The organism is Microcoleus sp. PH2017_28_MFU_U_A, assembly GCF_020738035.1.
In the GTDB taxonomy this organism is placed as follows: domain Bacteria; phylum Cyanobacteriota; class Cyanobacteriia; order Cyanobacteriales; family Microcoleaceae; genus Microcoleus.
Genome location: NZ_JAEQCX010000027.1, coordinates 1 through 115,343, shown reverse-complemented (window position 1 = coordinate 115,343; position 115,343 = coordinate 1). Strand labels below are relative to the sequence as shown.

At 44.5% G+C, this 115,343-nt stretch carries 98 protein-coding genes, 1 tRNA gene and 1 pseudogene (1 of these 100 running past the window's edge); 41 read left to right on the top strand and 59 right to left on the bottom strand.

Annotated elements, in window-relative coordinates; all coding sequences use genetic code 11:
- Positions 1–386, top strand: partial view of a glutathione S-transferase family protein gene (locus JGK14_RS03845; protein ID WP_293178452.1) — the 3' portion only. 169 nt of this gene lie to the left of the window's left edge; 386 of the gene's 555 nt are visible here — the last part of the coding sequence; its start codon lies beyond the left edge, outside the window; it ends in the stop codon at positions 384–386.
- 159 nt (positions 387–545) lie between these two features.
- Here JGK14_RS03845 and JGK14_RS03840 read toward each other — a convergent pair whose 3' ends face one another.
- The 3 genes from JGK14_RS03840 to JGK14_RS03830 form a co-directional block, all read right to left on the bottom strand.
- Positions 546–683, bottom strand: coding sequence for a photosystem II reaction center protein K (locus JGK14_RS03840; RefSeq protein ID WP_293149949.1), 138 nt, complete (start codon positions 681–683; stop codon positions 546–548).
- 60 nt (positions 684–743) lie between these two features.
- Positions 744–1,874, bottom strand: coding sequence for a tRNA guanosine(34) transglycosylase Tgt (gene tgt, locus JGK14_RS03835; protein WP_293178449.1), 1,131 nt, complete (start codon positions 1,872–1,874; stop codon positions 744–746).
- A 233-nt stretch (positions 1,875–2,107) separates the two neighbouring features.
- A complete protein-coding gene (locus tag JGK14_RS03830; RefSeq protein ID WP_293178446.1) occupies positions 2,108–2,554 on the bottom strand; it encodes a hypothetical protein in 447 nt (148 codons plus the stop codon).
- Between the two features lie 548 nt (positions 2,555–3,102).
- Here JGK14_RS03830 and cobS point away from each other — a divergent pair.
- Positions 3,103–3,897: an adenosylcobinamide-GDP ribazoletransferase gene (gene cobS / locus JGK14_RS03825; RefSeq protein ID WP_293327093.1), complete on the top strand. Its 795-nt coding sequence runs from the start codon at positions 3,103–3,105 to the stop codon at positions 3,895–3,897.
- On the opposite strand, the gene JGK14_RS03820 is transcribed toward cobS, so the two are convergent.
- The 4 genes from JGK14_RS03820 to JGK14_RS03805 all read right to left on the bottom strand — a co-directional run bounded on the left by JGK14_RS03820 (position 3,894) and on the right by JGK14_RS03805 (position 7,563).
- Positions 3,894–4,520, bottom strand: a complete 627-nt coding sequence (locus JGK14_RS03820; RefSeq protein WP_293178440.1) for a hypothetical protein — start codon at positions 4,518–4,520, stop codon at positions 3,894–3,896. The two genes, cobS and JGK14_RS03820, sit on opposite strands and share 4 nt — an antisense overlap.
- A gap of 196 nt (positions 4,521–4,716) precedes the next feature.
- Complete coding sequence (locus JGK14_RS03815; RefSeq protein WP_293226486.1) at positions 4,717–6,777, bottom strand: beta-propeller domain-containing protein; 2,061 nt, start codon at positions 6,775–6,777, stop codon at positions 4,717–4,719.
- A 136-nt stretch (positions 6,778–6,913) separates the two neighbouring features.
- Positions 6,914–7,306 carry a type II toxin-antitoxin system VapC family toxin gene (locus JGK14_RS03810; protein WP_293226488.1) on the bottom strand — a complete coding sequence of 131 codons (393 nt, stop codon included), beginning with the start codon at positions 7,304–7,306 and terminating at the stop codon, positions 6,914–6,916.
- Complete coding sequence (locus JGK14_RS03805; RefSeq protein WP_293226491.1) at positions 7,306–7,563, bottom strand: FitA-like ribbon-helix-helix domain-containing protein; 258 nt, start codon at positions 7,561–7,563, stop codon at positions 7,306–7,308. The genes JGK14_RS03810 and JGK14_RS03805 overlap by 1 nt, the downstream gene beginning before the upstream one ends.
- A gap of 90 nt (positions 7,564–7,653) precedes the next feature.
- On the opposite strand from JGK14_RS03805, the gene JGK14_RS03800 reads away from it, so the two are divergent.
- Both JGK14_RS03800 and JGK14_RS03795 read left to right on the top strand, forming a co-directional pair.
- Positions 7,654–7,953 carry a hypothetical protein gene (locus JGK14_RS03800; RefSeq protein ID WP_293189879.1) on the top strand — a complete coding sequence of 100 codons (300 nt, stop codon included), beginning with the start codon at positions 7,654–7,656 and terminating at the stop codon, positions 7,951–7,953.
- A 196-nt stretch (positions 7,954–8,149) separates the two neighbouring features.
- Positions 8,150–8,317: a hypothetical protein gene (locus tag JGK14_RS03795; RefSeq protein ID WP_293178434.1), complete on the top strand. Its 168-nt coding sequence runs from the start codon at positions 8,150–8,152 to the stop codon at positions 8,315–8,317.
- A 273-nt stretch (positions 8,318–8,590) separates the two neighbouring features.
- Here the strand turns inward: JGK14_RS03795 and JGK14_RS03790 are convergent, their stop codons facing one another.
- The gene (locus tag JGK14_RS03790; RefSeq protein ID WP_293219737.1) at positions 8,591–10,339 is read right to left on the bottom strand and encodes a hypothetical protein; all 1,749 of its coding nucleotides are present in this window, start codon (positions 10,337–10,339) and stop codon (positions 8,591–8,593) included.
- A 374-nt stretch (positions 10,340–10,713) separates the two neighbouring features.
- Here JGK14_RS03790 and JGK14_RS03785 point away from each other — a divergent pair, with 374 nt between their 5' ends.
- Positions 10,714–10,947, top strand: a complete 234-nt coding sequence (locus JGK14_RS03785; RefSeq protein ID WP_293149962.1) for a hypothetical protein — start codon at positions 10,714–10,716, stop codon at positions 10,945–10,947.
- Between the two features lie 44 nt (positions 10,948–10,991).
- A complete protein-coding gene (locus JGK14_RS03780; RefSeq protein WP_293178495.1) occupies positions 10,992–11,207 on the top strand; it encodes a hypothetical protein in 216 nt (71 codons plus the stop codon).
- A 618-nt stretch (positions 11,208–11,825) separates the two neighbouring features.
- Here the strand turns inward: JGK14_RS03780 and JGK14_RS03775 are convergent.
- The 5 genes from JGK14_RS03775 to JGK14_RS03755 form a co-directional block, all read right to left on the bottom strand.
- A complete protein-coding gene (locus JGK14_RS03775; RefSeq protein WP_293212144.1) occupies positions 11,826–12,902 on the bottom strand; it encodes an RNA-guided endonuclease InsQ/TnpB family protein in 1,077 nt (358 codons plus the stop codon).
- Between the two features lie 219 nt (positions 12,903–13,121).
- Positions 13,122–13,778: a hypothetical protein gene (locus JGK14_RS03770; RefSeq protein WP_293178424.1), complete on the bottom strand. Its 657-nt coding sequence runs from the start codon at positions 13,776–13,778 to the stop codon at positions 13,122–13,124.
- A 33-nt stretch (positions 13,779–13,811) separates the two neighbouring features.
- Entirely contained in the window at positions 13,812–14,006 is a 195-nt protein-coding gene (locus JGK14_RS03765) for a hypothetical protein (protein WP_293178421.1), read from the bottom strand.
- Positions 14,007–14,056: 50 nt separating this feature from the next.
- Positions 14,057–15,022 (bottom strand): N-acetylglucosamine kinase, encoded by a 966-nt coding sequence (locus JGK14_RS03760; RefSeq protein ID WP_293178418.1) that lies wholly within the window; start codon positions 15,020–15,022, stop codon positions 14,057–14,059.
- Between the two features lie 76 nt (positions 15,023–15,098).
- Entirely contained in the window at positions 15,099–15,455 is a 357-nt protein-coding gene (locus JGK14_RS03755; RefSeq protein WP_293178492.1) for a zinc ribbon domain-containing protein, read from the bottom strand.
- Between the two features lie 216 nt (positions 15,456–15,671).
- Between JGK14_RS03755 and JGK14_RS03750 the strand changes: the two genes are divergently transcribed.
- A complete protein-coding gene (locus JGK14_RS03750) occupies positions 15,672–15,998 on the top strand; it encodes a phasin family protein (protein ID WP_265235356.1) in 327 nt (108 codons plus the stop codon).
- A 256-nt stretch (positions 15,999–16,254) separates the two neighbouring features.
- Complete coding sequence (locus tag JGK14_RS03745; RefSeq protein WP_293207258.1) at positions 16,255–16,860, top strand: FKBP-type peptidyl-prolyl cis-trans isomerase; 606 nt, start codon at positions 16,255–16,257, stop codon at positions 16,858–16,860.
- 198 nt (positions 16,861–17,058) lie between these two features.
- Here JGK14_RS03745 and JGK14_RS03740 read toward each other — a convergent pair whose 3' ends face one another.
- The 5 genes from JGK14_RS03740 to gloB form a co-directional block, all read right to left on the bottom strand.
- Positions 17,059–21,162, bottom strand: a complete 4,104-nt coding sequence (locus JGK14_RS03740) for a replicative DNA helicase (RefSeq protein ID WP_293193354.1) — start codon at positions 21,160–21,162, stop codon at positions 17,059–17,061.
- A gap of 277 nt (positions 21,163–21,439) precedes the next feature.
- Complete coding sequence (rplI, locus tag JGK14_RS03735) at positions 21,440–21,898, bottom strand: 50S ribosomal protein L9 (protein WP_293127513.1); 459 nt, start codon at positions 21,896–21,898, stop codon at positions 21,440–21,442.
- 350 nt (positions 21,899–22,248) lie between these two features.
- Positions 22,249–27,342, bottom strand: a complete 5,094-nt coding sequence (locus JGK14_RS03730; RefSeq protein WP_293219286.1) for a PAS domain-containing protein — start codon at positions 27,340–27,342, stop codon at positions 22,249–22,251.
- 109 nt (positions 27,343–27,451) lie between these two features.
- Positions 27,452–27,601 (bottom strand): hypothetical protein, encoded by a 150-nt coding sequence (locus JGK14_RS03725; protein WP_293196482.1) that lies wholly within the window; start codon positions 27,599–27,601, stop codon positions 27,452–27,454.
- Between the two features lie 472 nt (positions 27,602–28,073).
- Positions 28,074–28,847, bottom strand: coding sequence for a hydroxyacylglutathione hydrolase (gene gloB, locus JGK14_RS03720; protein WP_293178406.1), 774 nt, complete (start codon positions 28,845–28,847; stop codon positions 28,074–28,076).
- 224 nt (positions 28,848–29,071) lie between these two features.
- Between gloB and JGK14_RS03715 the strand changes: the two genes are divergently transcribed.
- The 11 genes from JGK14_RS03715 to JGK14_RS03665 all read left to right on the top strand — a co-directional run bounded on the left by JGK14_RS03715 (position 29,072) and on the right by JGK14_RS03665 (position 40,666).
- Positions 29,072–29,275: a hypothetical protein gene (locus JGK14_RS03715; RefSeq protein WP_293178403.1), complete on the top strand. Its 204-nt coding sequence runs from the start codon at positions 29,072–29,074 to the stop codon at positions 29,273–29,275.
- 204 nt (positions 29,276–29,479) lie between these two features.
- A complete protein-coding gene (gene galE, locus JGK14_RS03710; RefSeq protein WP_293178400.1) occupies positions 29,480–30,481 on the top strand; it encodes a UDP-glucose 4-epimerase GalE in 1,002 nt (333 codons plus the stop codon).
- A 47-nt stretch (positions 30,482–30,528) separates the two neighbouring features.
- Positions 30,529–31,452 (top strand): alpha-1,2-fucosyltransferase, encoded by a 924-nt coding sequence (locus JGK14_RS03705; protein WP_293326115.1) that lies wholly within the window; start codon positions 30,529–30,531, stop codon positions 31,450–31,452.
- Positions 31,452–32,279 carry a hypothetical protein gene (locus JGK14_RS03700; protein WP_293207265.1) on the top strand — a complete coding sequence of 276 codons (828 nt, stop codon included), beginning with the start codon at positions 31,452–31,454 and terminating at the stop codon, positions 32,277–32,279. Before JGK14_RS03705 ends, JGK14_RS03700 begins: the two co-directional genes overlap by 1 nt.
- A 26-nt stretch (positions 32,280–32,305) precedes the next feature.
- Positions 32,306–33,103 (top strand): class I SAM-dependent methyltransferase, encoded by a 798-nt coding sequence (locus JGK14_RS03695; RefSeq protein WP_293276767.1) that lies wholly within the window; start codon positions 32,306–32,308, stop codon positions 33,101–33,103.
- A 14-nt stretch (positions 33,104–33,117) separates the two neighbouring features.
- The gene (locus JGK14_RS03690) at positions 33,118–34,275 is read left to right on the top strand and encodes a glycosyltransferase family 4 protein (RefSeq protein ID WP_293193356.1); all 1,158 of its coding nucleotides are present in this window, start codon (positions 33,118–33,120) and stop codon (positions 34,273–34,275) included.
- Between the two features lie 86 nt (positions 34,276–34,361).
- Complete coding sequence (locus JGK14_RS03685) at positions 34,362–36,362, top strand: ABC transporter ATP-binding protein (RefSeq protein WP_293178388.1); 2,001 nt, start codon at positions 34,362–34,364, stop codon at positions 36,360–36,362.
- 139 nt (positions 36,363–36,501) lie between these two features.
- Positions 36,502–37,701 carry a glycosyltransferase family 4 protein gene (locus tag JGK14_RS03680; protein ID WP_293274718.1) on the top strand — a complete coding sequence of 400 codons (1,200 nt, stop codon included), beginning with the start codon at positions 36,502–36,504 and terminating at the stop codon, positions 37,699–37,701.
- 91 nt (positions 37,702–37,792) lie between these two features.
- Positions 37,793–38,761 carry a glycosyltransferase family 10 domain-containing protein gene (locus JGK14_RS03675; protein WP_293193357.1) on the top strand — a complete coding sequence of 323 codons (969 nt, stop codon included), beginning with the start codon at positions 37,793–37,795 and terminating at the stop codon, positions 38,759–38,761.
- A gap of 61 nt (positions 38,762–38,822) precedes the next feature.
- A complete protein-coding gene (locus tag JGK14_RS03670; protein WP_293193358.1) occupies positions 38,823–39,797 on the top strand; it encodes an Npun_R2821/Npun_R2822 family protein in 975 nt (324 codons plus the stop codon).
- Positions 39,794–40,666 carry an Npun_R2821/Npun_R2822 family protein gene (locus JGK14_RS03665; protein ID WP_293178376.1) on the top strand — a complete coding sequence of 291 codons (873 nt, stop codon included), beginning with the start codon at positions 39,794–39,796 and terminating at the stop codon, positions 40,664–40,666. Before JGK14_RS03670 ends, JGK14_RS03665 begins: the two co-directional genes overlap by 4 nt.
- A 15-nt stretch (positions 40,667–40,681) precedes the next feature.
- Here the strand turns inward: JGK14_RS03665 and JGK14_RS03660 are convergent, their stop codons facing one another.
- A complete protein-coding gene (locus tag JGK14_RS03660; RefSeq protein ID WP_293193360.1) occupies positions 40,682–40,948 on the bottom strand; it encodes a hypothetical protein in 267 nt (88 codons plus the stop codon).
- A 55-nt stretch (positions 40,949–41,003) separates the two neighbouring features.
- Here JGK14_RS03660 and JGK14_RS03655 point away from each other — a divergent pair, with 55 nt between their 5' ends.
- Positions 41,004–42,029: an Npun_R2821/Npun_R2822 family protein gene (locus JGK14_RS03655; protein ID WP_293193361.1), complete on the top strand. Its 1,026-nt coding sequence runs from the start codon at positions 41,004–41,006 to the stop codon at positions 42,027–42,029.
- A gap of 52 nt (positions 42,030–42,081) precedes the next feature.
- On the opposite strand, the gene JGK14_RS03650 is transcribed toward JGK14_RS03655, so the two are convergent.
- A complete protein-coding gene (locus JGK14_RS03650; protein WP_442921423.1) occupies positions 42,082–42,429 on the bottom strand; it encodes a hypothetical protein in 348 nt (115 codons plus the stop codon).
- Positions 42,430–42,481: 52 nt separating this feature from the next.
- Between JGK14_RS03650 and JGK14_RS03645 the strand changes: the two genes are divergently transcribed.
- Positions 42,482–42,640: a hypothetical protein gene (locus JGK14_RS03645; protein ID WP_293178370.1), complete on the top strand. Its 159-nt coding sequence runs from the start codon at positions 42,482–42,484 to the stop codon at positions 42,638–42,640.
- Here JGK14_RS03645 and JGK14_RS03640 read toward each other — a convergent pair.
- The 3 genes from JGK14_RS03640 to JGK14_RS03630 all read right to left on the bottom strand — a co-directional run bounded on the left by JGK14_RS03640 (position 42,637) and on the right by JGK14_RS03630 (position 46,274).
- Complete coding sequence (locus JGK14_RS03640; RefSeq protein ID WP_293193362.1) at positions 42,637–44,313, bottom strand: ABC1 kinase family protein; 1,677 nt, start codon at positions 44,311–44,313, stop codon at positions 42,637–42,639. The two genes, JGK14_RS03645 and JGK14_RS03640, sit on opposite strands and share 4 nt — an antisense overlap.
- A 36-nt stretch (positions 44,314–44,349) precedes the next feature.
- Positions 44,350–44,541, bottom strand: coding sequence for a hypothetical protein (locus JGK14_RS03635; protein WP_293219292.1), 192 nt, complete (start codon positions 44,539–44,541; stop codon positions 44,350–44,352).
- A gap of 560 nt (positions 44,542–45,101) precedes the next feature.
- Positions 45,102–46,274, bottom strand: a complete 1,173-nt coding sequence (locus JGK14_RS03630; RefSeq protein ID WP_293178362.1) for a DegT/DnrJ/EryC1/StrS family aminotransferase — start codon at positions 46,272–46,274, stop codon at positions 45,102–45,104.
- A gap of 127 nt (positions 46,275–46,401) precedes the next feature.
- Between JGK14_RS03630 and JGK14_RS03625 the strand changes: the two genes are divergently transcribed.
- Together JGK14_RS03625 and JGK14_RS03620 are read left to right on the top strand one after the other, a co-directional pair.
- The gene (locus JGK14_RS03625) at positions 46,402–47,181 is read left to right on the top strand and encodes an ABC transporter permease (protein WP_325314774.1); all 780 of its coding nucleotides are present in this window, start codon (positions 46,402–46,404) and stop codon (positions 47,179–47,181) included.
- Positions 47,182–47,375: 194 nt separating this feature from the next.
- Entirely contained in the window at positions 47,376–47,996 is a 621-nt protein-coding gene (locus JGK14_RS03620) for a Uma2 family endonuclease (protein ID WP_293208971.1), read from the top strand.
- Positions 47,997–48,112: 116 nt separating this feature from the next.
- Here JGK14_RS03620 and JGK14_RS03615 read toward each other — a convergent pair whose 3' ends face one another.
- The 4 genes from JGK14_RS03615 to JGK14_RS03600 all read right to left on the bottom strand — a co-directional run bounded on the left by JGK14_RS03615 (position 48,113) and on the right by JGK14_RS03600 (position 56,061).
- Entirely contained in the window at positions 48,113–48,346 is a 234-nt protein-coding gene (locus tag JGK14_RS03615) for a hypothetical protein (protein ID WP_293178353.1), read from the bottom strand.
- A 278-nt stretch (positions 48,347–48,624) separates the two neighbouring features.
- A complete protein-coding gene (locus tag JGK14_RS03610; RefSeq protein ID WP_293178350.1) occupies positions 48,625–48,933 on the bottom strand; it encodes a hypothetical protein in 309 nt (102 codons plus the stop codon).
- Positions 48,926–50,062 (bottom strand): AAA family ATPase, encoded by a 1,137-nt coding sequence (locus tag JGK14_RS03605; protein ID WP_293178347.1) that lies wholly within the window; start codon positions 50,060–50,062, stop codon positions 48,926–48,928. Before JGK14_RS03605 ends, JGK14_RS03610 begins: the two co-directional genes overlap by 8 nt.
- A gap of 464 nt (positions 50,063–50,526) precedes the next feature.
- On the bottom strand, positions 50,527–56,061 hold the full coding sequence (locus JGK14_RS03600; protein WP_293196986.1) for a PAS domain S-box protein: 5,535 nt from the start codon (positions 56,059–56,061) through the stop codon (positions 50,527–50,529).
- A 680-nt stretch (positions 56,062–56,741) separates the two neighbouring features.
- On the opposite strand from JGK14_RS03600, the gene JGK14_RS03595 reads away from it, so the two are divergent.
- Positions 56,742–60,554 (top strand): glycoside hydrolase family 2 protein, encoded by a 3,813-nt coding sequence (locus tag JGK14_RS03595; RefSeq protein ID WP_293204890.1) that lies wholly within the window; start codon positions 56,742–56,744, stop codon positions 60,552–60,554.
- Positions 60,555–60,557: 3 nt separating this feature from the next.
- Here JGK14_RS03595 and JGK14_RS03590 read toward each other — a convergent pair whose 3' ends face one another.
- The 12 genes and pseudogenes from JGK14_RS03590 to dnaK all read right to left on the bottom strand — a co-directional run bounded on the left by JGK14_RS03590 (position 60,558) and on the right by dnaK (position 70,710).
- A complete protein-coding gene (locus JGK14_RS03590; RefSeq protein ID WP_293183400.1) occupies positions 60,558–60,944 on the bottom strand; it encodes a type II toxin-antitoxin system VapC family toxin in 387 nt (128 codons plus the stop codon).
- Positions 60,941–61,177, bottom strand: a complete 237-nt coding sequence (locus JGK14_RS03585) for a type II toxin-antitoxin system Phd/YefM family antitoxin (RefSeq protein ID WP_293183398.1) — start codon at positions 61,175–61,177, stop codon at positions 60,941–60,943. Before JGK14_RS03585 ends, JGK14_RS03590 begins: the two co-directional genes overlap by 4 nt.
- 88 nt (positions 61,178–61,265) lie before the next feature.
- Complete coding sequence (locus JGK14_RS03580; protein ID WP_293212379.1) at positions 61,266–61,511, bottom strand: HNH endonuclease; 246 nt, start codon at positions 61,509–61,511, stop codon at positions 61,266–61,268.
- A 30-nt stretch (positions 61,512–61,541) separates the two neighbouring features.
- Positions 61,542–61,976: pseudogene (locus tag JGK14_RS03575) on the bottom strand (KGK domain-containing protein).
- Positions 61,977–62,213: 237 nt separating this feature from the next.
- A complete protein-coding gene (locus JGK14_RS03570) occupies positions 62,214–62,597 on the bottom strand; it encodes a type II toxin-antitoxin system PemK/MazF family toxin (protein ID WP_293192107.1) in 384 nt (127 codons plus the stop codon).
- A complete protein-coding gene (locus JGK14_RS03565; RefSeq protein ID WP_293192105.1) occupies positions 62,560–62,763 on the bottom strand; it encodes a hypothetical protein in 204 nt (67 codons plus the stop codon). The genes JGK14_RS03570 and JGK14_RS03565 overlap by 38 nt, the downstream gene beginning before the upstream one ends.
- 38 nt (positions 62,764–62,801) lie before the next feature.
- A complete protein-coding gene (locus JGK14_RS03560) occupies positions 62,802–65,237 on the bottom strand; it encodes a dynamin family protein (RefSeq protein ID WP_325314773.1) in 2,436 nt (811 codons plus the stop codon).
- Between the two features lie 141 nt (positions 65,238–65,378).
- Positions 65,379–66,353 carry an Rpn family recombination-promoting nuclease/putative transposase gene (locus tag JGK14_RS03555; RefSeq protein WP_293183388.1) on the bottom strand — a complete coding sequence of 325 codons (975 nt, stop codon included), beginning with the start codon at positions 66,351–66,353 and terminating at the stop codon, positions 65,379–65,381.
- A 309-nt stretch (positions 66,354–66,662) separates the two neighbouring features.
- A complete protein-coding gene (locus tag JGK14_RS03550) occupies positions 66,663–67,724 on the bottom strand; it encodes a J domain-containing protein (protein ID WP_293313488.1) in 1,062 nt (353 codons plus the stop codon).
- A gap of 140 nt (positions 67,725–67,864) precedes the next feature.
- A complete protein-coding gene (locus JGK14_RS03545; RefSeq protein WP_293183384.1) occupies positions 67,865–68,053 on the bottom strand; it encodes a four helix bundle protein in 189 nt (62 codons plus the stop codon).
- A 112-nt stretch (positions 68,054–68,165) separates the two neighbouring features.
- Entirely contained in the window at positions 68,166–68,342 is a 177-nt protein-coding gene (locus JGK14_RS03540; RefSeq protein WP_293183382.1) for a four helix bundle protein, read from the bottom strand.
- A gap of 235 nt (positions 68,343–68,577) precedes the next feature.
- Entirely contained in the window at positions 68,578–70,710 is a 2,133-nt protein-coding gene (gene dnaK, locus JGK14_RS03535) for a molecular chaperone DnaK (protein WP_293183431.1), read from the bottom strand.
- 299 nt (positions 70,711–71,009) lie between these two features.
- Between dnaK and JGK14_RS03530 the strand changes: the two genes are divergently transcribed.
- The 4 genes from JGK14_RS03530 to JGK14_RS03515 all read left to right on the top strand — a co-directional run bounded on the left by JGK14_RS03530 (position 71,010) and on the right by JGK14_RS03515 (position 78,873).
- Complete coding sequence (locus JGK14_RS03530) at positions 71,010–71,759, top strand: Uma2 family endonuclease (RefSeq protein ID WP_293325896.1); 750 nt, start codon at positions 71,010–71,012, stop codon at positions 71,757–71,759.
- 71 nt (positions 71,760–71,830) lie between these two features.
- Positions 71,831–73,549 (top strand): phospholipase D-like domain-containing protein, encoded by a 1,719-nt coding sequence (locus JGK14_RS03525; RefSeq protein WP_293325893.1) that lies wholly within the window; start codon positions 71,831–71,833, stop codon positions 73,547–73,549.
- A gap of 70 nt (positions 73,550–73,619) precedes the next feature.
- The gene (locus tag JGK14_RS03520) at positions 73,620–75,224 is read left to right on the top strand and encodes a C-terminal helicase domain-containing protein (protein WP_325314771.1); all 1,605 of its coding nucleotides are present in this window, start codon (positions 73,620–73,622) and stop codon (positions 75,222–75,224) included.
- Between the two features lie 175 nt (positions 75,225–75,399).
- Positions 75,400–78,873: an Eco57I restriction-modification methylase domain-containing protein gene (locus JGK14_RS03515; RefSeq protein WP_325314770.1), complete on the top strand. Its 3,474-nt coding sequence runs from the start codon at positions 75,400–75,402 to the stop codon at positions 78,871–78,873.
- Between the two features lie 187 nt (positions 78,874–79,060).
- Here JGK14_RS03515 and JGK14_RS03510 read toward each other — a convergent pair whose 3' ends face one another.
- Complete coding sequence (locus tag JGK14_RS03510; RefSeq protein WP_293204911.1) at positions 79,061–79,699, bottom strand: restriction endonuclease subunit R; 639 nt, start codon at positions 79,697–79,699, stop codon at positions 79,061–79,063.
- 93 nt (positions 79,700–79,792) lie between these two features.
- Positions 79,793–80,350, bottom strand: coding sequence for a DUF6009 family protein (locus tag JGK14_RS03505; RefSeq protein ID WP_293183368.1), 558 nt, complete (start codon positions 80,348–80,350; stop codon positions 79,793–79,795).
- A gap of 206 nt (positions 80,351–80,556) precedes the next feature.
- Here JGK14_RS03505 and pds point away from each other — a divergent pair, with 206 nt between their 5' ends.
- Complete coding sequence (gene pds, locus JGK14_RS03500; RefSeq protein ID WP_293192090.1) at positions 80,557–81,930, top strand: 15-cis-phytoene desaturase; 1,374 nt, start codon at positions 80,557–80,559, stop codon at positions 81,928–81,930.
- Positions 81,931–82,138: 208 nt separating this feature from the next.
- Positions 82,139–83,068 carry a 15-cis-phytoene synthase CrtB gene (gene crtB, locus JGK14_RS03495; RefSeq protein ID WP_293204914.1) on the top strand — a complete coding sequence of 310 codons (930 nt, stop codon included), beginning with the start codon at positions 82,139–82,141 and terminating at the stop codon, positions 83,066–83,068.
- 142 nt (positions 83,069–83,210) lie between these two features.
- On the opposite strand, the gene JGK14_RS03490 is transcribed toward crtB, so the two are convergent.
- From JGK14_RS03490 to JGK14_RS03455, 8 genes are all read right to left on the bottom strand, one after another.
- Complete coding sequence (locus JGK14_RS03490) at positions 83,211–83,690, bottom strand: hypothetical protein (protein WP_293192088.1); 480 nt, start codon at positions 83,688–83,690, stop codon at positions 83,211–83,213.
- Positions 83,691–84,237: 547 nt separating this feature from the next.
- Complete coding sequence (ureC, locus tag JGK14_RS03485) at positions 84,238–86,010, bottom strand: urease subunit alpha (protein WP_293204917.1); 1,773 nt, start codon at positions 86,008–86,010, stop codon at positions 84,238–84,240.
- Positions 86,011–86,289: 279 nt separating this feature from the next.
- Positions 86,290–87,420, bottom strand: a complete 1,131-nt coding sequence (locus JGK14_RS03480) for a glycosyltransferase family 61 protein (protein ID WP_293241806.1) — start codon at positions 87,418–87,420, stop codon at positions 86,290–86,292.
- 469 nt (positions 87,421–87,889) lie between these two features.
- Positions 87,890–88,201, bottom strand: a complete 312-nt coding sequence (locus JGK14_RS03475) for an urease subunit beta (protein ID WP_293186510.1) — start codon at positions 88,199–88,201, stop codon at positions 87,890–87,892.
- Positions 88,202–88,237: 36 nt separating this feature from the next.
- A complete protein-coding gene (gene ureA, locus JGK14_RS03470) occupies positions 88,238–88,540 on the bottom strand; it encodes an urease subunit gamma (protein WP_293153142.1) in 303 nt (100 codons plus the stop codon).
- 316 nt (positions 88,541–88,856) lie between these two features.
- Positions 88,857–89,744 (bottom strand): urease accessory protein UreD, encoded by an 888-nt coding sequence (locus tag JGK14_RS03465; protein ID WP_293186512.1) that lies wholly within the window; start codon positions 89,742–89,744, stop codon positions 88,857–88,859.
- 66 nt (positions 89,745–89,810) lie between these two features.
- On the bottom strand, positions 89,811–91,127 hold the full coding sequence (locus JGK14_RS03460; RefSeq protein ID WP_325314769.1) for a photosystem II assembly protein: 1,317 nt from the start codon (positions 91,125–91,127) through the stop codon (positions 89,811–89,813).
- Positions 91,120–92,043 (bottom strand): SPL family radical SAM protein, encoded by a 924-nt coding sequence (locus tag JGK14_RS03455; protein ID WP_293196995.1) that lies wholly within the window; start codon positions 92,041–92,043, stop codon positions 91,120–91,122. The genes JGK14_RS03460 and JGK14_RS03455 overlap by 8 nt, the downstream gene beginning before the upstream one ends.
- On the opposite strand from JGK14_RS03455, the gene JGK14_RS03450 reads away from it, so the two are divergent.
- Together JGK14_RS03450 and JGK14_RS03445 are read left to right on the top strand one after the other, a co-directional pair.
- Positions 92,042–92,341, top strand: a complete 300-nt coding sequence (locus tag JGK14_RS03450; protein ID WP_325314768.1) for a hypothetical protein — start codon at positions 92,042–92,044, stop codon at positions 92,339–92,341. The genes JGK14_RS03455 and JGK14_RS03450 overlap by 2 nt on opposite strands.
- Positions 92,342–92,773: 432 nt before the next feature.
- Positions 92,774–94,549, top strand: coding sequence for a sensor histidine kinase (locus JGK14_RS03445; RefSeq protein WP_293186518.1), 1,776 nt, complete (start codon positions 92,774–92,776; stop codon positions 94,547–94,549).
- Between the two features lie 407 nt (positions 94,550–94,956).
- On the opposite strand, the gene JGK14_RS03440 is transcribed toward JGK14_RS03445, so the two are convergent.
- A tRNA-Leu gene (locus JGK14_RS03440) sits at positions 94,957–95,041 on the bottom strand.
- A 199-nt stretch (positions 95,042–95,240) separates the two neighbouring features.
- On the opposite strand from JGK14_RS03440, the gene ndhL reads away from it, so the two are divergent.
- The 4 genes from ndhL to JGK14_RS03420 all read left to right on the top strand — a co-directional run bounded on the left by ndhL (position 95,241) and on the right by JGK14_RS03420 (position 98,203).
- A complete protein-coding gene (gene ndhL, locus JGK14_RS03435; protein ID WP_293153127.1) occupies positions 95,241–95,456 on the top strand; it encodes an NAD(P)H-quinone oxidoreductase subunit L in 216 nt (71 codons plus the stop codon).
- The gene (locus tag JGK14_RS03430; protein ID WP_293186520.1) at positions 95,457–95,762 is read left to right on the top strand and encodes a DUF3007 family protein; all 306 of its coding nucleotides are present in this window, start codon (positions 95,457–95,459) and stop codon (positions 95,760–95,762) included.
- A 328-nt stretch (positions 95,763–96,090) separates the two neighbouring features.
- Positions 96,091–96,888 carry a tryptophan synthase subunit alpha gene (trpA, locus tag JGK14_RS03425; RefSeq protein WP_293219030.1) on the top strand — a complete coding sequence of 266 codons (798 nt, stop codon included), beginning with the start codon at positions 96,091–96,093 and terminating at the stop codon, positions 96,886–96,888.
- 610 nt (positions 96,889–97,498) lie between these two features.
- Complete coding sequence (locus tag JGK14_RS03420) at positions 97,499–98,203, top strand: DUF6658 family protein (protein WP_293186522.1); 705 nt, start codon at positions 97,499–97,501, stop codon at positions 98,201–98,203.
- A 724-nt stretch (positions 98,204–98,927) separates the two neighbouring features.
- On the opposite strand, the gene JGK14_RS03415 is transcribed toward JGK14_RS03420, so the two are convergent.
- Positions 98,928–100,559 carry a YcjF family protein gene (locus JGK14_RS03415; RefSeq protein ID WP_293219032.1) on the bottom strand — a complete coding sequence of 544 codons (1,632 nt, stop codon included), beginning with the start codon at positions 100,557–100,559 and terminating at the stop codon, positions 98,928–98,930.
- A 29-nt stretch (positions 100,560–100,588) separates the two neighbouring features.
- On the opposite strand from JGK14_RS03415, the gene JGK14_RS03410 reads away from it, so the two are divergent.
- Together JGK14_RS03410 and JGK14_RS03405 are read left to right on the top strand one after the other, a co-directional pair.
- Positions 100,589–100,813 carry a hypothetical protein gene (locus tag JGK14_RS03410; protein WP_293204928.1) on the top strand — a complete coding sequence of 75 codons (225 nt, stop codon included), beginning with the start codon at positions 100,589–100,591 and terminating at the stop codon, positions 100,811–100,813.
- Positions 100,814–101,201: 388 nt separating this feature from the next.
- Positions 101,202–101,729, top strand: coding sequence for a DUF937 domain-containing protein (locus tag JGK14_RS03405; RefSeq protein WP_293186526.1), 528 nt, complete (start codon positions 101,202–101,204; stop codon positions 101,727–101,729).
- A 108-nt stretch (positions 101,730–101,837) separates the two neighbouring features.
- Here the strand turns inward: JGK14_RS03405 and JGK14_RS03400 are convergent, their stop codons facing one another.
- From JGK14_RS03400 to JGK14_RS03375, 6 genes are all read right to left on the bottom strand, one after another.
- Positions 101,838–102,248 carry an Npun_F0494 family protein gene (locus JGK14_RS03400; RefSeq protein WP_293193489.1) on the bottom strand — a complete coding sequence of 137 codons (411 nt, stop codon included), beginning with the start codon at positions 102,246–102,248 and terminating at the stop codon, positions 101,838–101,840.
- A 177-nt stretch (positions 102,249–102,425) separates the two neighbouring features.
- Entirely contained in the window at positions 102,426–103,004 is a 579-nt protein-coding gene (locus JGK14_RS03395) for a hypothetical protein (protein ID WP_293193488.1), read from the bottom strand.
- Between the two features lie 12 nt (positions 103,005–103,016).
- Positions 103,017–104,018, bottom strand: a complete 1,002-nt coding sequence (locus JGK14_RS03390) for a protein kinase domain-containing protein (RefSeq protein WP_293193487.1) — start codon at positions 104,016–104,018, stop codon at positions 103,017–103,019.
- A 3-nt stretch (positions 104,019–104,021) separates the two neighbouring features.
- The gene (locus JGK14_RS03385) at positions 104,022–105,812 is read right to left on the bottom strand and encodes a protein phosphatase 2C domain-containing protein (RefSeq protein WP_293202698.1); all 1,791 of its coding nucleotides are present in this window, start codon (positions 105,810–105,812) and stop codon (positions 104,022–104,024) included.
- A gap of 150 nt (positions 105,813–105,962) precedes the next feature.
- The gene (locus JGK14_RS03380; protein ID WP_293193485.1) at positions 105,963–106,634 is read right to left on the bottom strand and encodes a VWA domain-containing protein; all 672 of its coding nucleotides are present in this window, start codon (positions 106,632–106,634) and stop codon (positions 105,963–105,965) included.
- A gap of 79 nt (positions 106,635–106,713) precedes the next feature.
- Entirely contained in the window at positions 106,714–107,052 is a 339-nt protein-coding gene (locus tag JGK14_RS03375) for a hypothetical protein (RefSeq protein WP_293193484.1), read from the bottom strand.
- 203 nt (positions 107,053–107,255) lie between these two features.
- On the opposite strand from JGK14_RS03375, the gene JGK14_RS03370 reads away from it, so the two are divergent.
- Complete coding sequence (locus JGK14_RS03370) at positions 107,256–108,623, top strand: NB-ARC domain-containing protein (RefSeq protein WP_293193483.1); 1,368 nt, start codon at positions 107,256–107,258, stop codon at positions 108,621–108,623.
- Positions 108,624–108,754: 131 nt separating this feature from the next.
- On the opposite strand, the gene JGK14_RS03365 is transcribed toward JGK14_RS03370, so the two are convergent.
- Positions 108,755–109,021: a hypothetical protein gene (locus JGK14_RS03365; RefSeq protein ID WP_293197001.1), complete on the bottom strand. Its 267-nt coding sequence runs from the start codon at positions 109,019–109,021 to the stop codon at positions 108,755–108,757.
- A 228-nt stretch (positions 109,022–109,249) separates the two neighbouring features.
- Here JGK14_RS03365 and JGK14_RS03360 point away from each other — a divergent pair, with 228 nt between their 5' ends.
- Together JGK14_RS03360 and JGK14_RS03355 are read left to right on the top strand one after the other, a co-directional pair.
- Positions 109,250–109,690 (top strand): peroxiredoxin, encoded by a 441-nt coding sequence (locus JGK14_RS03360; RefSeq protein WP_293226373.1) that lies wholly within the window; start codon positions 109,250–109,252, stop codon positions 109,688–109,690.
- 882 nt (positions 109,691–110,572) lie between these two features.
- Complete coding sequence (locus tag JGK14_RS03355) at positions 110,573–113,227, top strand: C39 family peptidase (protein WP_325314767.1); 2,655 nt, start codon at positions 110,573–110,575, stop codon at positions 113,225–113,227.
- A 713-nt stretch (positions 113,228–113,940) separates the two neighbouring features.
- Here the strand turns inward: JGK14_RS03355 and JGK14_RS03350 are convergent.
- A complete protein-coding gene (locus JGK14_RS03350; RefSeq protein ID WP_325314766.1) occupies positions 113,941–114,828 on the bottom strand; it encodes a PEP-CTERM sorting domain-containing protein in 888 nt (295 codons plus the stop codon).
- Positions 114,829–115,343: the final 515 nt, after the last annotated feature.

Below are 115,343 nucleotides of genomic sequence, written 5' to 3'. Positions count from 1 at the left end.
ACGGAGATTTTAAACTTTGGGAGTCCGGGGCAATTTTGCTGTATTTAGCTCAAAAATATGGTAAGATGCCGGACACTGTGGAAAAACAAGCCGAAATCGTGCAGTGGGTCATCTTTGCTAACGCCACTCTCGGCCCGGGAATATTTGTCGAAGCCAGCCGCGATCGCGAAACCCCGAAATTGTTACAACCATTAAATAGCATTTTCGAGAAACAGCAGTTTTTAATGGGCGATGAATTCGGTGTCGCTGACGCAGCAGTCGGATCGATGTTGATTTACATTCCGATGATGCTACAAGTCGATCTCAGTCCTTACCCGGCTGTTTTAGATTACATGAAGCGCATCTCAGAAAGACCGGCATTTAAAATTGCGATGGGCCAGGGCTAAACATAGCATATCAAAATTATTCAGCTCTCTGGGCTCTTTCTCTGCGTTCTCTGCGGTTAAATAATTCCAAAATAACCGTAAACGAGATCGGCTCAAAAACTCAACAGCTAAAAGCAGGGGCAATTGGTAAATTGCCCCTGCTTTTTAATGAAATGAAACTTATCTGAACCCGACAGCCGCTTGCCAGACAAAAGCCAGCAGCAAGAAAAACACGGGAATCACTGGCAAAACATTAATCAAAGGATCAAAGATCGCATAAGCTTCGGGGAGTTTAGCCAACAGTAATGCAGCTTCCATGAATCAACCTACCTATCCAACACAATTTTAATAATTGTCGCATATCTTCACCAAAGCCAATCAAGATCGATCGACAGTTGGTGCCAGCCAGTGGGCAAACTCTTCAGTAAATCGATCGGCCAAAATCGCCTCCCGCATCCTCCCAGTAAAGCGAATCAACTCTGTCACGTTGTGCAGCGCCAGCAAAGTATAGCTGAGTGCTTCCTTAGCCCGCGCCAAATGTGCCAAATAAGCCCGGCTGAATTTTTGGCAGGTATAGCAAGGACAAGACTCATCCAGCGGAGCAAAATCCTCCCGAAACCGAGCATTTTTCAAATTCCAGCGTTCCCCACGCACAAAAGCCGTGCCGTGACGGCCCAGCCGAGTCGGAATCACGCAGTCAAACATATCTACGCCACTCGCCACAGCCAAGGCCATTTCGCGATAGGTGCCAATCCCCATCAAATAACGGGGTTTATTTGCCGGTAACAGGGGCGCAGTAACTCTCACAATATCTGCGATCAAATCCCCCGATTCGCCGACGCTAACTCCGCCGATCGCATAACCGGGCAAATCCAAGTCTACCAACTGGTTCGCCGCGCGCGATCGCAAATCTGGGAAAACGCCCCCCTGGACGATACCGAACAAAGCTTGCTCCGGGCGTGAGTGAGCTTGCATACAGCGTTGCAGCCAGCGGTAAGTGCGATCTGTGGCCGCCTCCACCTCGTCCCGTGTAGCGGGGTAAGGCGGACACTCATCGAAGGCCATAATCACGTCAGCGCCCAACTCGTTCTGAATCTCGATCGACTTTTCCGGCGTTAAATTAATGATGCGGCCGTCGCGGGGAGCTCGAAAAGTCACCCCATTCTCAGAAATAGTCCGCATTTGGCTCAAGCTAAACACCTGAAAGCCGCCCGAATCCGTCAGAATCGGGCCAGGCCAAGCCATGAATTTGTGCAATCCGCCCGCGCCGGCGACAATCGCTTCCCCGGGCTGCAAGTGCAAATGATAAGTATTTGCCAAAACCATTTGAGAACCTGCGTCCTCAAGATGTGCCGGTGTCAAGGTTTTGACATTAGCCAGCGTCCCCACCGGCATAAATTTAGGCGTTTCCACAATACCGTGGGGAGTCGCAAAAACCCCTGCACGTGCTTGGGTATGGCTGCAATTAGCCTGACATTTAAAAGAAAATTTTGCCTTGTCTTCAGTCATTAGTCACCGTCGATCGTTAACCGCTACTGGGCAGTCCGTGTTATGTAATCTATTGTTGTTGACATCGCGACAAAAAAAACCATTACCCCGCCCAAAAACAGAGACAAGTTTCCGACAATCGTCGTGGAGAGCAAAAAATTTTAGACCTTAACTCTACCTCCCAGATTCAAAGCTGCGAGGAAATCTAAAATCTAAAATCTAAAATCTAAAATCTAAAATCGACTGACTGACGATTAAAACGGAGAATCATCCTCATCCAATTGCAGATCCCAATTTCCTGAGAGTACCTGATCGACCACCGCATCCAACGCCGCAGCATTTAAATTGCGGGCGACTTGTTCTTGCAAGGGATTGGAGAGAGGAATTAACCGCAACTGCCGTCCATCTTGCATCAGGTCAAAATAAGAACCTTCTTCTGGGGAGTGTTTCAGTTCCAGGTAATCAAAACTATATACGTTCAAATAAAGCGCGTGGTTGGCAATCAGGGTAGAACGATCGGGGTTGGCGAAGACTTCGAGCACATAACCTTCCCCTTCGCTGTAAATCTTGCCATCTTGGATGTGAAGGTAGCGGACACGTCCTAAATCAAACAGCAATCTTTTGATATCGCGCTTGTTGACGACAATGCCTGTATCGATGATGCAAGGAGCAACTACCCTGTTATTTAATTGGTCACTCATGGAGCAAAAGCCTCTGTTGTAATATGTTCCCGACTTGGAAATCAGGGAGTTAGCTAGAATTCTGGATACGGGAAACGCGGATCTTAAGTTTAGCCATTTTAGATTGGGATCTTCGGGATCGCTGCCGGCAGAGGTTTTCCGGGGAAAAGAGCTCGGGCAGGAGGAATGCCCGATCCAAAGGACTAGGCTGTTACAATTCCAATTCTGGCACAGGCTAATGGATTAGCAACCGCATACAACATGAAAAATTTTCTACCTTATCAAAAAATTGGGTTGAAAACCCCGTCCTTATAGGACGGCTTTTTGCCATTGTTAAGTAAAATAACAAATCCATCTTCACAAATGAAGATGGTAGAATAAACAGATCAGACAAGATTTAAAAACCTACCCCCTCCCGGTGGGAAAGTCTACGCCTAAAACATTTTTGAGGAGATATGATTACGCACTTAAGCGTGCAAACGTAGTCAGCCTGGGAACCCTAGCAATAGGGATATTTTGACAGAAATGTCTTAAGAATCCCCGTACCTTGATAGTCGGGGAGTGTCAAGATGGATGATAAATTGGTTCGCTCTACGATCGACTTTTTCCGGAATCAAGGTGCTGCCATCGCAGCGGCCGTCGCTTTTTATACTTGCTTGCCGGTACCGATGTCTTGGACTTTGGAGTTTCGGGGCATTGCTCGCTTGGCACCGGCGATCGGGCTTTTGATTGGTGGGATGCTGGGAATCGCGGATTTTGGATTGCAGTTGTTGGGTATGCCTGCTCTGACTCGATCGGCCTTGGTGGTAGTTTTAGGCATCGCGGTGACTGGCGGGCTGCACCTAGACGGGGCGATGGACGCGGCGGACGGGCTGGCAGTCCCCGACCCGGTTCGCAGGCTGGAAGTGATGCGGGACAGCGTTACAGGGGCTTTTGGGGCGATGGCTGCGATCGCGATCGTCCTGCTCAAAACTGCCGCGCTCTCGGACTTGAGTAACTATCGGTGGTTGGCTTTGATGGGTGTGGCGGGTTGGGGGAGGTGGGCCCAACTGGTGGCGATCGCCCGCTATCCGTATCTCCGCCCGGAGGGGAAGGGAGCTTTTCATAAAGAATCGATTTATTCACCTTTTGATTTTATCCCAGGAGTGCTGTTGCTGCTGAGTTTGAGCGTGTTGCAAGTTGTCTTGGAGGGCGATCGCTGGCTGTTGGCGGTGGGGATGGCTTTGGGGGGAAGTGCGATCGGAATTTTTGCCGGAGCCTGGTTTAACCACCGTTTGGGCGGCCACACGGGCGATACTTACGGTGCTGTTGTTGAGTGGACTGAGGCTTTGTTGTTATGTCTGTTGGCGGCATTGCAAGGTTAAATTGTTTCTGAGTTAACAGCACCATTCTGGATCATCCAAACGAAAAAGCTGAGGATTTGCTCGACTGGGGGCAGAGGATAGACGGATAAGTCGATCGTCACAATTTGGTTTTCGAGTTTGATAAATTGCCATTGAATGCCATTACTCACGCTCCCATAGATGATGGGGATGTTTTTTTCTTTGGCTTGATTAAAGCGTTGAGCGGCAACCATTTCGGCAATACATTGACCCAATCCGCTTTTGAGGTCGGTCTTTTTAGCTTCGACAATTACAACGGCGGGGGCTTCAATTTCTAGCACTTCGGACGATCGCGCCAGCAGAAAATCAAACACTCCATTCAGTCCGACAGCTTCGTCGATCGTGAAATCTTCGCCGGAGAAAAGGCTAATTTGGCGATCGAGAATCCGCCTCACTTCCAGCAGCACCGGATAGATAATCCCTTCCGATCGCGCTTTTTCACTTCCCGATGTAGCGACGATGGGGAGGCTATCTTGGAGGGTGCCGCTGAGGATGTCTGAGGGTGCGATCGGGCTTAGCGGAGGTATAAAGCGAGTTCCTTCTTGGACTGTCAGACCGAAAGCTTGTTTCGCTTTGGCGATCGTAGTAAATTGACTGTATGGCATGATTTTTTCTACTTCACCATTATAGGTTTTGTTTCGCTATTAATTACTGTAAATGATATTAATGGGGGTTACAATTCTCCTCGAACGGCACGGTGTTGCAAGGGAAATAAGTCATCGAGTTGAGTGACGGATTATTGGTCTGGTTGTCCAGTTTTGTCGAGTACATTGCGAATCGAAACTCTACCCAACAAAAACTTTACCGCACACCCCACACTACAATTTCCCGAGCGCTGCTCACAAGAGTTTGCCCATCCGAGCTGATGGCAACGGATTTAACCTCGTGTGAATGTCCTTCGAGAGTTCTAATCAATTCCCCGGTGTGCAGGCTCCAAACTTTAATAGTGTTGTCATCACTTCCACTCACAATAGTTTGCCCATCAGGGCTGATGGCGACGGAATTAACTGATCGTGAATGTCCTGCAAAAGTTCTGTTCAATACCCCGGTGTGCAGATTCCAGACTTTAATTGTTTTGTCGTAACCCCCACCCCCGCTGACAAGGGTTTGCCCATCCGGGCTAATGGCTATGGAACTAATTAAATCTGAATGTCCTGCAAAAGTTCCGATCGATTCCCCGGTTTCCATATTCCAAACTTCGAGGGTGTTCTGGCAATCTCCACTAACGAAAGTTTGCCCGTCCGGGCTGATGGCAACGCAATTAACCCCGTGTGAATTTCCTACAAGGGTTTTGCTCAATTCCCCTGTGTGTAGATTCCATACTTTGATGGTGTCCCAACCGCCACTCACCAGAGTTAGCCCATTCGGAGTGATGGCAATAGAATTAACCTGGTGTGAATGTCCTTCAAGAGTTCTGATCAATTCCCCAGTATCCAGATTCCAGATTTTGATGGTTTTGTAACTCCCACTCGCAATAGTTAGCCCATCCGGGCTGATGGCTGCGGAATTAACTGCATCTGAATGTCCTTCAAGAGTTCTGATCGATTCCCCTGTGTCCAGATTCCAGACTTTGATTGTTTTGTCCCTACTCGCACTCACAAGAGTTCCCCCATCTGGGCTGATGGCAACAGAATTAACTACGTCTGAATGTTCTCCAAAGGTTCTGATCAATTCCCTGGCTTGCAGATTCCATACTTTGATGGTTTGGTCGTAACCCCCACTCACAAGAGTTTGCCCATCTGTGCCGATCGTTACGGAATAAATTGAGCTTGAATGTCCTTCGAGAGTTCCGATCAATTCCCCGGTGTGCAGCTTCCAGATTTTGATAGTTTTGTCCCAACTCGCACTCACAAGAGTTTGCCCGTCCGGGCTGATGACGGCGCAATTAACGCTCATTGAATGTCCTGAAAGGGTTCTGGTTAATTCTCCCCTATGCAGATTCCAGACTTTGATAGTACGGTCTCCACTCCCACTCACAAGAGTTTGCCCATCCGGGCTGATGGCAACGGAATAAACTGAGTTTGAAGGTTCTGCAAACGTTCTGATTAATTTCCCGGTGTGCAGATTCCAGACTTTGATTGTTTTGTCCCTACTCGCACTCACCAAAGTTTGTCCATTCGGGCTGATGGCGACGGATGTAACCTCGTCTGAATGTCCTTCGAGAGTTCTGATCGATTCCCCTGTGTGCAGATTCCAGACTGTAATATTGTCCCCACTCCCACTCACAAGAGTTTGCCCATCTGTGCTGATGGCTACGGAATAATTTAAATCTCCTGCAAAAGTTCTGATTAATTCCCCAGTGTCCAGGTTCCAGACTTTAATATTGTCCCAACCCCCACTTACAAGAGTTTGCCCATCCGAGCTGATGGCAACGGAATAAACCGCGTGTGAATGTCCTTCAAGAGTTCTGATCGATTCCCCTGTGTCCAGATTCCAGACTTTAATTGTTGTGTCGTCACTTGCACTAACAATCGTTCGTCCATCAGGGCTGATAGCGACGGAATTAACCGAACTTGAATGCCAATCAAAATTACTTTTATACAAGCGCTCAAAAAGTCGCCAGGGATTGTACTCTTGTAAAATCTGTTTAACTCTCGGCTCTGTCCTTTCCCGCAATAGCCGATATGCAGCTCTTTGTACCTGGTCTGATTCATCCTGCAAAACCCGAATCACCAAATCTAAACCAGCTTCTCCATACTTGGGCGCATCTAAAACGGCAGCAATTCGTTGCTCGACAACTGCACTCGCCAAGCGCATCTTTACACCTTCGATGCCTCCCAAAACAGCGGCGTTAGTTGGCATTGGAGCCTCACTGCCAAGGACAGCATCGTATTCTCTAGCTTCATTAGGATTTTGTGTCATAGCACTTTTACCAGTTGACTATACAAAATTTGATTAAACTTAACTACTGTTTTTGAAGCTTTTAGCGCTCTTTCAACGATAACTTTTAACCAATTTAACAAATCACGGTATGCCGACCTTTTGACAGGCATCATCGTTATTCTAAAAGCTGGACTCGATCGGGAAACTTTGCCGCTAGTTTGCGATCGAACGTAATCACTTGAACTTCCTCCCGAATTGCCACCGCGACAAATAACGCATCATAAAACGAATGATTGGCCCCGACTGCTAGCTCCAAAGCAATCTCTCGAACCTGAGCGCTAGGGACAATCTTATCGATTAATGCCTCTGCATCGTCTAGCACCTCTAGCCCTGTTTCAATTGGCAACTGCCGAAACTGAATCCATTGCCATACCACATTACCCAACTCGGCAAATAGCGAATCGGGCACAATAATCTGCTCTGCTGTCTCTAAGGCTGCGATCGCCTGCTCGTGATGATTCTCCACCCGCAACAGCGCATAAGCGAACACCATTGTATCAATTACCATCAGGGTCGTCCTTGCTCTTTCCAGTCTTGCAGTTGGCTAGCCGTTTGCACCGGCAGAATGTCCCAACGCCGACGGATGCGATCGATCACCGCGCCCCGCTGCACATAACGGCTTTGTAGCAGATCGCGAATTTCCTGCTCCATCGAAACTCCCTTTTGTTCCGCAAGCCGTTTGATGCGATCGACCAATTGATCTGGCACATTGCGAATCGTAATTGTTGCCATATTGCCTCTAGTATCGAAAGGAATATTCATCATTATGCTAGCAAAGTGCTGTCATTGCCTTCCTGTTTCTTGGCAATTGCTGCGTTAAATTATATAAAGCTAACCTCAATTTTTCATAAAGCTATGGAATACTTGATTGCTGCGATCGTCCTCGGAATGCTAATTTGGGCTGGGATCGAGATTGTCCAAACAGTCCGCAACTGGGAACCGAATCAATCTGAGTTTAACAGGAAGATGCAAGCCGAAATGGGCCAGTACGAAGCTAATGGTTTTGTAGCTGACGGCGCGATCGACTCTGGGGCGAAAACAGTCGGACACGCACTCCACGCCAGCCACTGTGCCGCCGAAGCCGCGGGTTGCGAAACTGCTCCAAGTGCGATCGCCCATGCTGCTGAAAGCTTATCGCACCTGCTGCACCATTAAGCAGGGCGATCGGGTAAAAAACATCATAGTCTCTTGGCAGCTTTGGAAGGTTGATTAACAGTTAAAATGAAGTCCACTCCTAGCTGACTAAAGAATAAATGTGAAAATTCCCACTCAACTGCGACAATTTTCATCCCATTTGCTGTTAATTACCGCGCTAGATCAGATCCAGAAAACCTCAACCTTTTAAAAAGCTATGGAATATTTAATTGGTGCGATCGTCCTCGGAATGTTGATTTGGGCCGGTATCGATATTGTGCATACCATCCGCAACTGGGAACTCAATCGCTCCGAAATCAACCAAAAAATTCAAGCTGAAATGGTCAAAGAGACATATTGCTGTCAATTTTGGGATTCTGAATAAGCACATAAAGTATAAAGTATCGTTCTGACGTATAGCGGTTCTCACAAAGATTCGCGGACGTTGTTGGGAAGAGAGCCCTCTTGGTTTAAGCGGTTATATAAGCTGTCAGTTATACCTCATCTTTTTGAGAAAGGCTATACCATTTATTGGCTGGTGCGTCAGCTTCAAAATTGTTAGTTTTTGGCAAAAATAATGCGAACTGACGCACCCTACTGATTCGGGTACTTAATGAATGGAAAATTTTAATTAAAATTTTCCATTCATTTATCATTTTTACCCCTTAGCCTCAACCCAAACCGTCATCCCCTCAACCCTCAAACCTTTGCCGCGAGTGCCGCAATATTGACCGTTAGAACCAACAGGAGTATCACCCACATTTTGAATGTGAGCGGTGTAAAATACATCGTAATTATCAGCTTTCACCCCAGTCAGCCGTGCTGCAAATCCTTCAATGCGCTTGGCTTTACCCCGGAAACCGGCTAATTCCCCTTCCTCAATCCAAGCAGTATCGCCAACTCCTTCAACGTGAGCCATGTACTGCAAATTTAAACCGGGAACCGGAGGCTCTATTTTAATTTGAAAACCTTCGACTCGGCGGCCTTGAGCTTTAGTACCGGCGTATTCTTTATCGCTAAAAGTGCGATCGCCAATTCCTTGAATGTGCGCCAACACTTTTAAACCCACAGGCGTCGCAACTTGAGAACTCGCAGACGGCGCAATCCAAACCTTGATCCCTTCTATTCTCAAACCTTTGCCGCGAGTGCCGCAATATTCGCCGTTGGAGGACACGTTGGTGTCGCCGATATTCTGAATGTGAGCAGTATAGAATACGTCATACTTATCAGCTTGCGGCCCGCTCAACCGCACGGCAAATCCTTCAATTCGTTTCGCTTGACCGCGAAAACCGGCTAATTCCCCTTCGCCAATCCAAGGGGTATCGCCAACACCTTCGACATGAGCCATATACTCGACTGTTAAGCCAGGAATTTGTGGCTCAATATTAATTTGAAATCCTTCAACGCGGAGGCCTTTACCTTTAGTGCCGGCGTATTCTTGAGCGCTAAAAGTGCGATCGCCAATTCCTTGAATGTGCGCCAACACTTTCAATCCCAAACCGCCCTCTACTGGCACTTGTTGAATCTCGCGAGGTGCCCCAAACACAATGTTGCCGAAACCGGTTGCTTGGAGGGATTTAGGTACTTCCACGCTAGGAACGATAATCACCTCGTGCATGGGCGCCGTCGTGGCGGGGGATTCCAAAATTTGGATTTGTGGTGCAACTGTAACTTGTTTCGGCGCCGCATTTCCCGAGGGGATGATAATAACTTCCGGTAGAGGTTCGGTGCTGATTTTTGGTTCGGTTGCTGCTTGAAATACGGGCTCGACTTTCGCAGGTGCTGCTTTTACCATCTGCGAAACGGTTAATTTGCCTCTGGAAATGGCGACGGCTATTTGTTTCCCAAAAGCGGCGCTGACTGTTTCTTCGAGGATCACCCACTGTTCGTCATCTAGTTTGTCTTGCTGCTCCACCAGGGCGAGCACTGCTGCAACTGGGTGTTTGCCGCCCACTAAGGATTCTGCGTCGGAATGCAGTTGAGTTGGGGCGGATTCGGAAATGGCGCGGTGAAGTTCCCGAGCTCTGCCATGAACTGATTGTAAGGGCGCGAAGTCGCTTTGTTCGCGGTGGGCGATCGCCAATACTCGATCGAGCACTTTCAAAGCTGCATCGCGAATTCCTGCTTTACCAGCGGAAGCTGTGGCTGTCTCGACTAAGTTTTGAATGTCTTTGAGGGAAGCAATTTCCCCTGGGGCGAGGGCGGATTTATTGAGTTCGAGTGCTTTTTTTTGGACTTCTGCAAAGTTTCGGCTGTAGGCGCTAATTTCTTGAAGTAAGCTGTCCGAGGGAGGAAAGCCCGAGTCTTGCAGTTGTTTGGCTGCTTGGGAGAGTCGATCGGCTAAATTAGCATAAGTTTCCGATAATCTGGCTATTTGTTGTAACAAATCTTTAAGTGGTGCTTCCATAGGTCTTGCCGTAAATATTTAACTTGCTGATTATAGACGGTGAGAGCCTTCTGAAGGTAGAAGGTAGTAGTCATGAGTCATGAGTCATCAGTCATGAGTCATGAGTCATGAGTCATGAGTCATCAGTCATTAGTCAAAGGGAATAAGAAAAATGCTCCCCCCTCTCCCCCTCTCCCCCTCTCCCATCTCCCCCTCTCCCCTCTCCCCCGCGTGATCCATGTCACACCCGTGCAAACACTTAGTCACACTTTGCGAGTCCGGCTGTCACGGCCGGCCATTAAAAATGTCACACAAATTGAGCAATAGCCGTCACTGCGGAGTCAGTGAAAACCGTTGATACTGAGGCTATTCAACAAATAAAACTCCCAAGTGTTATGGTACTGATTCGCGATCTCGCCCAACAAGCTCTGAGCCTAGGTTATTTAAGTCTTGAAGCCGAAAATCAACTGCGGCGGATGTTAACCACCACAAAGTATGACCTGGAAGACTTAAATGCTTTTATGAATTTGCAACTAGCAGCCATGTCCGGCTTGGTAAAACAAGAGTCTCGCGAACTCAAACAATTTGAAATATTTGGCGAGACCGCCTCGGAAACTGCTTGTTGGTAATTATTTTGCTTTGGACACCTTGAATTTTAGTAAGGAACATTTCGATCGTGCTGATTCGTGAAGTTGTAAAACAAGCTATTGACGCTGGATATCTGAGTTTGGAAGCGGAAAATGAAATGCAGCATATTTTTTCCTCGTCAAAGTGTGATTTGGAAGATTTGAATGCTTTTATGAGCTTGCAGTTAGCTGCGATGGCGGGTCGCGTGCGGCAAGAGTCTTTGGAATTGATGAATTTGCCCAATATTTATGGAAAAAATTAATCCTGTTTATTCAGTCTTTGGGCTGGATAGACAGTGATTATTATGCCTAAAAATTAACTAATATTATAAGTGGATTTTCCCCCTAATTTTTATTATAACGCAATACCGTTCACTTAAGGCAGATTCGCCCTAATCCCCCGATCGAAGCAGTGCAGTTTTATTGTAGGAAAAATAAATCTGAAACTACCGAAAGCATCGCTCAAAGGTCGGGTGGCATATTAGACGCAATTTTCATATTCATAAATAAAGGTACGTAGTTGGGCTTGAGCCTCCTTTATATATATATAAAGAGGGCTAAAGCCCAACTACATACCTAATTATAATGACAATAAAATATCAGACATTACACCCCTGAAATCTTTGACCAAACTAACTAATCTATGGCTAGATGATGATCTAATCGCAAATAAGACTTGTCCCCTCAAACCAGAGTCTATCTGTCTGTTTTAACGGCTGCAAAAAAGTACAGAGCCACGCGAGTTGGGCCCTCGACTATTTGGGACGACTTCGACGCTCCAATACTTTAATTACTGCTATATAAATCCTAGACAAGTCTAGTCATTACTTCTCGTTTCATCGGGGGCATCGGAGCGGCTATCCCTCAACGAGCTTTCAAGGTTAAGCCAACCTTGATATGTTCAGACTGGCATTCAGATCGCGATCGATAGATATGCCACACGAACAACAATCATACGTGCGTTTTTTAAGCGGCATATCTTGAATATTCCCACAACTAGAGCAAGTTTTAGAACTTGGGTACCACCGACTAATTATCATTAGTTCGGAACCAAATTTTCGACACTTATATTTTAGTTGTCGTCTGAATTCATGAAATCCACAGTCAGCAATTGCTTTAGCCAACCTATGATTAGCCATCATTCCTGCTATGTTTAGGTCTTCAATTACTACTTTCGCGTGGTTTTTGCTTAAATAAGTAGTAACGTGATGAAGAGTATTATTGCGGAGATTGGCAATTCGACTGTGTTGACGAGCCACTTTCATTCTCGCTTTAAATCGGCGATTGCTGCCTTTCTTTTTTCTAGATAGTTGTTTTTGCAGTCGCTTCAGTTTCGCAGCCTCTTGGTAGTAATACTTGGGATTTTCAAACACAACTCCTGTCGAAAGTGTAGCTAAAGTTTTCACGCCTAAATCTACACCAACAACTTCATATTGTTTGGCTATTACTTGCTGACTCTGCTCGTAAGCAAAAGATAAATACCAGTCATCAGCAATCCTAGAAATTGTTATTTTAGAAGTAGTAACATTTGGCAATCCTTCAAACGTCCGAATCCAGCCAATTGTAGGCAATTTAATCCTTACCCCGCCAACTCTCATCGGCTTGCCACCAGCATCAAGAGTGAAAGCATCGTGTTGAAACTTCTTTTTAAAATGGGGATAAGCACCCAGTCCTTTAAAGAAACGATCGAACGCATTACCTAATTGGTCGAAAGCATATTGAGTGATCTTTTGACAAATCCCTTTTTCTTTAATCCATTCCAGCTCTGGCTTGACGTAATTATTGAAAAACTTTTTGAGAATATATTTGTTGGGCTTTAATCCATCTTGGTACAAGTTTTGCCAAGTCGCCAAACCCCAATTGTAAGTAAAACGAGCTATTCCAGCCTGTTTACTCATCAATTGTTTTTCGGCACTTGTTAATTTTAACTTTGTCTTGATTGATAACAGCACAAGCATCAATTAAATAACTTTCTCAATAGTACGCTTTGTCGTCTAGGTTTGTCAAGTGTTTCTATTACCTTATTTGTCTAGCCTTTGTCAACCTCCCATCCAATAATTCCGCCAACAAACATGGCCAAGCACAACCTTAATAGTATGCCTAGCCAATTATCGGGAGACCACAAGTTTGCGATCGACAATGTTTTGCTGCAAATACTTAATCTGAAGATTTTAATATTACCGCAGCACGATGTCCGATCGCAATCTCACTGATAAATCTTCTTCCGGGCGAATCACGATCACGTCAACACTGCGCCGCCCCAACAATACTCCCGCTAATGCGCCGATGCCAGCGCCTCCCAATACTTCTTCAGTGGCAATTGCCTTGTCCCCGGTAATGCCTGCTAGGGCTGCTGCTGCTGCTGCGCCTAATGCTGCACCTTGCGCTACTGAACCTGTGCCGGCACCTTTTTGAACTCTTTCGGTTCTGGTAATAACTCCGGAATAGCCATCAATCCGATAGCGTTGGCGGCGGCTGACAATTAACTCTCTGGCAACAAATTGAGTACCCCTTTGATTGCCCCTTCTAACCGGTCGCAATTCCCCGACAATTTGGCTGCCTGCGGGGATTAATACTCTTCCTTGATCTGTGCGGATGTCTCGCGATACGGTTAAAGTTAAAGGTGCAGTTTCATCGCGGGTAACAACAATTTTTTCTTTTTCGTAGCTAACTGGAATTACACTGCCAGACGGAATTCGGATGCTATCATATTGTGAAATTCGTTGTTGAGCTTCTGCGGGAGTAGCTACCACCAGAGGCGCGCTGGTTGCAACTGTAATGCCTACTGCGAGGATTGCTGCTGTTGCTGAGCGCCATTTGTGAGAAGTAATCATATAATTTGTCTCCTTGGTTTTGTTTTGTTTTACTTAGGAATGTACTACTGCTAAATCTGTTTCGCGTTTCGGATTCATTTGATGTTTTAATGATGGCAGGTAGAGATTCTGCAAGTTGGGAAGATAAGGTAGATAATCAAGAATTTTTAATTTTGGCAAAATCTCGAAAATTGGCAAGGCTGGGGCGATCGGGAAGATAAGGAAGATAAAGGAGAGATTGGGATTCATCGTCCTTTTAGCAGTTAAGCTGAAATCCTAGCAGGAAGCGCCGGACGAGCTTAATTCTTGAGAGCGTTTAATGCTAACAACGCTGCACCGAAAGCTGGTTCGGATCGGGGCAAAATTACCTTAGCATTCGGGGCGATCGCACTTATCGCACTTTCAAACCTACCCCGGAAATTAGCTTCTGAACCCCACACACCTCCAATCGTCACAATTTCAAATTCTTCTGTGGGGCTAAACAGCGCTGAAATAGCTGTTTTGGTGGAAAATGTTAATTCTGCCACAGCACGACTAATAATGCCGTCAGCGACGCGATCGCCCTCTGCTGCTGCTCGATCGACAATCGGCGCTAAAGCTGCAATTTCTGTCACTCCCCAACCGCGCCGGTAAACGACTTCTACCAATTCTTCCAGGTTATTTAGACCTAAATGCTGTTGAAATTTTTGGGCCAGCACGGTAAACTCCGAGCGTCCGTCATAGAACTTCAAAGCAGCTTGCAAACCCGCAATCGCGATGTCATATCCGCTACCTTCATCACCTAAAATATATCCCCAACCGCCGACTCGTTTAGTTTTCCCTTGACGGTTTTGCCCGAAAACGATCGAACCAGTTCCAGCAATAACGGCGATACCGACTGGATTGCCGACACCGCCCACAAGTGCGATCGCGCAGTCGCTGCAAATTACGATATTTCTGGGCAAGAGCGATCGGGTTACTGGTAAAGTATTCGTCAACTGCAAGTTCTGCACTACAAATTGCACTATTTCAATATCTTTTGGACGCGCGACGCCTGCTAGTCCCAGACAAATTGCTTCTATGTTGAGATTGCTATTTGGCTCTATTTTAGCGGACAGAACTGCTCGTTCGATTGCCACTTCAATTGATTGTTTTGCTGTCTCGATTCCCTGCGTTTGATAATTTGAGGGCCCTGCTTCCCCCCGTCCCAAAACAACTCTGTTTTCGTCTATTAAGATGCAGATAGTTTTAGTTCCGCCGCCGTCGATGCCGAATACGTAACTCATGGATAATTTAGAGAATGAACCGCATAGCAAGCCCGACATACGCAGATATCTCTATTCTACGCTTGATATAATTAGATTAAATCGACAGGGCAATGCTAATAATAATTAAACCAAATAAAGCCAGCCAAACGACATTTCGCTGACACCAATTTTTGATTGATTGGGGCCAGCCACCACTGATATAACGGCTCGTCTGTGGTACCAGCGGCTCAGCTCGATCGTGATAAAGCGTGCATTCTTTGGCGAAGGGACGCTGCGGGTAGTTGCAGGTGTCGTCTTCGTGGTAAGTACAGGTAGCGCACAGAAATTCTGCGGATGCCGATCGATAAAGCGGGATACCCGGATGACCGAAAGCTTTGAGAGGGGTTTTGCAGTGGGTGCAGGCGATCGCTCGGGAGTCTACAGGTTGGTGACAGCGGGGACACTCAGGCATTGGATAGCAGGGTGATGGGGTAATTTTGTCGGGAGGCTTATTAGCGGGTTTTCCGAACGCCGATTGGCGGGTTAAACTCGCCAGCAGGCTGCTGGATGCTCCAAAATAGAAAGGTAGGTCAGTGCTGATGTAACTAAAATTGTACAAAGGGTTTCGCAGCGACCGCAGGCGACCTGAGCCGATCGGGTATTTTGGGGCAAACAGTAGGAAAAATCTATGGATAACAATAGCAACTTACTCAAACAACTGGTAATGCTGGGCATTGGTACTACATCCTTGGTGGCGGAGAAATTGCAGGAAGCCAGCGAGCAATGGGTCAAAGATGGCAAAATCAATCCCGAGCAAGCCAAAACCTTTGTCGATGACGTGACTGAACATCTCAAGTCCGAGCAGGGCAATTGGGATACGCAGTTGCAGCGCCAACTCCGGAATATGCTGCAAGATATGGGCGTTCCCCGACAGTCGGAAATGGATGAGTTGCGCGGCAGGCTCGATCGTCTCGAACGTCAGATGCGGGATCTAGAAAACCGTAACTGGCGCTAAGTGCGATCGCGCGCTCTCGCTGCGATCTTGTGATAAAATTGTCACCCGAACGCAGAAGGCTCAATCAGGCACTTATGAATGAAAGCAGAAGGTAGAATTACAAAGATTCTGACTTCATACTTTCTTTTGCCTTTAAAATTAACTGGCAGCCGCTATTTTTGGGCGGAAAAGTTCAGATAAAATTTTGTAGTTCTTGTTGTACTAGATGTCTTAGATATCTGAGATATCGCGGTTAAAAGTGTCAGGAGGATTAATTTTGCAAGGAATTCTGGTCAGCTTGGGCGTAATGCTGGTTTGCTTTGTGTTTTTGATAGTCGCTCAAATGAGCGGCTATGTACCTACAGCAGTTGCCTCCGAAGTGAATAATCCTGTAACCGATGCTGCGCTTGAGATACTCTCAGCGAAGTCTTTCACTGAAGATAGCTTGCTAGTAGCTGATGCTAATTTACCAAAAGAACCAGCTACTATTGCTGGCAATAACATGACTGGAAATACAGAGAAAACTGAAAATACTGAGAAAACTGTTACCACAGGTTCAGGTCTGAAATATGTTGAATTGAAAGAAGGTAATGGGGCGACTCCAAAAATCGGTCAGACGGTTGTAGTGCACTACACTGGCACTTTGGAGGATGGCACGAAATTTGATAGTTCGCGCGATCGCAATTCTCCTTTTCAGTTCAAAATTGGCGTCGGTCAAGTAATTAAGGGTTGGGATGAAGGTGTCGGTACAATGAAAGTTGGAGAACGCCGCAAGTTGATTATTCCGCCTGAATTAGGTTATGGTGCTCGCGGTGCGGGCGGGGTGATTCCTCCTAATGCTACGCTGATTTTTGATGTGGAATTATTGAAAATCGCTGGCTAGGTAGCTTAACTTAACTAAGCGTAAAACTTTGACGGTGTGGAGAAACCCGGTTTTTTTAAGAAACCGGGTTTCTGTGTAAATCCTGGTTGATTTAAGTAAATTGACCTAATTAAACGTAAAATATCGATCGCGCTCAAGCTTGCTGTGTGTTCCTTCTTCCTTCTTCCTTCTTCCTTCTTCCTTCTTCCTTCTTCCTTCTTAAGAGCGCTTCGGAGATGCGAGATTGCGGAAGGAGGTATATTGAGCGTCAAATAATAGTTTGATGATTCCTGTGGGGCCGTTTCTGTGTTTGGTGATGATTACTTCGGCAATTCCGCGATCGGGCGAATCAGGGTTATAGTATTCATCACGGTAAAGCATAATTACTAAGTCGGCGTCTTGCTCGATCGAATTATGGGCATATAAACCTTGTGTGGCAAAGCTTTCAAGATTTTCGACTGTTATATCGTAAACCATTTCTTCACCACAAAAATCAATTTTCTTCACCTTATCCCAATAGATATCGCTAACAGCTAGCTTGCATATCTCTTCGGCATCCAAAATATTCCCTAACTGATGTGTGCGTTCTCGACCAATATCACATTTGTAATCCGTTGTGGCTGAATAACGCATACCCAAGCAATCTTGCATCTGTTTGATGGTTAAACCAAGGCGTTTTTGGGCAAGATTGACTTGAGTTCGCCAAAGTTCATTCGGAATTAAATCCCGATTTGTCTTCCCACATTCAGAATTATTGAGATATACTTTCACATCTTCTAAACTGGATTTTTTATAATTACCAACTGCACCGATTACATTCGCAAATATTTCTATATCTGACTTTCCTCCCAACCAAACTTGATATTGTGTACGTCCTTTTCCACCTTGAGAAACAACTCTGACAGCCGCATTGATGTTCAGTCTAAGCAACAGAGAACGGACTCCTCTGGCTAACTTCTCGCTACTAGAGGCATAATAAATAGCTGGATAAAGACATTTCTTCCCTTTAGCCGGTTTGATACAACCATCAGTTGCCCATAGGTGTCGAAGGAAAAGAGCGATCGATTCTTGGGGTTGGGTAAATACTAAACTGGGAATAAATTTTTCATGGGAACGTAAACCAAAGACTTCTAATTGTTCTAGCCATTTAGTAATCGGATTTTTAATATTGGGAGCGAGATGATAACTAGCAGGGAGATAAACTTGATACCAATCACGTTCGCGTTTGATACGGGAATTAATTTCATCACCAAATACTTCTGTAGCCAAATGTGCAACTAATTCAGCTAAATCTAATTCTCGCGTCGTGTACTGAATACTATGTCGGGGTAAAGTACAACCATCACCAATTAAATGTCCTAGTAAAGCTAATTCAGCATTACCCATCGTCTGCACTTCAGTACAAGGAATAGATCGAGGTATAGCAATCCGATCGCCTATTTTTAATTCATCTAAACGCTTCCAACCATCTGATGCAAAGAACTTATGATTGCCTGTTGCTTTAATTGAATTTCCCAAGCTAGTTGTCATCTCCCAGACTGGCTTTACCCCTGTACAAAAAGCATTAGTCACTATCGCTTTTTCCTGTTTCAGGGTATGTGAATTTAATCCCCAAACAGCAAAGCCAGATTTACCGACCAAATCGCGAATCGGGACTTCTAATCCACTATCAGCCATAGTAACTAAACTATCACCACTCAGACATCCACTTTCCCGTAAATCCGACATCATCGGCCGCTTATTTGTCCTGGCTTCCACACTTCGACTCAACTGAGACAAAGCAATAATCGGCACGTTGATCTCGCGGGCTAAACCTTTGAGACTTCTTGTAATTCGAGATAATTCTTGCACGCGGTTGTCGCTGCTACCTTCCATTAATTGCAGGTAATCTAGCAAGATTAATCCGAGAGATCCGCCTTGTTCTGCTTGGAGGCGGCGGACTTTGGAGCGAATCTCCATCACGGTAATATTAGGAGTATCATCAATAAACAGCGGTAGTTCTGATAAGTTACCAATGGCTGTACTGATGGGTTCCCATTCATTTTGACTGATTCTGCCCGATCGCAACCTATTACTTTCTATTTTGGCTTCACTGGACAGAATACGCTGCACTAGCTGTTCTTTCGACATTTCCAAGCTAAAAACGGCAACCGGTAATTTTTGCCCTCCGGCGGCGATGTGGTGCGCGATGTTGGTACAAAAGGCCGTATTGTGAACGCAGATATCATTAGCCACAAAATTGTGTGTCTCCGGGATAGTTAAGTCATAGACTTGCTTGTTTCCCATCGGTTCGATCGAAACTATTTCATCCCAGTAAACCTCGCTATCTGCCAGTTGTTTCAGCCACGAATTATTTAAAGCAGTTGCTAAAACCAAAAGTCTTTGCCTGGACAGCGCACGTTGACCAACGTGAATATTGGAATAACCTTTGATGCCTGCGCGTTTTGCTAAGGATGCCCAAGATTCGTTGCCTTTGGCTAATGCTATGTATTCCCAAACCTCGACAGGAATTAAATCACGGTTATTGTGAGATTTTTTGTTTTCTAGTGCTTCTTTAACTTTAAACAATGCTTCTTCTTTGCCAAAAATGCCAATCTCTGATATAAATATTTTGATAGATATAGCATCAGTAATATCTATAAACCAAGCTGGATTACGAGTATTTTTATATTTAACTAAACGTTTTTTGAGGGCGGCAATGATGCCAAATCTCAGCAGTAGATGCTGTACGTGTCTAGCTAGTCCTTCGCTGACAGAACAGTAGCCTAGTTGAGATTGACCGCTGGTAAGTAGGGTAGCCCAGCCGTCAGTGGAAAAGAGGCGGTTGAGGAAAAGGGCAATTTGCGATCGCTCCAATCTAAAAACTATGTCTGGTACTGTTTTCTGGTGAGCATTTTTTCCCATCAGACCTAATTCTTCTAACCAGTATCTCAGCGGGTTTTGATGCAAGGTATTAATAGCCTCCATTCCCGGGCCGGCTAGTTTTTTGGGAGCGACATCTAAAGTTTCACAGATGCGACTAAATAATTTTTGCTTTGGGAATGCCAATCCTAGCACCCAATCCGAGGCTAAATCGGGTGAAACCTTCAATATTTTAGCAAATTCTTTAACATACAAATGTTGTTCTTTAAGGACTTTTTGCAAATTCAGACCAAAGAAAGATATTTTGTCTTTGTAACTGTCTCGATCGCCCATGACGTAATATTCTGGTGCGCGTCTCCCTTGATCGTTGTATCGCAGCCTAAGACCTCCGAAGCTAGTAGCAGCCTTAGCAAAGTCTTCTAGTATAGCAGTATTTCCATTGGTGAAGTGCGGCGCGCTGCGTGTCAAACACCCATCGCCAATTAGATAAGCCAATAACTTAACTTCACAGTCACGAATGGTTTCTTTACCAAAAACATCCATCCTGCGGGGTACAGCAATTTTATCGCCTGCTTGTATTTCCCCCAACTGCCGCCAACCCTTAATTGTTAAAAATGGGTGTGTAATTGTAGTTTCTATAAAGCGTCCCAATCTGGTTGTGACGCGAAATACAGGCTTAATTCCATCATCTATAAAAGCAGATGGTCTAGTTAGATGAAACTTCCAATCTTTTCCTAAAGTTAGTAATTCAGCTTGACGTTTTTGATAGATTTCTTCAATGGTAGCAAGGCTTCCATCGCTTTGAAGCGTTATGGTAGAGCTTGCTTGGCATTTGCCCATTGCCGGCCTGGCAGCAACGATGATTAAATCCGATCGCTGAAAGCCGCCTGTCATGGCATCTAAATCATAAAAACCGCACGGAATACCGGGAAGCGTGAGGCCTTCATTGCGATTTTCTAAGTCTTGAAATGTTTGGTTTAGGGTTTCGCCGATCGATACTAAATCTTGTTGCGGGCGGTCTTGAGTGATGCCGAAAACTTCTTGTTCGGCACGGTCTAAGACTGTTTCTAGTGGCGCTGATGTCTCGTAACCTAATTGTACTATGTTGTTGCCCGCTTCGATCAATCGGCGCCGCTGATATTTGTCTTCGACTAAAGCTGCATATTGGTCGATGTTGACTGCTGAAACTGTGCGATCGACTAATTGTGCTAATTTAGTTAATCCTCCGACTTGTTCTAACTGGTTGCGATCCGTCAGCCAAGTCGTTACGGTCATTAAATCCGTCGGTTGACCTTGCAAAAATAGCCCTAATGCCGATCGATAAATGACTTGATGAGCGGTGATGGCAAAAAACTCTGGTCGCAAGATTTCAGAAATTCGGGAAATAGCTTCGGGGTCGATTAAAATCCCGCCCAAAATTGCTTCCTCTGCCTCTATATTTGTCGGCATCAAATCGCTCATTAGTCAATAGTTATTGGTTATTGGTTATTGGTTATTGGTTATTGGTTATTGGTTATTGGTTAGTGGTTATTGGTTAGTGGTTATTGGTTATTGGTTAGTGGTTAGTGGTTATTGGTTAGTGGTTAGTGGAAAAACAAATGACAATGCCCTATGCCCTATGCCCTATGCCCTATGCCCAATTCCCTATGCCCAATTCCCTATGCCCAATTCCCTATGCCCAATTCCCTATGCCCTATGCCCAATTCCCAATTCCCAATTCCCAATTCCCAATACCAAATTACATCGGGACAACTTGAACATCAACTTCGGCGGTAACTTCTGCGTGGAGTTTGATTTCAGCTTTGTATGTACCAGTGCCGCGAATTTCGGGCAGGGTGATGCCGCGCCGATCGACTTCTTGACTGGTAGAGTTGAAGATCAGCTCTGCTACTTCTTGGTTGGTGACTGTACCAAAAATCGCGTCTCCTTCGCCGACTTGCTTGGAGATGATGAAAGGCCCGGCTGCTTCCAGGGCGGTTTTGCGGACTTCGGCTTGCTGCTTGAGCTCTAGCTGGCGCAGTCTTTCTTCTTCTCTGCGGCGGGCTGCTTGCTTGAGAATGCCGGGAGTGGCTTTAAATCCCATTCCTTGGGGTACTAGGTAGTTGCGGGCGTAGCCTGGGGCTACTTCTACTACGTCGCCAGCTTTGCCGAGTTTGCTGACATCTTTGTTTAAAACTAATTGGACGCGCTTGGCCATGATCGTTGATTGTGGGGTTTTAACTGCAACTTTCTATAATAGCGAAGTTTGACGGGCGATCGCAAGGGAGAAGGAAGAGTTGGCAGTTGGCAGTTGGCAGTTGGCAGTTGGCAGTTGGCAGTTGGCAGTTGACAGGACTAAGAGTCCTTCTTAATCAGGTTCGTAGTAAGGACGAAGAGTCTTCTCCGATTTCTGCACCACCTTCGCTGTAGACGGATGAATGCACCAAAAATGATATCTCATCCTTATTCCGTGGGACTTCTGTCAACTGTCAACCGTCAACCCTTCGACGGATCTGACTGACAAGCTGTCAACTGTCAACTGTCAACTGTCAACTGACTGCGAACCTATTATGGGTTTTTTAGCTTTGGGCCGATCGCCCGCGCTACTGTAGCAACTAACTGGGTTGGATCGATCGGCTTAGATAAGTGCTTTTGAAATCCGGCTTGCAAAACTTGACGCTCGTTGGCTTCTCCAGCATAGGCTGTTAGGGCGATCGCCACTAGCCCCCGATACTCGGGCGCGAGCTGAGTGCGGATGTGACGGATCAGCATATACCCGTCCATCTCGGGCATTCCGATGTCGCTGACGATCAGATCCGGTGCAGTTTGGGCGATCGACAGCAGCACCTCAGCAGCAGATGACAGGGAAATCACCTCTGCACCCGCGTCCTCTAGCACGAAGGCGACAAAATCGCGCGAGTCCGGCTCATCATCTACTACCAAAATTCTCAATCCAGCGAGCGGCAAAGATGAAAGATTGGCACTCTCAGATGAATGACGTTCTGTCTCATCCTGCGTTCTAGAATCATCATTTAATAGCGGTAATCTCACCGTAAACGTCGCTCCTTGACCTTCTCCGGGGCTTTCTGCAAACACCCTTCCGCCGTGAAGTTCAATCAGTTGGCGGACGATCGCCAATCCCAATCCCAAACCGCCAAATTTGCGAGTTGTGGCGCCGTCTTCTTGTCGGAAATGCTCGAAAACATAGGGCAAGAAATCGGGAATAATCCCTTTACCCGTGTCTGAAACTTGAATTTGAACTTCGTGTGCGATTTGCGCTAATTTAACTTCTACTCGACCGCCTTCGGGCGTGAATTTCACCGCGTTAGATAACAAGTTCCACACAATTTGCTGCAAGCGACCTGTATCGCCGACAACGAGTCCGATATCTGGATTTAAGATTGTTTGAATTTGAATCTTTTTAGCTTCGGCTGCTAGTTGCACGGTTTCCAAAGCAGACAAGATAATGGTGCCGACATTCACCGGAGCAACATTCAATCTGAGTTTTCCTTGCAGAATCCGAGACACGTCGAGCAAGTCTTCGATTAATTGAGATTGCAGTCGGGCGTTGCGTTCGATCGTCTCGAAGGCTTGGGCGGTTTTAGCCGCGCTCAGTTTGCCGCCGAGCAGCAGTTGCGACCAGCCTAAAATCGGATTTAAGGGCGATCGCAACTCGTGAGAAAGCACCGCCAAAAACTCGTCTTTAATCCGGTTAGCTCGTTCGGCTTCCGCGCGCGCCGTTTGTTCCAATTGCAGAACCATATCGCGCTCGGTTTCCACTTGTTTGCGCTCTGTAATGTCGATCGCAGAACCGATATAACCCTCAAATTGTCCGCTGTCGGTAAATCTGGGAGCCGCCGCATCCAGCGCCCAAGAATATCCGCCATCTTTGCGCCCCAAGCGAAATTCCATGCTGTAATGTTCCTGGCGTTCGTTGGCCCTCAAAAATCCGTTAAGGGCGTATTCTCGGTCTTCTGGATGCACCGCGTTTATCCAACCAAATCCCAAACCTGTTTCCTCAGTTTGACCTGTGAATTCATACCAGTTGTCGCTCAAGAAAGTGCAGTAGCCTGTAGAGTCTGTTACCCAGACCATAAATGGAGCGTTGTTAGCCATATAGCGGAATCGCTGTTCGCTCTCTTGCAGCGCGGCTTCTGATTGTTTGCGTTCTGTGATATCCCGACAGACAATCACTCCGCCTGTGATTTCTCTGCTGGTATCAACTACCGGATAACCGCTGATACTGATCCAGCGATCTTCGCAATCTTGGTGGCGGACAAATATCGCTACATCATTGACATATTCACCTTTGATTGCTCTGGTTAGAGGTAGTTCCTCCTCGGGGAAAAGGGTTTTTTGGTCTGGCAAAAATAGTCCGTAGGTGCTCGACCATTCCTGAGAGGATTTTTCATTGGTTAGCTGACCGAATATTCTCACGGCGGCGCGGTTAAACAGCACAAACTCCCCTTGTTGGTTGGCGAGAATCAAACCGTCACCAATGCTGTCTATAATTACTTGGAGTAACTTCGTTTTTTCTTGCAGTGCGACTTCGGCTCGCTTGCGTTTTGTGATGTCGTTGGAGATGCCAATCAAGCCGATTACTTCTCCGGCTTCGTTGCGGTAGGGAGCTTTCATTCCCAGAAAAGTCCGAACGCCATCGGGAGATTCTTCGACGATTTCTGTTTGACCGGATTCCATAATCCGCCGATCGTTTTCCGAGACTGTGGCTCCCAGTTCTGCTACTGCGTATAAATCGCGATCGCGCCGGCCAATTACTTCAGCAGCAGGTTTTCCCAGCGCCTCCAGGGTGGCTGGATTGGCATAAATAATACATCCTTGTCGATCTTTAACAAAAATTGGCGTGGGCGCTGACTCGTTAATTACGTTCAAAATTGCATTTTTTTGCCGCAGTTCTTCTTCTGTGCGTTTGCGATCGCCAATATCGCTCCAATAAGCCGTAAGTCCATCGGCTGCTGGATAGACGCTGACTTCTATATACCTTTGAAGCGACGGCGAAAACTCTTCAAACTTGACAGAAACTTGCTCGGAAACGACTCGATGAAATTCTTGATACAGCCTTGAGTTGGATTCTGCTTCGGCGGGGAATATCTCCCAGATCGATCGACCTAACAAGTCGTTTCTCGATCGCACCAGAAGTTTTTCAGCAGTGGCATTAACGTAGGTATAGCGCCATTGTGCATCGATCGCGATAAAGGCATCGGTAATACTTTCGATAATATTGCTGACTTGCTGGTTTGCCAATTGCAGCGCGAGTTCAGCGTTTTTGCGATCGGTGATTACTTCGGAAAAAATCATGATCCCGCCAATCTCACCGCTGTTGGTTCGCCAAGGGTGAATTTCCCAGCGCACCCAGTCTATCGAACCATCAGCGCGGGGAAACGGATCTTCTGGACACATTTCGACTGCTCCCGCCAGACAGCGCTGGTGGATTTGTCTCCAACGATCGGACAATTCTGGAAATATCTCGTAGTGCGATCGACCTACAATGTTTTGAGCGCCCAGCCCGTAACTTTCCAGCCAGCGATCGCTCACCAGCATATACCGCATCTGGCGGTCAAACATCGCCACCCCCGCAGGCGAATGTTTGACGAACAGCCGCAGTTGCTCTGACTGTTCCCGCAGGCGATTTTCCGCCTGTTTGCGATCGCTGATGTCTTTGAAAAGTATGGCGACTTTGCGGCTCTGGGGCTCGCTCGTGCGGAACGCTGAAACCTCAAACCAGCGGTTCATGGCTTCGGAGCCGTGTTCAAAGCTCGCTGGTTCGCCTGTCAGCGCAACTTTGCCGTAGATCTCGAACCAATAATTTTCGAGTTCTGGAACGAGCTGCCGCGCAGTTTTGCCCGCAGCTTGTACGAGTCCGGTTTGTTTCTCAAAGGCCGGATTGATTTCCAAAAAGCGGTAATCGATCGGCTTTTGGTTGTCGTCAAACAGTATTTGGATGACGCAAAAGCCTTCGTCTAGGGACTCAAACAAAGTGCGGTAGCGTTCCTCAGAGTCGCGCAAAGCTGCCTCCGCTCGTTTGCGATCGCTAATATCCACAAACGCCGAGACACAGCCGCAGACTGCGCCCTGTGCGTCAAATAACGGCACCGCATTCATCAACCAATCAAACGTCGCCCCATCCGATCGCACCATTTGAAATTCCGCATCTCGCAATTCGGCACCCGAAGCCGCCGCCCGCTGCATTGGGTGCTCTTCTGGCGGGATTTCCTGGCCGTTGCTAAGCAGTCTGAAGGGAAGGAGTGCGGCTTCGTCTCCGCTTGCAGAAACATTGGCATCCGGCCGCACTGTTAGCATCGACTGAGCAAACCTGTTAGTGCGAATTACATTACACTCTGGATCGTGGGCGATCGCGATCCCGACGGGTACAGCATCAAATATTGATTGCAGTTCGTTAACTCTGCGCTGTAGTTCCTGGTTGAGCCGTTGAATTTCTTTTTTGCGAGCTTTGCGATCGGTAATTTCGTACACTGTCACATTCACGCCCAACACGCGATCGTCCTGGGCTTTCAGCGGATAGAGACTCAACAGCCAACTACGTTCTACTCCCGGCTGCGCTGAGTTTTCCCCGTGAATTTCGAGCTGTTCGACGGGAACTTTAGTGGCTATAACTTCTCGGTAAAGCGGCTCTAAATCATCAGCTTGTTGCGGCAAGATTTCGCGCAATGTTTTACCGATGTGGGCGGCGGCGGGAACTCCGTTAATTTCTGCGAGGCGCGAGTTGATGCGGACAAATCGCAAGTCGGTATCGATAAAGCAAAGTCCGATCGGCGCGCTAGCATAAATTGCCTCGATTTCTGCTAGTTGTTGGTGCGCCGTTTGCCCTTGTTTAATAAAAGCAGCCCGATCGGCTTTCTGCTCGGTAACATCTTGAAAATAAACGGCAATTCCCGATGCGATCGGATAAGCTCGTACCGCATACCAAGCATTGAGCGGCCCATAAAAAGATTCAAAACTAACTGTAACTTGCTCTGTGGCGCAGCGGCGAAATTCCTGATCGAACAAACTGCCCGCAGACTCGGGAAACTCTTCCCAAACGGTGTTGCCGATCAAATCTTTCGAGAGTCGATTTATCCACCGCGCCGCTTGAGAATTAACGTAGGTAAACCGCCAGTTTCGATCCAAAGCAAAGAACCCGTCGGAAATACTTTCGAGGGTGTCTGACTGTTGTTGGGCGGGCGCGTCACCGACGAATCTTGGCCCAGGTTGACCGATTTCTATAAAGGTGGTAACTACGGCGTAGGGAGTCGATCGATCTCCCTGAAATAAAGGTTGAGAATTGATCTTCAACCAAATCAATTCTCCCTGTGGTTGATAGAAGCCCATGATGACATTTGAGCAGGGTTTCCCGGTTTGCAGCGCCACCATAGACGGGTGCATCTCCCCAGGAAAATCCGAGCCATCTTCACGCAGAGTCTGCCACGGACAGTTGATGGAAGTGTTTCCCTGCATTTGTTCTGCTGTCATCCCCAACAGTTTCTCGGCGCGAGAATTGCACGCCTGAATGCTGCCGTCTGCCAATTGCAGAACCATCCCTACATCTGTTTGCAAAGCTGCACTCGGGTTGAGTGCTTTGTTAGAATCCTCTGAAACAGAGGAGTCTATTTTCGCTTGGGGTTCAGTATTGCCTAGATTTTTCATCTTTTAACAAAGATCGTTTTACTTGTGGCAAAGCTAATCGTACTCATCAATTATATATAAGGAAATAATCACAAAAACTTTTGATGCAAACAGGCTGACAATTCAAACCTCAGAGAGATGTCGATCGTTCTGCTGGAATTTCAATATCTCGACAATTTATTTTATACCAGAGCTCCACGCCTTGACCAGTTGTGTAAGCAAAGGCGAGAGGCAATTTTCTGGCTGTGGCAAATGAGCGATCGGTCTCATCATTATTCAACGTTTCTGTAGATTGCGATCGCCTGCTGTTGCTTGTTTTCGAGGGCGATCCGATCGCACTTGCGCGCAGGTAACGAAAAACCCAATTGCTTTAACTAAACCCGATCGCAAATTTTGGCAAGGCTATCTTGGTGTTAACGGTAAATGGCGATCGCATTTACCCAATATAGCGGTCTATTTTTCCTCCAGTGCCACGGCTCTTCTGATGTTTAGACCGATCGCCTTTTACTTTGGTTCGTGCCCCCAACTTAACCCAATACAGACATTTATAGCCCTTCTCAAAAAGATGAGGTACGCATGGGCATAGGGCATATGTCATAGCTCACTTTTTTGAGAAGGGCTATACCAGAAAGAATTGGTTGAAAGCCTCTCCTTTTTAAAGAAAAATTAAAATCAGACGATTCATTACTCCAAGACCCTTCCTTCTTTTGTCAACTGTCAATTGTCAACTGTCAACTGTCAACTGTCAACTGTCAAAATCGGTCTTTCATCCCGCGCAATCGAGCGAAGGTTTGCACTGAATCTTGACTGTTGGCGACTGACTGAAGACTCGGAAAATCCCAGCGCAAAAAGGGGTTTGTGCTTTTCTCGATGCCGATCGATGATGGTATTGTAGGTTGCGATCGGCTGCGAGCTTCTTTAACTGCTGCCAAGCGCTGCTGTAACTCAGGATTGTCGGGATCTACACTAATGGCAAATTGCAAGTTTGTCAGCGTGTATTCGTGGGCGCACCAAACTCTGGTATTGTCGGGCAAGTTTCGCAATTGTTCGAGGGAAGCTAGCATTTGGGCGGGAGTGCCTTCTTTGAGTCTGCCACAGCCTCCAGCAAACAAAGTGTCTCCACAGAACAATTCGCCCGTTTCCCCTGGGTTGCTGGGCGGGAAATAGTAGGCTATGTGGGCTTTTGTGTGGCCGGGCACGAAGAAAATTTCGGCGGTTCGATCGCCAAATTCAACGCGATCGCCCTGATGTAAAAATACTTGCTGTCCGGGAATTCTGCCTCGGTCTTCGGCGCCGCCGTAAACTGTAATTTGGGGAAAGCGATCGATCAGTTGCTGGTTGCCGCCTACGTGATCGCGATCGTGGTGCGTGTTGAAAATTGCGATTAATTCGGCTTTGAGCGATCGCACTTGCTGCAAGACCGGTTCTGCTTGCGCTGGATCGACCACTGCTACTGTATGGCGATCGGGGTCGTACAGCAAGAAAATGTAATTGTCCGACAGTACCGGAATCCGATAGACCTGCATAGAAAACAGCCTCTCTAGAAAAAATATTATACAATTAAAATATTGTGAGCGTGTTCCGAAGGCATAATGCAGAATTCTATAATCAGCGCATCTATCTTTGGAAGTAAAACTCTGATACATTGTTTCTGCTGTTCCACAAATTGCTTTGCAGTCTGGTACAGACGATTTTTAGGTCGAGAACTCCCAGCAGCTTTAAATATTCTGACATAAATGCGATCGAATAAATGCGAACATCTCAAAACAAATCCAACTTAACAATTTCTCAAATGGTCGATCGGATTGTCACGTCTGGCAAAATCTCTCGCCGGGAACATTTAGTTTTGACTTCTACGATCCTATCTGATGATAAAATTTCAGAGGAGGATCGATATCAAATCAATCGGATATTTGATTACATCCAAATTGGTCGCCTCAAGTTCATCGATTGAGCTGGTAAATTCACAAGATAATCCACAGTTGCAGTTAACGCCGATCCCCCCTAACCCCCCTTAAAAAAGGGGGGGACAAGAGAATTCTCTTTCGTCCCCCTTCTTAAGGGGGATGCGAGGGGGATTTCCGGGGCATAAACAGGCTTAACCCAACCGTATTGCAATCTCATCGACAGTTACAGCTACAAAACAACCCAGAATAATATGAGTACAGAAAAACCAACAATTTTGGTAACAGGCGGAGCTGGATATATTGGCTCTCACGCAGTATTAGCGCTGAAAAATGCCGGTTACGGTGTAGTGATTTTAGATAATTTAGTTTACGGCCACCGAGATATAGTAGAGCAGGTTTTGCAAGTAGGGTTAGTAGTTGGTGATACAAACGATCGGGCACTTCTCGACAACTTGTTCGCCACCCACAACATTGCAGGGGTAATGCACTTTTCTGCTTACGCTTACGTCGGCGAATCTGTTACCGATCCAGCTAAATATTACCGGAACAACGTCATCGGCACGATTACACTTTTGGAAGCGATGATTGCTGCTGGGATTAAGAAATTGGTGTTTTCTTCTACTTGCGCGACTTACGGCGTACCGCAGAAAATCCCCCTCACCGAAGACCACCCGCAAAATCCGATCAATCCCTACGGTGCTACTAAGTTAATGGTAGAAAGGATCTTGTCAGACTTTGACGCGGCGTACAATTTTAAGTCTGTTTGTTTTCGCTATTTTAACGCCGCTGGAGCCGATCCGAACGGGTTGTTAGGAGAAGATCACAAGCCCGAAACTCACCTGATCCCGTTGGTGTTGTTCGCTGCTTTGGGAAAACGAGATTCGATCGCAATTTTCGGCACCGATTACGATACTCCTGACGGTACTTGCATTCGCGATTACATTCACGTTAACGATTTAGCCTCGGCTCACATTTTAGGACTAGAATATTTGCTAAATGACGGCAAATCAGATTTCTTTAATTTGGGGAACGGCGGCGGGTTTTCCGTAAAAGAGGTGATTGAAACAGCCCGCCAAGTGACGGGAAAAGAGATTAAGGCTGTGGAGTGCGATCGGCGTCCGGGAGACCCGCCTAGTTTGGTTGGCAGCAGCAAAAAGGCGATCGAAACCTTGGGTTGGTCTCCAGAATATCCCGACATTAAGGATATTGTAACTCACGCTTGGCAGTGGCACCAAAAACGTCATCACCCTTAGTCTGTAGGGTGCGCGCCGCGCACCTTACCTTAACCAAAATAGCGACTATGTTGATAATATCTGCTAAATCGGGACAACTAGGCAACAGACTGCTGCTTTTTGCCAATTTCATAGCTTGGGCGATCGAGCATAATTGCACTGTCCTCAATCCAGCTTTTGAAGAATATGCAGAATTCTTTGTAGACACGAACAAAGATTTATTGTGCTGTTATCCTCCTCCATATTTTACCGTATCAGGTAACAGATTTATCAGAAATCAATATTTTAAATTCATCAATAATTTAAGCAATAAAAATATCTTTAAAACGCAAGAAATTACCAGAGAAAAGCCGTTTAATTGGATAAATTATCGGGATATTCAAGCAATAAAAAATAGTTCAATTGTTTGTTTTAAAGGCTGGTTATTTCGAGATGGCTGGTTTGTAGAAGATTTGCCAAAGTTGTATAAGTACGCCGATGAGATTAGATCCTACTTTACACCATTACAACAATATAAAATCAATGTAAATAGTTTGATATTGAATGTAAAAAATAACGCAGATACGATCGTTGGAGTTCACATCCGTCAAGGGGATTATGCTCAGCACCAAAAGGGGAGATACTTTTACACAACTGAGCAATACTTAGAAGTGATGAATTCAATAGTCAAACTATTTGAAAGTAACAAAATCAAGTTTTTGATTTGCTCTAATATTCAGCAAAATCCTAAGTTATTTGATGATTTTAACTGCGTTTTTGCTAACGGTCATTTAATCGAAGATATCTATGCTTTGGCTGAGTGCGACTATATTGTCGGGCCGCCTAGTAGTTATACTATGTGGGCTTCTTTTTATGGCGAAAAACCTCTTTATATGCTCAAAAATATCAATAAAGTAATTAACTTGAAAGATTTTGTGCATTTTTATGAATGGGAAGGAATTTTTAATTATCGAGATAACTGGAACGAGAGTTTTTGGGAGTGGACGCACTAATGAAACTAGCAACTAAGGGATTTATCACTATTTTAACAGGTCTTTACTCTTTCCAAGATTGCGTTCATTTTCTGGCGTCCGTCAGGAAATTTCACCAGGAACCAATTATTATTTTAATAGATAGAGTACCTCGAATTTTATATCCTTTACTTCAGGTGTTTGGAAATGTCATATTGCAAAGAGCACCCTCTCACGAAAATCCTGTTTTAGCATCGCGCCAAGCCAAGCTGGCTTTGTACGGAGAATCTCTGTTTGAGAAAACTATTTATATGGATTGCGATATTTGTTTGCTGTCGCCAATAGATGAGGTTTTCGGCTATCTTGATGAGGTAGATTTGTTGGTGACAGAAGATGTGCAGCCTGCGATTGCGAAAGCGAGCAATTTATTAAGAGTCAAGCAAGATATTCTGTCAACTTTGCAGTCTGTGGGATTGCCACTAAACAAAAATACCATTCAATACAATGGCGGATTTATTGCTTTTACGAAAAGCAGTACAAATCAGGAATTGTTCGCGGAATTTAAGAAATATTTCGAGATAGTAGTGGCGCATCAAAATGTGCTACTTTTGAAAGACCAGGGTGCTTTTGCTGCTGCTATTGAATCTGTGAAACCGCAAATGAGAACATTGTCCCCTGTGTACAACTATTTGGATAAGTGGAAAGATGCTTATGCGATCGACAAACCGATAAAAGTCATGCACTGCACCTACCCCTACCGCCCGCAGTACGCAAAGAACGTCACGCGATCGCTTTTTACTCGAATAGTCGATCGCACCGCTAAAATATTTTTACCAAATCAAATTAACAATCCCTGGCGCTTAAAATAAACTTGACCAACTTACTACTCTAGGCCGTGCAACATTATACCAAAGAATTATATCAATACTTACAAACAACCTCCTACGAATCAGCCACAGAAATTATCCCTATCCTTTGGGAATTCGTGCAGCCCAAACGAGTAATTGATGTCGGTTGCGGTACGGGGACTTGGCTGTCCGCATTCCAAGAATTCGGCGTTGAAGATTTTTTAGGAATAGACGGTGATTGGGTAGATATCAAAATGCTAGAAATCCCTGAAAACAAGTTTTTAGCATTAGATTTAACCCAACCTTTGCGCGTCCAACAACAATTTGATTTAGTTGTTTCTCTAGAAGTAGCAGAACACTTGCCCCCAGAGTGTGCCCGAGTATTTATAGAGTCTTTAGTGAAGCTTGGCCCAGTGATTTTATTCTCTGCCGCAGTACCATTTCAAGGGGGAACAAATCACGTTAACGAACAGTGGCCAGACTATTGGGCGAAACTCTTTCAAGAGCAAGGATATGTGGCGATTGACTGCATGAGACATAAAATATGGCAAAATGAGCGAGTTAAATGGTACTACGCCCAGAATATACTTATATTTGCGAATCGGGAATATTTAACAACAAATCCAGTCTTGCAAAAAGAGGCAGCGAGAACTAACATTTTTCAGCTTTCCTTAATTCATCCGCAGCTTTACTTGCGAACGGCATCAGCAGCTACCAAATTAAGACAAGAAATCAAAGATATTTTAGCCTTAAAAGATCCAAGGATTTCACTGAAAAAAATATTTTTTGCTTTGCTACCCTTGACAAAAGATCGTTTAAGCAGGAAAATAAAGCAACTTTTTTAATAAAAAATTACCAAGTGAAAGTTTCATTAGTGGTGAGCGATTTGTCTGGAGGAGGTGCAATTCGTGCTTTTCTACTAGCTCAAGTCCTAATCGAGCTTAAATGTGATGTAGAAGTTGTGGGATTTCAGTTTGGTAAGGAATTGTATGCTATTCCTCCGACAGGCATCCCCGTATGTGCGATACCGGGGAAAAACTATCCAGGGTTTTTGATGGATGTTCAAAAATTATTGAAAAAAATCGATGGGGATATTATTTATGCAGTGAAACCTAAGCCTACAAGTTTTGGTTTATCGCTGCTCAAAAAACTCGATACTCGCCGCCCTCTCATTTTAGACATTGATGACTGGGAACTTAGCTGGTTCGGCGGTGACGAATGGAAATATCGCCCTTCTTTTAAGCAACTTTATCGAGATATTTTTAAACACAATGGTCAATTGCGAGAACCGGATCATCCGCTATATGTCAAGTGGATGGAAGGTTTAGTTTCCCGTGCTGATGCTGTCACCGTTGATACAGAGTTTTTAAAACAGCGTTTTGGTGGTGTATATTTGCCTAATGGTAAGGATACTGAAATGTTTGACCCTGTTAAATACAATCCTGAATTGAGCAGAGAGCGTTACGGCTTGTCGGGCTATAGAGTTCTGATGTTTCCCGGGGCGCCGCGTGCTCACAAAGGTGTTGAGGATGTTTTGATGGCCCTCGAACAGTTAAATGAGCCCGATTTAAAATTAGCGATCGTCGGCGGAAGTCCTTATGATGATTATGATGATAGACTTATGCAACAATGGGGTCGTTGGGTTGTTAAACTGCCAAAATTTCCTGTGGAAACGATGCCGGAAGTTGTAGCGGCTGCTCACGTTGTCGTTGTTCCTCAGCGAGACACTCTGACAGCGGTGGCTCAGTTTCCGCTCAAGCTGACAGATGGCATGGCAATGGCTAAGCCTGTTTTGTCTACGCGCGTGGGAGATATTCCTACAATTTTAGGCGGAACTGGTTATTTAGTCGAACCTAGTTCTCCCGATCAAATTTCCCAAAAAATTAAATGGATATTTCAAAATTTTACAGCCGCCAATTTCCAAGGAATGAAAGCTCGGGAAAGATGCGTGAAAAAATATAGTATTCAAGCAATGGCACCGATACTTTCAGATATAATTGCAGGTAGCTATAGGTGAAATTGAAGCGACTGAATGGAGGAAGAAAAACTGGCTGTAATTAAAGAATATTTTGAGATGCCGTACTGTTTAGCTGGGAATGCTTCATGTCTGCCAATAAGCTACTCCTAAAATTTGCGAGACGATATCCGGGCAGGATTGTGTTAACTGTGATGCTGGGCTTTGCTGGGGCTTTATTCAGCGGTATCAGCACTACTCTGATTGTACCAGTGCTTTTAATTTTTTTGGGGGAAGCTATCGAGCTGCGCGGCGCTCCACCTCTCATTAAAAGTTTGATGTATCCCTTTGAGGGAATGCCGGAAAATCAGCGTTTAATGTTGATGACCGGGGCGATTGTTCTGGCAATTATATTAAAAAATCTTGCTAGCTATATTAATACTTTAGTCGCCACTTCTCTGACGCGCTCTCTGACTTTTGATTTGCGAGAAGCAGGTTTGCGGTTGTTGTTAGAAGTAGATTTAGATTTTTATTCTAAAACTAAAGTCGGGGATTTGATTAATAGATTGGGCGGAGAGATTGGCCGGACTGCGAGTGCAGTTGGTACGGCAATTGGAATGTTTACTACCTCAGTCACTGTTTTGGTGTTTCTGGGTTTGCTGCTTTCTATATCGTGGAAGTTGACGTTGACATCTACGCTTTTGTTGGGATTGGTTGCTTGCACAAATCAATATATTATTAACCGTTCTAAGCATTTTGGTCTCGTGCTTTCTGAAATGTCGAAAGATTATTCGGTGAGGGTGCTGGAAACCATGACTGGGATTCGGCTAGTTAAGTCAACGGGTAACGAAGAAAGGGAGTATCAGCGGATTAAGCATTTAATTCAAAGGCGAGAACACGCGGATTTTCAGGCTCAGGTAAATTATGCGGCGATTGCCCCAATTAACGAAGTTGTTAATTTGATCGTGATAATTTTGATTGTATTTATCGGTCGTACAATATTTGCTAATGAAATTGAGTCTATTTCAACTGTTCTGCTGACCTATTTATTGGTACTTTTTAGGTTAATTCCTTTGATTTCTCAGTTGAATAGCGGGCGGAGTCAATTTGCTAATACGTCAGCTAGCGTAGAAGTAGTTGATGATTTTTTGAGCTGCGATGAGAAGCCTTTTATGCTGAACGGTTCTGTGCCATACACTCATTTGCGATCGGGAATTAGTTTTAATAAAATATCTTTTAGTTATCCGAATCACAAAAATTTAGTTCTTCAAGGAATTGATTTATTTCTACCTTACGGCACTACTTTGGCTTTGGTAGGAACTTCGGGTTCTGGGAAGTCAACTTTGGCAGATTTACTGCCGAGATTTTACGATCCTACTGAAGGTAGTATCTCGATAGATGGTAGAGATTTGCGCGAATTTGAGCTAAAAAGTCTCAGAAAGGCGATGGGTATTGTTAGCCAAGATACGTTTTTGTTTAATGCTTCGGTGCGCGAAAATATTGCTTACGCTAGGCCCGATGCGACGGAGGCTGAAATTGTGGAAGCGGCGCAGGGGGCGAATGCTTATGAGTTTATTGAACGGTTGTCGGAGGGGTTGGATACTCAAATTGGCGATCGCGGTGTGATATTATCGGGAGGGCAGCGTCAGAGGATTTCGATTGCTAGGGCTTTGCTGCAAAACCCGGAAATCTTGATTTTAGATGAGGCAACGAGTTCGCTGGATACGGTTTCGGAAAGATACGTGCAATCGGCGATCGAGAAACTGAGTTGCGATCGCACAACCTTAGTCATCGCCCACCGCCTCTCCACAGTCCAAAAAGCCGACAAAATCGCCGTGATCGATCGCGGACAAGTCGTAGAAATCGGTTCTCACGAAGAATTGCTAGCCAAAGGAGGTTACTACACTCGCTTGTATTCAATGCAATTTGCGGAAGAAACCGCCCGCGATGAAGCTTTGATTAGAGGTTCTTACGAAATTCGCACTCGCCTGACTCCGATGATAGCTTACCTGAAGTTGCTAGTAGATGAAATGGTTGATTCTCCCGAAGAAAGAGATGAGTTAATCAGAGAATCATATCACTCGGCTGCTAATATTTTCAAAACTTTGGAATTTATAGAAAATACTATTAAACGTCAAGCAACAAAATAGTTATTGGTTATTAGTTATTTGTTATTAGAATAGTAGTGCGAGCGTCTCGCTCGCGATCCAGCCGCGAGGGAGACGCTCGCACTGAATCCAGTTTACCAATATACCAATTACCAATTACCAATTACCATTACCAATTCCAATGTCGAAATACTATGTATTTTTCACCAGAAATATCTTGCCACAACCGAATGTAGCCAGCTTAGTTCAAGTTGCACACTCAGCAAATGCCGCAGCAAATCTCGGTTATCCAGCAGTTTTGGTATATATCCGTAAAGGATGGAAGGCTTTTAATCCAGTTGATTGGTTTCATCCTTTTCAACCGAGAAAACCCGATGCAAAACTTGCTCAAATATACAATATTCAAGAGCAATTAAAAATAGCATACTTACCGATGCCGTGGCCGATCGACCTTTTGAACAGCAAGTGGACAAGTTCCAGTACAATAGTCTCAAAATACTACTTGCCAATTCACCTGCTGAAATCGACTAAAATTGTTCATACTCGCGACTGGAACTTTGTTAAAGCTGCCATTAAACACGGGATTCCTGCTATCTACGAACAACACCACCACGAAGATAAGAAGTTTGAGCCGGAGGTTGTTAATAATCCTCTCTTTCAAATTGCTGTAACTGTTGCAGATACTGTGCGATACAGCATGATTCAAAATGGGATGCCAGCGGAAAAAGTCATTATGCTGCACAATGGTTTTAACCAGTTGTTTCTGGTGAGACAAACAGACGCAGCCGAGAATTGGCGGCAGCGATTATTAGCAGGTGGAAGGCAATATTTAGCGGTGTATGCGGGTGGGCTGTACCCGTTTAAGGGTGTGGATATGCTGGTGGATGTGGCGCGGGTGTTGCCGGAAGTTCAATTTGCGATCGCCGGTGGGGATTCATCCCAAGTAACAGCTTACCAGCAGTTAGCCAAAGACAAGCAAGTTAACAACATCAATTTTCTCGGCTACCTGCCTCAAAATCAACTAGCCAGCTTGCTGCAAGCCGCCGATGTTTTGACTCACCCTCACTGTCAGACAGAGGCCGCGACATTCACATCTCCTTTGAAGTTCTTTGATTATATGGCATCGGGAACTCCTATTGTTGCCACAGAGATTACATCTTTAATGGAATTCAAATCTGGAAATATAGCTGCCATTTGGTGCGAACCTGATAACCCGCACAAGTTCGCGCAAAGCATTCGAGATAGTTTAGCAAAATATCCGAGGAGAAGCGAAGGTTATTCACAAACATTGAGTTTTGTCAAGCAGTTTTCGTGGGAAAATAGGATCGAGAGGATTTTGAGTTATGTGGATGAAGAAGTGCGATCGCAAATTATTCATTAGTTTTGTATAATTTTAAATTACCTATTCCTAGCCCCGGCGGTTGAAACCGCGGCTACATAAACAAAGTCCGCCTCCGCGGACTAAGAGAGAAATGAACCCAATAATTATCAGTGCAATCACCACCTATCCAGGCATGAATCAAAGCGATTGGCTGTGGCAACAAACACCTCACAACTTTGGGGAATGGGGCAACATTCAAATGCTCGCCAATCACCCGGAACCAGATTTTTTGCTCATGTATCAATTCGACTTTCCCCGACAGCCTAAACAGCAGTCATGGCTCGACAAAATACGCCGACACGGGCATAATAAACCAGAAAATGACATTCGAGATAAATTCCGCAACGTCCCCCAAGAACGGATTATTTATCTAATCAGAGAACCGCCTTTAGCAGAAGTTATTGAAATTACCAAAGCCAACTACGAACAAGCAAAACTTTATTGCGGTTACGTTTCCGGGCCGGATGATTTTGCGCCCAATCCCAATTATATGCCCGCGATTTGGTATCACTCAAACTCGTTTCGAGAATTGAATGAAATGCCACCACCAACTAAAACTAAATCCTGTTCTTGGATAACTTCGGGCGTTAGTCGCACAGCCAACCACCGACGCAGATTAGATTTTATCAATTTGCTGCAAGAAGCAGAATTAGATTTTGACCTTTACGGGCGAAACTTGCCAAGTTGGGCGCAGGGAAACGGCACGGTTAATAATAAATGGCACGCTGTCGCACCTTATTATTACAATTTGGCTGTGGAGAATTATGCAGAAAATGATTGGTATGTCAGCGAAAAACTTTGGGATGCTTTATTAGCTTGGAATTTGCCGATTTATTACGGCGGTGCGGCGGCGGATAAGTTGTTGCCGGCGGGAAGTTTTTTGCGGCTTCCCAGTTTGGATGAGAAGGGAGTAGAATTTATTAAAGAGGTGATTGCTACGCCGGATTGTTGGCATGAAGCGAGGGATAAAATTGCTGAAGCTAGGCAAATCATTCTCCACGAATTGAACTTGCTCAATTGGCTGTCTAATTTTGTTTGTCAGGAAATAATATCATGTTAGATAATTCGGCGGTTGAAACCGCTTCTATACAAACAAAGTCCGCCTACGCGGACTAATAGATATGAAGGGAATTTGCACGCTAGCAAACGATACAGTTTACGACCAACTAATTGCTTTTCTCAACAGTATTGAAGTTATTTTAGGCTCAAATACTCCTGTCTGTATTTATCCTTTTGACGAACATATCCAGCAAATTCAAGCTGAAATTGCCAAGCGTTCTAATGTTTTTCTGTATGAAGATAGCGCATCTATTCAGCGATGGGATGAATTTATGCAAGCCGCTGCACCTGAGCGCTTAAATCGCAAAAAATTTCGGCTTTACGGCGCGCACCGCCGCTTTTGCGCTTTCGACGGCCCGTTTGCCAAGTTTATCTATCTGGATGCGGATACTTTGGTGATGAATTCTCTTGATGCGGTTTTTGATAAATTAGATAAATATGATTTTGTGGTTTACGATTTTCAATTTCGCGACCCAACTAAAGTCTACAACATTGATTCGCCAAAACTGCTGGAAGTTTTTGAGCAAAATCGGCTCGACTCGGAAATATTTTGTTCGGGATTTTACGGCAGCAAGCAAGGAGTTTTTGACCGTGATACTAGAGAATGGCTGTTAGGTAAACTGCTATCTGGGGAGGCGGAAATTCTCTATGCAGGTGCGGGAGAACAGCCGTTGCTCAATTATATGGTGATGAAAACGGGGATGAACAGCTATAATTTTGCTCGCAGTCTCCCGGATGATGAAAAAACTGGTTGCAGTGTCACTTCCCCACATTTTCAAACCCGAGATAACATTTTGTACGACAAGGGAAATCGCCTGACTTACCTTCATTATATTGGGGTGCAACCGGATTTAATTCGGAGAGTTTGTGCTGGCGAAAATATTGAGTTTCCCTACCGCGATTTGTTTCTACATTACCGCTATCTCCGCGAACCCTCGAAGCGGCCGGTTTTTAGGGAACCGCTAAAGTCTTATGCTGATATTTCTGCGCCGAGTTTGCTAGAAAGAGTCTTGAGAAGGTTGAGGATAAATTTATGAGTCGCGGTATTTATATTGTTGCTAATGATAAGGTGATGGAAAGTGCGATCGCCCTTTTAGCCAGCATACGCCTTTACAATTGTCAAGTACCAGTTTTTTTGATCCCGTTTGACGACAATTATCTGCAAGTCGCTGCCGCCCTCAGCAGCCTCTATGGTGTGCAATTGTACCCAAATCTGGGGTTTGTGGAACAGTTTACCAGGGAAATTGGCCAAATATTCGATCGCAACTTTCTAGCCCTTCCCAACAAAATGCGGAAACTCTGCGCCTGGTTTGGCCCCCTCGACGAATTTCTGTACATCGATACCGACATCATCGTCTTTGAAGACATCGCAGCCAACCTCAACAAACTCTCAGAAGTAGACTTTTTTTGCTGCGACTATCACCACCTCAACGAAAAACTGCGAAATATATTTTCACCCATTGTCAAAGAACAAAATATCTTTACCGACTCACAGCTTCAAGATGTATTCAACAGCGGTTTTTGGGCTTCCCGAAAAGGCACGATTGCAGAATCGCAAATGTATGAAATTTTGCGGGAATGTTCGCAACATCGAGAATATTTTGACTTTACTCAAAATGTCACAGACCAGCCTATACTAAATTATATGATTCTCAAGTTAATTTTCAAACGCTGGAATCTTGTTAAAGATTCAGCAGCAGAACCTGGAAGCTGGGCTGGTTCTACACATTTTCAGGAAATAGATTATGTGCTTTATGACAAAGGCAAAAGATTAAAATATATTCACTGGGCTGGAATACCAATTAAATCCGGTACTCCTTATTGGAAACTTTGGCGATATTATCGTTATTTGGATGAAAGAAAACCAAATTTAATGCAAAAAATCCTTCAGCCTTTCAGTAGATGAGGATAAACTGATATGTTATATTATTATCAACAAGCTTTGAGGAACAGGCAAGATGCCTGTTCCACAATTCATAAATTTTATTGTGGTTTTGACTTTGAACAAGCTTTGAGGAACAGGCAAGATGCCTGTTCCACAATTCATAAATTTTATTGTGGTTTTGACTTTAAACAAGCTTTGAGGAACAGGCAAGATGCCTGTTCCACAATTCATAAATTTTATTGTGCTTTTAACTTTAAACAAGCTTTGAGGAACAGGCAAGATGCCTGTTCCACAGTCAATCATTTTTATTGTGGTGTGGGCATCTTGCCCGCACCTAAACAGTTACTTATTAACAACTATGACTGATGGTATTTATATTCTAGGCAATGATGTGGTTTTTGATCACTTAGTCGCTTTATTGAATAGTCTCGAAGTTAATGGGGCGAAAACTATTCCTGTTTGCATCATTCCCTACGATGATAACTTGCAAAAAGTTCGAGTAGAAATTGCCTCGCGAAGCAATGTTACTCTATTTGACAATGCCGATTCCATCCAATTTTGGGAAGACTTCGCGACTGTAGTTTGGACATCTCACCAAAAAGCTCAAAAAGTTTGGCAAGCTAAAGGTTGGGCGCCAGTTCACTGTTTGGGAATGCACCGAAAATTTTGCTGTTTTGATGGCCCTTTTGACAAGTTTGTCTATTTTGATGCCGACACTCTGTTAATGGGTTCTCTGGATTATATTTATCAAAAACTTGATGAATTTGATTGGGTAGCTAACGATTTTCAATACAAATCTGACCTCAATTATGTCTTTGATTTATCATCAGAAAAACTCGCAGCATTTTTTGAGATTGAAAAACTGGAATCTCAGATTTTTTGTGCTGGTTGGTTTGCTGCAAAAAAAGGTATTTTAAATCGCAATAACTTAGCCGAACTTTTAGATAAATTGACTTCAGGAGAAGCAGAAATTTTGTCTTTGCGGGGAACTGACCAACCTTTATTTAACTATTTAGTCGCCCGCAGCGCTATCTCTTTTTATAATTTTGCTTATCATCAACCTGCACTGATAACGGGAAATCATTGGTCTTCTCAATTTGATGTGATAGATTATGTTTTATACGACAAAGGACGGCGGCTGACTTATTTGCATTACATGAGTATTTCGGCTGCAAAATTTACTCGATTGTGTGCGGGCGAAGATGTTGAGATTCCTTACCGCGATGTATTTCTGCACTACCGCTATTTGAATTCGCCGGAAACACGACCAAAACTCGCGCCTCCCAATTTGTTACTGCGCTTGCAGAGGAATTTCAAAAGTTGGGGTATTCAAAGGGTTAATAATGTTCTATTTAAGTTGCGGATTTTAATAAAGAAGGACTAAAGTCCTTACTACGAACCAACCCTCTTCGTTGTAAAAGAGGGTTGATGTTTAACTATGGTTCTTCAAAAAAAGAATCCAAGTCTAAGGCTTGGGAACCTCCGCGTTGTAGTTCAATTAAAACTTTGGCTAGTTGAGTCCAAACTAGCCATGCTGTTAGTAGTGTCAGGGGCAGGGCTAGAACGTAGGACAGTAATTTGGGGAAGCCGAATATCTCCATTCCTGAAGCTAAAAATACGCAAATTCCGCCGGCCATTCCCAAAAAAGGCAACTGCAATTGTAGACCTTTTAGGTTGGACAAAGTACGGCTAGAACGATTTTTAGACCAGAGTTGTACGGCTTGTTTGAGAGTTGCTTCAAAGGCTAAGCCTGATGCCATACCTGCTATTAATCCAGCAGTCATTAAAAAATAGGGAGGTTCTGGAAAGTAATACACGAATAATTCTTTTGGGGTAATGGGAAAATTGGGAATTGGGGATGGGGAATTGGGAATTGGGAATTGGGAATTGGGAATTGGGAATTGGGAATTGGCAAAAGTAGAATTATTTTTCTTCCTTCTTCCTTCTTCCTTCTTCCTTCTTCCTTCTTCCCTCTTGCTTCTTCCTTCTAATTAAAATCGATTCAGCGCGGCTGTTCCTGCTGTGGAGAACTCTGTCAAAGCGCCTAAAGCAACGTTGAACAAGCGACTTGGTTGCAGGTCTTCTTTGACTAAGTTCCAGAGGCTGCCAACTTCTTCGGTGTGAATTCGATCGTCCTCAATCAAGGCTAACATTACCTGGCGTCTCAAAAACGACCCTTCCTCTGACAGCAAAAATTGCAAGCCGAGTTGGGCTGTGGGTAGCAGGTCGAAACTGCGATCGGATCTGGCGATCGCAATCATCTCCTCTAATCTATTCCACTGGAATTTGCCATCTTTGAATAATACCTCAATCAGGCGACGGCGCAATGCCGGAGATTCTCCGTTTAACAAACGTCGGGCTACATAGGGATAGGCTACCTCAACTATCTTGAAATCTGGATTGAGGCTAAGGGCTAAACCTTCTTCTGTGACGAGAGACCGAATAATTAAGGCAAATTTGGCGGGGACTCGGAAAGGATAGTCGTACATCAACTCCGAAAACTCGTCTGTAATCGTCTTGAAGTTAAAGTCTCCTACCTTTTCGCCGACGATATCGCCGAGGACAGATTCCAGCGCCGGGACGATCGGCATAATATCTGTATCTGGTGTCAAAAACCCAAGTTTTACAAAATCCTGGGCTAACTCTAAATAATCTTTGTTGATCAAGTGAACGACAGAATCAACCAAAGTTTCTTTAGTTGTTTCTTCCATCTGATCCATCATCCCAAAATCGATGTAAGCCATGCGGCCGTCCGCTAAGGCAAACAGATTTCCTGGATGGGGGTCTGCGTGAAAAAAACCGTGTTCCAGTAACTGCCGCAAACCGCTGCGAACTCCGATTTCAATTAAGCTATTAGTGTCTAAACCGGCGGCTTTGACACTTGCCATATCTGTCAGTTTGATACCGTCAATCCATTCGAGAGTGAGAACGCATTTTGCAGTATAGCGCCAGTAAATACTCGGAACTTTTACTGTTGGGTCGTCGGCAAAATTGGTCGCAAATTTTTCGGCGTTGCGGCCTTCGTTGATATAGTCAATTTCCTCGAATAATTTAATACCGAATTCATCGACTATTAAACAGAGGTCGTGACCGAGATTTAGTGGCAACAACGGGCCCAACCATCCAGCAGCCCAGCGCATTAAGTAAAGGTCAAGGCTCAAGATTGGTAGCAAATTCGGTCGCTGAACTTTGACTGCTACTTCTTCTCCGGTGATTAAACGGGCTTTATAAACTTGACCGAGACTGGCGGCGGCGACTGGTTCGGGGGAGATTTCGCTGTAAGTTTCGCTGATTTTGCGATCGAGTTCTGCTTCAATAATCTCAAATGCTCGCACCGAATCAAAGGGCGGCAATTGATCCTGAAGTTTGATTAATTCTATGAGAAAGTCTTTGCGGATTAAGTCTGGTCTAGTAGACAGGGCTTGACCGACTTTAATGAAAGTGGGGCCTAAGCGAGTGAGTATTTGTCGCAGATGGGCGGCGCGTTCGGGCTGGTGGGCGGCGACTTCGTGCTGCCAACTGTCCCACAGCATTCCGAGTACGAAGCCTGCAAATGACCAAATAACGGTTATTGCTCGCCAAATTGCTTTCCAAGGACGGTTGCGGTAATATTGGGCGATCGCCTGTGGATCGTAGCGTCTAGCCTGAGTGAATTGATACTGAGGCACTCGTTTATTTTCCTCTTGTTTTATGAAAATTGCAGCTTAAATTGAGATTGGGCATCGGGCATCGGGCATCGGGCATCGGGCATAAAAGCATCGGGCATAAAAGCATCGGGCATCGGGCATCGGGCATTGGAAGTCGAAAGTTAAAACCTTCTTCCGTCTTCCTTCTTCCTTCTTCCTTCTTCCTTCTTCCTTCTTCCTTCTTCCTTCTTCATCATTGACCGATCGCAAATTTTAGGCGAGCGGAAAATGCACCCGTTGAAGGCGGATTGCCAGCCTAAATTTGTTTCTTTTCATTAAATATAGTACTTGACACTCCTCGACTATCAAGGTACGAGGATTCTTGGGCTGAATCGTGCCTCTACCAACAATGTCAGTTTTGGTCTTACAGTTTCATGTCTAGTCCGACTACACCTTTTACAGCAAGCACTCTTACGGACTACTCCCCAAGCGTAAATTCGCGTGTGTCCCACGCTATTTGATTTTTATTTGCTCTTACCGTGTGGATTTGGTTTTTACCATTGACGGTTAAAGATTTTGAGATCCCGGAGTAGGACGTTCAACCTGTTTCCTCACGTTCTCACGGTCAGCAACCTACGAATACTATAGCAGAAAGCCGTCAAGCTTATGACGGGGTTTTAAACCCAAATTTCTGATAAAAGTACAAGTGATCAGTCAAAACACTTAATATGTTTTCCTGACCGCTGCACCAGTACGACACTGCAACCCTACAATTCCTCTATTCTCAGGTATTTCTTTCGATCGGGCGATCGCACAAAAGCCACTAAATCCTATCCGCCCTTTGCCAAACAATCTTTCAGCCCGTAAATTGCCCTCTCCTGTTGATCCCTCGAAAGTTCCGGGAACATCGGCAAAGACAAGACTTCGCGACAAACTTGCTCAGCTACAGGCAACTGACCGGCTTGATAGCCCAAAGATTTGTAAACAGGTTGCAGGTGCAAAGGTAACGGATAGTAAACCATCGAACCGATGCCGGATTCCTGCAACTTAGTCCGCATCGAGTCGCGGAAATTACCAGAAGGATTTGGCGCGCCTTCTGGACTTGTCAGCCGGATTGTGTCTTGACTTGTCAAGCGAATTGTATATTGATTCCAAACAGGCTTGGCTGCTGGCAATTCCTTGGGGACAGCAACTCCGGGCACGCGGGAAAGAAATTCGCTATAAACGGCTGCTTTCTCGCGCCGTTGGGAGTTCCAACTGTCGAGATACCGCAACTTAATGCTGAGAATCACCGCTTGCAGGGCATCCAGACGGCTGTTGTAGCCTATTTCCTCGTAAAAATACCTAGAAGACTGTCCGTGCTCCTTAAGCATACGCATGGAAGCTGCCAGGGCGCGATCGTTTGTTGTCACCGCGCCGCCGTCACCGCAAGCGCCTAAATTTTTGGTCGGATAAAAGCTGAAGCAGCCCACATGGCCGATGCTGCCGACTTTTCTAGACTCCCACTCGGCCCCGACAGACTGGGCGCAATCTTCGATGACGGCTAAGTTATGCTTGGTGGCAATTTCCATCAACCGAGTCATGTCTGTGGGTTGTCCGAAAATGTGAACCGGCATAATTGCCTTGGTTTTGTCGGTAATTGCCGCTTCCAAAAGTTCGACATCCAGATTAAAAGTCCCGCTGTCAATATCGACAAATACGGGAGTTGCACCCACAGCGCTAATTGTTTCAGCGGAAGCGAAGAAGGTAAAAGGAGTGGTAATTACTTCGTCGCCGGGGCCGATTTTGAGAGCTCGCAAAGCCAAAATTAGGGCATCGGTGCCGGAGTTGCAGCCAACGCAGTCGGAAACGCCTGTGTAGTTGGCAAACTCTTGCTCAAAACTCTTGACGGCGGGGCCGCCGATGTAGCCGCCAGAGGCGAGCACTTTTTGTACCGCAGCGCCGATTTCGTCGCCAATCTGGGCGTACTGCTGGGTTAAATCGAGGGGGGGAACGTTATTCACTCTTGACACCACAAATTGCAACCATTATCAAAGCAAATTCTTACAGCAAAACTGTTTCTCAGAAACCTTTATTCAAATATCTTATAGTTGGACGGGCAAACAATCACTTTATCGAAAGGGAGCGCGGATGTTAATTCTGCTAGATTTTACTGATTTGGGTTGGGCTTTGGGGATGGTGGCGATCGCGATCGGGCTTTCGGCGTGGCAGGGATTGGGGTTGGAAGGGGCTCTGGCGATCGCGGCGGGGCGCACCCTAATCCAGCTAATCGGAGTCGGCTACGTGCTCGCCGTGGTGTTTGCGCCGGAGGGGAAAAATCCGTGGCTGGTGTTAGCAGTGTTAGCAATCATGCTGGCCACGGCTAGCATGGTGGCCACCAACCGGATTAGCAAAAAAATCAAGCACTTGCTGCCGTTAGTTGTGGGTTCGATATCGATCGGTACGGCGTTTACTCTCGCCTATACACACTTGCTAATTTTGCAACCTGATCCCTGGTACGAACCGCAGTATTTGATTCCCCTAGCGGGGATGATTTTGGGCAATGCGATGAACTCAGGGGCGATCGCGGGTGAAAGACTTGTGAGTATAGTTAACAGCAGCCAATTAGAAATAGAAACCCATTTAAGTTTAGGTTCGACACCGCAGCAAGCAGTAAAACAGTACCAGAAAGATGCGATTAAAGCTGGATTAATCCCGACATTAAACACAATGACAGTCGTAGGTATCGTAACATTACCGGGAATGATGACGGGTCAAATGTTGAGCGGTGTCAGTCCTTTGGATGCAGCATCTTACCAAATTTTGATTATGTTTGTGTTGGCGCTAGCAACTTTAATCGCCACTCTATTGTTGACTGAGGGATTGTGCCGCAGGTTTTTTAATCAAGATGCACAATTAATCAAATGGTAAGGTTCGTAGTGAGGACTTCAGTCCGCATTCATGAAGGACTAAAGTCCTCACTATGAACCAATTTTATTGCGTGCGCCACAAAATAACTCATTTTCGATATAATGGTAATAAGGTTTGTAGTGAGGACTTCAGTCCTCTGAATTTGATGCGGACTAAAATCCTCACTACGAACAAATTTGATTGGAGACTTCGTCATGATTCAAACTGCAACTAAACCAGTAACCTTTGAAGAATTTCTGGACTGGAAACCTGAAAACGGACGTTACGAACTGCACAATGGAGAGATTGTTGAAATGTCACAGCCATTAGGAGACCATGAAGAAGTTATCGGTTTTTTAGCCTCCGAGTTAACTGCTGAGTTTAGAAAAGAAAAACGTCCATACTTCATCCCCGGAAAAGCATTAATTAAGCCACCAGAAAACGAATCAGCTTATTCGCCGGATATTCTGATATTAAATCGCCCCAACTTAACATCAGAACCTTTGTGGAAAAATTTTTCAACCGTAACTCAAGGAGCATCAATTCCGCTTGTTGTTGAAGTCGTTAGCACGAATTGGCAAGATGACTACATAAAAAAGGTAGGTGAATACGAACTAATTGGGATTCCTGAATATTGGATTGTGGATTATCTCGGTTTGGGCGGCCGTCGATTTATTGGGAATCCCAAGCAACCGACTATTTCGATTTATCGGTTGATTGATGGCGAGTATGAAGTTAGTCAATTTCGGGGAGATGATAGGATTGAGTCGCCAACTTTTCCAGAGTTGAAGTTGACGGCACAACAGATTTTTCAAGCGGGATTGAGTGAAGGATAAAATTGCTGGAAATAACGATATCGGGTAGGGACACGGCAATGCCGTGTCCTCTATTTCATCGCCGTGTTGTCTATTTCAACCGCCCGCTGATATAACCGATGAGGCTAGACCAATTTCTAGGCTTTGCGCTTGATTAAAACGCTAATAAATTGTCCCGGCTTTGGGCCTCGCTGCAACTTACTCCAATCGCCGACGGTGGCGAATCCCAGCCTGTACAAGGTGTGGATGGTTTCTAATACGGTTTTCTGGGAACCGACAACCGTTATCTGCACGATTTCCTGTTCGGATACTGCACAGCCGTCATTTGGCTGCACGGAAGAGTTATCGTCAGGCACGAATTCCTGTGACATAATTATGGTCTCCTGGTTTTTGGTTGTTTTCTGGGAGGAAAACCCAAAAACCCAGCCGCCCCGCATACTAACAAAAGGCAGGGCGGCGACAGAGAATGCTAAGATTCTCGATCAGCCTCCAGACTGCTCATCTCAGTTTGGCGGTTAGCTGTCCGTTGCTGCTGGTTACAGCTTCGGACAGTGCAACTAGATTTTCGGGCGATCGTGGCTGCTTCATCTTCGAGCAAAGCAACCTTAATTTCACAGCGTAGCGGCTTCTGGGGCCGCCGTCAATACATTTAAGATTTTAGATTTTCGTCCCACAACTCGGACACTGCTGCACCATCAGCTTTTAATGCTCCATCTTTACGATGACCTAAATATCTGGGAGGACGGAATCCTAAGCTTTGTTGGAAATTATCTATAATTTGATTAATATTTTTCCAGCAAGAATTCTCTGTGCCAGCTTCTAAACCACTCCATTGATATAGATGTTGCAGCATCTCAGGGTCTAACCAGTCAATTTTTTGCACTAAAGTGCGATCGGCTAATTTAGTAGCGGTTCGTGCGTCTGCACTACTTTCGACAATCACTACAAACTCAATCATTAATTTCTCCTGCAACCACCCAATCTTCTCCCTCCGCATCCCAGAATTCTCCGGTGGTTAAAGTTTGTTTTGCCCATTCTACATCAGGATGTTCATCTAATCTTTTGCAACGAGTCACACCGGAGTTATTGTTACTTAATACATGAACTTGAGACGGAGTAAGTTCATCCACAATGTAGGGAGAATGGGTGGAAAAAATAATTTGCAGGTTGTTGTTTTGTTGAATAATTTCTTTAAAAACAGCGATTAATTCTCGTTGTGCTTTTGGGTGGAGTCCCTGTTCGACATCATCTAGTAACACTAAATTAGGTTGAGTTGGATTTATCAAAACAGTCAGTAATCCGAGGGCGAGCATTGTTCCTTCGCTAATCGCATGGGCTGGAATGCGTTTACCAGTATTCATGTCTAGGACAACTTCTTGCCCTGTCATTTCCTGACTTTCTTCGTAGGAGATAGATTTGCCATCGACTTCGATTAAGCGTTGGCGATTTACCATAACCTTGGCTCGTTTTACGCCTACTTCGCGTACACCTGGTACAATCCGTTTCAACATTTCTTGTAAAGATTGAAACTTATCTGGAGCTTCGTCACGAAGATAGTCTAAGGTAGGTGCTAAGCCTGAACCATCGAACTCAACTCGCGGAATGATTGCATCGCTGTAAGCTGCTTTAGCAAGATTAGTAGCTACTAGCTTAAGATGAACTGAGTATCTCAAAGATTCAGGAATTGGCTCTTTCGTAGTGATTAAGGAAGTTTTAGACATTACTTTCCTATATTCCTGGTTTTTATCGGCCTTCCATGATGCTGTCGGAAACCAAGAATGATTAACTCTTTGTCTCCAGTCATAAGAAGCTTCCCAATCATTACGCTCTTGGTCTCCCCAAAAACCATTTGCAGTAACAGACATATTATTTTGCCCAATAGTTGTAATAAATTGAGGCGCTCTTTCATCCTTAAAAATATCTTCAAATGATGAATTAGTAAGCTGACTGAGATAATGCAATGCTTGCAAAACGGATGTTTTACCAGAACTGTTTTGTCCTACGAGGGCGTGTAAGCCTGAATTGTCAAAATTAATTTCTGTATCTTGATGACTTTTGAAGTTATGAAGTTTTACCTTTTCTAGCATTGGATTGCTAACACCATTTCATACAGTATACTAGCGATTTCAGTCGCGGATTCCCCAATTAATACTCATCGACAAAATCTGGATGAAGCCACAGAAATTCGCGGCGCAATTACTTCGGGAGCATCTCAGTTTTGTTGTTATAGTGCTGTCCACTCCGAGCGAGTATTATACAGCTCGCTCTTGGTGGACAGCACTGCAAGCAAGATGGTTTTTGCAAAAATGTGATGCTCCCAGAGCGCTGAAGCGCAACTACGTACCTTTCCGGAGCGCTGAAGCGCAACTACGTACCTTTCCGGAGCGCTGAAGCGCAACAGCGCTCAAGCGCAACTACGTACCTTTCCGGAGCGCTCAAGCGCAACTACGTACCTTTCCGGAGCGCTCAAGCGCAACTACGTACCTTTCCGGAGCGCTTAAGCGCAACTACGTACCTGGAGGAGCGCTCAAGCGCAACTACGTACCTTCTGTTAGTGTAAGGTTTTTAACTGAGCTAAAACTGTGGCGAATCGAGCAGAATCGATCGGCTTTGCTAAGTGTTCGTCGTAACCGGCCTCGATCGCCCGATGCCGGTCTTGTTCGCTAGCATAAGCTGTCAGCGCCACAGCGGCCAAGCGCTTGATTTTGTCAGATTCGGACGATCGCACTTTGCGGATTAACGAGTAGCCATCCTCAACCGGCATCCCGATGTCGCTGACTAAAATATCCGGCGGCGACTGCTGTAAAATGTCGATCGCCTCTTGGGCTGAAGCAGCAGCCATCGCCAGAGCCCCCAACTGTTTCAGCGCCAAAACCAAAAACTCGCGGTTGTCGGGTTCGTCATCAACTACCAATACCTTTAAACCAGCCAAAATACCAGGACTCACGGCAGCTAATTGCCTTTCCTCTATCAACTGCGGCTGCTGACTCCGACGCTGTTTCAGGGGCAGCATTACTGTAAATGTCGCCCCGAGTCCCTCTCCGGGACTTTCGGCGCGTACAGTGCCGCCGTGAAGTTCCACCAAGTGCTCGACGATCGCCAATCCCAGTCCCAAACCCCCGTAAGCCTTAGTAATTGAGCCATCTGCTTGTCGGAAGCGATCGAACACGTAGGGCAGAAACTCAGCAGAAATGCCTTTGCCGGTATCGCTAACAATAATTTGTATGTAATTAGGTGATGGGGAATTAGCAACAGCTACCGCAGACAAACGCAGTTGGACTGTTCCCCCGGATGGCGTAAACTTGACGGCGTTAGTCAGCAAATTCGAGACTACCTGCTGCAACCTCTGGGCGTCGCCCCACATCAAACTGATTGCGGGGTCAAATTCCGAGGAAACAGTCACAGACTTAGCCTGAGCGGCGAAACTGACACAATTGAGGGCAACTTCGATCGTCTTTGTCATGACGAACCAGCCGGGTTTTAGAACCAGCTTGCCTTGAATAATCCGGGAAACATCGAGCAAATCTTCGACTAGCTGCGTTTGCACCCTCGACTGACGCTCGATCGCTTCCAAACCGCAAGCTAAAGAATCTGGTGTGTACGGGCGGGTGCGGAGCATTTGGGCCCAACCCAGAATTGCGTTTAAAGGCGTGCGGAGTTCGTGGGAAAGAGTGGCTAGAAACTCGTCTTTCCGGCGGTTGATGGCTTCTGCTTCTGCCCGCGCGGCTTGTTCGCGATCGAGCAACTGAGCGAGTTCTGCCTCGACTTGCTTGCGATCGCTGATGTCGGCGACGATCGACATACAGTTAATGTTACCCTTGGCGTCGCGGACTGGAGTTGCCCACAAACCGATGTCGATCGAGGTGCCGTCTTTTCTTTGGCGCTGGGTTTCCATGCCGGCGATCGCATTTCCAGCGCGAATTCCTTTCAAATTCTCCATAAATTCCTCCCGCTTGTCTGGGGGAACGCTGGGCAAAAATTTACCTACCGCCTCGGATTCTGGCCAGCCAAAAATCCTCTCTGCCGCTGGGTTCCACATTTTTACAATGCCGTCCTCGGCGCCGAAAACGGTAATTGCTAGGGGACAAGCCTGGATCAAGGCTTCCAAAGTTTGATTGATTTGCGATCGCGCCTCTTCTGCTTGTTTGCGATCGGTGATATCGACGTTCACGCCGATAGTCCGCAGGGGCAAACCGCGCTCGTCCTGAAACACCTTAGCCCTGCAAGCAATCCAGGCGACGCTGCTATCCGAGCGGCAGATGCGGAACTCGATGTTTAATTCCTCGCCGTTCGTCGCCGCAGCCAGTACCTGCTGTTCGGTGAAAGTGCGATCGTCTGGATGCACCATTGCCAGCAAATTTTGATAGCTGCTCTGGAAACCGCCGGCAGGCAGCCCGTACAAAGCCTCTAACTCCGGCGTACACGCGAGTTCGCCCGTTTGGACGTTCCATTCAAAAGTTCCGATTTTACCTGCTTGCTGAGCGATTTGCAGCCGTTGTTGATTGTTTTTGAGTTCTGCTTCCACCCGCGAGATTTCGGTCAAGTCAATGTAGAATCCGACGATCGTCTCTGGTTCGCCCTTGTCAGGGCACAAAGTCGTCGCGCCCATCAGCACCGGCACGCGGCTGCCATCTTTGCGGATGTACTCTTTCTTAAAAGGAGTTGCGACTCCCGACGCCCGCAGTTCCCCGGCCGCCCGGGCGTCGAGGTGGAGGTATTCGGAGGGGGTCATATTGTCCCACCGCATTTGACCGGAGAGCACGTCTAAGCGAGTATAGCCCACCATGTTGAGCAGGGAGTCGTTGGCGTAGGCGATGCGGCCGGTAAAATCGCCGATCGCGACTCCGAAAATATTTGAGTCTAACAGTCGGCGGAATAAAGCTTCGCTTTGCTGGATTACCCGTTTTGCTTGGTTGCGATCGGTAATTTCGGCAACCACGCTGCTGACTCCCAACAGCGTTCCCGATTCATCGATCACGGGGTAAAAGCTGACTTGCCAATCCCGCACAACTCCCGGCTGTTGAAGGGTTTCGGCCTTAAGTTCCATGTCGAGTACGGGGGTTTGCGTAGCGAGCACTTGGCGGTAAATCGGCTCTACCAGATTGGCAAGTTCCGGTATCGCTTCTCTGACGGTGCGCCCGATGTGATCTGCGATCGTGCGGCCGTTGATCGCAGCGAGGCATTCGTTCATGCGGATGTAGCGCAAATTGGTATCGAGAAAGCACAGCCCGACTGGTGTGGTGTTGTAAACTAAGTCGAGTTCTGCTAGTTGGTTGCTAATGCGAATTTCGTTTTCTCGGATCTGGTTTTGAGCTTGTTTGCGATCGGTGATATCGACCACGAAGAACGATCCTTTGTCTGTGCATCCTTGCAAGTGTCCGGCGCCGACAAAAACTGGGAAGCGCGTGCCGTCTTTGCGGATGTATTCTTTTTCAAAAGGCTCGCAACTTCCTGATGCTGCGACTTGGGCGAGGGCTGCGCGATCGAGTTCTGCGTATTCCGGCGGCGTGATATTGCTCCAGTGGATTTTTCCTGAAATTAAGTCTTCTCTCGTATATCCAATCATGTCCAGCAAGGCGTTATTAGCTTCGGTAATTTCGCCGCCCGCCTCCCAGAAACCAATGCCGATCATGTTAGAATCTACCACGCTGCGGAAGCGCATTTCACTTTCCCGCAAAGCTAATTCTGTTTGTTTGGCTGCGGTAACATCTGCGATAATTATGCCAGCGCCGATGATTTCTCCCCTTTCATTTTTCACCGGGTAGTAGTTGGCGAGCCAGTAGCCGAAATATCCGGGTCTTCCCCCATGTTCGCCGCTGACTTCTACATTTAAAACAGGTTCGCCGGTTTCTAGAACTTGCTGAATTATTGGTGCAAACTCGGCAGCGGATTCTGGCAACAATTGGCGGTAGTCTTGACCGAGATGCTGTTCTGCTGGCAAACCGTTGAGTTCTGCTAATACTTGATTGATGCGGATGAATCGCATTTCGCGATCGAGAAAGCAAATCGCTAGGGGAGATGCTTCTAACAGCGAGTCAATTAAGGCGAAGGATTGCGATGTTTGAGCTAGTGCTTGCTGCGCTTCTGCATAAAGTCTGGCGTTGTCCAGGGCGATCGCCACGCGGTATGCTAAATCTTCTAGCATTGCCATATCTTCTGCACTGTAGCGGCGCCCCAACTTTGAGGTAAAGCAAGTGATCGCACCCATTACCCGCCCGCGCGCCTTCAGCGGTACGCAAGCGTGAGAACCGATATTGAGCGATTCCCTACGGGATAGCTTCGCCGCGCGTAGCATTTCAATTTCTGCTGCATTTTCGGCTGCTGCTGCTAAAATCTCCTCATCCACTTCGGCAATTAGTTGGGATTTGCCGGTGCGAATTACCAGCGGATAGCCGTTAACAGCATCAAAGGCGATCGGGCTGCAAACTCTCAACTTATTAATCGTATCAACCGTAGAGGCTTCTGCGTGAGCCACAGCGACTTTGCGGACTTTTGAGTCAGTTTCGGTCAAATGAATGCAGCACCCATCGGCAACAGAATTAACTGCTAATTCAGCGACATTTTGCAGCACTGTTTCTCCGTCAAACGCAGCAGCCAAAATTTTGCTAACTTCTGCCAAAAATGCCGATCGCTGCTGTTCTATTTGGGCTTTTTCTCGGGCTGCTTGCTCGGTTGCCAACTGCAATCTTTGACTTTCTGTAAGTTTGAGTTCTGTGATATCGCGGGCAACAATTAACGCCGATTCTGGTACGCCGTCTTTGTCAAACTCTGGAACTACGCGAGATTGATAACTTCTGATGCCGTCGGTTGAGTAAGCCTGAAATTCGATGACTTCTTCTCGACCAGTTTCTAGCACTTTGCGGAGAGTTTCATCCCACCTCTGGCAAAGTTCCGGCGGCATTCCTATCTCTTGACTGGTTTTCCCGAGGAAGAATGAAATTGGTTTTCCTTGAGTTCGGGCAACTGCTTCGTTGACATAAATATAACGCAGTTCTTTATCGGTGCGGATAATCACATCGGGCGTATTTTCTAGCAGCGTTCTCAGTTGCTGTTCGCTGCTAGACAAAGCTGCTTGTGTTTGCTGTCTTTCAGTAACATCTCGCACCGTGCCCACGTGTCCGATAAGTTCCCCACAGTCGGAGAACATCGGCGCCGAACCAACATTAATCCAGCGCACAATCCCCTCTGCTGTTTGCAGGCGATACTCGATCGCATATTCCCCAAGTTCCCGAGTATAATCCAGCCATCGGCTCAATACGCGATCGCGGTCTTCCGGGTGAATGCAATTCTCCCAACCATCTCCTAAAAGTTCTGCCAAACTCAAGCCACAAATCGCCTGAGTGCGAGGGTTTGCATAGGTGTAGCGCCCCTCAAAATCTGCCATAAAAATTCCCACAGGCGAACAGGAACTTAAACAGCGAAATCGTTCTTCTTGAGCTTGCAGCGCTTCTTTAGCTACTGTTAGCTCAGCCGTGCGCTGTTTGACGCGGTTTTCTAGCTTGGCGTAGGATGAAGCCAAGGCTATTTCTGCTAATTTGCGATCGGTAATATCGATACCACTTGCGATCGCATATTCTACCAAGCCATCAATACCCAGCATCACTGTATTCGACCAAGAAATGAAGCGCTTGGATCCATTTTTAGTGCGCCAATAGTTTTGATATTCGCTGTAAACAACTTCTGCGTTTAGATTAGCAAAAACTGTTTGAGCTGCCTCAACTTCTTCCGGAATCAAGAACAGATCCCAAACATATTTATCCAGAACTTCTGCTACCGAGTAGCCAGTTGTTTTTTCGCAAGCTTGGTTGAATCGCACAATCCGTCCTCGACTGTCGAGAACTACAATCAAGCAAGCTGTGGTATCAGTTACTTTTGAAATAATCTGGCGTTCTATTTCTAGTTCTTGTTCTGCGGACTTTAAACCAGCATACCAGCCGCCAACCATTGCAGCGGCAAGAAGTAAGATTGCAGGAGTTGCCTGAAGTGCAAACAGTAACAGAGTTGTCAGCAGTAAGGCCGTGCCTGCGGTAAATGTAGCAATGCTGTAAGATTTAATGGGTAAAGGCAAGACCTGAAACCGACTCATTTTTTTTTGACCTGTAGCGATGGCGCGATCGCACTATTTCTGTTTGTGCCTATAAAACAACATGGTTAAAAAAAATTATGTGTTTTTTCTATACCAAACCACATTTGTCGGCGCCGTGCCATCTTCCCACAGACAGATTTTCTGAAGTCAGTTAACAGTTGACAGTTGATAGTAGTCATTAGTCATTAGTCATTAGTCATTAGTCATTAGTCAGTAGGGGCGGTGGATGGTGCGTGCCCGCCCTCATCAGTCATTAGTCATCAGTGCTGTCCCCGCTCGCAAACCTTATCATCAGTCATCAGTCATTAGTCACAGAGAATCAGAAAAATACTCCCAATCTCCCCCTCTCCCAATCTCCCCCTCAGGAGCATCTCATTTTTGTAAAAAGCATTTTTTCTTTGAGTGCGAGCGTCCCCGCTCGCGTATTTTACAATACGCGAGCGGGGACGCTCGCACTATAATAAATGCAAAACTGAGATGCTCCCTCCCACGTCTCCCCTTTCTCCCCTTTCTCCCCTTTCTCCCCTTTCTCCCCCTCTCCCACTCCCCCCCTCTCCCACTCTCCCCATCTCCCACTTTCCCCTTTGTCCACTCGTCGAAACCAAGCAATTGATGCGCGCAGCAGCTTATGATAAATGAAGAGACAAACTGGATAAGTTGATTTCTGGGAGGAACTTACGATGAATCACAAGCTGGCAAAAATTATCGGATTATTTTTCGCAGCCGCCATCGTCTTCGGATTCATCGGTTACGCGGTGCAAAATCCCAACTCGGTCACCAACTCAGTAATGTCGATCGGCTTTCCGAATCTTACTACAGCTACCGCCAGCGCGATCGACAACCAGCGCAACCAAATCTATCTCAACGGCACCTGGCAATTTGTCCCCGCCACAGGCAACCCCCAAAGTCCCCCCGCCTCCCCAAATTGGGGCTCCATCCAAGTACCCGGAGACTGGCAAGAAGAAAAAAACGAATTCATACCCGGAATCATCACTCGCGGCACCGGCAAAGACTGGGAAAACTTCAACAGCAAACAACTATCAAAAGCTTGGTATCAGAAAAAAATAGACATTCCCGGCGAGTGGAAAAACCGCCGCATTTTTATCGACTTAGCCCGAGTCAGCACCGATGCAATTATCTTTGTCAACGGCATTAACTGCGGTCAAATCGAATGGCCCTACGGCAATATTGAAATTACCAAAGTAGCCAAACCAGGTCAAAATACAATATCTATTTTAGTCGCAGCAGTCTCCGACGAAAAAGACAAAGCCGTGATCATGAGTCCCACAGAAATATACACCACAAAATCCAACTTGCAATCGCGGGGAATCATCGGCGAAGTCAGGGTTCTTAGCGTGGCCCCAGGCCCGCTAGTTAGCGATGTATACGTCCAAACTTCCACCAGAAAAAAGCAAATTAAATTAGATGTAGAACTCAAAGACATTACCCAAAACGGTCAAGTTCAGCTTGTAGCGCAAATGCTCGACGAAAAAGGCAAAGTCGAACAAAAATTTACAGGCACTGCAACCGTTCAAGCCAAACCAATTCAAACCGTAAAAGTCCAGTGGGATTGGCAAAGTCCCCGCCTTTGGGATGCCGGCAAACCCAACCTCTACACCCTGCAATTAGAAGTAACAGGCAGCGGCGTTAACACGCAATACAACCAACCCTTCGGCTTCCGCGAATTTTGGGTACAAGGGCGCAAATTTTTCTTAAATGGCACCGAGTTTCGCCTGCGTCCCGCCTTGCATTCCGATACATGGGAAGGTGGCACAGTAGAAGTTTCAGACAGTTTAATAGACGCCTATGTAAAAGCTGGTTTCAATATAGCAGAAATCTGGCCTTGGAATCACGACGAACGGGGTAGATGGCACTTCAGAGAACTATTTTCCGAACGCGCCGATCTCAAAGGTTTTCCAATTATGGCGCCCGCATTAGATATTACTCCCATAGCTTGGAGCGAACAATGGAATAACCGCCAAATTATCGATCGCTGGAAAGGGCGAATGACAGCAGAAATGCGCCGCTACCGCAATCATCCCTCAGTATTAATGTGGGCAACAAGTCCCAATTATTTCGGCAACGGTGACGACCAAAATCCCCGCCGCATCGGCAAGAAAACAGTAGAAGGAACAATCGGCCCCGTCGAAGACCAGCGTTTGCGGGCAAAAACCCCCCTGGGAAATGAAGCTTTTGCTGCTATGAAATCTGTAGACCCAACCAGACCTGTAATGGTACATCAAGGCGGCACTTTTGGCGATGTTTATTCGCTAAATTCTTATTTAAATGTGATGCCGTTACAAGAAAGGGAAGAATGGATTTCAGAGTGGAGTAAAACCGGAGAAATGCCCTACATGGTAGTAGAATTTGGCACGCCTCTGCACGCGACCATGATGCGGAACCGCCAAGGTTTTGATAAGGTGATTGTTAGCGAACCTTGGATGACTGAATTTGCAGCAATTTACTTTGGCAAACAAGCTTACGACTTAGAAACTCCCACTTATAAACGTAAAATTCGCGAGCAATTTGTCAAGGATATGCAGTATAAAAGCTGGCACATGAGCAAGGATTTAGATTTTGCACCTGCTTTTCAAAAGTTGCAGTATTTATTCAGTACGAATACTTGGCGGACTTGGCGGACTTTTGGAATGTCTGGGGGCATGATTCCTTGGCAGCAAGGACACGGTTGGGATGTTTCGGATGCTGGCAGAACCAAGGTAGATCTGGGAGGATTTCAATCGGGTCGCCGAGGTGTTTATTTGAAGCAAGTGTCCAACAATCTGATGCATCATTTGCAACCAGAAGCTTACAAAATTTATCCGGCAGGGGAGGCAATTATGAAGAATAACGGCCCGACTTTAGCTTGGATTGCTGGTGCTAATCAGGCTTTTGCTGCCAAAGATCACAGCTTTTTTGCAGGCAGCAAATTGGCTAAGCAAATAGTATTAATTAACGATACCAGAGCGCAGCAAGATTTTGCATTAAATTGGCGAGTTATGGTCGGGGGAGAAGAGGTAGCAACTGGGGAGAAGAAGGGGAAAATTGACACAGCAGGCACGCTATTTTTCCCAATTGACGTGAAATTGCCAAATACAATTTCTAGCAAAGCTGACGGCGAAATTAGTTTAACTGCACGAATTGGCGATCGGCCGCATTCTGATACATTTCCTTTCCGGGTGTTTGCCAATCAAGCCAAAATCAAGGATACGCTAACAATCTTCGATCCAGTTGGCAAAACATCGGCAATGTTAAAGCAGTTAGGTTATAGTCTGGTGCCTTGGAATGGTTCGCAAGTTTTATCGCTATTAATTATCGGTAGGGAAGCTTTTTCTAGCGGGCAAAATTTGCCAGGAAATTTAGAAAATTTCGTGCGAAACGGCGGCAAAACAATGGTGTTTCCTCAGCGCCGGGAATGGTTGAAAAACATGGGTTTGCGGGTTGCCGAACACGTCAGCCGCCGCGCCTATCCAGTTGACAGCAATCATCCAGCAATTATCGGTTTAGACGGTGAAGATTTGCGGGATTGGATGGGGGAAAGTACGCTGGTTGAAGCTTATCCAGATACAACTCAAACTGGATCGAGATTGAGTCCAGCAAATATGCCTTGGTACGGCTGGCATTGGGGAAATCGCGGCGCAGTCAGCAGCGCTTCAATTGAGAAGCCGCACCGCAGCGGTTGGCGGCCAATTTTGGAATCTGAGTTTGATTTAGCTTATTCCCCGCTGATGGAATTGGATTATGGAAAAGGGCGGCTGATTTTAAACGAGTTGGATGTGGAAGACCATTATTCTGTAGATGGTGGGGCGGCGCAGTTAGTCCAGCAACTTGTGAGTTACGGGACGAATTCTCCAATGCTTGGAAAGCCGGATAAGGTGGTTTTAATTGGGGGAGACAAAGATGCCAAGAAGTTGGACAGTTTGGGGGTAATTTATCAGCGGGCTAATGCGCTTTCTCAGGATGCTGGTTTGGCGATTGTGGGTGCCGAAGCGAATCTGAAAGATGCAGATTTGCGCGCTTATTTGAATGGTGGCGGAAATGCGTTTTTCTTGCCGCGTCAAGTACCTGTTGCGGGTTTGGGCGTGGGTTTGCAGCAGGCGAAGGATTTCGGGGGTTCGCTGGCGGTGCCTGGTTGGGATGAGGTGAAGGGGCTTAGCGGTTCGGATTTGCGATCGCGCTCTTTTTATGATACTTGGTTGATTAAGTCTGGGGGAGAAATCGGTGCTGACGGTTTGTTAAGCCGGGTTGCTGTAGGTAAGGGCGTGGCGATTTTCTCTCAAATTGACCCGGATAGTTTGAATGCTGATGCTAAGACTTATTTGCGTTTTACTCGCTGGCGGCAAACTCGGGCAAATGCTCAGATTTTAGCTAATTTAGGGGCAAGTTTTAGGGCGGATGGTGCTGTATTTAACGGTTCGAGTCAGGAGTTTTATCACCCGGATTATAAGACAGATTTTGAGAATGGGGACGATCCTTATCGGTATTATCGATGGTAGGAGTTACCAGTCAATGTTGACCGGATATTTGGCAAATATCGAATCGCAACTCACTAACACAGCGTCTTCTATATTGGCTTGAGCAATCAATAGGCGATCGAAGGGATCTTTGTGATGAGTTGGTAAGTTATTCAAGGCTAAAACATGAGCAATAGTAATAGGTAGCAATTCTATATTGTTAGTCACTTGCTGGCTTTCTATCACTTCTGTTAAAGGCAGATTCAGACTTAGTTTACCAAGTTGGAGCTTGATTTGGATTTCCCAAATGCTGGCAACACTTACAAGCAAAGTATTTTCTGGATTTTGACACAAGGCAAGAGCTTTTGGTGAAAGTCTTTGCGGGGAACTGTCCCACCAAATGAAGGTATGAGTATCGAGGAGTAATCTCATAGATTCCCTGTCCAGAATTCATCAGATAACGGTTCATCAAAATCCTCACTTGTCCAGATTGTTCCAGCGTGCAATCCTGCTGTGCGCGGCTTAGCTGGGGATGCAATGGGCGCTAATCGTACAAGGGGAATGCCACCTTCTGTGAGAACAACCTCTATACCTTTAAGTGCTAGAGATAATAACTCTTTTAAATTTGTTTGTGCTTCTTGTATGTCAACTGTTTTTGTGAGCATTGCAGTTATCCTAGCTAGGAGTTAAAAGTGCGATCGCATGGCAGAGTGCAATTTCCATATCAAACGGTCAAACTTATTATACTAAATATCACAGGTCAAAGTGTCGCTTAAAGCGCGGGTCTAGTTTGTCGGTTTTCCTTTGGTTGCAGGTGCAGCAGAGGGTTTGCAGGTTGCTGATGTCGTTGCTGCCGCCGCGGGCTAGGGGGATGATATGATCGATCGACAGTTCTGCTTCTAGTTTGGTTTGGCCGCAGCTTTGGCACTGGTATTTGTTGCGAGTGAATACGTATTTTCTGACTTCTGGAGGGATAGTAATTCTGGAAGTTTTAGTCATGATGTATTTTAACCGCAGAGGTTTGATTGATTAGCTAAGTGAGTTTTCTTGTTGGAGAAATTGGCGGCGCAAATCATCGAGGGGGGATTCTGGTTGGCTAGTTTCTGACTCGTTGTTTTCTGGTGTTTCTTCTACTTCTGGTTCGTCGGGGCAAAATTCTATAGTGACATTGAGTTTGAGCTTCATCTTCCCTTTCTTCCAGCCCTGAGCACCCACTCTGAGAATTTCACAATCTATACCCTCACCAAATCAGTTTTCATAAGCCCTAGTTTGTTGGTCAGTATTTAAACCTACATCAATATCTAGTTTCTGTTGGCTTAACGACTTATTGAGTGTCTGTGCTAACTCATCTTCAGGTAAAACTCTATTTACTGTTTCCTTGAGTTTTTCTACTTTAAGCATTGCGTCACCAAAAGATAAAGCATCATCATTACCGCAGTTATGGAAATCAAATTTATCTTCCATATTAATCTCTAAGTTCTTTAAACTGTCATCCTAACTATTTTAGAGTAGCATCTATATTTTGGCAAGAATCCCGGCGGTTGGAAACCGCGGCTATACAAACGATGTCCGCCTCCGCGGACTAAGAATGTCTTCAACCCGCGGAGGCGGGTTTTGTCTGTGTAGCCGCGATTTCCAATCGCCGTAATTTCAATCGCCAAAATTGCAATCATTCACTTACCACCCTCGTGCAAGTCCTATTTAATCTACTATTTCTAATTCCAAAGCTACCATCAAACAGCGATTAACGTGGTTTATAGCCTCAGTTGAAAAAGCACCCAGTTTGCGAGTAATCATTGACTTATTGAGGGTAAAAATGGACTCGCACCTAACTACAGACTCAACTCTAATACCAGCCAATGCAATTTCATCTCCTGTTATCAAATATTGAGCTGCCGTCAAAGAGCGAGTTGTCTTAGAAGTACAAGGTACAATCATCACATCGTCAATAATTTGGTTGAGATTATCTGCCGAAATTATCACAGCCGGACGCAGTTTAAACTGTGTTAGCTGAGTAGAAGGCATGGGTACTTGAGCCAACACTACATCACCTCTTCGCAAGTTCATCAGCAAATAGTTCGTCATAAATGTCATTTTCCGCACTCAGCCAATCTTGATAAGCTTGGGATACAAGCATCGGTTGAACAGATTCTTTTCCTGTTGTCAAAAACTGCGCTAGGTTGAGAAGTATTGCCAACTTATCATCGGGAAGTTGCTCGATTATTGTTAGAAGTTTTTGGCGAATGTTCATAGAATTAAAGTCGCTCTTTGTTGGCTATTATAGCACAATCATTCACAATCCACAACAACGCTATTATTTTCTCCAATTACAGGCAACAAATGCTCGTGCAACTTCATCGCCTGCAAACAACTATTAATCCCAGAAACCGCCCGATCGTACTCTTGAATCTTCTCTTCATTCTCAGCTTGCAGCCGCAGATTCTTAGCAATCTTCTCCTCAGCTTCCTGTGCCAAAGTTTGCTCCAAATAATCGCGGGCTTGACTGTATTTCTGCAAAATATCATCAGCTTGCTGTTCCGCCATCGGTAACAAATGCTCTTTCAGCGTTTGATTCACAGTTTGGCGGAAAGTTTGCCGAATGGTTTTCGATACTTTCGGCTCAAAATCTAGCCTCAATAATTGCCGAATTGCTGGTTGCGCGTCTACCATATTTTCGCAGTCAAAACCTTGGGATGTTTGCTGCAATGTTTCCCGGAATTGGTAAATCGAAAACGTGCCTTCGTCGTAAAAACGGGGACTTTCTCGCACGTAGCGATCGCACTCCACGCCCGCCGCATTCACCAAAGCACGAGAAACCCGCTGTGACAACTCCTCTAACTGCTGTTCAATTCCCCCGTCATTCCCCAACAACCGATAAAGTAATCGATAATATTCTGACTTACGAATGCTGTCTTTTAAATACTGGAAATAATTCTCAACCAGTGACTTAGTAGCCTCTACTAAAATATCTTCCAACTGATTGGCTAAATAATAAAGCGCTTCCACTAAAACCGCAATTAAAGGTGCAGTAGCATTGCGCGGATGACTCATCAAAGTTCGTCCGTAAGCCGCCTCAACCGAAAATCCATCTAGCAATTCATCCAAGCGGCGAATCATCCGAGATTGCAGTTGGCGAAAATCTGTATCGAAAATATCGCATCTGTTCATAATCATATCATTTACTTCTTTGGCGATATGTTCTCGAAATTCCTGTCCGACTTGCTGCAATTCTTGATTTAGACGTAAAAGTTCTTGGGCTTTCATCGCTTCAATTTCGCGGGGCTGGCTGTCCAAATTCCGCTGAATTGTTTGGTATTGTTTCCGCAGTTGAATGCACAAATCCTCTAAATCGTCAGCCAGATTTCTGAACAGTTGCGGGCGCTTTTCTTTGGTGAGATAATCGGTGATGGCTGTGCGAAAATCTTCGATGCCGCTATCTTGAATTAATTGCTGAATTAATGGTTGACCTTGTTCTGCCAGAATCCGCACGTAGTTTTGACTGGGCGTTTCGTAGCTGTTAACTGAAATCCGAAATTTGCTGGGAGATAGTTTCCCGGAATTCGCACAGTAGCGGTTAAATTCGCTGACAAATAGCGGTGTTTCTTCAGTGTTTTCACTTTTACTATCCGCATTCGTGTCTGCATCAACTCGATCGCGACTTTCGACAAATATGCTATCCAAACCAAAGCGATCGCGCCCGGTTGTCCCTCTAATCAAACTCCCGTAGAATCCCAGCAATCCGCTGGTTTTATAGACTCTGGCGGTGTCGCGAAAGTCGGAATTAATCAGATTTTCCAAGCGCTGGATCAGTTGCGCGTTGTACCAAGTTTCGTCAATGCGGTTGAAAATGTAAAACAGGCGATCGCGAATTCCGGGATTCGATCGCGTTTTCTCCATCAACTCCGTCTCTTCCGTCGTCATTTCCCCAGACGACGCAGCCTTCAAGACGCAGACAACCGCCGAAGTATCCGGGCTTTCAATCTTATCATAGGTCAATTCCGCATCCTGTTTGACAGGCGCATCAATTCCCGGCGTATCAATAATAATATTCCCATCTTGCAGCAGCGGATGGTAACAGTAATATTCAACTCGCTTGAGTACAGCGCTGTTGCTACCGCGCCGCGCGTAACTTGCAGCTTCCTTGAGATTGGAAAAATTAAACTGTTCCATCGAATAAGTTGCATTTTCCACAGCTTGAATGCGATCGCGATTCGCTTCAAACCCTTCTAAAAGTAGAGTCAAAGCCTTCGCTTGTTTAGCTCTCTCCGATTTATTTTCTCCGCCTTCCTTTTCGATAATTATGCTGCATCCCTGAGCTAAAATTTTAACTACATCTGTGAGATTAATATCAATTTCAGTAGTTAAATTTAACTGTTCGCAAAGAGCATAGGCTTGCTGGCGAATCTCAACTTCGCTCGAAAAAGTGAGAACAACACGCTCTTTTTGGGTAGATTCAGCGTAGGCGATATAGCATTCAGTACCGGTTGCGTGTCCGACCGCACTGTAGAGCAATTCTCGCTCCAACAAAGCATTAATCAGCATTGATTTTCCCGCACTAAAAGCGCCCGCAAACACAATCTCAAACTCGGGAGAAATTGCCTTTTTTAGAGAAGCTTGTACCGCCGTGATATCTTGTTGTCGCAAAGACGGTTCCTGACGCAGCAGTTGCAGTAGAGAGTCAACTTGCTCTTGCAGATTTTTGCATTGAGGCGGCATTTGAGTCATCGCGGCAGAATGCTCCTGTATTGTGGGAAAATTAGCTTAGGGTTAATTTTCGGCTAGTTCCTGAATATTTGCAACAGTAATTCTACTTATGTTATCGAGGATGGCTGAAAGTGCGATCCTCTTCGAGGGCTGCGCTAACGGCTATTGGGCGGCTAAATCTTGTGTTTCCAGCCAAGCTGCTAAGTCCGAGATTTGGGTAAAATTGAGCAAAGCTTCTCCTAAATCTTCTAATTTCGCGATCGACAATTCCCCGATTTGACTTTGAACTTCGGGAGTGACAGCACCTACACGGCGTTCCAACAGACGAACAATCAGTGCTATTTGTCCTGTTTTGATTCCTTCTTCTCTGCCTTCTTCTCTGCCTTCTTCTCTGCCTTCTTCTCTGCCTTTTTCTGTTCCTATTCGCACTGCTTTAGATATTGCACCTCGCCGATCTTGGATATAAATCTCCTGTTTTAGCAAGTCACTTAACTCGTCACGATTCAAATTAGCTCTACTTGCTATTGCAAATGCTTTATTGATTTCTGGCACAACTTCCATTGTTTCAGGTACTGTGTTTAAGTCTCTGGCAGTTTTGAGAAAATAAAGCCATTTGTCGGTCAAAGTTTCTAACTCCTCCAGACTTTTTTTAAACTTGGGTAACTCGACAAAAACTAATTCGATATCGTAAATAGGATAATCACTTAAAAACTCTCTTTCTTTCAGAACAAACCGCGAAGTTACTTTGTCAAAATCCTCAAACATTTCAAAATCAGTAATTGTCAAGGCAATCACTGGATTCAACATTACATATTGATCGGCTGTTTCTAATTGCGTGGAATAAGCTTTAGCTGCATTGTACAAAATTCGTTTTTCAAAAGCCTCTACGTTCAAAACCTGCATCTCGATAATGACAGTTGTGCCGTCATTTAAGTTGGCTCTAATATCTAAGTAAGTATCCTTAAGACCTCGAATTAGCGGCAATGAATAAGGATCGACGATTTCTAAACTTTCGATGGTGGGCTGATTGTCATATAGCAAGGCATTCAAAAAACTAATTAGAATGTCTTTGCTATTTTCAGAACCAAAGATTTTTTTGAAGGCAAAATCAGTTTTAGGATTGATGAATGTGAACATATAGGTAATGGGTAATGGGTAATGGGTAATGGGTAATGGGTAATGGGTAATCGGTAATGGGTAATCGGTAATCGGTAATCGGTAATGGGTAATCGGTAATGGGTAATGGGTAATCGGTAATCGGTAATCGGTAATGGGTAATCGGTAATGGGTAATCGGTAATCGGTAATCGGTAATCGGTAATCGGTAATCGGTAATGGGTGATGGGTGATGGGAAACCCCTGACGCCCTCAAGGCGGAATTGGCTGATGGGTAAGGTGCGCAGTGCGCACCTACATTTCGGTAAGGTGCGCAGTGCGCACCCTACAATTAATCATACAAATTCTGACGCGGTTTAAAAGTCTCAATTTGCCGCAATTTTTCGTACAATTCCCGTTCTTCGTCACTAATTTCCTTGGGAATTAACACCTGAATTTCTACTAGCTGATCTCCCCGATCGCCATTTCCAGTCGGATAGCCCTTATTCGCCAGCCGCAACCGCTTCCCAGACGTGACTCCCGGTGGCAGTTTCATCTTCACCAAGCCGTCTAGAGTCGGCACTTCAATGTCTCCACCAAGTACCGCTTCGCAGGGTGTCAGTGGCAATTCGCAGCAAATATCCGACATTTCCAAGCGGAAAAATGGATGGGGAGAAACGGTGATTTTTAAGTACAAATCGCCACCGCCAATACCTTGATTTCGCAGGCGAATTCGCTGGCCCGATACCATCGCCCCAGGCATATTTACCTCGATCCACCGCCCGTCATCCAAGCGGATGCGCTCGGTACCGCCGGAATAAGCTCTTTCCAAAGGCAGAGTCAGCCTCGCATCAATGTCTTGTCTGATTTCGCGATCGTCCATTTCGCGAGTTTCGCGTCGAATTTCGCGATCGTCCAAATCCCTTCTCTCTTCCCGAGAATTAGCAACATAACTGGTTTTCTTAGAAGCCGTATTCCACGGTTCCGAAGTGGGAACTCGCGGTGCATCATTCTCTGTCGCCATCCTCACTTCCCGGCGCCTTCCGAGGACTTGATCGAGAAATTTATTAAAATCTGAGTAATCGCTAAAATCGATATCTTCGGCAGGCTTTTTGCGGCTATTTTTACTATTTCCCCAACTTGTAAAATTGGGAAGTTTTACCCCTTGTTTGCCTTGAAATCCCTTTTGTTTCCAGAATTTACTAAACTGATCGTATTGAGCGCGCTTTTCGAGATCGGAAAGAATATCGTAAGCTTCATTAATATCTTTAAACCTATCTTCGGAAGATTTATCTCCGGGATTCACGTCAGGGTGTAACTGTCTCGCGAGTCGTCGATAGGCTTTTTTTATCTCGTCAGCCGTAGCATCTCTGGGCACTCCCAGTATTTGATAGTAATTACGAAAGTTTTGCATAATTTGAGAAGGAAGAAGGAAGAAGGAAGAGGGAAGAAGGAAGAGGGAAGAGGGAAGAAGGAAGAAGGAAGAGGGAAGAAGGAAGAGGGAAGAAGGAAGAGGGAAGAGGGAAGAGGGAAGAGGGAAGAGGGAAAGATGTTTTATTCTGGTTTAAGTTTATTGATTGTGCTGACAATTAGTCGTGTGACTTCATCTACTTCTTTAACAACCGGTGATATTTGCTGGTGCGTTCCTAACCCCACTTTTTCAGAAATCACTAAATGAGTATCCAGTTCTCGCAGCGAACCGAGAGTTATTTGTAAATATCGAATATACTCTTTCGTGCTCACCGAATAGCAAGGGTTTGAAGCCCCAGCATGAAGGCAGATTGTGATAAGAACGGAGTTTAAATCTCTGTTCTTATCACTTCGCTGTCAACTGTCAACTGTCAACTGTCAACTGTCAACTGTTTAAACGTCCATATCCCTCAGCAATGTTAGCTGGTACTGATACAGATGCACGGCGAATTTGACTGGTAATACCATAAAGTTCAGATGGATGAAATGATTTGGTTAATTCGTAGCAAAGTTGACAAAGATAAATACCCCGCTGCCAGATGTATTGTTCTCTATGACTCATAAAAAAATATAGTTTTCTCCTTGCTGATTATAGTAATCTCTATCTATTTCCAAGAAGTCTAGTGTAGTAGAGGAGAGAAAAAAGAAGTCCAGAAGAAGTGGAAAAAGGGCGGTCACATATTCTCTGCTAAAAATCCGCTATTTTCCTTCTTCCTTCTTCCTTCTTCCTTCTTCCTTCTTCCTTCTTACTTCTTACTTCTTACTTCTTCCTTCTTCCTTCTTCCTTCTTCCTTCAATTACAACCAATCATCGTCGTCATCCCAGTCGTCGCTTTGATTTTGATAGGGGCGAGTTGGGCGGTTATTGCTGGTTCTGCGATCGGGTGTGCGATCGTATGGGCGATCGGGTGTGCGATCGTAAGATCGATCGCGATCTGGCATACGATCGCGATCGTAAGAGCGATCGTAAGGGCGATCGGGCATTGGATCGACTGTCGATCGCCTGTAGGGCTTAGCATTTTGATAATAGCTGCTGTCATCGCTGCGCCGCTTGGTACTATCGCCTGTAAAAGTCCGCTTCACAGACTCAAAGAAATCATCATCATCGTCATCATCAGCAAAGGCCGCGACTTCCCGACTCAAATCGTAAAGAGCATCCTGCAAATCCGAGCCAACTTGGTCAACTCCCCGCTCATCCTTACGTTCCAAACTGTCTCGCAATTCCCGAATTAAAGTTTCAATGCGCTGGCGGCTTCTTTGGGCAAACTGCATTCCGCGATCGAGTGCAACTTCCCGCAACTGTCGCTCAGCTTGATAAGCCAAAGCCTCAGCGCGATTGCGTTTTTCCACCTTTTCCCGCTGCAACTTATCAGCTTGAGCAAACTGTTCCGCATCGCGAATCATTTGATTCACTTCCTGCTGGCTCAGCGTCGAAGCACCTTGCACAGTAATGCTTTGTTCCCTGCCGGTAGTTTTGTCCAAAGCAGTCACCAACAGCATCCCGTTAGCATCAATATCAAAAGCCACTTGTACCTGCGGGATCCCTCGCGGTGCCGGCGGAATTCCCGTTAATTTAAACCGTCCCAAAGACTTATTATCTCTACCTAATTCCCGTTCCCCTTGGATGATGTGAACTTCTACCACAGTTTGGTTGTTTTCAGCAGTCGAAAAAATATCCGATCGCCTAACTGGAATAGTAGTATTGCGCGGAATCAGTTTTTTCATCACCCCGCCGATGGTTTCCAAGCCCAGGGACAGGGGCGTCACATCCAACAGCAGCACGTCCCGGACATCCCCGCCCAAAATCCCCGCCTGAATAGCAGCACCCACCGCCACAACCTCATCGGGATTGACATTTTGATTCGGTTCGCGATCGATCAAACTCCGCACAATTTCCTGCACCAAAGGAATGCGAGTCGAACCGCCGACCAACACAACTTCATCAATCCGAGAAGGACTCATATTGGCATCAGCCAAAGCTTGTTTCACCGGACGGCGCATCCGCTGCACCAAATCGCTGCACAGCCCCTCAAATTGACCGCGAGTCAAACGCGTTTCCAAATGCAAAGGCCCATCTTCATTTGCATCAATAAACGGCAAATTAATCTCAGTGACGCCAACTCCCGACAGCTCTATTTTTGCTTTTTCTGCCGCTTCGATCAAGCGCTGCAAAGCTTGGCGGTTTTTGCGTAAATCCACGCCTTCTTTTTCTAAGAATTGTTCAGCCAACCAATCAACAATTTTGGAGTCAAAATCATTGCCACCCAACTGAGTATCGCCGCTAGTTGCTTTAACTTCAAATACTCCATCTCCAACATCTAAGATAGATACATCAAAAGTACCGCCGCCCAAATCAAAAACTAAGATTGTTTGACTTTCTCGCCTTTCCAAACCGTAAGCCAAAGAAGCCGCAGTCGGCTCATTTAAAATCCGCTTCACATCAAGTCCGGCAATTCTGCCAGCATCCCGCGTCGCCTGTCGCTGCGAGTCGTTGAAATAAGCAGGAACAGTGATTACAGCCCCCGTAACTTCTTGTCCCAGATAGCGGCTGGCTTCATCGGCCAACTTCCGCAACACCATCGCCGAAATTTCCTCTGGGGCGAAATCTTTTTTCAGGCGAGGGCATTTGATTTTGATGTTTCCGTTGTCGTCGCGGCGAGTTGTGTAAGGGACGCGCTTTGCTTCTGGAGTCAGTTCGGTATATTTGCGCCCGATGTACCGTTTGACGGCGTAAAAGGTGTTTTGGGGGTTGAGAACATTTTGGCGTCTGGCCATTTGTCCGACAAGGCGTTCTCCTTCCTTGGTGAAAGCAACCACCGAAGGAGTTGTCCGCATCCCTTCTGCGTTGGCAATCACAACCGGTTTGCCGCCTTCCATGACGGCTACTACTGAGTTTGTCGTTCCGAGGTCAATGCCAACTACTTTTCCCATACGTCCGTTGTCTCCTGTGGCGTTGTGTGTAGCTTTTTCAATATAAGCGTTAAGTTCGATCGCATTTATTGTACCGCGTCGAGCCACGGGGCTGCGGGGGGGTTATCTCACTTCGGGCTAGCGGTTGGGGTTGGTTGGGTGCGATCGACCTTTTTTCCATATGGCTTTGGCGCAGGGACTGAGGAGCAAATTGATTAGAATGGAGAGCAAAAGTTATCCTATCATCAACATCAAAATTAAAAGCCGTTAGCGCAGCCCTCGAAGAGGATCGCACAAACACCTTCAATCACCATAAAACCATGAAATTCAGCTTAGATGTAGAAAACAATCCCACAGGCTGGCCGGATCATACTCAACTACCCGAATCAGACGGTACTTTTGTGAAGAACTTTCAAGAACATCCCCAAAGCATTTTACTAACCGATTCCATAACTCCTATCTTAGAAAGAATTCACGCTGACGGTAACTATTGTATCGGTCAAGATAGCGGTATTTATTGGCGATTAACTGACCCCTTAGAAAAGGGTGCAGAAGCACCTGACTGGTTCTATGTACCGAATGTTCCACCAACATTGGATGGTAAATTTCGCCCTTATTATGTGTTGTGGCAAGAGTTTATATCACCGTTGATTGTGTTAGAGTTTGTATCCGGGAATGGTGCTGAAGAACGGGACAGAACGCCTTTATTGCGATCGGGCAAACAGGAAACTAAGGCTGGTAAATTCTGGATTTATGAAAATGTCATACATCCGGCATTTTATGGAATTTATGAAGTCAGCAAGGCTAGTGTTGAAGTCTATCATCTGATCGAAGATAGGTATCAATTAGTTGCAGCAAACGATCGCGGTCATTATCCGATTCCACAGTTAGGAGTAGAATTGGGAATTTGGCAAGGTACTTATCAAAATATGGAATTACCTTGGTTGCGCTGGTGGGATAGTGAAGGGAATCTGTTGTTATCGGGGGCCCAAAGAGCCGATCGCGCTGAAGACCAATTAGAGCAATTACGCGCTCAATTGCGATCGGCTGGCATTGAACCACAATTATAAGCCGAAATGAGGAGACGGCAATGCCGTTTCCCTACAATTAATTTAAACTTAATCATCATAGAGGAAACTAAGTGCCACGCATTTTTGACAACATCGAATTATCCCTGCTACCAGCATTACGAGAAACCATCAAACTCTCCTATCGCGCCGATTTTTGCGTGGGCTATTTCAATCTCAGGGGATGGCGGAGCATTGGCGATTTAATCGAAGCATATGTGGGAAATCAAGGAGCCTGCTGCCGCCTTTTGGTGGGAATGCAAAGCTTGCCATCCGATGAATTGAATGCTAGTTTTAGCCTGATTTCCCATCATCGGGGGATTGACAATAGTACGATTATTCGCCTCAAAAAACGGATGGCTGAGGAATTTCGCCAGCAGTTGATAATCGGGGCTCCCAGTGATATTGACGAGCAGGGTTTACGCAGATTGAGCTATCAGATTAAAACCGGAAAAGTTATTGTTAAATTATTCTTAGCTTATCACCTGCACGCCAAGCTCTATCTCGTTCATCGTCACGATCCAAATAGTCCGATTGTCGGATTTTTGGGTAGCAGCAATCTGACTTTATCGGGACTCTCAAAGCAAGGAGAATTGAATCTTGATATCTTAGATTCTGATGCTTGTAATAAGTTGCAAAAATGGTTTGAAAACCGCTGGGAAGAATACGGCTGTATTGATATTTCTAAGGAACTCGCCGAAATTCTCGATCGCAGTTGGGCGCGATCCGAACCAATTCCACCCTATCACATCTATCTCAACAGAGTCTATCATTTGTCCCGCGAGGCGATCGCAGGTATTTCCGAATTTCAGATTCCCCGCGATTTTAAGGGTTTATTTCAGTTTCAAGAAGAAGCCGTTAAGCTAGCAGCCCGTCACATTACCAAACGGGGAGGCGTGATTATTGGCGATGTGGTAGGTTTGGGCAAAACTTTAGTCGGTACAGCTATTGCCAAAATTCTCCAAGAAGATTGTCTCTTGGAAACCCTGATTATTTGTCCGAAAAACTTGGTCAAAATGTGGCAGGAGTATGCTGATAAATATCGCCTCCTGGCAAAAGTCTTATCCATCAGTCGGGTACAGCAAGAATTGCCGGAATTGCGACGCTATCGAGTTGTGTTAATTGATGAAAGTCACAACCTCAGAAATCGAGAAGGCAAGCGATATCGAGCGATTCAAGAATATATTGCCATCAATGAAAGTAAATGTATTCTGCTTTCGGCAACTCCTTATAATAAAACCTATTTAGATTTATCTGCTCAGTTGCGACTGTTTATTCCCGAAGACCAAAATTTAGGATTGCGGCCCGAAGCTTTGCTAAATCAATTGGGCGGCGGCAGTCAAGGAGAGTTAGAATTTATGAAGCGACATCAATGTTCGGTGCGCTCTTTAGCGGCTTTTGAAAAGAGCGAACATCCTGATGATTGGCGAGATTTGATGAAGCGCTACATGGTGAGGCGAACTCGCTCGTTTATCAAAGATAATTATGCGGAAACCGATGCAGAAAAAGATCGCAGATATCTAGAATTTGCCAATCGCACTCGCTCCTATTTTCCCGATCGCCTTCCCAGAACCATTAAGTTTTCCTCGGAAACTTCCACAACCAACTCCCAGCTTGACTTTGAGGAAATTGTCGAAGTCATCAACGCCCTAAATCTGCCCCGTTACGGACTCGGAAATTACATCGCCAAAAAACCCAAACAACAGCCGACTGAAGCAGAACAGCGACAGTTAAATGCCCTATTTCGTGGCGGTCGTCGGTTGATGAGATTTTCCGCGGACAAACCTGTTTAAACGGCTAGAAAGCAGCGGGAGTGCGTTTATTCAGTCGATCGAGCGGCACATCCTGCGGAATTTTGTTTATTTGTATGCGATCGGGCAAAACTCCGATATCCCGATCGGCACTCAGGATGCAGCATTGTTGGATACCCGCAACAGCGATGAAGATGCTGATTCAGTGGTGATGAGCAATTTTGATACCGAAGAAACCGAAGATGATTCGGGCGAACTTTTAGATATCGAAGCTGAATTGCTGTCAGGCGAAAAAGGTTTTAAGCAACGAGCACAAGTAGTTTATGGAGAATATCAAACACGCTATCAACGCAGATTTAAATGGCTAAAATCAGACTTTTTTGATAGCAAGCAGTTAAAACAAGATTTGCTAGCCGATGCTCGTTCTTTAATTGAAGTATTACAAACTTGCAGTGCATGGCATTCTCAACCAGATGAAAAGTTAGCAGCTTTGGTGACATTGATTGCAGAAACTCATCCGAATGAGAAGATACTAATTTTTACTCAATTTGCCGATACAGTCCGCTATATAACTGATAACTTAACCAAGCTCAAAATTGCAGGCATTGCATCGGTGACAGGCAAATCAAAAGACCCCACAGAAGTCACATTCCGGTTTAGTCCGACTAGCAACGGTAAGCGTGACAAAATCTCCCCAGAACAAGAATTGCGTGTCTTAATTACCACCGACATTCCGAGTGAAGGTCACAACTTACAAGACAGTGCAATTATCGTTAACTATGACTTACCTTGGGCAATCATCCGGTTGATTCAGCGGGCGGGAAGAGTAGACAGAATCGGGCAAACAGCCGATCGCATTTTGTGCTATTCATTTTTGCCAGACGAAGGAGTAGAACGGATTATCAACCTGCGGGAAAGACTGCGCCGGCGATTACAGGAAAATGCCGAAGTTGTCGGCACCGACGAGACATTTTTTGAGGACGATTCACCACAAGTCATTCTGGATATTTACAATGAAAAATCCGGGATTTTAGATGGAGAAGAAGATGCCGAAGTTGACCTAACATCAGAAGCTTTTCAGATTTGGAAAAATGCGACTGACAATAATCCGACTTTGAAGAAAACCATTGAATCAATGCCAAATGTAGTTTACTCAACTCGCGCTCATACACCCGTACCATTGCAGCCAGAAGGAGTTTTATTGTACATGAAAACTACCGAGGGTAATGATTCGTTGATTTGGGTCGATCGCGCGGGAAACAGTGTCACACAATCGCAACTGGCAATATTAAGAATTGCCGCCTGCGACGAAGCGACTCCTGCCATTTCGAGAGACAAACAGCATCACGAATTAGTCAAAAAAGGTGCTGAATTGATAGCAGAAGAAGAGTTAACTGCGGGCGGACAATTAGGGAGATCCTCCGGTGCTCGGTTCCGAACCTACGAACGTTTGAAAAATTACGCGCAGTCCATGCGTGGTACAATATTCGCATCCGAGGAATTGGCAAAAGCCATTGATGAAATTTACCGCTATCCCCTGCGCCAGTCGGCAATTGACACGTTGAATCGGCAGTTAAAAAGCGGTATTGGCGATCGGGCTTTAGCCGAATTAGTCGTAGCATTGAGAATGGAAGATCGTTTTTGTATAGTTAGTGAAGATGGAGACAAACGGGAACCAATGATTATTTGTTCTTTAGGTTTGTTTCAGAGGATATAATTATTGGGAGTCGAGAAACCGGGAACGGGCAAGATGCCCATTCCAAAATCAAATTAAGTCTTGTGGAACGGGCATCTTGCCAGTTCTTGAAAATAGTACAACATCTCAGATTTAACTTACTTCTTCCTTCTTCCTTCTTCCTTCTTCCTTCTTCCTTCTTCCTTAATATATAACCATGCCGCAAACACTTACAGAATCCCGTCAACTTCTCCAAGACTTTGAATTCAACAAACTATTCGTCCAACAACTCGGTTGGGATAATCCATCATCCCGCAAAACCATACCCGCAGAAGTTGATGGCGAGACTTATTCCCGAACAGCCATCGCCCAACTTTTAGGAGTAGTTATATATGAAATTACCACCGCTAGCGGTAACATTCCCAATGCGGCCAAAAGATTGACAATCTATCGCGAAATTGTCCAGATATCCCGCGAAAATATATTAATTTTTATTGATGCAAATCGGACTAAATCTCTTTGGTATTGGGTGAAGTGCGAAGGTACAAAACTTTATCCTCGCGATCGTGTATATGTGAAACGGGAACCTTGCGATTTAATGTTGAGTAAAGTCACAGCTTTAAAAGTTGAATTAGCAGAATTAGAAACGCTATCGGTGATTGATGTCGCCCAAAGATTGCAGGCTGGATTGGATGTTGAACGAGTTACTAAGAAGTTTTTTGAAGAGTTCAAACAGCAACACGTTGAATTTTTAAGTGTGATTTCCGGGATAGATAAGGAGACAGACAGGCGCTGGTATACTTCGGTTTTACTCAACCGTTTGATGTTTGTTTATTTTTTGCAGCGCAAAGGGTTTATCGACAGCGGCAAAATGCTATATTTGCAGGAAAAGTTAGCTGAAAGTAAACTGCGGGGAACCGATTTATTTTACTCGGAATTCTTGAAAACACTGTTTTTTGAGGGATTTGCTAAGCCACAATATGAACGAAGTTCTAAGGTTGAAAGGCTGATTGGCAATATTAAATATTTGAATGGGGGACTATTTCTGGAACATCCCATCGAACAGAATTATCTGAATATTGCTATACCCGATGCTGCTTTCGAGAAAATATTAGATTTATTTGCGCGCTATTCTTGGAATCTCGACGATACGGTTGGTGGGAAGGAAAACGAAATTAATCCGGCAGTTTTGGGATACATCTTTGAGAAATACATTAACCAAAAAGCCTTTGGTGCTTATTATACCAGGCCGGAGATTACTGAATATTTGTGCGATCGCACAATCAACAAATTAATCCTCGACAAAATCAACCAATCCCTTAACTCTTCCTCCCATGCCCAATTCCCCATGCCCGATGCCCAATGCCCGATTCCCCATCAATTTGAAACAATCACCGAACTCCTCACCAATCTCGACGCAAATCTCTGCCGCCGCCTACTAGAAGAAATCCTCCCAAACCTCACATTATTAGACCCAGCCTGCGGTTCCGGCGCGTTTTTAGTCGCAGCGATGAAAACGCTGATTTACATCTATTCAACAATCATCGGTACAAGCAAGTTTTTAACCGACCACTACCTCAACGACTTACTAAAAACCATAGAAACAGAGCATACATCACTCAACTACTATATCAAAAAACGGATTATCAGCGACAACCTCTACGGCGTGGATATCATGCCGGAAGCAGTGGAAATTGCGAAATTGCGACTATTTTTAGCCTTAGTTTCGGCGGCGCAGAATGTCAGCGACTTGGAACCGCTGCCGAATATTGATTTTAACATCATGGCTGGCAATTCCTTAATTGGATTGATTCGGGTTGATGAAGAACGATTTGATTCTGTAGGAAATTCGCGCCAAGGTAATTTACTGCAAATTTTAGCTTCTGCTAATTACAAAGGAATTTTAGCGGACAAGAATAAGTCGATTGATTTATATAAAAAACACGCTTTTCAGTCTGGGGAAGAGGAAGGAACTTCTCAAGAATCGCGATTATTGAATTTGCGGCAGCATATTGAAAAGTTAAACCAGGAGTCGCAAGTCAAGTTAAATCAGTTATTGTTTGATGAGTTTACCAGGCTGAAAATTAAGTACGAAGAGGTGCAGTTAGCGGGGAAACCTCATAAACGAGTTTTAACTATTGATGATATTGCAAGATTGCAACCGTTTCACTGGGGATATCACTTTGACAGAATTTTAGAACGGGGAGGATTTGATGCGATTATTGCTAATCCACCTTGGGAAGTTTTCAAGCCAGATGCTAAGGAGTTTTTTGCTAATCATAGCAATTTAGTGACGAAAAAAAAGATGGATATTAAGAGCTTTGAAAAAGAGCAAAAGAAACTCTTGCAAGATTCTGAAGTTGCTAATGCTTGGTTGGAATATCAGAGCAATTTTCCCCACATTAGTGCTTACTATTGTTCAGCAGAACAGTACAAAAATCAGATTTCGATTGTCAATGGTAAAAAAGCAGGTACGGATATTAACCTCTATAAACTTTTTGTAGAACAATGTTTTAATCTCTTACGCAGAGGTGGCGAGTGCGGGATTGTGATTCCCAGCGGCATTTACACTGACTTGGGTACTAAGCAACTGCGGGAAATGTTATTTAGTCAAACACAAGTCACGGGGTTATTTTGTTTAGAAAATCGCAAAACAATTTTTGAAGGGGTTCATAAGAGTTTCAAAATAGTTGTTCTTACTTTTGAGAAGAATGGGATAACAACTGAGTTTTCCTCTGCTTTTATGCGTCTTGATGTGGAGGAACTGCAAAGGTTTCCTAATGCTGATAGCTTGCGAATTAGCGTTGAATTAGTGCGGAAGTTATCTCCTGACTCTCTGTCGGTGATGGAGTTTAAAAATGATGGAGATATTCGGATTGCTGAAAAAATGCTGCAATTCCCGTTACTTGGCGAACAGATTAAGGGGAAATGGAATTGTATACTACATCGCGAATTTGACAGGGGTAACAGAACTGATTTTTTTCAACTTCAAGCCACAAGCAATAGTCTACCACTTTTTGTAGGAAAAATGTTTCATCAATTCACTAAAACTGATGAATCTGCGCCATACTGGATCGAAGAAAAAATGGGGAGAAAAGAATTACTTGGAAATAATAAAGATTGCAATCAGATACTTGATTATCAATGCTATCGTTGGGTACATCGACGAATTGCTCGTAATACTGACTCGCGTACATTAATTACGACCATTGCTCCCAGCAGAGTGTTCTTTGATAATAATAGTACCAGTATCGATTTAGGTAAATCTAAAATTGGTCAAGCAGAAATGTTGGCTTTTTGTGCAATGTGTAACTCTTTTATTGTGGATTGGTTTCTCCGTCAAAAAGTGACTACAACTCTTAATATGTTTTATATTTACCAAATTCCTATCCCGCGATTAACCACTGGTGACAAATACTTCTCGGACATCGTACAGCGCGCCGCAAAACTGATCTGCACTGCCCCAGAATTTGACGAATTAGCCCAAGAAGTCGGCTTAAACTCGCACCGAGAAGGCGTTACCGATGAAACAGAACGCGCTAAATTGCGAGCGGAATTAGATGGCATCATCGCTCACCTTTACGAATTAACGGAAGCAGAATTTGCGTATGTTTTGACTACTTTTCCGATCGTCCCAGAAGCTGTAAAACAAGCAGCATTGGCAGCATATCGCACGTTTTCATGTATGTAAAAGTATTGTAGGGTGCGTCAGCCCACAGCGTTTACCTTAGCTTTTGGAGCGATTGAGCTGACGCACCCTACAGGCCTCGTTAGTGGTTTAAATGCGTAACCTTTCCAAGCAAAAAAACTGGGTTTTTCACTGAATCTGCGGGTGAAAATCAAAGATTTTTGCAAAAACCCGGTTTCTGATTCCCCCACTAACTCAGATTACCTACATTCAACTCACCGAGGCGCTTCAAAATACTCAGCACGGTGTACAACTCGTTCCCTGGATTTAAAAGGCAAAACTTCCGAGAAAAAGCGTACTGCGGTGTTTCCCCCTTAACTAATTTGACAAATAGAAAATCTGCCCCATTCATTAACAATCCGTAAGTAGGTCGATCGCTCTTCAGATTAGCTAACATATAAGCTAGCAACTGCGGAATCCCTACTTCCAAAGAGAACGCCGCTTTCTTGGACTCGATAACTACTACCCAAAACTCCTGAAACAAAGCTAGAACATCCAACTGTCCCCTGACAATCATTCCTTCATCTTCGTCAACAATTTCTACAGACTTTTCGGAAGTAACGTGAAAAGGAGCAAGATAAAAATCTGCTAAATCCAACAATGGAGACAATACTACCATTTTGACTGTATTTTCTAGAAGTGGGGGATATTCTAGTAAATTTGTGTAACTTGCTTGCACTCTGTCTAATCGCTGTTTCTCAGCTTCTGAGATTTCTGGCAAATTATCCTGCCACTCGCGAAAGAATTGGTCATCTCTGACTAATTTAATTCCAAATTTTGTTCTCAAGCCGTACATCGTGACATTTCGAGCTTGAATTGTTTGTACCATCGTTTTATACTAAGTTTAAAGTCTATACAGATTGTGCCCTCAAGTGGTCATTCCCATCTATAAAATAGATGTTTTACCTAATGGCTGTATCTATTAGCTCTTGATTTCCAACACAGAAACTCTCTTTTCAAGTTCTAATAGCCTCTGAATCATTGGTATATCTTCGACAGAATCTAGATGACTAGCTAGAGCGCTAACTATGACATCAGTTTGAGATATGCCCGTTTGCTGAACATATCTTTTGAGCTTGCTAAAAAGACTACGGGGAACTCTCACAGCTATTTGAGATTTCTTACTCGGAGATAGCCCTTTGTGTTTAGGTTCTATACTTAATGGTTCTACTGCTTCAGTAGGATGATCTGCCTGTGTAGAGCTACCTACTTTGTAAGCTTCATAGTCATTTTCACGAAGTGTGAAAATTCGTCTGATAAAACACTTATGATTTCCGGTAGGAGGGGCATCATCTTCTAATTCTGCATACCCCACTAAAGTTTGACCTTGCTGAAGCTCTGAAAGACGTTTTTTAGAGACTCCTTTTCTGGTAGAAAAATTTACCTCGCTCTCTCGCACCCAAGGCATTTTGCTGATATCTACAAGCCAGGCAATTTCGGCTTCGTGCCTTAAGGTCTCGTCGCTGACAAAACTGTTCATAGTTTTTATTTTCAGTATGTTTACTAATTCTAGCACGTAGGGCAAAAAATAGCAACTGCATGGCAAATTTCCCTAAAAATAGCTAAGAACCAGATCGCCCCGCACCGGACACGGCACAACCACGTCCCTACAGATTGCCCAAAATTTTGTAACGAGTTGTAAAGTATAATGAACACAAAGTGAATATAGAGGCCAAGTAGTATTAAATGCGAGTTGCGATCGCCGGAGCAGGCTTAGCAGGACTTTCCTGCGCTAAATATCTTACCGATGCGGGTCACACCCCCATCCTCCTAGAAAGTCGGGACGTACTCGGCGGTAAAGTAGCCGCCTGGAAAGATGCAGACGGCGACTGGTACGAAACCGGTCTCCACATCTTCTTCGGTGCATACCCAAATATGCTGAAACTCTTCAAAGAACTTGACATTGAAGACAGGCTGCAATGGAAAGAACATTCGATGATTTTCAATCAGCCGGAAACGCCCGGAACCTATTCTCGCTTTGACTTTCCCAATATTCCGGCTCCGTTGAATGGCCTTGTGGCTATCCTCAGAAACAACGATATGCTCACCTGGGCCGAAAAAATCAGTTTCGGCATTGGTTTGATTCCGGCGATACTTCAAGGCCAGAAATACGTCGAAGAAATGGACAAATACTCGTTTTCAGACTGGCTGAAAAAGCAAAACGTCCCCCCCAGAGTCGAAAAAGAAGTATTCATCGCCATGTCCAAGGCGCTGAATTTTATCGACCCCCACGAAATATCTGCAACCATTCTGCTGACAGCCCTCAACCGCTTCTTGCAAGAGACAAAAGGCTCGAAAATGGCCTTTTTAGACGGTTCCCCTACGGAGAGGTTGTGTCAGCCGATGGTAGACTACATAACTGAACGCGGTGGCGAAGTCCGGCTGAATGCACCCATCAGAGAGTTTTTGCTCAATGATGACAATACGGTGCGCGGTTTCCAGATTGGCGGCGTCAAGGGGGCCGAGGAAGAAATTCTGACGGCGGATCTTTACGTTTCGGCGATGCCGGTTGACCCGCTAAAGTTGATGATGCCGAAACCTTGGGGCGAAATGGATTATTTCAAAAAGCTCGAAGGTTTGGAGGGAGTACCGGTGATTAATGTACACTTGTGGTTCGATCGCAAGCTGACAGATATCGACCATTTGCTATTCTCGCGATCGCCCTTACTGAGCGTCTACGCCGACATGAGCAACACCTGCCGCGAATATGCCAACCCAGACAAATCCATGCTGGAACTGGTACTCGCACCCGCCAAAGACTGGATTGGCAAATCTGACGAAGATATCGTCGCAGCCACAATGGTCGAGTTAGAAAAACTCTTTCCCGACCAAATCCCAGAACCCGCCAAAGTGCTCAAATATCACGTAGTCAAAACCCCACGTTCCGTCTACAAAGCCACCCCCGGACGCCAGGAATGCCGTCCCTCGCAAACAACTCCGATTAGCAATTTCTATCTAACGGGGGATTATACGATGCAGCGTTATCTTGCGAGTATGGAAGGTGCCGTGCTTTCTGGTAAGCTGACAGCGCAGGCTATTTCAACTGCCAATAAAAAATGAAAAATTAAGAATTTTTCATAAAGACTGGGGCTGACGCACGGGCGACCAGAAACCGGGTTTTTAGCCAAAATATTTGCTTAGAACCCTCAATCTCGGTTCAAAAACCCAGTTTCTTTGTTCAGATGCGTAAGTCCTCAAGACGTAAAAGAATCTCCTGTTGTCTCAACGGGGGAATGTCAGTTCTAATCTTTAAATTTCTTATTCTCGGATGCTGCAACTGTCAAAACTCCAGTGCATGAGAACTCTGGCCTCTTTGGATGAATCCTACGAACTGTGCCGCCAAGTCACAGCGAGTTATGCCAAAAATTTTTATTTAGGCACTCAACTCATGCCCGAAGCCAAGCGTCGGGCAATCTGGGCGATTTACGTCTGGTGCCGCCGCACCGACGAACTCGTAGACGGGCCTGGTTCTGAGGCTACGACCCCTGAAACGCTAAATTTGTGGGAAAAACGCCTAGAATCTGTGTTTGCGGGCCATCCCCACGATGATTATGACGTGGCTTTGGTGGATACGCTGTCTCGTTTCCCGATCGACATTCAGCCGTTTCGAGAGATGATTGCGGGCCAGCAAATGGACTTATACCGCAGTCGCTACGAAACTTTTGAAGAGCTCAATCTTTACTGTTACCGAGTAGCCGGCACTGTTGGGCTGATGTCGATGTCTGTGATGGGCGTAGACGAATCCAACTCTGCGGCTAATTGGAATTGGCACTGGGGGAATAGAATTCCCAAAGAAGAAGCCGTCGCCCTCGGTATAGCCAAGCAGTTGACGAATATTCTGCGCGATGTGGGAGAAGATGCCCGCCGTGGCCGCATTTACATTCCCTTAGAAGACTTAGCTTTGTTCAACTATACCGAAGAAGATTTATTCAACGGTGTAATTGACAACCGCTGGCGGGAATTGATGCGCTTTCAAATTCAGCGAGCTCGCAAATTATACGCCAGCGCCGAACCGGGAATTAAAGTGCTCAGTCCCGATATCCGCTGGACAGTGTGGGCTGCTACGATGTTGTACAGCAGAATCTTAAATGCGATCGAGTGCAATCAGTACGATGTGTTTCAGAAGCGGGCATACGTTACCAATTCTCAGAAACTGTTGTGTCTCCCCGCCGCTTGGTTGAAGTCAAAAGTGCTTTAGCAGCGGGCAATTTGGCTGGCGATTCGGCAACGGGTAAGGGCTATTTGTCAAGTTACAAATTATATGATGTCCAGCAAATTGCAAATGAGATTTGTAGGGACACGGCAGTGCCGTGTCCTTAACTGTTTTGTGTTAATTGGAGTCAAAGTGGTGGTGTAGTGGTTGAATTTTTCAATTGGGCGATCGTACTTTCGAGCAATTCCTTTTCCTGTTGTAGTTTTGCCTCTAAATTTTGAATTTGTTCGCGGCGGGCTTCAACTTCGATAAAGCGGCGAGACAACTCTTGACTTTGCAAGGTGAGAGATTGCCGCCACCCTTCCGCCTTCTGGGCTTCTTGCTGCAAAAAATCGGGAGTAAAGCCTGTTGTTAAATACTTCTGAACTAATTCTAGCACCCAGTTTGTAGCCGCTTGAATATGCAACAAAATCTTGCTATTTTCGCCAATATCTGCTAATACTAGCATCCCTTCATTTAAAACATTGCGATCGAAATCTGGCGGTAGCGTCAAGACAGTTTCTTGAAAAAGAATAGCCCATGTCTCATCATAATTTTGACAAGCCAGCAATTGCAGACTTATCTCACCTGAAATTTCCTTCTTTTGTACTTGGGCTAAATATAGCATAAGCGTAATTGGTAATTGGTAATTGGTAATTGTAATTGGTAATTCATAATTTGCCGTGTTAGAACAATTTGTTATATTTTTGAAACCAAATTTGTAGGGGCGGGTTCACCAACAATTTACGGTAAAAATGAATAATTTCATAAACCCGCCCCCGCCCACCAACAATACAAATGTACCATAATTTATTGGTTGGTGAAATGTTCATCTAAATAATCGCGGGGATGGGGCGGGTTTATGAGATTGTTTGTGGATTTCATAGATAGTTGGTGAACCCGCCCTACGGAATTTTGGGATTGTTTTGATGAGGCTATTGAAACCAAATTTGTAGGGGCGGGTTCACCAACAATTTACGGTAAAAATGAATAATTTCCTAAACCCGCCCCCGCCCCACCAACAATACAAATGTACCATAATTTATTGGTGAAATGTTCATCTAAATAATCGCGGGGATGGGGCGGGTTTATGAGATTGTTTGTGGATTTCATAGATGGTTGGTGAACCCGCCCTACGGAATTTTGGGATTGTTTTGATGAGGCTGCACAACCAATCAAAACAGAAAATATCTCTGCGCCATTGGCAAAACAGTTGCCGGTTCGCAAGTCAACAATTGTCCATCCGCCCTCACTTCATAGGTTTCTGGATCGACTTCCATGTGCGGCAAATAATCGTTGAGTTTCATATCTCTTTTACTAATCTGCCTTGTCCCGGAAACTGCTACAGTTGGCTTTTGTAAACCGAGCTGTGCTGCAATATCTCGATCGCGCGCCACCTGCGAAACAAACGTCAAACAAGTCGCCCCAATTGCCCCCCCAAAGCTGCCAAACATCGGCCGCATATGCACCGGCTGCGGCGTCGGAATGCTCGCATTAGCGTCCCCCATCTGCCCGTAGGCGATCGCACCACCCTTAATTACCAACTCCGGTTTCACCCCAAAAAACGCCGGCCGCCACAAACACAAATCCGCCAACTTACCCTCTTCCACCGAACCCACATACTGACTAATTCCGTGAGTAATCGCCGGATTAATCGTGTATTTAGCAACGTACCGCTTCGCCCGAAAATTATCATTTCCCCCCTCTATTCCCCCCCCTTGGTAAGGGGGGGTTATCCCTCTTGTTTCCCCCCCTTGGTAAGGGGGGGTTAGGGGGGGTAAATTCCCCCTTTGCACCTTCATCTTATGCGCCGTTTGCCAAGTCCGAATAATCACCTCTCCCACTCTTCCCATGGCCTGCGAATCAGAAGAAATCATACTAAAAGCACCCAAATCGTGCAAAATGTCCTCAGCAGCAATAGTTTCCCTTCTAATTCTCGACTCAGCAAAAGCCACATCCTCAGGAATCCCCCGATCCAAATGGTGGCAAACCATCAACATATCTAAATGTTCTTCCAAAGTATTGACAGTGTAAGGGCGAGTCGGGTTAGTAGACGAAGGCAAAACATTAGCTTGGCCGCACACTTTAATAATATCCGGTGCGTGTCCGCCGCCAGCACCTTCTGTGTGGTAAGTGTGAATTGCCCGATTTTTAAACGCAGCAATTGTAGCTTCCACAAATCCCGCTTCATTCAGAGTGTCTGTGTGAATTGCCACCTGCACGTCGTACTCATCAGCTACATTCAAACAATTGTCGATCGTTGCTGGCGTAGTTCCCCAATCTTCATGAAGCTTCAAACCCATTGCACCCGCCAAAACTTGCTCGACTAATCCTTGAGGTTGACTGCTATTTCCCTTACCTAAAAATCCCAGATTCACCGGAAAAGCATCGGCTGATTGCAGCATTCTGTACATATGCCAAGGCCCCGGAGTGCAAGTTGTAGCGTTTGTACCCGTTGCTGGGCCAGTGCCGCCGCCGATCATGGTAGTGACTCCAGAGGCGATCGCCACTTCGATTTGTTGCGGGCAAATAAAATGAATGTGAGTATCAACTCCCCCCGCCGTCAGAATCATTCCCTCACCAGCAATTACTTCCGTGCCGGGCCCGATAATAATATCTACCCTATCTTGAATGTAAGGATTTCCGGCTTTCCCAATTTTAAAAATCTTGCCATCTTTAATCCCAATATCTGCCTTGACAATCCCCCACCAATCCAATATCAAAGCATTAGTAATTACCGTATCAACAGCACCATCAGCATTAGAAATAGGCGACTGTCCCATGCCATCGCGAATGACTTTACCGCCGCCAAACTTAACTTCATCCCCGTAGGTTGTGAAATCTTGTTCAACCTCTATGAATAACTCAGTATCAGCTAACCGCACGCGATCGCCCGTTGTCGGCCCGAAGGTTTCCGCGTAAGCGCGGCGATCCATTCTGTAACTCATGCTTTCTCCTAATATAAATATTTTTTTAGTTGGCAGTTGAGGCTCGCTTAAATTATACTATGTGCCGAGTTCTTCAATCTGAGTTAGCAAATATAGCGGTTCTCAAGCGTGGTGAGGTATGCCCTAATGCCCTAATGCCCACGGAACCCACGGAGCCCTATGCCCACGGAGCCCTATGCCCACGGAGCCCTATGCCCTATGCCCATGAGTACCTCATCTTTTTGAGAAAGGCTATATTTACAACATTTGTGCGATCGCCCCATTTGTCGATTTGTAAATTCATTCCAGCATTTTCTTGATTTCCCTTCTCAAAACCTCCACATCCACCGTCATATCCATGCTAATTAAACTCCAATCTTCCGAATCGTCGCTGTTATCAACCATACGGGAGTATTCTAATCCCAATATCTGGGAAATGTAATAGAAAAACGGCGGCGTGTACCCGCCATAAAAGCATTCCAATACTTTCGTTCCAGGCTGACACCACAACAAATTTGTAAAACCAGCGCCGTGAGGGCCAACAACCACCGCTGCTTCTGCAAACAGGCGAATTTGTTCATCCACAGTGCGCGAAATATCTTCCAAAATTTCAAAACCAAACTCTTTCAACACCTCTCGTACTTGTGCCTCATTTTTAACCTGGCGTTGCCCGCTTCTAGAAAGATACAATTTCCTGTAAGGCTTGACATTTTCCTTGAGACAGAATTTCTTCCGCAAAAGCTCTATATCGTAAGGACTGGGGAAATACCAATCTTGATTGTTTCCTAATACTAAACTTTCTGCATGATATCCTGTATCTCTAGCCCGAGTGTCGATTAGCGAGCTTTTAGGAATACCGAGTTTGGTCAGAAAATCCAACTCAAAAGCTGTATGGCGCAAAGGATAACAAATTTTGGCTTCTTGCCAAATCTCCTTACCTAAAGCCTCCTCAATCCTACAAAGTTTTGCCAGTACAAAAATCACATAATCGTAATAACTGCACCACAAATGCGACCAAGGAGCAACTACCAGCGGATAGGTAATTTGGTGGGATTTATAAGGCCATTCCAGAATACCCGCGCCGCTAATCCGAAAATCTAGGTCTAACAGCAACTTGTGATTTAGCAGCGTGTTTCCAGACGTACAAATAGTTAGAGCCTCTATGTGTTTATTCACGGAAATTTTCCACACATAATCCGGGTCAAAAGACACGGTTTTTTCTGTGGTAAAAAACCGAGAAGGTACTCCATTTACTGAGGTTAATGCAGGTATGTTGACGGGTTCGTGCTGCTGTTTGTAAACGATGCTGTTATCTAATAATTTGATGCTGGTACGCCGATCTAACGGGGTTCTCCAGATACGCCTCGACGTTGCAAGCAAACTCTGCTTCAACATCTGTTTTATCTGGTCAACTAATTTTGGATTCATCATGCGCTTTTGCTGTGTATGTTTGCGGTTTTGAATACCAATATCGATCGCAAACTGCCGATTTTAACTCGCTCAAAAGTCTGAGGTTTCACTAACAAAAGAAAGGCATTTATACACTTATGCAGAGAATTTTTTTTGACATTGCTTTGTCACTCTCCAGCGGTAGTGCTGTTCAACAGTTGACAGTTGGCAGTTGACAGTTGACCGAAGGAGAGCGACCTCTACCTAGAAGGAAGAGAATTGGAGTAATGAATAGTCTGATTTTAATTTCTCCCGATCGGGGAGAGGCTTTCAACCAATTCTTTCTGGTAAGTGATACCATTTTGATTTTAGCTTTTCCATAGGATGACCGAGCGCGATCCTGGTTGGGATTGCGAGGTTAAAGTTGCATTATTTTAACTGGGATGAGTTTTAAGTTAACAAATTCCCAATTCAACATTCAACACTTGCAAACGATTTTCTGCTTTCATACTTAACTTTCCAGATGACCGTTCACTTTTCCATTAAAGCCGTAGACTTGACGGCTACCCACAAACGGTACTAATTGAATTTCTCTTTCATCTCCCGGCTCAAATCTAACTGCTGTACCTGCGGGGATATCCAACCGCATTCCTTTTGCTTGTTCTCGTTCAAATTCTAAGGCTTCGTTCGCTTCGTAAAAGTGATAGTGAGAACCAACTTGAATGGGCCTGTCACCCGTATTTGCAACCAGCAACCGCACTGTTGGGCGATCGGCATTTAGCTCAATTTCACCGTCTGAAACAATCATTTCTCCCGGAATCATATCTGTCTCCTGCGAGTCTGTGGGTTTAAATATTATTTAACGAATCGGATCGTGCACTGTCACCAACTTAGTTCCGTCGGGAAAAGTCGCCTCAACTTGCACTTCATGCACCATTTCCGGTATCCCTTCCATCACATCTTCCCGCGTCAGGAGAGTTGTCCCGTAGCTCATTAAATCTGCGACGGTGAGGCCATCTCTTGCTCCTTCTAAAATCGCGGCGGAAATGTAGGCTAGTGCTTCTGGATAGTTTAATTTTAAACCTCTGTGTTTGCGACGCTCTGCTAGCAGGGCGGCGGTGAAAATCAGCAGTTTGTCTTTTTCTTGGGGGGTGAGTTGCATTTTTATTCTTGTAAGTGCGATCGCATTATTTATTCAAGTTCAACTATCAGCCGTGGCAAATCATCGGTAATTACATCCCATGACTCAAGATAGTGTTAACATCTGGTTTGTGTCAAGGTGATTTATCCTTTTGTTTTTGGACTTTAGCAAAGAACCGAAAACGACTTTTTGCCGATCGCATATTTCTGACTTAAATCGGCTATATTTGTCACGACGAATGTCAATCGGAAGAAGTAGTCTGTCTGGTACTGGGGGCGGGTATTGCATTTGATGTGTTGCACCGGAAACAGAAAGTAGGTGAAACTAAAAGAGAATGCTATTTTATCCAAACTCTGGGCAAACAGCAAGGGCGTTCTGAAAAAGACAAGCGCAGCAATTCCCAAATAGCGACAAACCAGTCTCTGGCGGCAGCGGTGGACGAACCGCGATATCGGCACAGCAAACCGTTGGGAATGCGAGTAACGCCGGCAGCAGAATTAACGGCTACAGATCCGGAATAAATTGTATCTTCGCACCGCAAAGCTCGCACTTTTTCCAGCATCTCGGCTGTGACTGGTTCGCCGATCCAAGCGAGGGTAGCAACTACGGGTTTTCCTGCTAAGCCGTGAGCGCTTTCGAGCATTTCGCCCCCACCTTTGAGCCATTGTCTGTCAATCCACAGAGGGCTGTTTTTTTGCCAGATTTCGGTGTGCGATCGCCATTCTCCAGACAAGAACTTTTCGCCCCTAGCACTGCGTCCGAACCGCGTAATTTCCCACAGCAAAATACTGGCTTGCGGTGCTAATTCTACCCGCAAGTCTTGTCGGTAAACTGCGCCGTCGAAAACGATAGTTTCCTGGGGAAGCCATTCCAAATGAGCGCCAGTATCTAGTTGAATGTCAATATTTTGTTGCGCTGACTGTCCGCTGCTGCGATAAATTTTACCAGCCGCAGCACTGGTGATTAAGGCTTTGGCGTTTTCTTGGAGGTGGAAATTGAGCGAAAGGCGATCGCCCCCGACAACTCCCCCAGCCGTGTGCAAAACTACGCTGTGACAAACCTCTTTCCCTTCAGGATAAAACGGACGCTGTACCTTGAGCGGCGCTTGCATTTGATTGTGAATAATTTGGGTAGCCCCGTCACGGTTTGCGTAGGCTAACTTGAGGCTGCCATGCCAACCATTTTGAAATTTATTTGTAGAGGGGTCAGTCAAATTTTTGAGCATATTTTTTTGCATTAAAATTCAATACCTATCAAATTATATCTGAGTTATTTTACTCATTTGAAAACTTCATTTTTGGGCTAATATTACATAATCATCAATTGAGTAATTCAAGTCATAACGTAAGTTAAAGTGCTTACGAAAAAGTGGACTGATGAATTGCTGGGTATGAAGATTTTCTCTAGCAAATTTTCCAAAATTCGGATGGGATGTCCGGCTGTTTGTTGAATGTAAATATTTATACCAAACCAAGTTTAACCCCACATCATCAAGAAATTGTTTGACCACACTTAGCTCCTGTTCGCAACTTTCAATTTGACGAATATTGTAAGGTTTAAGCAACTTATTTTCTTGAATAATTAGCAAAACATAACCACAATCTGTCAGGCAATCCGTAAATATATCCTTATAAATGCGATGGGATTTTTCTCTTCTATCCTCATCGTTAAAAAAACAGTGAGAAATTACAATAAAATCAAAAAAGTTTTGAGGAATTTTTCTAGATTGACTTTCACCATCAAAGATACTAGAAGTGTCAAACCGAAAGTAAGCATTGATCGCTTGGGGTTCCATATATTGCCGCCAAAATTGGAGTCCGCGATATTGAAAAGCTTTTTGCTGTTCCAAAGAGTAATAGGATATGTGCATTGGCGGTATTAAACAAAAGTCGTTAATAGTTTGCAGGAACAAACCTAGTCCGTAGGCAACTGTCCCCGGCCCTGCGGCAATATCAAGGATATTGACTTTAGTTGGTAATAATCCTGCTTTGTAAATGAGAAACCAAGCTAGATATGCACAATAGACGTTATCTAGGAAATACCTCATTAAATAGATGTGAGGACTGAGTTCAAAACTGTATCGAGGATCTTGTCCTTCTTTGAGTTTTTGTATATCGTCAATAGCTTGTTGAAGTAAAGAATCAAAATTTGTTTTTTGCCGACTCAAATTATTCAGCTCATTTTTGATGAAACCAGCCAAATGTTGTTCAAACTTATCAAATACTTTTTCATAAATCCCTGTGCATTGAATCATGCTGGCATCGCATTCTTTAAGCTTGAAACTTTGTGAAATAACTTCAATAAATTGTGTATCCGGAGTCAATAAGCTTAAGTCATCAATATCTCCGGGAAAGGCATCAATTTTTCCGAACCCCAGTTCCAGTTCTAACTCTGCTAAACGCCGATCGCCTTCTTGGAGGCGGTTATTTTTTTGTTGCAATAATTTTTCAAGCTGTAGCCATTCTTTATATAGTTTCTCCTGCCACGATAATTTTGCCCCTGAATTTTGTATTTCTTTTAACAGTTTTTGGGCAAGTCGATTATTTTGACTCTTAACGGCTTGGTTAAACTTTTGAGAACGCCACCAGTTAGCTAGCAGATTATTCATAGCCAAATCCCTCTTTGCCTTCCATGATTTCAACATCCGGGAGCATCGCCTTGAGTTTATTTTTAAACTTGCGATAACTCTGCTGTTCGCTATTGTACCACCAAGCGTACTTTTGTTTAAGAGCTAATGCTTCTGAGCGCGTTGATGCAATTAGCGATCGCTCGTTGCTGGCATGAAAATCTTGAATCACTACCCGATCGACAACTTCTAGCTTGCTAATAAAATTACCTTCATCTTCGGGTAGGGTAGGTAGTAGTGGGGTCACAGTTATAGAAAATCTGACTTCGCAATTTTCTTGATAAGGAAAGCTGTATTTCAGTTTGGCAATAGCTTTAAGTCTTGCAGGAATACTCGGAGATTTTGGTTCAAAATCTTTCCGCACTTTTTCGCTACCAGTTGGAATGCTCATGTTGATTCGCAATCGCTGGAATTGCTGTAAAATATCGATATCTCTAGTTATCATAGGACTGCGAGTTTGGATAACCAGCGTCGGCTGATAGGGAACCATGACTTCTAACAAATGCCTAGTTAGTTGTTCTTTCGATTCAATTGGCTGATACGGATCTGTGACACTACTCATGTAAATTGTCGGTGGGCGATCGGGGTTTTTCTTGTGCCAACGTTCTAACTCTTTCTTAAGAATTGCCACTGCATTTTGCTTGATAATTACCCAATTTCCCCAATCATCTCGCATCTGTGAATTCGGGCTGAAAGCAGCAGCATAACAATAGCTGCATCCGTACTGACAGCCCCGATAAGGATTTAGCGTGAAATCGTAAGCACTGATAAATCCAGTAGCTTTGTTAAGCACTGATTGTGCATTTTGTGCATACACTTTGGCATTCCCGAAGTTTTCCCTGAGTGCGGAAGTGTGTTTTTTGCCGACGGAATATCCCTCATACTGAGACTTTACCATGATTACACGTGCTCCACGATTAAAAGAGAAAATGTTTAGGGATGAGAAATGCGATGGTGTTTCGATTTTACTATTTTATAGTACCGAACTAAAAAAAAATTGCCAAAACAGTGGGGAATTACTCAATTTTATAATAAGTTTTTTGAAGAAACAACTAGCTAACTTTATAAACTGTATTTTAAGGTCGATCGCCAATGTAATGCAAGCTTATGGATTTACTGACAGCGACGATATTTTCGCAAAATTGCTGAAATCCCACCTAGAACTGGCAAAAAAAACCGGAAGAACCCGTAGTTAGAGCTTGTATCCTTAACTAAGTAAGTGAAAATACTGTAGCTTTTTTTATGATTTTTGTAAAGTTGCGTATAATCACATAAATTGTTGATACAGATCACAAACACTTTTGTCTAAGAACAGAGATAATTAAGGCGTTATGGGGTAAATCGCGTCGGCTGGCAGCTCAGATAGCAATTGATCTGGCAAATTCAATAGAAAGATTAGTTTGACATTTTGTACTCAACCAACTGTCAGGCTAGAAAACGAAAAAGTTAAAAATCCGAAAAATTATTGTATCTCCCTATCGTTTTTTTAGGGAGTAGAATACGAAGTATTATAATTTTTCAACAAATCTACTGATTAACTGAGAAATACAGGTTTATGCTGTTTCTCGATATTGCAAAAAATTGTGCAGGATGTCAACTACTCCTGATTTGTTTGGGAGGAACTTTCGATGTTATTATTGACCGACACTCAGCCCCAAGATAGCAAAGTAGAGCCAGCAAACTCTGCTCAGAAAAAATTGTTACACCATAGATTTATTAATTTAAACTGGCTAAGGGAACGATTCAACCATTTGCGGATAGGCCAAAAAATCAGCTATGGCTATGCTTTAGCTATCGGCATAGCGATTTTGGGAACGGGTGCGGGCCTGAAAGTGGGAGACTACTTTCGCAAGCAAGCTTTAATTCAGGTAAATGTTGCTCAACAACAACAGCAACTGTTGCAAAATTTGCAAAATAGCATATTTGAAGCCCGATCGCACGCAGCGAGATTCCCGGCAGTTTTGGGAAACACGGTGTGGCTGCAATACGAACACGATCGGTTTGTCCAGCAAATCAATCAGGCGAAAATCCTGATTGCGGAAATACAATTTTTTGCGATCAAAAATCCCGACTGGCTAGCAAGACAAGAGAAAGATTTGCAGTCAATATTGCCAAGGTATGCGATGGTCATCGATTATTACGATCGGCTAACTAAACTGCAATTAAAAGAAGCCGAAGTGTGGCATTTGGAAGCTAACCGCATCGAGTCGGCACAGCTACAATTGTTGAGAAATCGCAGCGGCGAAGAGGCGATCGTACTAGATAAACTTTCCGATCATTTAACCCAATTAATTGCTACTGTAGACATTCAAAAAATGCAAGGGGTAGAAGCATTAGAAGAAGCTGAAAGTTTGCGAAACCGAATTATTCTCGGGAGTATGGTAATTTCAGGACTTCTCGCCGTGTTACTGGCGGACAAAACGAGCCGCGCCATTGCCCAACCCCTCGAAAGCGTGACAAACGTCGCCCAGCAAGTAGCCCGCGAATCTAATTTTAACCTGCAAGTACCAGTCACAACTGAAGACGAAATCGGAGTTTTAGCGGCTTCTTTCAATGAATTGATTCAGCGAGTTAGCGATTATACACAAGAACTAAAAGAAACTCAATCCCAATTAATTCAGACTGAAAAAATGTCGTCTCTCGGTCAAATGGTGGCAGGGATCGCCCACGAAATCAACAATCCGGTTAATTTCATCGGTGGTAACATTGACCATGCTAATAGATACATCCAAGATTTGGCAGACTTGGTAACTCTCTATCAAGCATACTATCCCAACCCACCGGATGAAATTAAAGACTGCATCGAAGACATTGAATTGGACTTTCTCAGCAAAGATTTGCCAAAAACGCTTGCTTCGATGAAAATGGGAGCCGATCGCATTCGCGAAATTGTCGTATCCATGCGGAACTTTTCCCGTTTAGACGACGGTTACATGAAACCTGCGGACATTCACGAAGGAATAGACAGCACCCTGATAATTCTCAATCACCGACTCAAACAAGGTATCGAAGTTATTAAAGAATACGCTAATTTGCCTCCGGTTGAGTGCTATGGAGCGCAACTGAATCAAGTATTTATGAACGTACTCGGCAATGCAATTGATGCGCTGGAGGAGGTAAAAAAGGCAGACAGAGCGTTTTCACCAACGATTTGGATCTGCACGGAAGTTACGGCAGATAATGCTATCACTGTCAAGATTCGGGATAATGGGCCGGGAATTACCGCAGCCACTGCCCAACAGATATTTGACCCGTTTTTTACTACAAAGTCGATCGGCAAAGGCACTGGATTAGGATTGGCTATTTCCTATCAAATCGTTGCCAAGCATCAAGGCAAAATTGAGATGAATTCTCAAATTGGACAGGGGACGGAATTTGCGATTACTTTGCCAATTGCTGAGTAATATAGCAGGCGATCCGGGACGGGCTAGAAGCCCATCCCACAAATCGGGGGGTGCATCTCAATGCAAGCGAATATATCCGTATGGGCTATAGCATGACCGCAGAAAATATGGGATTATAACTAATAACTTATATGCGGTCATGCTTCTTCAGGCTTCAAAAACCAGATCCACCCAAATCCGGGACGGGCTAGAAGCCCATCCCACAAATCTTGCAAGCATTGCTATAAGCTAGCGCGCATCTAATTTGAAGAATTCTCTTTCTTACAACTCTTGTGGGGTGGGCTTCTAGCCCGCCCGAAAAGTTAAATCCGCCACATCTTAGGATTTAGAGAAAGATGAGCGGAAATTAGAACTCTTGGTGTTGAGGCCAATCTGAAACTATTAGCTCACAAACCATGAAAATTTAATGGGGGTGGAGGGACTTGAACCCACACGACCGTTTCGGGTCAACGGATTTTAAGTCCGTAGCGTCTACCATTCCGCCACACCCCCTTTCGTGAAGCTGCTGCTGTGGTTTTGACCCACTGACAACAACAGCCTTTTATTCTACACGCAAAACCCTAAATAGCGCAACCCCTAATTGAAAAATTCTCAAAAGTCGCGCTGTATCTCCCCAAGCGGTACAATAGTTAACCAGCTAGCTGAGCGTGTCAACCGACTGACCCTGTTATTATTCCCTTAAAGCAAATCTATGTATATTACCTTGCTGCTTTACGCCGTCTTGGGAGGAGCTTACCTCCTGGTAGTACCCGCGGGCACCTACGCTTACCTGAACAGTCGCTGGTACGTGGCCTCCTCTTTTGAGCGTGGCTTCATGTACTTCTTGATGTTCTTCTTTTTCCCTGGTATGTTTCTCCTCGCTCCTTTTTTGAATTTTCGCCCCAAACGGCGGCAGATAGAAGCCTAAATGCGACGTATTGACGTAATTGGAATCAGTCTAGGCTTTTTTGTAGCGGGTGGGTTGGCCTACTTGGTGCTACAATTCGCCGGACTCGACAGCATGAATGCTGGGATTTGGAGTCAGTTATTTTTGATAGCTGGCTTGATTGGCTGGCTGGTGACTTATTTGTTTCGAGCGCTTACTCAAAAGATGACTTACAGTCAGCAACTGAAAGAGTACAAAGATGCTGTCTTGCAGAAGCAGCTCGATGAACTCACTCCTGAAGAGTTAGCCAAACTTCAAGCCGAAATTGAGCAGGAAAAAGATAGTTAGTCAGTGGTTAGTTGTCAGTTGTCAGTTGTCAGTTGTTAGTGGTTAGTGGTTAGTTGTCAGTTGTTATATCATGTCCGGTCGATCGACCGCGATTTTTGTAGGGGCCCGTGAGCCAACAATACCTGCCAATAATTGATAATCTCAAAAACCCGCCCCGACCGGGATATTATGGTTAATCAATCGGACATGATATTAGTTGTTATTAGCTAATACCAACTGCCAACAACCAACTGCCAAGAATCAACTGCCAAGAATCAACTGCCAAGAGTCAACTGCCAAGAATCAACTGCCAAGAATCAACTGCCAACAACCAACTGCCAACTCCCTAATGACTATTTCTCATTGTTTTGAAACGTTGCGAAAAAGCAACCAGTGTGGATTAATTCCTTTTATTACTGCTGGCGATCCAGATTTGGAGACAACGGCTAAAGCGCTACAAGTTTTGGATGATAACGGTGCAGATGCGATCGAGCTTGGCGTACCTTATTCCGATCCCCTAGCTGACGGGCCGGTGATTCAAGCTGCTGCTACGAGGGCGCTACAGCGGGGAACGCGGTTAGATTCGGTACTGGAAATGGTAGCGAGAGTTAGTCCGAATTTGCGATCGCCCATCATTCTCTTCGCATACTACAACCCGATTTTGTACCGAGGTATCGAAACCTTCTTGCAGGAAATCAAAAGTGCTGGAGTTCAGGGATTGCTTGTACCAGACTTGCCCTTAGAAGAAGCTGACAGCCTCATCCAACCTGCCAACAAATTAGGGATTGAACTCACCTTATTAGTTGCTCCCACAAGTCCCAAAAGTCGCATAGAAGCGATCGCTCGCGCGTCTCAAGGATTTATTTACTTAGTCAGCGTGATGGGGGTGACAGGAGTGCGGGAAGGCTTAGATACGCGAGCAAAAGAGTTGCTGAAAGAAATCCGCAGCATCACCGACAAACCCATCGGCGTCGGCTTTGGTATCTCGAAACCCGAACACGCCCGTCAAGTCAAAGAATGGGGTGCAGATGCTGCGATTGTTGGTAGTGCTTTTGTGAAACGCTTGGCCCAAGGAACTCCAGAAGAGGGTTTAGAGGCGATCGGCGAATTCTGCAAGAGTCTAAAAACAGCTATTCAAAATGATTAGTAACTGTGCAGATACTTTCCGCCATTAGACAGATGTGGGCGATCGGCACGTGCGGCGACAATTGCCATTAAAGACCTTGTTGTACTTGAGATCGTACACCCATTTCCTTCTGGTTCCTGACCGGAAGGTTTTTTTTACCTCCCAAAGCGCAAAACAGTTCAACTACAGTAGTCCTGTCCCGATCGCCGCTATATGTATACATGACTCGCTCTTCGGTGATAGCACTCTTCAACAGTTGACAGTTGACAGTTGACAGTTGACAGTTTGAGAGCGACCTCTACCCTTAAGTCCGAGGATTGGAGTAATGAATAGTCTGATTTTAATTTTCCCCTCAAAGGGAGAGGCTTTAAACTAATTATTTCTGGTAAAAAATGCTTTTTACTATCATTTAGCTCTCATTCCTGCTCTCGCGACTATAACTAAAGCTTTTGTTATTGCTTCTAGTATGACTTAAGGAATGTTACTTCAGATAGATGAAAAACTTCTGTTTGTCTTCGTATATTTAAAAAAGTGTTTGAGTGCTTAATGTTTGTAATGGTAGCCACCTACAGAACCACCAGGCATTTAAACATATTCCAAAAAATAAGTCACCATAGAAAGGAGCATTTTTATGAACAGACTAACTGCATTTCTGAAAAAAATTCGAGCTGTACAAATTTTAACAGTGTTTCTCGTCGGCATTTTAGTATTTGTGAGCACTGCCTGCAAGGGATCTGATGTCATAGCCGGAAAAACTGCCGACCAAATTAGAAAAGAAGTGCCTTCAGAGGCTGTAACTTCCGTATACAAAGGCGGCCAGAATCAATACAGCGATGACGATCCCAGAAACCCAATGGTTAAAGGAGTAGAAGCAAAAGCTAAGCTTCTTAAAGAGGAAGCCCAGCGCCGCATCGAAACCAAATCTAGTAGCAATGTGCGTGAAAATATCCGGCGGGTAGCAGATGACGCGCCGAACAAACTCGACCAAATTGGCGAGAAGATGAATGACAATGTTCGTACCGCTCAGCAGAAAGCTGATGAGTTTGGTGACAAAACAAAACAAGGCTTTGCTAATCTTAAGGAAAATACTCGCGAAGGCTTGAAGGGAGCAAAAGGGATTGTTAAAGAAGCCACCGAGGGAGCAAAAGAAAGAGCTGCTGAGGGTACTGAGTCGCTGAGATATAATGTCAGCGAAGGCAAAGAAAATGTCAAAGATGCAGCGCGAAATGTAAAATACAACGCTGAAGATGCCTCGGACAAGGTTCGCGCGAAAGTAAATCGAGATATTGACAGAACTCAACGAGCTGCTGAAAGAGCGGTAGACGCGATCGACTAATTTGAAATAAAGCTATTTCCCGATCTCAAAGCAGCAGTCAGACAGAGTTTTTAACCTACCTCTGTCTGACTGCATTTTATTATTCTAGTCTGTTTTAACCCAATACGGTTTACTTAAGATGGTCCGAAGAGAGGCACGTTAGCTTTCGCGATCCGAAGGAAAGCAATCTCCGTATCTATTGTTCATAGGGTTTTACCCCCAGGGTGTTCTTAAGTAAACGGTATTGGGCTTTAAGTTTTAACCCAAGACGCTTGCAAGAATAAGTAGGTAGGCAGGATTAAACCGAACAATGTAACAGTATGTAAACAGGCTTAAGTCAGCCAGTAGAAAGCATTTGGACACTTTACAATCGTTTACATAGTTGTGTTTTAAAGCGCCGACTTACTTAGAGCCAAGTCGATCAAACCATATGAAAAATAGACACTCTTGTTTGCTTTCCTTCGGATCGCTGCGCTAACGTGCCTCTCTTCGGACAATCTTAACCTCAAGAAAGGCTGGTTTCAGCAGAATGAAACATGAAATAGCCCTGGAACTAATGACTGTTGACTAATAACTAATAACTAATATAGCCTTTCTCAAAAAGATGAGGTATGGCTGACAGCTTACATAACCGCTTAAATCAAGAGGGCTGAAGCCCAACAACGTACCTCGTCTTTGTGAGAACCGCTATAACAACTAACAACTGACAACTGTCAACTGTCAACTGTCAACTGTCAACTGACAATTACCATTCATCGTTTCGCTTGTTGCTGTGGGTTTCCCAATCGTCGCCTGGGTGCTGATACAAGGGTTCGGGTTCCAATTCTGCTGACATTTCTAATTCTGGTTCCGATTCTTCTTGCTGGTAGATGTTTAGAGGTTCGACAACGCGGGCGATCGCATCTTTGACAAAAGCTTTGACAAACTCGTCTTTCCGATTTAACTGAAACTGCCTTTGCACGACTTCGGCGATGCCGCCGTCACCCCAATCTTGGTCGTGTCGGAAATATTCAATAAAACTTTTCCCGGCAATTCTGGTTAAATAAGCGGCGCTGACTGCTTGAATTGCTTTGCCAAGTACAAATCCGGCTACACTTAACTGCAACGCCCTTGAGACTACTTGAATTACGCCTTCAACTATTCCTAAGCTGGCTAGGGTTTTGGCGAGAGACAGGGCTAGTTCTTTGGCGCGATCGATATTTAATTCGCAGCCGTAAATCTTGGCAATTTCTACTACCATTTGAGCGTTAACTGCTGCTGTCGCTAACAAATCTACAACTGGCAAAGGCGTAACGGCAATTACTCCGGCTCCGATCCACTGAAAGCGCTCTACTACTTTATCAGCAGCGCGCCGTCTTTGAGCGTCAATTAATTTGCGTGCTTGGTCTCCCAAATGCTGAGATTGTAGCAAAATGTTGTCCGCAATTAAGTCTTCGCCTTCGGCTCGCAAAATTGCTGCGATTCGCCGAATTAATGGCATCATATCGGGGTCTGGCTGAAATATTGTCCCGCTTTCTAGTACAACTTTTTGCGGGTTGGCGCTAATTGCAACTACATCCATTGCTGATATTAAACCTTTAACTCGCTGTCGCAGTCGATCGAGAATTTCGTCTCTGTCGTTGTCGGGATAAAGGTCTACTTTATTAAAAACCACGATCGACCTTTTGCCAATTTGGGCCAAAGTCCGCAGCGGTTCATACTCAGATTTGCGTAAATCGCCGTCCAACACAAATAAGATCAAATCAGCCCGGGCCGCCAACTGCCGCGCCAATTCCTCTCTGTAAGTCCCCGCTACTCCCGCTTCCAAGATGCCTGGGGTATCAGTAATTGCTAATTCTCGATCGACTCCTTTCAATTTCAGAGTGTAAGTTTCTCCAACTTCGGTAGTTCCCATTGGCGCCCCCACCTGTCCGGCCATCCGCCCCACCAGCGCATTTACAGCCGAAGTTTTGCCCGCAGAACCGGTACCGAAAACAACGATCCGAACATTGCCGCGGGCCATGCTAGCTTCTATTTCGCGGGCTCTCAACAGCAAAGCTTGCCGTGCTACTTCATCTTGAATGCGATCGACTTGCTGCCTGATTGCTTTGAGATTTTCCGAAGCAGCTTCGCTTTTGACAACAGGAATCTTCGGATCTATCGCCCGTTTTCCCTTAACTTTTCCCGGACGTTGCAGCAGCCTAAAATAATAAAACAGCGCAAAAATTAGCGTTGCTAAAAGTACCACGATCAGGAAAATTAGCAAATTAGCCAGCAGCGGAGAAGCAGACCACGCAACTTGACTGTAAAGCCCCGTTAAGGAACTCACCAGCCCAATAATCAACCCCAGGGTGAGGCAGAAAGCGGCAATTAATGTTAGCAGGCGCGGCAAAGGCATGGGGCAGGGGCAAGTAAAAGGGTTATATTTTGATTTTTACATTTTCGCCAGAACTCGGAACTGTTGAAGCGCCCGATCGTAATGTCGCGCTCGTAAATCCCGATTCGCCTTGTCCTTCGGGTTCGATGCAGTGTGGGTTTGAGTGCCAGCGGATGCAACTAAAACATGGCGATCGCGCCCGAGGCTGCAATTGTAGCTTAGCAGACAATTTATTGTTCCACTCACCCGCCCGAACGCCTTTGTCGGTTTACTGATACCTACCTACCTATTTATTCGATCGCGAGTTGAACTATATAGTTTTTTAAACAAATATATCTTAAGTACCTAGAAACACGGTTTATTAACGTCATACCAGTTGCCAAAAAGAATGCAACTGATTTTCCAGTTTTCCAAATCCTTACGGAATCAGTCATTCCCAATTTTTCAATCTAACATCTAAAATCGTAATCGTATAAGTGCATCCTAAAATATCCGATAACGGAAACGATAAACCAAGTTGCTAGTGCAGGATAAGAACGAGCGTCCTAATAAAAAAATAGTATGATGAGTGAAAATACCCAATTCAAAACTATTTTCGGTAATCTTAAAAAACAGGCTTTGCTATAATTCACAGTTGAGCAACCACTGTACGGAGCGAAAATTATGGGACTCTTTGACCAAATTTTGAGTGCGATCGACAATCCCAACCAACAAGCAAGTCCCAATCAGTTGGGCAACATTCTGGGTGCGGTAGAGCAGTTGAGCGGCAACCACGGCGTCGATGCGGGTACGACTCAGCTAGCGATGTCGGTTTTGGGTGGATACGTGCGATCGGCATTGCAAGACGTGCGATCGCAATCTGGAGACGCACAAGCCCAAGAAGTTGTCAACCAATTTAGCGGCACAAATCCCAATGCACAAGCGGTACAGAGTTTGTTCGGAGGTGGCCAACTGACGCAAATAGTGACCGATATCGCCCAAAGAACCGGCTTGAATAACGAAACAGTGCAAGGGATGATCCCTGTTTTACTGCCCTTGGTACTCAATTTGCTGCAAAGCGGCGGCAACGCCCAAAATCCAGCCCAGGGCGCAAATCCCGTTTTGAATGCGTTTTTAGATGGAGATGGAGACGGCGACGTAGATATTACTGACGCCATGTCGATGGCTAGCCGCTTTTTGAATCAGGGCTAATTACCTGAAAATTCGGGGAGAGAAATTGACGTTTGTAGTGAGGACTTCAGTCCTCATTAAAATCTAATTATGCAGGTGCGCGGCGCGCACCTTACCGCCTTAACGCTCTTATGAAAATAGTCCGAACCCTCGGCTAACGGCATTTCCCAGGCGATCGCACAATGAAGCAGTTGGCAAACTATTTCCTTGCTGTTCCCATTTTTCCACGAGTTGGCGGCCCAGGGGCGTGAGGCGAAAACTATCGGTAATCCCTTGTCCATCTACTTCGCGCCGCAACACGCCGACTTGAATCAGCCACAGCAGCGAGTTTTCGGCTGCGAGTTCGGATACGGGCGATCGGGTGTAGCCACTTTCGACACCTGCATTTGAGGCGATCGCGCTTAGGAAAACGCTGTTATCGCGGATGGTCTGGAAGAAGTGTAATTGAAAAGGAGCACACCGGATCGCGCGATCGGCTCTTTTGACAGTGCGGCTGGGATAACTAATAGATTTAAACGCTTCGGATGGGATAAAAGTCATTGATTTGGCTCAGCATAGGTAGTATATTTTTATGATTACCTATTTAGAGTCAGCAAAGTAGAGTTCTGAAAAATCTACCCACAACTGAGCGGTTGAAGTTACGGGTGTTGGGGATGGGCGATCGCCCATCCCCAACACTCCCAAATCCCAAAAAGCAATTCCTAGGTCTTCTAACTATTAGCTGTTGATTAATTCTTCTATGGTCTGTTCAAATTTATCACATTCTTCTACTAACTTAGTGACTACCCTGGCAAAATAAGTGACATCTATTAAACTCATCTCCGCGTTATGAATGATTGAAAAAGTTTGTTTGCCACCGATAGTTTCTATCCCCCAAAATCCCAGTTTATAAGTAGCATTTTGCGTGAGGAGTAACGTAGATAAACGATGGGGTATATCATCTTCATCGTCGAATTTTAAACCACTCGGGCAAGAAAACTCCAAGGTCGAATCGTACTTGACAATGAATAAAGTTTGCGTGCTGCCAGAGTCCATATTAAACTTAATTGTCGCTATTCTATTGTCAATACTAGAAATATTCCAGCCAATATCTCGGCAATACCCCTCGATTGTAGATCGAAATTTAAACGAAGAAAATATATCTTTGTCAATAGCCATAGTTTCATCTCCTGAATTAATCGGTTTACTCGTAGCTAATACCGTCCATTCTCGTCCTGTACAAACCTCGCACTCAGAAGGCTTCATCAGTGAAACAACTTGATGCCCACAACTTTTACAACGGTAGGTTTTTTTCATGGTTCAAAAAATTTATAATTTAGATTTCATATTGATACTTAGCTTATTTTTCCCATCCTTCGGTGGAACACCATTATTATAAAGCTTTTTGATCTGTTGATGGACTTGATTGATATCAGGTCTTTCTTTAGAGCTTAAACCTAACATCTCTTTTATTAGTTTACCTACTTCTGCATCGAGGGGATTTTCCTTGTTAATCATAGTTCCGCGCAATTTGGTTTTAGTTGTAATAGACGGCAATTCAAGTTTTTTTCCATCCAAAACAGCTTCGTGAGCATAAGTATAGCTTCCTGATAAAATCGGACGACTACCTGTCCAGTATTGACAGAAAATCAAACCTAGAGAAAAAATATCAGATTTTTTAGTGGGTGCTGGCGTTTCTCCACCTGTGGCAATATGTTTAGCAAATTCAGGGGAATAATATACCGGATCGCCTACTAAAAATTCGGCCGCAATTGATTCTCCTTCAAGAATACTGCTATCAAAATCAATAATTTTGGCTACTTGTCTTCCTTCCCATTCTTTAATCAACACATTGTCTGGTTTCAAATCAAGATGGACAATACCATTTGAGTGCAAAATTTTCAGCGCCCCTGCTGCGGTTAACATCACAAATAAACGCTTTTTTGTCTCTAGTTTATGTATTTCATTTGATAAAGAGCTAGTATCGACTTTTTGACAGACTTTGAAGAAATGTTCGCCATAGTCATCGCCATATTTAAAAAAGTCCACCATGACTACGACTGAACCCCCCGCACCACAAGCCGATAGTGCATTTTGAATTGCTAGTTGTTTTATAGCAAATTTCTCACACTGATCGCGCCGTTTTTGTTTCCCTTTTTCGCTCCCAGGTGCATTTTCGCCTGGATAAACTGGACTGAGGAATTTTTTGACAAAGTATTCGTTTCCATCGCACACCGCAAAACCCCATTGACATTGACCACCGTTGGCGCTATCAAATTCACGGGTTACTAGATATTTTCCAGCAATAACATCACCTTTTTTATAAGACATAGGTTATAAAGATCTCCTGTCATAGTATCTATTCTGAATATCTTTATATTTTTTTCGCGCTCTTGGTTCGCTTTTACACCTAACTCCAGAAGAGTATGACGTATCATAGATATCGATTGCTTTTTGAATACTATTCCATGCTGCGCTTAATTGTCCTGTAATTTCTTGTAAAACCGCCATAAAATAATAAGGATAAGCTTTTTTGTGGGAGGGTAAATTGCTGGCTAGATGCTGACAAAACTGAATTGCTAAATTAGCTGCCTCGTCTTTATTAACTATTGACCTTAGAGATGTAACGAACATTTCTAAGTGTTCTTCCCAATCGTCAATTTTTTCCGCACCCACACATCTAAAAGATTCTTGATAAGAGTCAACTGCATTATCCCATTGATATAAATTATAGTAGATACGCCCTAGAGATTGTAAAGATTCTATGATTTTTTCTCCTCGGCTTTTTCTAACTTCTTTAAAAAAGAATATTGATTTGTTAAAGTACACCAATTTTTGAGAATTATTTGTTTGAAAAAAAGCTAATTTAGTGTAAATCCACCCTAAAATGTATTGACATTCACTGTGATGATCGTCAATCTTTAAAATCTGATTGCATAACTCTTCAGCTTCTTTTAACTGATTATTTTCATCACAAAAACAAGATTTAGCCCGATCCAACAAACTTTGAATTTCTTCAGCCTTAGCTGCTGCTCTCTGTCTAGATGACTCAGTAATTTCTTGGAATGGGTCAGTTGTACTCAAATTTGAGGTTGTTGAAATGGCTACGGAGGATTTATCTTCTGAAAATGACGGTTTCAAATTAGCTGATGGCTCAATATATTGAATAAATTGGAAATAATATTCATAATCAATTCGATATTTTTCCCACAAGCTTTGTAATTCATCATAGCGAGTATTAGCAGTAGGAGTAAAAAAAACTTTTTGAAAATATTCCCAACGTTGTTTATAAGCATTCCTCAAAGACTTGACAGTATGAAAACCAACTGGATATAAAATTAAAGAAACATCATCTTGCTTGATCTCTGTGTATCTCTGATAGATTAATTCTTGCCAATTATTTGTATCCTTTGTATCCCCTTTTGACTGATCGCAAGTGTCGAGTAACAATCTTTCAAATTCCCAAGGGGCAGAAAAATACTGGAAACAGCCGTCAGTACAAGCTAAAAAACAGCCACTTTCTTCGATTCTATAATGCTGAAAATGAATTTGCCATCTCGGATTTATATCAGCGGTTAAATATTGAGACATGGGTGGATCTTGTCTCAGCATTTCTAACGCATCTTTGGGAGTGACTAGATCATCTTTCGTTAATTGTTGTAAACCTTTAGTTGGGCTAAGAAAATAAATTCGCGAATCTCCCATCCAAGCTAAGTCAGCTTCAAAAATTTTTTCTTGTCCCTGTTGCTTGAGAATGCTAGCCAGGGCGATCGTCGTACATAGTTTATGTTCCACTAAAGAACCTTTTAGCCGAGATGAAGTTCTCGGCATATGAATATCGGCTTTACTTTTTAATGATTGGCAAATTTGCTGTTGCAGTTGAAGGGTATGTTCAGGGGTTATTTTACCATGCCACTGTTTGAAGAATGTTTGGCTAATTTGAGATGCTATTTCTGAAGCAATGCGCCCCCCTGTTTTACCATCGTAACCAGCAGATCGACCTCCTAAACCGTCAAACACGCCCATCAAAAAAGTTTCTAAAAAATCTTCGGCTAAGTTAGCATCTTCGCCTTTGGCTTCGGCAACTTCTAGATTTACTACTAAATTCAATTTAGTCATAGCCATAACTTAAGTCCTTATTTGATATTCTAGGTTAGTCTAAAAATTCAAGTCAAACATTTAGTTTTAGGTGTAGGGTGCGTCAGAAAGTCAAGCTATTGGTTTAACCATTAACTTAAAAATCTGACGCACACTACGTCTAATTAACAAACCTGCTTATACGCTATTGGCGATCGCATCTAAAATTTGATCCATGTCTACTTCTTCTAATCCCTTACCAGATTCCGAAACATAATGAATCGTATTTTCCCAGCTACTCATAATTGTCCAAGGCTCAGCATCAGGTGCAAAAAGTAATAAACGCTTGGCTGATTTTGGTATTTCGTGCCAGTAATCGGTCAAGTCATCAAATGTTTTTGGTATATTATTTGGATAATGGCTAGGTTTTGAAGTTTTGTCTAAACTATGAGCGCTAGCATCGGTGTAAACAATTACCACATATCGTTGCCTGCTAAAGTCTCCTTTTTCCCACTTGGAATTAAGTGCTAACCCAACAGCTTCTAAACCATTTTCTGGTTCATCCCCGCCACCATAAGCTTCTATTGGTGAGACAAAATTAGCAAAATCTGAGGACTGCGTTCTCAAGTCAAAAAACTCGGAACATTGCATTACCTTATCGGCTGGGTCTGCCCAATAATCGCGAAAAACAATTACCCTAGCTCTCAGTTGATCTATTTTTTTACTCTTTTCTTTCATCTTAGCTTCTAGCTGCTCGTAAAACTTCAGAGCGGCGGACTTCACTTCTTCAATCAAATGACCCATTGAACCTGTGCCGTCAATACACATCACCAAGTCCACTGCATACTTAACACCTTGACCATCAACCATAAACTTTTACCTCTGGTTTTACTTACTTATTTTGAACTTTGTCTGAGCGAAATAAATTATTTTAAAAAATATAATTCACTCACTCTATTCCTAAATCTTCAATTTTGAAATTTCGTTGAACGTTACCCGCTGGTAGGATCTTGGTAATTTCTGATTTTTCCATCCTTTTTACTTCTTCATAATCTTCCATAGCTTCATAAGAAAAGAAAAACTCGTCTTCGTGGGAAGATATCACCGTTCCAATGCGCTGCCTATCTGTGCCATTAAAATGTTTTTGCAGTCTTGTCTTAATACAACTTCCTCGTGTTCCTTTGGCTCTTCCTACATAAGCAGTATCAATTTGTCCATCAAAATCATGGTATATTGCATAGATGCCACATAGACCAGATGAAATCGAGCGAAGATTAGCTTCAGTCATTTTTTGGGGCATTGACATATTGAAGTGCCTTGTTTAAAACAAAATCATAGAATTCACTATACATAGTTTGACAAGCGAACACAAGCTTAGAATGTCTTATTTTATCTTGTGTTTTTTCTAAAAATCAAACCAAAATTAACAAAAATTAATAGAATGTCTTAAAATATACTATAATTGCTAAAAATTTACTGTGGGTACATTTTATGAATGTTACAGAAGTTTTACAATGTGCAGATCAGTTGGTATTCACTAAGACGGGAAAATATTTAGATGATGTTCAAAAGGCTGTAATTACAGGGGTTTACCAGGGAAAGACCTATGATGAAATTGCTGATGATTGTAAGCGTAGTGAAAGTCGTGTTAGAAATGTTGGGCGTCAGCTATGGCAAATTTTATCTAAACAGTTAGGGGAAGATGTTAATAAGCATAATTTTCGCTCTACCTTCCAAAGATTACATATCCAATCATCTCAAAATCAAAAGATTTGTCATGTAAATGGTAGTAATCACAACTTTAATTTTAATCCACAAATTTTATATAATACAAACAAAGACAATCAAGAGAATATAACTAAGAATCAATCTAAATCTCTGTATCACGATTTAACCCTAGCCCCTAAAATCACCAGCTTTTACGATCGCACAACCGAACTTCAAACCCTATCCCATTGGCTAACTCATCAAAATACTCGTCTAATCTCAGTTTTAGGCTTAAGCGGAATCGGTAAAACTACCCTAGTTAAACAGTTTGTCGATCTCAATTTACAACAATTTGATGTAGTTGTCTGGAAAAACCTCAAACTATCTCAATCTTTAGATGGCATTATTACTGAAATTTTAACAGGTGTTAATCATGATTCTGTTCAACCTGACAATAAGTTAACTCAACTTTTTAATGTTTTACGTCAGAAAAAATGTTTAATTATTCTTGATGATATCCAAGAATTATTTATAAAGGGAGACTGGGCAGGACAATTCAAAACGGAATATAAAAATTACCAAAACTTGTTTACAATGATGACAGAGATTGAACATCAAAGCAGTTTGATCTTAATTAGTCAGGAACAATGTCAAGAAATGATTTGCTTGGATGAGGAGTTATATCCTATTAAGTGCTTAGAGTTAGAAGGAGTAGAGAGTAGGTCAATCATGAAAAACTGGGGATTAAAGGATGATGAAACTTGGGCGCAACTTATAAAGTTATATGAAGGTAATCCCGTTTATTTAAAAGATATTGTCAGCTTAATTAAAAATATTTTTGGGGGCAAAGTCGCTGATTTCTTAAACGAAGATAGTTTAATTGTCACTAAAGACATGAAATCTCGGTTGACTAAATTATTCAAGCGACTATCACCCAGAGAACAAGAGATTGTTTTACAATTAAGTAAATTTGAGCAACCTGTGTCAAGAGAAGATTTAAGACAAAGTTTATCTCTCTCATCAATGGACTTAATGAATGGGTTAGAATCATTGCGTCAACGTTATTTAGTCAAAAGAATAGAAGGAGAGCAAGTATTGTTTGATTTATCTCTTGTTGTTCGAGAATATGTTAGAACTTGTTGCCAAAATTAATTAAGTCAGGACTTACCCACTTCTACCAAAGAAACCGGGTTTTTTACCAAATCTGCGGGTTGTAACTCAGTATTTTCGTCAAAAAACCCGGTTTCTGGGCCCCCTGCGTAAGTCCTGTAAGTCTAATTATTTTAGGCATAAACTTTTCTTAGTTCATAAGTATCTGAAGCTTCCGCATCTTCTAAAGTAAGAAACTCGTGCAATTCATTAATAGCAAGAGGATTAAGATAAATATTTAATTCAGCTTCATAAACTTCAGAAAATGACTCGATCGCCTGTTTGAGTTTGTCGATAGACTGTTCGGGAGTATTTCCTTGTCCAACCAATCCATTCTCCAAACACAATGCCACCCAATACTTGGCACTCTTTCGGATAATAACAGTGTAAAAATCTATCATATTTTACTTACTTCATCAAGTTTGATAGCGTCAGTATATTCGGAGTCCACGCCCACAATCTAACACAATATCGCCCGTCAGTCAAGGCACAAAATTACCCATCAAAACTATTCCGAAAGGTAGATTTTACATTTTGGTCGCTCAATTCCGAATCTAAATTTAAGAGATTGACAACAACAGCCCAAAATCAACTAAAATATCTTTATCAATCGCAAGGTCAACAAAACTATGACATTACCAGTTGGGTGCGCGGCTCCTCAATTCACCGCCAAAGACACAAACGGCAAAACCGTCTCCCTCTCCGACTTCACGGGTAAAACCGTCATCTTGTATTTCTACCCCAAAGACGACACCCCCGGTTGCACCAGACAAGCTCAAAGCTTCAAAGCAGCCCATGAAGAATACAAGGGCAAAGATATAGTAGTTCTTGGTGTCAGCCGCGACAACGAAGAATCGCACCAAAAGTTCACGGAGAAGTACGGTTTGCCTTTCCAGCTATTAGCAGATGTTGATGGCACGATTACCAAAGCCTACGATGTTGAGAAAGGTGATTATGCCAAGCGTGTTACCTTTGTCATCGACGGTACTGGCAAAATTATTCAGGTTTATGAAGGGGAAACGATGAAAGTTGACTCTCACGCTCAAGATATTCTGGTCACCATAGTTTAGCCGCCGTCAGTCTAACATTCCTGAACGCACTAAAGGGCTAAAAATCCGGTTTCTTCCGAGATATCTCGTTGCTACACGCAATTTTTTCGTAGAAACCGGATTTTTTTGTAATACCATTTCCACCAAAAATTGCTACAGAATAAATTTTGTGTTTGTTTATCAAACTATTGCGGATATGTGAAATACGCACTCCGACAAAGAAACCGGGTTTTTTCCCAAATTTGCGAATCACAGCAAAGTATTATCGCAAAAACCCGGTTTCTGGCAACCCGTGCGTAAGTCTAAAGAAACCGGGTTTTTTCCCAAATTTGCGAATCACAGCAAAGTATTATCGCAAAAACCCGGTTTCTGGCAACCCGTGCGTAAGTCTTAGGATCGCAAATTAAATAATTTACACTCTTGAAAGTGGGATGGGCGTCCCGCCCGTCCCGGAAGGACGGGCGGGACGCCCATTCCACAAGAACAATAAAGATTGTAAGTTATTTAATTCTCATTCCTTATAAAAATTTTTCGTCGCGACACACCCTACGACTAAAATTCCTCAATCTAAAATCCCTCAATCTAAAATCTCAAATGAGCTAAGTGAGGGGTCAAAGGTATAGGGGGTAATAACCTACTTCAATTAAATTTTTTCTCGCAAAAATTGCGCCACAAATTCTGTCAACCAGCGGTATATTCGCGTCAGGTGCGCGATCGCTAGCTGGACTGTTAGATTTCTGGTAAAAATCTCGCCAACAATAAAAAATTCATGCTTTAAAACGCATTAACTGCCCCTAGATTCAGTCCAGGAGCGATTTTGTCCGGGATCGGATCGTTGTGTTTGATAAAATGAGAAGTTATCCTTGCTGTAGCTGAATAATTAAGTAGGTAGGCGGATACATAATGACAAGCACCAAGACTATTTTGAGTTATTTAGGCCCACAAGAAGTTGAGGCTAATCGAGCCTCTGTCTTAGTTGGCAGTTTTGATAAAAATCAAGTGGCGGCAATCTCAGCAGCAGAAGGCTCAAATTCCCTGAAGGCCGGGATAAATTTATCGACAGGCATTTGGAACATTAGTTTAGAGAAAGGATTCGATAGCGCCGGTACTCGCACGGTGCAGGTGAAGGCAACTGATAAAACAGGCAAAGTTATCGGCGAACAAACAATTAACATCAAAGTTAATCCTGCTTCTAACACACCCGATCGCTCTTTCACGTTAATTACGCTCCAAGACACCCAATTAAAAGCCGGAACAGTGCCTTCTGGCAGTCTTAACTCCCAGCAAAAAGCGGAAATACCCGCAGGTAAAAGTTATCAAATTAGCAGCTACGAGTTAGAAGACGAACACCTGAATGTTGAACTCAATAATCCAATTTCTCCGGTAGGAAAATCCGGCTTTTTTTACGAAAAGCACGCAGTCATCACTAAAGGCTCAAAAATCCTGATCTTCGATCGCGCCGATCTACCTACCCCGCCCCCTGGAATGCAGTTGCTGTGGGTGAACAAAAAAACCTGGTTAAAGCGCAACCCCGCAGATTCGACTATTTTAAGCCCGACTCAGAAAGTGCGATTTGACCAGGGGGAAACTTTCAATATCTTCGGCTACGCTTGCGTGGAAAGTCATTTTCGAGTCACTCTCGATCGCCCAATTCCCAACTTCGGCAATTCGGGATTTATGTACTCGCAACACGTCCAGATTTTGCAAGACGGCAAGGGGATTGCCTGTGACAGAAATGCAGTTACCATGACTGTTGTCAAAACTACTGTGTTGAAAAAACGGCCGGTGGATGCTGTCAAGCTGCAACTGCCAGAAAAAATTACTTTGCCGGCGGGAATGATTTACGGAATTTCCGGATTCTCGATCGAACAAGGTCATATTAAAGTCTCGCTGACTGAAAATTTGCCGCCCTTTGGCAATACGGGTTTTGTTTATCCAGATTTCGTGCAATTTGCCAAAGGTGGCAAATCTTTCAATCCGGCGCCGAATTTAACTTATCAAGGCCCGACGGAGGTTTTGGTCAATCAGTCGATCGCACTTTCAGGCACTTTTGACAAACAAGAAGCAGCAAAAGTTGAGGTAATAGCCGAGGATAAATATCCGCTAACCGTCACACTCAACCAACAAGCAAGCACTTGGCAAGTGAATTTGCCCAAAGGATTTAGCGTGCCCGGAGCTCGCTGGCTGAGATTGCGTGCAACTGACAGCAAAGGAAACGTTACCGCCAGCCAAATAATTTATATTACCGTAAGTTCAGATCCGCTGACTGTCGGAAAAGATTTGAGCTTAAAGATAGTTTCCGACACTTGGTTTAAGGTAGCCCCGGTTGATGGTTCCCGCCTCAACAACCAGCAAAAAGTTCTTGTCAAAGCAGGTCAGACTTTGGCACTTAGCAAGTACGGATTTATTGACGGGCATCTCAAAGTGGTTCTGGATTCGACAATTTCGCCGATCGGCACTTTTGGCTATTTTTACGAACCAGACGTTCAGCTTGCCAAAGGTACAAAAGTCCTGAAATTCGACCTAGCAGACGTACCCAATAGCAACGGGAATGCTCAACTGTTGGTAACTCAAACAACTCTGATTAAAGGTCAACCAAAAGAATCATCGAAACTCCCTGCAAACCAAATTGCTGAACTAACTTTAGGCAGCACCTACGCCATCACTGGTTATGCCTGCATTTTGGGGCATTTCCGAGTAACTTTTGCCGAAGCTATTCCCGGTTTTGGCAATGTGGGATTTATCTATTGGCAATCTGTTCAAATCAAGAAAAATGGCAAAGAAGTTCCCTTTGACCCGGATGCTTTGACAATGACAATGCTGCAACCAACTGTGTTTAAAAAACGCCCTGTAGATGCTGCCAAGCTGACGGCTACCGAGAGAACTACACTGCCTTTAGGTCGAGTTTACGGTGTGGAAAGCTACGGTTTGGAAACCGATCACCTGAAAGTTTCTCTGACTGAAGAGCTGCAAAATTTCGGCAATACAGGTTATGTTTTTCCAAGTTTTGTTCAGTTCAAGCGGGGAGATAAAATTTTCGATCCGGTTCCGAACAATGTGGAATTGAACGTGCCGTATTTTTCACAGCGGGACAATCCGCGTTTTGACTGGTCTACTTGCAACGTAACTGCGATCGCCATGGTGCTGTATTATTACGGCGTTCGTTCTAAGTATGGGGGACAGTTGGAGGATGAGTTGTTGCAGTGGTGTTTCGACTATGCCGGCCAGGGTTCTCAAACCGATCATAACGTGCTTTCGGCGCTGATTAAGGCTTACGAGTTTAAGACGAGTTTTAGTGCGACTCGGAAATGGGCTGATGTGCGATCGGAATTGCTGAATCGGCGGCCGATAGTTTTAGCGGGAGATTTTACGGCGGCGGGTCACATTATCACTTTAATTGGCTACAATTCTGAGGGTTATATCGTGCAAGATCCGTGGGGAGATGCACTCACGGGTTACAGAGATACTGAGGGAAGAAAGTTGATGTATCCGTATGGCTATATCAATCAAGTAGCCGGGCCTGATGGGAATGTTTGGGCGCATTTTATCTCGCGCTAAGCTTTTTAGGAACGGGCCGGAGAGCCCGTTCAATAGGTATGTAGTTGCGCTTGGGCGCTCTTAGCATTTAGGTATGTAGTTGCGCTTCAGCGCTCTTGGCATTTAGGTACGTAGTTGCGCTTCAGCGCTCTTGGCATTGAGGTATGTAGTTGCGCTTTGCGCTTCAGCGCTCTTGGCATTGAGGTACGTAGTTGCGCTTCAGCGCTCTTGGCATTGAGGTACGTAGTTGCGCTTCAGCGCTCTTGGCATTGAGGTATGTAGTTGCGCTTCAGCGCTCTTGGCGTTGCTGAACTTGAGTATGAATTTACTTTTTTTACGATCGATAAAAACACAATAGGTATGTAATTGAGCTTTTTGGTAGAACTTAATTCATACCGTCAATCAGCCACATCGCGCTCTTTCATATACCAAGCCAAAGAGCGCTGAAGCGCAACTACATACCTTACTCGTTGAGCTTTTGGGTAGAACTTAATTCATACCGTCAATCAGCCACATCGCGCTCTTGCTCTTTCATATACCAAGCCAAAGAGCGCTGAAGCGCAACTACATACCTTAGTCGTTGCGCTTTTGGGTAGAACTTAATTCATACCGTCAATCAGCCACATCACGCTCTTTCATATACCAAGCCAAAGAGCGCTGAAGCGCAACTACATACCGTAAATGTTATAGTCGAATGGGCCAGAGAGCCAGTTCGCCAGAATGCTGCGATCGCCTCAAGCAACCTTGCGCTTGATTTTGCGTTTCGCCGCACCCATACCTAAAAAGCTCAATCCTACTAAAGTACCGAACCATGTAGAAGGTTCGGGTACGGCCTCAAATTCTCCTTTAATGGCGATCGCATCATTAGCGCACTCAGCAAACAAATTAGCAACATAACTGCCAGAAGGCATAGCAGATTTATCGAAACTGAATCCGATGGTTTGAGAACCTACTGCATTAAACTGCGAGAAATCAAGACCCATGGCGCTCAAAGTTGCTGAAGTTAAAGCAGAGATTTCTCCTACTTTTGTACCCGAAGCAATTGAATTGAGAACGGTATTTTCTCCTGTTTGTTGAAAATACGGGTCTGTAGCAGCTAAATCACCGATTGACGAGGTTCCACCTCCCGATCGAACATGAGTATTGTATCCGGTTAGATTAGAAAATCCATCGTTCGCTTGAGTAAAGCTTTTCGCTGTAACATTGCTATAAATGCCTGTTGTCGCTACACCTGAGTCATTGCCGTCGGCAAAGCGAATGCCAAATAAGCTGCGATTTGCATTAGCTGTGTTGAAGTTTTGACCGGAAAAATTGAAAAACAAATCGCCGTAGTTGATGTTGCCTCGGAGAACGTTGCTGCGTGCATATCCAGCTAAACTGAGATTGGAGTTGATGGCGATGAAAGCCGTGTCTGATGTTTCTTTGATGGCGATGCCGTAAAATTCAAACTCGCCGCCGCCGACTCTACCATCTGTCACGCCGTCGTTGAAGGAGTCGATCGCATAATTCCAGCCGTTAGATAGCGTTGCTGCTTTAGCCTTTGGTTGCTGTAATCCAATAATTGCAAGGAAGACAGCCACCGAGTAAGTCCAGCGAAAGCTGTTTTTTGTAATGGGATTCATAAAAAACTTCCTGATGAATGTGTATTAAATTATCAATTTTGTCGATCGACTATTTTGATTTTCAGTAAATCACACATTTCAGTATATTTTATTAAAGTTTTGGTGAAGATTTTGTCAGTAATTACGTAATATCACTGAGATTAGTCAAAAAAACTAACCAATACCCGTAACTAAAGAATCAACTCTCGCCACAACCAGCACACCAGAGCCCAGGGACTTTAAACCTTATTTTTCGGTGAGAGGCGATGGCTAACGCCTCGGCTGTCGCCTACGCAGGTTTTAACAACAGTCAAGCAAATTCCTGCAATATATCACATTGCGTTAACAGCAGGCATCGCCGTTTTCTTCTAACTCGGGCGGTAGTTTCTGCACTTGAAGCGCTGCATGAATCGATCGAATTTTTCCCGACTGCTTCATAAAACTTACCCAAACTTAACTAAAGCCATCTTTAGCTACAATGAAAGAGTTCACTTCCTGCGCTATTGAGTGGTCGGCCATCCCAAGGTAAGCAAGCT

Coding starts and splice junctions, on each gene's coding strand:
- JGK14_RS03840 (WP_293149949.1), bottom strand. CDS start 683: ATGGAAGCTGCATTACTGTTGGCTAAACTCCCCGAAGCTTATGCGATC.
- tgt (WP_293178449.1), bottom strand. CDS start 1,874: ATGACTGAAGACAAGGCAAAATTTTCTTTTAAATGTCAGGCTAATTGC.
- JGK14_RS03830 (WP_293178446.1), bottom strand. CDS start 2,554: ATGAGTGACCAATTAAATAACAGGGTAGTTGCTCCTTGCATCATCGAT.
- cobS (WP_293327093.1), top strand. CDS start 3,103: ATGGATGATAAATTGGTTCGCTCTACGATCGACTTTTTCCGGAATCAA.
- JGK14_RS03820 (WP_293178440.1), bottom strand. CDS start 4,520: ATGCCATACAGTCAATTTACTACGATCGCCAAAGCGAAACAAGCTTTC.
- JGK14_RS03815 (WP_293226486.1), bottom strand. CDS start 6,777: ATGACACAAAATCCTAATGAAGCTAGAGAATACGATGCTGTCCTTGGC.
- JGK14_RS03810 (WP_293226488.1), bottom strand. CDS start 7,306: ATGGTAATTGATACAATGGTGTTCGCTTATGCGCTGTTGCGGGTGGAG.
- JGK14_RS03805 (WP_293226491.1), bottom strand. CDS start 7,563: ATGATGAATATTCCTTTCGATACTAGAGGCAATATGGCAACAATTACG.
- JGK14_RS03800 (WP_293189879.1), top strand. CDS start 7,654: ATGGAATACTTGATTGCTGCGATCGTCCTCGGAATGCTAATTTGGGCT.
- JGK14_RS03795 (WP_293178434.1), top strand. CDS start 8,150: ATGGAATATTTAATTGGTGCGATCGTCCTCGGAATGTTGATTTGGGCC.
- JGK14_RS03790 (WP_293219737.1), bottom strand. CDS start 10,339: ATGGAAGCACCACTTAAAGATTTGTTACAACAAATAGCCAGATTATCG.
- JGK14_RS03785 (WP_293149962.1), top strand. CDS start 10,714: ATGGTACTGATTCGCGATCTCGCCCAACAAGCTCTGAGCCTAGGTTAT.
- JGK14_RS03775 (WP_293212144.1), bottom strand. CDS start 12,902: ATGCTTGTGCTGTTATCAATCAAGACAAAGTTAAAATTAACAAGTGCC.
- JGK14_RS03770 (WP_293178424.1), bottom strand. CDS start 13,778: ATGATTACTTCTCACAAATGGCGCTCAGCAACAGCAGCAATCCTCGCA.
- JGK14_RS03765 (WP_293178421.1), bottom strand. CDS start 14,006: ATGAATCCCAATCTCTCCTTTATCTTCCTTATCTTCCCGATCGCCCCA.
- JGK14_RS03760 (WP_293178418.1), bottom strand. CDS start 15,022: ATGAGTTACGTATTCGGCATCGACGGCGGCGGAACTAAAACTATCTGC.
- JGK14_RS03755 (WP_293178492.1), bottom strand. CDS start 15,455: ATGCCTGAGTGTCCCCGCTGTCACCAACCTGTAGACTCCCGAGCGATC.
- JGK14_RS03750 (WP_265235356.1), top strand. CDS start 15,672: ATGGATAACAATAGCAACTTACTCAAACAACTGGTAATGCTGGGCATT.
- JGK14_RS03740 (WP_293193354.1), bottom strand. CDS start 21,162: ATGAGCGATTTGATGCCGACAAATATAGAGGCAGAGGAAGCAATTTTG.
- rplI (WP_293127513.1), bottom strand. CDS start 21,898: ATGGCCAAGCGCGTCCAATTAGTTTTAAACAAAGATGTCAGCAAACTC.
- JGK14_RS03730 (WP_293219286.1), bottom strand. CDS start 27,342: ATGAAAAATCTAGGCAATACTGAACCCCAAGCGAAAATAGACTCCTCT.
- gloB (WP_293178406.1), bottom strand. CDS start 28,847: ATGCAGGTCTATCGGATTCCGGTACTGTCGGACAATTACATTTTCTTG.
- JGK14_RS03715 (WP_293178403.1), top strand. CDS start 29,072: ATGCGAACATCTCAAAACAAATCCAACTTAACAATTTCTCAAATGGTC.
- galE (WP_293178400.1), top strand. CDS start 29,480: ATGAGTACAGAAAAACCAACAATTTTGGTAACAGGCGGAGCTGGATAT.
- JGK14_RS03705 (WP_293326115.1), top strand. CDS start 30,529: ATGTTGATAATATCTGCTAAATCGGGACAACTAGGCAACAGACTGCTG.
- JGK14_RS03700 (WP_293207265.1), top strand. CDS start 31,452: ATGAAACTAGCAACTAAGGGATTTATCACTATTTTAACAGGTCTTTAC.
- JGK14_RS03685 (WP_293178388.1), top strand. CDS start 34,362: ATGTCTGCCAATAAGCTACTCCTAAAATTTGCGAGACGATATCCGGGC.
- JGK14_RS03680 (WP_293274718.1), top strand. CDS start 36,502: ATGTCGAAATACTATGTATTTTTCACCAGAAATATCTTGCCACAACCG.
- JGK14_RS03675 (WP_293193357.1), top strand. CDS start 37,793: ATGAACCCAATAATTATCAGTGCAATCACCACCTATCCAGGCATGAAT.
- JGK14_RS03670 (WP_293193358.1), top strand. CDS start 38,823: ATGAAGGGAATTTGCACGCTAGCAAACGATACAGTTTACGACCAACTA.
- JGK14_RS03665 (WP_293178376.1), top strand. CDS start 39,794: ATGAGTCGCGGTATTTATATTGTTGCTAATGATAAGGTGATGGAAAGT.
- JGK14_RS03660 (WP_293193360.1), bottom strand. CDS start 40,948: ATGATTGACTGTGGAACAGGCATCTTGCCTGTTCCTCAAAGCTTGTTT.
- JGK14_RS03655 (WP_293193361.1), top strand. CDS start 41,004: ATGACTGATGGTATTTATATTCTAGGCAATGATGTGGTTTTTGATCAC.
- JGK14_RS03650 (WP_442921423.1), bottom strand. CDS start 42,429: ATGACTGCTGGATTAATAGCAGGTATGGCATCAGGCTTAGCCTTTGAA.
- JGK14_RS03645 (WP_293178370.1), top strand. CDS start 42,482: ATGGGAAAATTGGGAATTGGGGATGGGGAATTGGGAATTGGGAATTGG.
- JGK14_RS03625 (WP_325314774.1), top strand. CDS start 46,402: ATGTTAATTCTGCTAGATTTTACTGATTTGGGTTGGGCTTTGGGGATG.
- JGK14_RS03620 (WP_293208971.1), top strand. CDS start 47,376: ATGATTCAAACTGCAACTAAACCAGTAACCTTTGAAGAATTTCTGGAC.
- JGK14_RS03615 (WP_293178353.1), bottom strand. CDS start 48,346: ATGTCACAGGAATTCGTGCCTGACGATAACTCTTCCGTGCAGCCAAAT.
- JGK14_RS03610 (WP_293178350.1), bottom strand. CDS start 48,933: ATGATTGAGTTTGTAGTGATTGTCGAAAGTAGTGCAGACGCACGAACC.
- JGK14_RS03605 (WP_293178347.1), bottom strand. CDS start 50,062: ATGCTAGAAAAGGTAAAACTTCATAACTTCAAAAGTCATCAAGATACA.
- JGK14_RS03600 (WP_293196986.1), bottom strand. CDS start 56,061: ATGAGTCGGTTTCAGGTCTTGCCTTTACCCATTAAATCTTACAGCATT.
- JGK14_RS03595 (WP_293204890.1), top strand. CDS start 56,742: ATGAATCACAAGCTGGCAAAAATTATCGGATTATTTTTCGCAGCCGCC.
- JGK14_RS03590 (WP_293183400.1), bottom strand. CDS start 60,944: ATGAGATTACTCCTCGATACTCATACCTTCATTTGGTGGGACAGTTCC.
- JGK14_RS03585 (WP_293183398.1), bottom strand. CDS start 61,177: ATGCTCACAAAAACAGTTGACATACAAGAAGCACAAACAAATTTAAAA.
- JGK14_RS03580 (WP_293212379.1), bottom strand. CDS start 61,511: ATGACTAAAACTTCCAGAATTACTATCCCTCCAGAAGTCAGAAAATAC.
- JGK14_RS03570 (WP_293192107.1), bottom strand. CDS start 62,597: ATGACGAACTATTTGCTGATGAACTTGCGAAGAGGTGATGTAGTGTTG.
- JGK14_RS03565 (WP_293192105.1), bottom strand. CDS start 62,763: ATGAACATTCGCCAAAAACTTCTAACAATAATCGAGCAACTTCCCGAT.
- JGK14_RS03560 (WP_325314773.1), bottom strand. CDS start 65,237: ATGACTCAAATGCCGCCTCAATGCAAAAATCTGCAAGAGCAAGTTGAC.
- JGK14_RS03555 (WP_293183388.1), bottom strand. CDS start 66,353: ATGTTCACATTCATCAATCCTAAAACTGATTTTGCCTTCAAAAAAATC.
- JGK14_RS03550 (WP_293313488.1), bottom strand. CDS start 67,724: ATGCAAAACTTTCGTAATTACTATCAAATACTGGGAGTGCCCAGAGAT.
- JGK14_RS03540 (WP_293183382.1), bottom strand. CDS start 68,342: ATGAGTCATAGAGAACAATACATCTGGCAGCGGGGTATTTATCTTTGT.
- dnaK (WP_293183431.1), bottom strand. CDS start 70,710: ATGGGAAAAGTAGTTGGCATTGACCTCGGAACGACAAACTCAGTAGTA.
- JGK14_RS03530 (WP_293325896.1), top strand. CDS start 71,010: ATGAAATTCAGCTTAGATGTAGAAAACAATCCCACAGGCTGGCCGGAT.
- JGK14_RS03515 (WP_325314770.1), top strand. CDS start 75,400: ATGCCGCAAACACTTACAGAATCCCGTCAACTTCTCCAAGACTTTGAA.
- JGK14_RS03510 (WP_293204911.1), bottom strand. CDS start 79,699: ATGGTACAAACAATTCAAGCTCGAAATGTCACGATGTACGGCTTGAGA.
- JGK14_RS03505 (WP_293183368.1), bottom strand. CDS start 80,350: ATGAACAGTTTTGTCAGCGACGAGACCTTAAGGCACGAAGCCGAAATT.
- pds (WP_293192090.1), top strand. CDS start 80,557: ATGCGAGTTGCGATCGCCGGAGCAGGCTTAGCAGGACTTTCCTGCGCT.
- crtB (WP_293204914.1), top strand. CDS start 82,139: ATGCTGCAACTGTCAAAACTCCAGTGCATGAGAACTCTGGCCTCTTTG.
- JGK14_RS03490 (WP_293192088.1), bottom strand. CDS start 83,690: ATGCTATATTTAGCCCAAGTACAAAAGAAGGAAATTTCAGGTGAGATA.
- ureC (WP_293204917.1), bottom strand. CDS start 86,010: ATGAGTTACAGAATGGATCGCCGCGCTTACGCGGAAACCTTCGGGCCG.
- JGK14_RS03480 (WP_293241806.1), bottom strand. CDS start 87,420: ATGATGAATCCAAAATTAGTTGACCAGATAAAACAGATGTTGAAGCAG.
- JGK14_RS03475 (WP_293186510.1), bottom strand. CDS start 88,201: ATGATTCCGGGAGAAATGATTGTTTCAGACGGTGAAATTGAGCTAAAT.
- ureA (WP_293153142.1), bottom strand. CDS start 88,540: ATGCAACTCACCCCCCAAGAAAAAGACAAACTGCTGATTTTCACCGCC.
- JGK14_RS03465 (WP_293186512.1), bottom strand. CDS start 89,744: ATGCTCAAAAATTTGACTGACCCCTCTACAAATAAATTTCAAAATGGT.
- JGK14_RS03460 (WP_325314769.1), bottom strand. CDS start 91,127: ATGAATAATCTGCTAGCTAACTGGTGGCGTTCTCAAAAGTTTAACCAA.
- JGK14_RS03450 (WP_325314768.1), top strand. CDS start 92,042: ATGATTACACGTGCTCCACGATTAAAAGAGAAAATGTTTAGGGATGAG.
- JGK14_RS03455 (WP_293196995.1), bottom strand. CDS start 92,043: ATGGTAAAGTCTCAGTATGAGGGATATTCCGTCGGCAAAAAACACACT.
- JGK14_RS03445 (WP_293186518.1), top strand. CDS start 92,774: ATGTTATTATTGACCGACACTCAGCCCCAAGATAGCAAAGTAGAGCCA.
- ndhL (WP_293153127.1), top strand. CDS start 95,241: ATGTATATTACCTTGCTGCTTTACGCCGTCTTGGGAGGAGCTTACCTC.
- JGK14_RS03430 (WP_293186520.1), top strand. CDS start 95,457: ATGCGACGTATTGACGTAATTGGAATCAGTCTAGGCTTTTTTGTAGCG.
- trpA (WP_293219030.1), top strand. CDS start 96,091: ATGACTATTTCTCATTGTTTTGAAACGTTGCGAAAAAGCAACCAGTGT.
- JGK14_RS03420 (WP_293186522.1), top strand. CDS start 97,499: ATGAACAGACTAACTGCATTTCTGAAAAAAATTCGAGCTGTACAAATT.
- JGK14_RS03415 (WP_293219032.1), bottom strand. CDS start 100,559: ATGCCTTTGCCGCGCCTGCTAACATTAATTGCCGCTTTCTGCCTCACC.
- JGK14_RS03405 (WP_293186526.1), top strand. CDS start 101,202: ATGGGACTCTTTGACCAAATTTTGAGTGCGATCGACAATCCCAACCAA.
- JGK14_RS03400 (WP_293193489.1), bottom strand. CDS start 102,248: ATGACTTTTATCCCATCCGAAGCGTTTAAATCTATTAGTTATCCCAGC.
- JGK14_RS03395 (WP_293193488.1), bottom strand. CDS start 103,004: ATGAAAAAAACCTACCGTTGTAAAAGTTGTGGGCATCAAGTTGTTTCA.
- JGK14_RS03390 (WP_293193487.1), bottom strand. CDS start 104,018: ATGTCTTATAAAAAAGGTGATGTTATTGCTGGAAAATATCTAGTAACC.
- JGK14_RS03385 (WP_293202698.1), bottom strand. CDS start 105,812: ATGGCTATGACTAAATTGAATTTAGTAGTAAATCTAGAAGTTGCCGAA.
- JGK14_RS03380 (WP_293193485.1), bottom strand. CDS start 106,634: ATGGTTGATGGTCAAGGTGTTAAGTATGCAGTGGACTTGGTGATGTGT.
- JGK14_RS03375 (WP_293193484.1), bottom strand. CDS start 107,052: ATGACTGAAGCTAATCTTCGCTCGATTTCATCTGGTCTATGTGGCATC.
- JGK14_RS03370 (WP_293193483.1), top strand. CDS start 107,256: ATGAATGTTACAGAAGTTTTACAATGTGCAGATCAGTTGGTATTCACT.
- JGK14_RS03365 (WP_293197001.1), bottom strand. CDS start 109,021: ATGATAGATTTTTACACTGTTATTATCCGAAAGAGTGCCAAGTATTGG.
- JGK14_RS03360 (WP_293226373.1), top strand. CDS start 109,250: ATGACATTACCAGTTGGGTGCGCGGCTCCTCAATTCACCGCCAAAGAC.
- JGK14_RS03355 (WP_325314767.1), top strand. CDS start 110,573: ATGACAAGCACCAAGACTATTTTGAGTTATTTAGGCCCACAAGAAGTT.
- JGK14_RS03350 (WP_325314766.1), bottom strand. CDS start 114,828: ATGAATCCCATTACAAAAAACAGCTTTCGCTGGACTTACTCGGTGGCT.